The 90,321-nt window shown below is 59.9% G+C and carries 79 protein-coding genes, 1 tRNA gene and 1 pseudogene; 40 read left to right on the forward strand and 41 right to left on the reverse strand.

Translation table 11 applies throughout. The annotated features are described in order from the left end of the window. The 9 genes and pseudogenes from PMI34_RS28825 to PMI34_RS09750 all read left to right on the forward strand — a co-directional run. Positions 1-129, forward strand: a pseudogene (locus PMI34_RS28825) (8-amino-7-oxononanoate synthase); the annotation flags it as partial. Next, positions 122-853, forward strand: coding sequence for an alpha/beta fold hydrolase (locus tag PMI34_RS09785; RefSeq protein WP_008051556.1), 732 nt, complete (start codon positions 122-124; stop codon positions 851-853). The pseudogene PMI34_RS28825 and the gene PMI34_RS09785, both read left to right, overlap by 8 nt. Then, on the forward strand, positions 846-1,658 hold the full coding sequence (gene bioC / locus PMI34_RS09780; RefSeq protein WP_008051566.1) for a malonyl-ACP O-methyltransferase BioC: 813 nt from the start codon (positions 846-848) through the stop codon (positions 1,656-1,658). The genes PMI34_RS09785 and bioC overlap by 8 nt, the downstream gene beginning before the upstream one ends. Next, entirely contained in the window at positions 1,655-2,335 is a 681-nt protein-coding gene (gene bioD / locus PMI34_RS09775; protein ID WP_008051567.1) for a dethiobiotin synthase, read from the forward strand. Before bioC ends, bioD begins: the two co-directional genes overlap by 4 nt. 123 nt (positions 2,336-2,458) lie before the next feature. Continuing rightward, positions 2,459-2,755, forward strand: a complete 297-nt coding sequence (locus PMI34_RS09770) for a hypothetical protein (protein ID WP_008051569.1) — start codon at positions 2,459-2,461, stop codon at positions 2,753-2,755. A 278-nt stretch (positions 2,756-3,033) separates the two neighbouring features. Beyond that, the gene (locus tag PMI34_RS09765) at positions 3,034-4,839 is read left to right on the forward strand and encodes a phenylacyl-CoA dehydrogenase (RefSeq protein ID WP_008051571.1); all 1,806 of its coding nucleotides are present in this window, start codon (positions 3,034-3,036) and stop codon (positions 4,837-4,839) included. A 196-nt stretch (positions 4,840-5,035) separates the two neighbouring features. Next, positions 5,036-6,328: a GGDEF domain-containing protein gene (locus PMI34_RS09760; RefSeq protein WP_008051573.1), complete on the forward strand. Its 1,293-nt coding sequence runs from the start codon at positions 5,036-5,038 to the stop codon at positions 6,326-6,328. 85 nt (positions 6,329-6,413) lie between these two features. Continuing rightward, positions 6,414-8,210, forward strand: a complete 1,797-nt coding sequence (locus PMI34_RS09755; RefSeq protein WP_008051575.1) for an acyl-CoA dehydrogenase C-terminal domain-containing protein — start codon at positions 6,414-6,416, stop codon at positions 8,208-8,210. Positions 8,211-8,385: 175 nt separating this feature from the next. Beyond that, positions 8,386-10,164 (forward strand): acyl-CoA dehydrogenase C-terminal domain-containing protein, encoded by a 1,779-nt coding sequence (locus tag PMI34_RS09750; protein WP_008051577.1) that lies wholly within the window; start codon positions 8,386-8,388, stop codon positions 10,162-10,164. A 227-nt stretch (positions 10,165-10,391) separates the two neighbouring features. Here the strand turns inward: PMI34_RS09750 and PMI34_RS09745 are convergent, their stop codons facing one another. Next, a complete protein-coding gene (locus tag PMI34_RS09745) occupies positions 10,392-11,321 on the reverse strand; it encodes a LysR family transcriptional regulator (protein ID WP_008051578.1) in 930 nt (309 codons plus the stop codon). Positions 11,322-11,490: 169 nt separating this feature from the next. On the opposite strand from PMI34_RS09745, the gene PMI34_RS09740 reads away from it, so the two are divergent. Both PMI34_RS09740 and PMI34_RS28315 read left to right on the forward strand, forming a co-directional pair. Next, positions 11,491-12,774: an aspartate aminotransferase family protein gene (locus PMI34_RS09740; RefSeq protein ID WP_008051580.1), complete on the forward strand. Its 1,284-nt coding sequence runs from the start codon at positions 11,491-11,493 to the stop codon at positions 12,772-12,774. 205 nt (positions 12,775-12,979) lie between these two features. Continuing rightward, a complete protein-coding gene (locus PMI34_RS28315; RefSeq protein WP_003228885.1) occupies positions 12,980-13,138 on the forward strand; it encodes a YqaE/Pmp3 family membrane protein in 159 nt (52 codons plus the stop codon). Between the two features lie 146 nt (positions 13,139-13,284). Here the strand turns inward: PMI34_RS28315 and PMI34_RS09730 are convergent, their stop codons facing one another. The 10 genes from PMI34_RS09730 to PMI34_RS09690 form a co-directional block, all read right to left on the reverse strand. Continuing rightward, complete coding sequence (locus tag PMI34_RS09730) at positions 13,285-15,111, reverse strand: S9 family peptidase (protein ID WP_008051581.1); 1,827 nt, start codon at positions 15,109-15,111, stop codon at positions 13,285-13,287. Beyond that, positions 15,077-16,249: a pyrroloquinoline quinone biosynthesis protein PqqE gene (pqqE, locus tag PMI34_RS09725; protein WP_008051582.1), complete on the reverse strand. Its 1,173-nt coding sequence runs from the start codon at positions 16,247-16,249 to the stop codon at positions 15,077-15,079. The genes PMI34_RS09730 and pqqE overlap by 35 nt, the downstream gene beginning before the upstream one ends. Continuing rightward, positions 16,221-16,496: a pyrroloquinoline quinone biosynthesis peptide chaperone PqqD gene (pqqD, locus tag PMI34_RS09720; protein WP_008051583.1), complete on the reverse strand. Its 276-nt coding sequence runs from the start codon at positions 16,494-16,496 to the stop codon at positions 16,221-16,223. The genes pqqE and pqqD overlap by 29 nt, the downstream gene beginning before the upstream one ends. Then, a complete protein-coding gene (pqqC, locus tag PMI34_RS09715; RefSeq protein WP_008051584.1) occupies positions 16,493-17,245 on the reverse strand; it encodes a pyrroloquinoline-quinone synthase PqqC in 753 nt (250 codons plus the stop codon). The genes pqqD and pqqC overlap by 4 nt, the downstream gene beginning before the upstream one ends. A 135-nt stretch (positions 17,246-17,380) precedes the next feature. After that, positions 17,381-18,292, reverse strand: a complete 912-nt coding sequence (gene pqqB / locus PMI34_RS09710; protein WP_008051585.1) for a pyrroloquinoline quinone biosynthesis protein PqqB — start codon at positions 18,290-18,292, stop codon at positions 17,381-17,383. Positions 18,293-18,373: 81 nt separating this feature from the next. After that, on the reverse strand, positions 18,374-18,448 hold the full coding sequence (gene pqqA, locus PMI34_RS28320; RefSeq protein ID WP_003444522.1) for a pyrroloquinoline quinone precursor peptide PqqA: 75 nt from the start codon (positions 18,446-18,448) through the stop codon (positions 18,374-18,376). Positions 18,449-18,606: 158 nt separating this feature from the next. Then, complete coding sequence (gene pqqF / locus PMI34_RS09705) at positions 18,607-21,036, reverse strand: pyrroloquinoline quinone biosynthesis protein PqqF (protein WP_008051586.1); 2,430 nt, start codon at positions 21,034-21,036, stop codon at positions 18,607-18,609. 38 nt (positions 21,037-21,074) lie between these two features. Then, positions 21,075-21,869, reverse strand: coding sequence for a carbon-nitrogen hydrolase family protein (locus PMI34_RS09700; protein ID WP_008051587.1), 795 nt, complete (start codon positions 21,867-21,869; stop codon positions 21,075-21,077). Between the two features lie 12 nt (positions 21,870-21,881). Further along, positions 21,882-23,564: a flavin monoamine oxidase family protein gene (locus PMI34_RS09695; RefSeq protein WP_008051588.1), complete on the reverse strand. Its 1,683-nt coding sequence runs from the start codon at positions 23,562-23,564 to the stop codon at positions 21,882-21,884. A gap of 222 nt (positions 23,565-23,786) precedes the next feature. Further along, a complete protein-coding gene (locus PMI34_RS09690) occupies positions 23,787-24,248 on the reverse strand; it encodes an Lrp/AsnC family transcriptional regulator (protein WP_007980298.1) in 462 nt (153 codons plus the stop codon). A gap of 185 nt (positions 24,249-24,433) precedes the next feature. Here PMI34_RS09690 and PMI34_RS0127410 point away from each other — a divergent pair, with 185 nt between their 5' ends. Then, positions 24,434-26,788, forward strand: coding sequence for a glucose/quinate/shikimate family membrane-bound PQQ-dependent dehydrogenase (locus PMI34_RS0127410; RefSeq protein WP_032829763.1), 2,355 nt, complete (start codon positions 24,434-24,436; stop codon positions 26,786-26,788). A 61-nt stretch (positions 26,789-26,849) separates the two neighbouring features. Here the strand turns inward: PMI34_RS0127410 and PMI34_RS09685 are convergent, their stop codons facing one another. Beyond that, positions 26,850-27,581, reverse strand: a complete 732-nt coding sequence (locus tag PMI34_RS09685) for a hypothetical protein (RefSeq protein ID WP_008051589.1) — start codon at positions 27,579-27,581, stop codon at positions 26,850-26,852. 72 nt (positions 27,582-27,653) lie between these two features. Between PMI34_RS09685 and PMI34_RS09680 the strand changes: the two genes are divergently transcribed. After that, positions 27,654-28,286 (forward strand): hypothetical protein, encoded by a 633-nt coding sequence (locus tag PMI34_RS09680; RefSeq protein ID WP_008051590.1) that lies wholly within the window; start codon positions 27,654-27,656, stop codon positions 28,284-28,286. Positions 28,287-28,372: 86 nt separating this feature from the next. On the opposite strand, the gene PMI34_RS09675 is transcribed toward PMI34_RS09680, so the two are convergent. Beyond that, positions 28,373-28,672, reverse strand: a complete 300-nt coding sequence (locus PMI34_RS09675) for a DUF3077 domain-containing protein (RefSeq protein ID WP_008051591.1) — start codon at positions 28,670-28,672, stop codon at positions 28,373-28,375. Between the two features lie 557 nt (positions 28,673-29,229). On the opposite strand from PMI34_RS09675, the gene PMI34_RS09670 reads away from it, so the two are divergent. Next, complete coding sequence (locus tag PMI34_RS09670) at positions 29,230-29,595, forward strand: type II toxin-antitoxin system RelE/ParE family toxin (protein ID WP_008051593.1); 366 nt, start codon at positions 29,230-29,232, stop codon at positions 29,593-29,595. Continuing rightward, positions 29,588-29,893 carry an XRE family transcriptional regulator gene (locus PMI34_RS09665; RefSeq protein WP_008051594.1) on the forward strand — a complete coding sequence of 102 codons (306 nt, stop codon included), beginning with the start codon at positions 29,588-29,590 and terminating at the stop codon, positions 29,891-29,893. Before PMI34_RS09670 ends, PMI34_RS09665 begins: the two co-directional genes overlap by 8 nt. A 74-nt stretch (positions 29,894-29,967) precedes the next feature. Here the strand turns inward: PMI34_RS09665 and PMI34_RS09660 are convergent. From PMI34_RS09660 to rpsU, 5 genes are all read right to left on the reverse strand, one after another. Further along, positions 29,968-30,044 (reverse strand) — tRNA-Ile (locus PMI34_RS09660). 15 nt (positions 30,045-30,059) lie between these two features. Further along, positions 30,060-33,806: a bifunctional diguanylate cyclase/phosphodiesterase gene (locus PMI34_RS09655; RefSeq protein ID WP_008051595.1), complete on the reverse strand. Its 3,747-nt coding sequence runs from the start codon at positions 33,804-33,806 to the stop codon at positions 30,060-30,062. A gap of 124 nt (positions 33,807-33,930) precedes the next feature. Next, entirely contained in the window at positions 33,931-35,778 is a 1,848-nt protein-coding gene (gene rpoD, locus PMI34_RS09650) for an RNA polymerase sigma factor RpoD (RefSeq protein WP_008051596.1), read from the reverse strand. Between the two features lie 67 nt (positions 35,779-35,845). Next, entirely contained in the window at positions 35,846-37,813 is a 1,968-nt protein-coding gene (gene dnaG / locus PMI34_RS09645; RefSeq protein WP_008051597.1) for a DNA primase, read from the reverse strand. A 481-nt stretch (positions 37,814-38,294) separates the two neighbouring features. Beyond that, positions 38,295-38,510 (reverse strand): 30S ribosomal protein S21, encoded by a 216-nt coding sequence (rpsU, locus tag PMI34_RS28325; protein ID WP_002551877.1) that lies wholly within the window; start codon positions 38,508-38,510, stop codon positions 38,295-38,297. 199 nt (positions 38,511-38,709) lie between these two features. Between rpsU and tsaD the strand changes: the two genes are divergently transcribed. Beyond that, positions 38,710-39,735 (forward strand): tRNA (adenosine(37)-N6)-threonylcarbamoyltransferase complex transferase subunit TsaD, encoded by a 1,026-nt coding sequence (gene tsaD / locus PMI34_RS09640; protein ID WP_008051598.1) that lies wholly within the window; start codon positions 38,710-38,712, stop codon positions 39,733-39,735. 23 nt (positions 39,736-39,758) lie between these two features. Here tsaD and plsY read toward each other — a convergent pair whose 3' ends face one another. Further along, the gene (gene plsY / locus PMI34_RS09635) at positions 39,759-40,328 is read right to left on the reverse strand and encodes a glycerol-3-phosphate 1-O-acyltransferase PlsY (protein ID WP_008051600.1); all 570 of its coding nucleotides are present in this window, start codon (positions 40,326-40,328) and stop codon (positions 39,759-39,761) included. A gap of 74 nt (positions 40,329-40,402) precedes the next feature. On the opposite strand from plsY, the gene folB reads away from it, so the two are divergent. Further along, a complete protein-coding gene (folB, locus tag PMI34_RS09630) occupies positions 40,403-40,759 on the forward strand; it encodes a dihydroneopterin aldolase (protein WP_008051601.1) in 357 nt (118 codons plus the stop codon). Beyond that, positions 40,750-41,268, forward strand: a complete 519-nt coding sequence (folK, locus tag PMI34_RS09625) for a 2-amino-4-hydroxy-6-hydroxymethyldihydropteridine diphosphokinase (RefSeq protein ID WP_008051603.1) — start codon at positions 40,750-40,752, stop codon at positions 41,266-41,268. The genes folB and folK overlap by 10 nt, the downstream gene beginning before the upstream one ends. A 70-nt stretch (positions 41,269-41,338) precedes the next feature. Here folK and PMI34_RS09620 read toward each other — a convergent pair whose 3' ends face one another. The 11 genes from PMI34_RS09620 to PMI34_RS09570 all read right to left on the reverse strand — a co-directional run bounded on the left by PMI34_RS09620 (position 41,339) and on the right by PMI34_RS09570 (position 55,444). Continuing rightward, complete coding sequence (locus PMI34_RS09620; protein ID WP_008051605.1) at positions 41,339-42,568, reverse strand: multifunctional CCA addition/repair protein; 1,230 nt, start codon at positions 42,566-42,568, stop codon at positions 41,339-41,341. A gap of 63 nt (positions 42,569-42,631) precedes the next feature. After that, positions 42,632-44,194: a SpoVR family protein gene (locus PMI34_RS09615; protein ID WP_008051607.1), complete on the reverse strand. Its 1,563-nt coding sequence runs from the start codon at positions 44,192-44,194 to the stop codon at positions 42,632-42,634. After that, the gene (locus PMI34_RS09610; RefSeq protein WP_008051610.1) at positions 44,191-45,462 is read right to left on the reverse strand and encodes a YeaH/YhbH family protein; all 1,272 of its coding nucleotides are present in this window, start codon (positions 45,460-45,462) and stop codon (positions 44,191-44,193) included. Before PMI34_RS09610 ends, PMI34_RS09615 begins: the two co-directional genes overlap by 4 nt. A gap of 137 nt (positions 45,463-45,599) precedes the next feature. After that, positions 45,600-47,522, reverse strand: a complete 1,923-nt coding sequence (locus PMI34_RS09605) for a PrkA family serine protein kinase (RefSeq protein WP_008051612.1) — start codon at positions 47,520-47,522, stop codon at positions 45,600-45,602. Positions 47,523-47,819: 297 nt separating this feature from the next. Then, positions 47,820-48,149 (reverse strand): thiosulfate sulfurtransferase GlpE, encoded by a 330-nt coding sequence (gene glpE / locus PMI34_RS09600; protein ID WP_008051614.1) that lies wholly within the window; start codon positions 48,147-48,149, stop codon positions 47,820-47,822. 33 nt (positions 48,150-48,182) lie between these two features. Further along, the gene (locus tag PMI34_RS09595; protein WP_008051617.1) at positions 48,183-49,064 is read right to left on the reverse strand and encodes a symmetrical bis(5'-nucleosyl)-tetraphosphatase; all 882 of its coding nucleotides are present in this window, start codon (positions 49,062-49,064) and stop codon (positions 48,183-48,185) included. After that, positions 49,064-49,444: a Co2+/Mg2+ efflux protein ApaG gene (apaG, locus tag PMI34_RS09590; protein ID WP_008051619.1), complete on the reverse strand. Its 381-nt coding sequence runs from the start codon at positions 49,442-49,444 to the stop codon at positions 49,064-49,066. The genes PMI34_RS09595 and apaG overlap by 1 nt, the downstream gene beginning before the upstream one ends. A 115-nt stretch (positions 49,445-49,559) precedes the next feature. Then, positions 49,560-50,369 carry a 16S rRNA (adenine(1518)-N(6)/adenine(1519)-N(6))-dimethyltransferase RsmA gene (gene rsmA, locus PMI34_RS09585; RefSeq protein WP_008051621.1) on the reverse strand — a complete coding sequence of 270 codons (810 nt, stop codon included), beginning with the start codon at positions 50,367-50,369 and terminating at the stop codon, positions 49,560-49,562. Continuing rightward, positions 50,366-51,355: a 4-hydroxythreonine-4-phosphate dehydrogenase PdxA gene (gene pdxA, locus PMI34_RS09580; RefSeq protein ID WP_008051623.1), complete on the reverse strand. Its 990-nt coding sequence runs from the start codon at positions 51,353-51,355 to the stop codon at positions 50,366-50,368. The genes rsmA and pdxA overlap by 4 nt, the downstream gene beginning before the upstream one ends. Next, positions 51,352-52,668: a peptidylprolyl isomerase SurA gene (gene surA, locus PMI34_RS09575; protein ID WP_032829766.1), complete on the reverse strand. Its 1,317-nt coding sequence runs from the start codon at positions 52,666-52,668 to the stop codon at positions 51,352-51,354. Before surA ends, pdxA begins: the two co-directional genes overlap by 4 nt. Continuing rightward, positions 52,649-55,444: an LPS-assembly protein LptD gene (locus PMI34_RS09570; RefSeq protein WP_008051627.1), complete on the reverse strand. Its 2,796-nt coding sequence runs from the start codon at positions 55,442-55,444 to the stop codon at positions 52,649-52,651. The genes surA and PMI34_RS09570 overlap by 20 nt, the downstream gene beginning before the upstream one ends. Before the next feature lie 130 nt (positions 55,445-55,574). Between PMI34_RS09570 and PMI34_RS09565 the strand changes: the two genes are divergently transcribed. The 3 genes from PMI34_RS09565 to PMI34_RS09555 are packed head-to-tail and all read left to right on the forward strand — an operon-like array spanning position 55,575 to position 58,031. After that, positions 55,575-56,594, forward strand: coding sequence for an aminoglycoside phosphotransferase family protein (locus tag PMI34_RS09565; protein WP_008051629.1), 1,020 nt, complete (start codon positions 55,575-55,577; stop codon positions 56,592-56,594). Beyond that, positions 56,591-57,262 carry an N-acetylmuramate alpha-1-phosphate uridylyltransferase MurU gene (gene murU / locus PMI34_RS09560; protein WP_008051631.1) on the forward strand — a complete coding sequence of 224 codons (672 nt, stop codon included), beginning with the start codon at positions 56,591-56,593 and terminating at the stop codon, positions 57,260-57,262. The genes PMI34_RS09565 and murU overlap by 4 nt, the downstream gene beginning before the upstream one ends. A gap of 1 nt (position 57,263) precedes the next feature. Next, complete coding sequence (locus PMI34_RS09555; protein ID WP_008051633.1) at positions 57,264-58,031, forward strand: TerB family tellurite resistance protein; 768 nt, start codon at positions 57,264-57,266, stop codon at positions 58,029-58,031. A gap of 138 nt (positions 58,032-58,169) precedes the next feature. On the opposite strand, the gene PMI34_RS09550 is transcribed toward PMI34_RS09555, so the two are convergent. Beyond that, positions 58,170-59,159 (reverse strand): alpha/beta hydrolase family protein, encoded by a 990-nt coding sequence (locus tag PMI34_RS09550; protein WP_008051636.1) that lies wholly within the window; start codon positions 59,157-59,159, stop codon positions 58,170-58,172. A gap of 73 nt (positions 59,160-59,232) precedes the next feature. Here PMI34_RS09550 and PMI34_RS09545 point away from each other — a divergent pair, with 73 nt between their 5' ends. From PMI34_RS09545 to trpE, 10 genes are all read left to right on the forward strand, one after another. Next, positions 59,233-61,629: a PAS domain-containing sensor histidine kinase gene (locus PMI34_RS09545; protein WP_008051637.1), complete on the forward strand. Its 2,397-nt coding sequence runs from the start codon at positions 59,233-59,235 to the stop codon at positions 61,627-61,629. Positions 61,630-61,643: 14 nt separating this feature from the next. Next, on the forward strand, positions 61,644-62,273 hold the full coding sequence (locus PMI34_RS09540; RefSeq protein WP_008051638.1) for a response regulator: 630 nt from the start codon (positions 61,644-61,646) through the stop codon (positions 62,271-62,273). Positions 62,274-62,633: 360 nt separating this feature from the next. Further along, positions 62,634-63,758: an ABC transporter ATP-binding protein gene (locus tag PMI34_RS09535; RefSeq protein WP_008051639.1), complete on the forward strand. Its 1,125-nt coding sequence runs from the start codon at positions 62,634-62,636 to the stop codon at positions 63,756-63,758. A gap of 48 nt (positions 63,759-63,806) precedes the next feature. Further along, a complete protein-coding gene (locus PMI34_RS09530) occupies positions 63,807-64,850 on the forward strand; it encodes a polyamine ABC transporter substrate-binding protein (RefSeq protein ID WP_008051640.1) in 1,044 nt (347 codons plus the stop codon). 182 nt (positions 64,851-65,032) lie between these two features. Then, positions 65,033-66,280, forward strand: coding sequence for an ABC transporter permease (locus PMI34_RS09525; RefSeq protein ID WP_007980201.1), 1,248 nt, complete (start codon positions 65,033-65,035; stop codon positions 66,278-66,280). A 12-nt stretch (positions 66,281-66,292) separates the two neighbouring features. After that, on the forward strand, positions 66,293-67,117 hold the full coding sequence (locus PMI34_RS09520; protein ID WP_007980200.1) for an ABC transporter permease: 825 nt from the start codon (positions 66,293-66,295) through the stop codon (positions 67,115-67,117). 214 nt (positions 67,118-67,331) lie between these two features. Then, the gene (locus PMI34_RS09515; protein ID WP_008051641.1) at positions 67,332-68,480 is read left to right on the forward strand and encodes an iron-containing alcohol dehydrogenase; all 1,149 of its coding nucleotides are present in this window, start codon (positions 67,332-67,334) and stop codon (positions 68,478-68,480) included. 115 nt (positions 68,481-68,595) lie between these two features. Beyond that, the gene (gene rpe, locus PMI34_RS09510; protein WP_008051642.1) at positions 68,596-69,270 is read left to right on the forward strand and encodes a ribulose-phosphate 3-epimerase; all 675 of its coding nucleotides are present in this window, start codon (positions 68,596-68,598) and stop codon (positions 69,268-69,270) included. Next, on the forward strand, positions 69,267-70,085 hold the full coding sequence (locus tag PMI34_RS09505) for a phosphoglycolate phosphatase (protein WP_008051643.1): 819 nt from the start codon (positions 69,267-69,269) through the stop codon (positions 70,083-70,085). The genes rpe and PMI34_RS09505 overlap by 4 nt, the downstream gene beginning before the upstream one ends. A 70-nt stretch (positions 70,086-70,155) precedes the next feature. Then, positions 70,156-71,637 carry an anthranilate synthase component I gene (gene trpE, locus PMI34_RS09500; protein ID WP_008051644.1) on the forward strand — a complete coding sequence of 494 codons (1,482 nt, stop codon included), beginning with the start codon at positions 70,156-70,158 and terminating at the stop codon, positions 71,635-71,637. 168 nt (positions 71,638-71,805) lie between these two features. Here trpE and estP read toward each other — a convergent pair whose 3' ends face one another. After that, a complete protein-coding gene (gene estP / locus PMI34_RS09495; protein ID WP_008051645.1) occupies positions 71,806-73,716 on the reverse strand; it encodes an esterase EstP in 1,911 nt (636 codons plus the stop codon). A gap of 408 nt (positions 73,717-74,124) precedes the next feature. On the opposite strand from estP, the gene PMI34_RS09490 reads away from it, so the two are divergent. From PMI34_RS09490 to PMI34_RS09475, 4 genes are all read left to right on the forward strand, one after another. Then, positions 74,125-74,718 (forward strand): aminodeoxychorismate/anthranilate synthase component II, encoded by a 594-nt coding sequence (locus PMI34_RS09490; protein ID WP_007906885.1) that lies wholly within the window; start codon positions 74,125-74,127, stop codon positions 74,716-74,718. Positions 74,719-74,727: 9 nt separating this feature from the next. Further along, positions 74,728-75,777: an anthranilate phosphoribosyltransferase gene (gene trpD, locus PMI34_RS09485; protein ID WP_008051646.1), complete on the forward strand. Its 1,050-nt coding sequence runs from the start codon at positions 74,728-74,730 to the stop codon at positions 75,775-75,777. Continuing rightward, positions 75,774-76,610: an indole-3-glycerol phosphate synthase TrpC gene (trpC, locus tag PMI34_RS09480; RefSeq protein WP_008051647.1), complete on the forward strand. Its 837-nt coding sequence runs from the start codon at positions 75,774-75,776 to the stop codon at positions 76,608-76,610. The genes trpD and trpC overlap by 4 nt, the downstream gene beginning before the upstream one ends. Before the next feature lie 99 nt (positions 76,611-76,709). Beyond that, entirely contained in the window at positions 76,710-77,411 is a 702-nt protein-coding gene (locus PMI34_RS09475; RefSeq protein ID WP_008051649.1) for a lipoate--protein ligase family protein, read from the forward strand. Positions 77,412-77,421: 10 nt separating this feature from the next. On the opposite strand, the gene crp is transcribed toward PMI34_RS09475, so the two are convergent. Beyond that, entirely contained in the window at positions 77,422-78,066 is a 645-nt protein-coding gene (crp, locus tag PMI34_RS09470) for a cAMP-activated global transcriptional regulator CRP (protein WP_008051651.1), read from the reverse strand. A gap of 228 nt (positions 78,067-78,294) precedes the next feature. Between crp and PMI34_RS09465 the strand changes: the two genes are divergently transcribed. Further along, positions 78,295-78,717 (forward strand): OsmC family protein, encoded by a 423-nt coding sequence (locus tag PMI34_RS09465; RefSeq protein ID WP_007941657.1) that lies wholly within the window; start codon positions 78,295-78,297, stop codon positions 78,715-78,717. Positions 78,718-78,956: 239 nt separating this feature from the next. Then, the gene (speD, locus tag PMI34_RS09460; RefSeq protein ID WP_007986012.1) at positions 78,957-79,748 is read left to right on the forward strand and encodes an adenosylmethionine decarboxylase; all 792 of its coding nucleotides are present in this window, start codon (positions 78,957-78,959) and stop codon (positions 79,746-79,748) included. Positions 79,749-79,927: 179 nt separating this feature from the next. On the opposite strand, the gene coq7 is transcribed toward speD, so the two are convergent. The 6 genes from coq7 to hemJ all read right to left on the reverse strand — a co-directional run bounded on the left by coq7 (position 79,928) and on the right by hemJ (position 84,484). Then, on the reverse strand, positions 79,928-80,575 hold the full coding sequence (gene coq7, locus PMI34_RS09455; protein ID WP_008051652.1) for a 2-polyprenyl-3-methyl-6-methoxy-1,4-benzoquinone monooxygenase: 648 nt from the start codon (positions 80,573-80,575) through the stop codon (positions 79,928-79,930). A gap of 148 nt (positions 80,576-80,723) precedes the next feature. After that, positions 80,724-81,062, reverse strand: coding sequence for a histidine triad nucleotide-binding protein (locus PMI34_RS09450; RefSeq protein ID WP_007986008.1), 339 nt, complete (start codon positions 81,060-81,062; stop codon positions 80,724-80,726). A gap of 80 nt (positions 81,063-81,142) precedes the next feature. Beyond that, positions 81,143-81,931 carry an SDR family NAD(P)-dependent oxidoreductase gene (locus PMI34_RS09445; protein WP_032829767.1) on the reverse strand — a complete coding sequence of 263 codons (789 nt, stop codon included), beginning with the start codon at positions 81,929-81,931 and terminating at the stop codon, positions 81,143-81,145. A gap of 61 nt (positions 81,932-81,992) precedes the next feature. Continuing rightward, complete coding sequence (locus PMI34_RS09440) at positions 81,993-82,958, reverse strand: DUF805 domain-containing protein (protein WP_008051656.1); 966 nt, start codon at positions 82,956-82,958, stop codon at positions 81,993-81,995. A 92-nt stretch (positions 82,959-83,050) separates the two neighbouring features. Then, positions 83,051-84,019 (reverse strand): NAD(P)H-dependent flavin oxidoreductase, encoded by a 969-nt coding sequence (locus PMI34_RS09435; RefSeq protein ID WP_008051658.1) that lies wholly within the window; start codon positions 84,017-84,019, stop codon positions 83,051-83,053. A 33-nt stretch (positions 84,020-84,052) separates the two neighbouring features. Then, positions 84,053-84,484 carry a protoporphyrinogen oxidase HemJ gene (hemJ, locus tag PMI34_RS09430; protein WP_007994924.1) on the reverse strand — a complete coding sequence of 144 codons (432 nt, stop codon included), beginning with the start codon at positions 84,482-84,484 and terminating at the stop codon, positions 84,053-84,055. Positions 84,485-84,619: 135 nt separating this feature from the next. On the opposite strand from hemJ, the gene argC reads away from it, so the two are divergent. Then, entirely contained in the window at positions 84,620-85,654 is a 1,035-nt protein-coding gene (argC, locus tag PMI34_RS09425) for an N-acetyl-gamma-glutamyl-phosphate reductase (protein ID WP_008051660.1), read from the forward strand. A 168-nt stretch (positions 85,655-85,822) separates the two neighbouring features. Continuing rightward, positions 85,823-86,173 (forward strand): iron-sulfur cluster insertion protein ErpA, encoded by a 351-nt coding sequence (erpA, locus tag PMI34_RS09420; RefSeq protein ID WP_007906865.1) that lies wholly within the window; start codon positions 85,823-85,825, stop codon positions 86,171-86,173. 68 nt (positions 86,174-86,241) lie between these two features. Here erpA and PMI34_RS09415 read toward each other — a convergent pair whose 3' ends face one another. Both PMI34_RS09415 and PMI34_RS09410 read right to left on the reverse strand, forming a co-directional pair. Continuing rightward, positions 86,242-87,333, reverse strand: a complete 1,092-nt coding sequence (locus PMI34_RS09415) for an anhydro-N-acetylmuramic acid kinase (RefSeq protein WP_008051662.1) — start codon at positions 87,331-87,333, stop codon at positions 86,242-86,244. Between the two features lie 3 nt (positions 87,334-87,336). After that, positions 87,337-88,773: a peptidoglycan DD-metalloendopeptidase family protein gene (locus PMI34_RS09410; protein WP_008051664.1), complete on the reverse strand. Its 1,437-nt coding sequence runs from the start codon at positions 88,771-88,773 to the stop codon at positions 87,337-87,339. A gap of 211 nt (positions 88,774-88,984) precedes the next feature. On the opposite strand from PMI34_RS09410, the gene tyrS reads away from it, so the two are divergent. Next, positions 88,985-90,184 carry a tyrosine--tRNA ligase gene (tyrS, locus tag PMI34_RS09405; RefSeq protein ID WP_008051666.1) on the forward strand — a complete coding sequence of 400 codons (1,200 nt, stop codon included), beginning with the start codon at positions 88,985-88,987 and terminating at the stop codon, positions 90,182-90,184. Positions 90,185-90,321 lie beyond the last annotated feature (137 nt).

The raw sequence follows: 90,321 nt of genomic DNA on the forward strand, positions 1-90,321 counted from the left end.
GTCCCCGCCGGCAGCGCCCGGCTGCGGGTCACGCTGACGGCTGCCCACAGCGAGGCCCAGGTACAGCTATTGTTAAACGGACTGGCCGATTGTTTTCAGCAACTGAAGCCGGAGCCAAGCCATGCGTGATCGTCTGATTCTGCTGCCCGGCTGGGGCCTTGGCGTTTCACCGCTGGAGCCTTTGGCGGCGGCCTTGCGTGGTCTGGATGAGCACCTGCACGTCGAGATTGAGCAGTTGCCGGAGCTGGAGTCGAGCGATCTTGAAGAGTGGCTCGATGAGCTTGATTCGACCTTGCCGCAAGACGTCTGGCTTGGCGGTTGGTCATTGGGCGGCATGCTTGCCTGCGAGTTGGCGGCCCGGCGTGGCGATCGCTGTTGTGGCGTGTTCACCCTGGCGAGCAACGCTTCTTTTGTCGCCCATGATCAATGGTCAAGCGCCATGCCCGGGGAAACCTTCGATGCGTTTCTGGCGGGATGCGAAGCCGATCCGCGCGCGACGTTGAAACGCTTTTCACTGCTCTGCGCCCAGGGCGCCGAAGACCCGCGCGGATTGTCGCGGTTGTTGCTCGGTGGCGCACCAAACACCGCCGCGCCGGTGCTGCTCAGTGGTCTGCAAGTGCTCGCGCAACTGGATACCCGACAGGCACTGCAATCGTTCCGTGGTCCGCAACTGCATCTGTTCGCCGGCCTCGACGGTCTGGTGCCGGCGCAAGCGGCGGGCGAGTTGCTGGCATTGCTGCCGGATGTCGAAATCGGTCTGATTGAACAGGCCAGCCACGGGTTTCTCCTGGAGGATCCCCACGGTGTGGCGGGGGCGATCCAGGCCTTTTTGCATGAGTCCGGCGATGACTGATCTATCCTTTCCCAACCTGCCCGGCGCCTTGCCTGACAAGCGCCAGGTTGCAGCATCATTCTCCCGCGCGGCGGCCAGCTATGACAGCGTGGCCGAGTTGCAGCGCGATGTTGGCAGCCAATTGCTCGGGCGCTTGCCGCAGGACTTCGTACCGCAGCGCTGGCTGGACCTGGGCTGTGGCACCGGGCATTTCAGTCGTGCCCTGGACGAGCAATTTCCGGGCAGTCACGGTGTGGCGCTGGACATCGCCGAGGGCATGCTCAACCACGCCCGGCCATTGGGCGGTGCCACGCACTTCGTGGCCGGCGATGCCGAGCGGTTGCCACTGCGGGATTCGACCTGCGACCTGATCTTCTCCAGCCTGGCGGTGCAGTGGTGCGCGGACTTCGACTCGGTGCTCAGTGAAGCCTTTCGGGTGCTGAAACCGGGCGGCATTTTCGCGTTTGCTAGTCTGTGTGTAGGGACGTTGTTCGAATTGCGTGACAGCTGGCGCGAAGTCGACGGCATGGTGCACGTCAACCGCTTCCGGGAGTTTGGTGTTTATCAGCGGTTGTGTACGGCCAGCGGCTTGAGGACAGTCAGTCTGCATAACCTTGCGCACGTGCTGCATTACCCGGATGTGCGTAGCCTGACCCATGAACTCAAGGCGTTGGGTGCGCACAATCTCAATCCCGGGCGGCCAGGTGGCTTGACCGGCCGGGCGCGGATTTTGGGCCTGATCGAGGCTTACGAACAGTTTCGTCAGGCCCAGGGCCTGCCGGCGACTTATCAAGTGGTGTACGCCGTTTTGGAGAAACCCTTATGAGCGCAGCCTATTTCATCGCCGGCACAGATACCGATGTCGGTAAAACCACGGTCGCTGCCGGGTTGCTGCATGCGGCGCGCTCGGCGGGATTGAGCACGGCGGCGGGCAAGCCGGTCGCGTCCGGTTGCGATGTGACGCCCAAAGGCTTGCGCAACGCCGATGCGCTGACCTTGCTGGCGGAGTGTTCGCTGCCGCTGACCTATGCACAGGTCAATCCGATGGCCTTCGAACCGGCCATTGCCCCGCATCTGGCGGCGCGAGAAGCGGGCGTGGCGCTGACGGTGCAGTCGTTGCTGACGCCGATGCGGCAGATTCTGAGCATGCAGGCGGACTTCACCCTGATCGAAGGCGCTGGCGGCTGGCGCGTACCCTTGGCGGATCAGGACAATCTGTCGGACCTGGCCATCGCATTGAAGCTGCCGGTGATCCTGGTGGTCGGTGTACGCCTGGGCTGTATCAGCCATGCCTTGTTGACCGCCGAAGCGATTGCCAGGGACGGTTTGCAACTGGCGGGATGGGTGGCCAACATCATCGACCCGAAGACCTCGCGGCTGGAAGAAAACCTGGCTACCCTTGCCGAGCGCCTCCCGGCACCGTGCCTGGGGCGTGTGCCTAAACTCAAGGTCGTCACGGCCGAGGCAGTGGCCGAGCACTTGCAACTGGACCTGTTGGACTGAAGTTTTCGCAATGCGGGCTTTGCCTATGATAAGGCACTGTGCCATTAGTGTTTTTGTCGGGTGTTTTGCTGGCCACTCTGCTTCAATGGCCACTGTTGATCCATTGAAAGGACGAGTTCTCCCTTGGAAATCTCAGGAAGCACCGCTTTTTATGCCGGTCTGAGCACCCTTCAGGCAGGGCAGAACCGCGTCGATCAAGCCGCCGGGCAGATCGCCAACACCACCCTCGAGCGTTCGGTCACCAGCCAGTCCTCCGAGGCACAGGTCGATCGTCTGCGATCGGTTGATCGCAGCCGGCAATCGGACCTCGCCAGCAACGTGATCGACATGGCCCAAGGCAAGATTCAGGCGGAGCTGGGCGTGAAAGTCGCCAAGGCAGCCGACGAAGTGCTTGGAACGTTGATCGATACCTACGCTTGATTCTCTAAAGAATTTGCACCCTCCAGCGCCACGCCTGTTCGCGGCGTTTTTCTGCGTAAGCCTTTCTTGTTCAACTAATCTTTTCGGTGTGGCGGGCTGCTTCGCAAGCGCGGCTGCGTTGTCGCGTGCCTGTGTGTCCAATCCTGCGATGACGAACGGCAAATGATCGACGCTTGACAAGATTTGGGCGTAAACGTATGTTTCAAACAACTGTTTGATCGCAACAACAAATCAATGCGGTCGTTCATTCCCGGTTACATCAGCAGAGGTTTATCGCTATGCCTGACTACAAGGCCCCCTTGCGTGATATTCGCTTCGTTCGTGACGAGCTGCTCGGCTACGAAGCGCACTATCAGAGCCTTCCGGCTTGTGCCGACGCAACTCCGGACATGGTTGACGCCATTCTCGAGGAAGGCGCCAAGTTTTGTGAGCAGGTACTGGCTCCGCTGAACCGCGTGGGTGACATCGAGGGTTGCACCTGGAGCGAGTCCGGTGTCAAGACTCCGACTGGCTTCAAAGAAGCCTACAAGCAATTCGTCGAAGGTGGCTGGCCGAGCCTGGCTCACGACGTAGAGCACGGTGGCCAAGGCCTGCCGGAGTCTCTGGGCCTGGCCATCAGCGAAATGGTTGGTGAGTCCAACTGGTCGTGGGGCATGTACCCAGGCCTGTCGCACGGTGCGATGAACACCATCTCCGAGCACGGCACCCCTGAGCAGCAAGAGGCTTACCTGACCAAGCTGGTTTCCGGCGAGTGGACCGGCACCATGTGCCTGACCGAACCGCACTGCGGCACCGACCTTGGCATGCTGCGCACCAAGGCCGAGCCTCAGGCCGACGGTTCCTACAAGGTTTCCGGCACCAAGATCTTCATCTCGGCCGGTGAACACGACATGGCCGACAACATCGTCCACATCGTACTGGCCCGCCTGCCGGATGCACCGGCTGGCACCAAAGGCATCTCCCTGTTCATCGTGCCGAAGTTCATGCCGAACGCCGATGGTTCGGTTGGCGCGCGCAATGCCGTGTCCTGCGGTTCCCTGGAACACAAGATGGGCATCCACGGCAACGCCACCTGCGTGATGAACTTCGACGGTGCCACCGGTTTCCTGATCGGCCCGGCGAACAAAGGCCTGAACTGCATGTTCACCTTCATGAACACCGCACGCCTGGGTACAGCGCTGCAAGGCCTGGCCCACGCTGAAGTCGGTTTCCAGGGCGGCCTGAAATACGCTCGCGACCGTCTGCAGATGCGCTCGCTGACTGGCCCGAAAGCGCCGGACAAAGCCGCTGACCCGATCATCGTGCACCCTGACGTACGCCGCATGCTGTTGACCATGAAGGCATTCGCCGAAGGCAACCGTGCGATGGTTTACTTCACCGCCAAGCAGGTCGACATCGTCAAGTACGGCGTGGATGAAGAAGAGAAGAAAAAAGCCGACGCACTGTTGGCGTTCATGACTCCAATCGCCAAAGCCTTCATGACCGAAGTCGGTTTCGAGTCGGCCAACCACGGCGTGCAGATCTACGGCGGCCACGGCTTCATCGCCGAGTGGGGCATGGAGCAGAACGTCCGCGACAGCCGCATCTCGATGCTGTACGAAGGCACCACCGGTATCCAGGCTCTCGACCTGCTGGGCCGTAAAGTGCTGATGACCCAAGGCGAGGCTCTGAAGGGCTTCACCAAGATCGTCCACAAGTTCTGCCAGACCAACGAAGGCAACGAAGCGGTTCAAGAGTTCGTCGCTCCGCTGGCTGCACTGAATAAGGAATGGGGCGAGCTGACCATGAAGGTCGGTATGGCTGCCATGAAAGATCGCGAAGAAGTCGGCGCGGCCTCCGTGGACTACCTGATGTACTCCGGTTACGCCTGCCTGGCCTACTTCTGGGCTGACATGGCGCGTCTGGCTGCCGAGAAACTGGCTGCCGGCACATCCGAAGAGGCGTTCTACACCGCCAAGCTGCAGACTGCGCGTTTCTACTTCCAGCGCATCCTGCCGCGTACCCGCACTCACGTTGCAACCATGCTGTCGGGCGCCAACAACCTGATGGACATGAAAGAAGAGAACTTCGACCTGGGCTACTAAGCCTTAACGAAGTACTTGAAAAAGCCGCTGCTCCTTCGGGAACAGCGGCTTTTTTGCTTTAAGGGCTGCCTGTGGAATAAGTGTTTGTAACGCCCTTTAAAAATACCTCACTAATTCACTCAGTAACTCGGGCTACCTGCCGTTACAGTAGTGGGCACATTGCCATCTATTGAATTGACGGGTCGGAGCTTTACCCTTGCCGCGCTCATCTGCCGTACGTTTCAGTCATTTCCTGCCGTCATTAGTGCTGTTACTGGCGGGGCTTGCGGCTGCTTACATCAAGGATCTGAACGTCTTCTTCACGTCGCTGTTCAACGTGCTGCCCACCCTGGTGCTGTTGCTCGGTGGCGCCTATTGCGCGGTGTACCGACGCCAGCGTGAACTGTTTCTGATGGTCACGGTGTACATCGCCTACGCCCTGCTCGACACCCAGACCGATTATTACCGCGACAACGGCAAGGTACGTGACGATGCCGCCGTGGTCTTTCATTTGTGTTGCCTGCTGCTGCCGCTGCTGTTTGGCGTGTTCGCGGCGTGGCAGGAGCGCACCCATCTGTTCCAGGACATGGTGGCGCGCTTCGCGGTCTTGCTCGCGGTGGGCAGCGTGGCGCTGGGGCTTGAGCAAAGTTATCCACATGCGCTGCTGATCTGGCTGTCGGAGATTCGCTGGCCTGCCTTGCATGGCGCCTGGATGAGCCTGATCCAGTTGTCCTACCCGGTGTTCATCGCTGCGTTCCTGCTGCTGGCCTGGCAGTACTGGCGCAACCCGCGACCGCTGCATGCCGCGCAACTGGTGGGATTGCTCGGGTTGTTCTGGATGTTGCCGAAAACCTTCATCCTGCCGTTCACGCTGAACATCATGTGCAGCCAGGTGATGCTGATGATCGCCGCCGCCGTTGCCCACGAAGCCTATCAAATGGCCTTCCGCGACGAACTGACCGGGCTGCCGGGCCGTCGTGCGCTGAATGAACGCCTGCAACGGTTGGGGCGCAACTACGTGTTGGCCATGAGCGACGTCGACCACTTCAAGAAATTCAACGATACCCATGGCCACGATGTCGGCGACCAGGTACTGCGGCTGGTGGCCAGCAAGCTGTCGAAAATCGGCGGTGGCGGTAAGGCGTATCGCTATGGCGGCGAGGAATTTGCCTTGGTGTTTGCAGGCAAGACCCTCGAAGAGTGCATGCCGCACCTGGAAGTCATCCGCGAGTCCATCGCCACTTACAACATTCAGTTGCGCAATCAGGAAAACCGCCCGCAGGACGATCATCAGGGGCGCCAGCGGCGTGCCGGTTCCGCTGCATCGAGTGTGTCGGTGACGGTCAGTATCGGCGTTGCCGAACGCATCGATCAACGCACCCCGGAGGAGGTGCTCAAGTCCGCCGACCAGGCGCTCTACAGCGCCAAGGGCGCCGGACGCAACTGCGTGATGGCGTTCGGGCAGAACCGTCGTGGCGCCGTGCGCATGGACGCCGCTACGGTTGAGTGATGATGGCGCATTCAGCGAGCGCAAAGTGATTGTGAGGCATGGTCGGCAGCAGTAGGTTGGAGAAATCTGCCGACGGAGAATGACCATGCCCGAGTACAAAGCTCCCTTGCGCGACATGCGCTTTCTGATCGACCACGTCTTCGACTTTCACCGCCACTACGCCGCGTTGGGGGCAACCGATGCCAGCCCGGACATGGTCAATGCGATCCTCGAGGAAGGGGCGAAGTTCTGCGAAAACGTGCTGTCGCCGCTCAACCGCAGTGGCGATGAAGAAGGCTGCCATTTCGACAATGGCGTGGTCACCACACCCGCGGGTTTCAAACAGGCATTCGCTCAATATGTCGAGGGCGGCTGGCATGGCCTGGCGGCGGATCCGGTTTACGGCGGTCAAGGGTTGCCGATCTCTCTGGGTCTGGTCATCAGCGAGATGGTGGCCTCCAGCAACACCTCTTGGGGCATGTACCCCGGCCTGACCCACGGTGCGATGTCGGCGATCCACGCCCATGGCACCGAGGCGCAAAAGCAGACCTATTTGAGGAAGCTCACCGCCGGCCAATGGACCGGCACCATGTGCCTGACAGAAGCCCATTGCGGCACCGACCTGGGCATCATCAAGACCCGCGCCGTGCCTGCGGCCGATGGCAGCTACGCGATCTCCGGCAGCAAGATCTTCATCTCCGCCGGCGAGCACGATATGAGCGCCAACATCATTCACCTGGTGCTGGCCAAATTGCCGGACGCACCGGCCGGGACCAAGGGCATTTCGCTGTTCATCGTGCCCAAGTTCCTGCCCGATGCGGCGGGCGAAGCGGGCGCGCGCAATGGCGTGTCCTGCGGCTCGATCGAACACAAAATGGGCATCAAGGCCTCGGCCACTTGCGTGCTGAACTTCGATGAGGCCAAGGGCTTTTTGATCGGCGAGCCGAACAAGGGCCTCAACTGCATGTTCACCATGATGAACCACGCGCGGCTGGGCACCGGCATGCAAGGGCTGTGTCTGGGGGAGGCGAGCTTTCAGGGCGCGATCAAATACGCCAACGACCGTTTGCAGATGCGCTCGCTGACCGGCCCGAAAGCGCCGGAAAAGGCCGCTGACCCGATCATCGTGCACCCTGATGTGCGGCGGATGTTGCTGACCATGAAAGCCTTCAACGAAGGCAACCGCGCGCTGACCTACTTCACCGCGCAGTTGCTCGACGTTGCACACCTGAGCCCGGATGAAACGGCGCGTCAGGATGCCGAAGACTTGTTGGCGTTCCTCACGCCGATCTGCAAAGCCTTCATGACCGACACCGGGCTGGAGGTGACCAACCACGGCATGCAGGTGTTTGGCGGCCACGGGTTCATTCGCGAATGGGGCATGGAGCAACTGGTACGCGACTGCCGGATCGCGCCAATCTATGAGGGCACCAACGGCATTCAGGCGCTGGACCTGCTCGGGCGCAAGGTGCTCGGCAGCCAGGGCAAGTTGCTGCGCGGTTTCACCAAAATCGTCCACAAGTTCTGCGCGGCGAACGCCGAGCATCCACAACTGGCCGGGTATGTGGCGCAGCTCAATCAACTGAACCAGCAGTGGGGTGAGTTGACCACCAGGGTCGGCATGGCGGCGATGAAAAACCCGGACGAAGTCGGTGCCGCGTCGGTGGATTACCTGATGTACAGCGGTTACATCATCCTCGGCTACCTGTGGTTGCGCATGGCGTTGGTGGCTCAGGCGCAGCTCGATGCGGGCAGCGGTGATGGCGACTTCTGCCGGGGTAAACTGGCGACCAGCGAGTTTTACTTCAAGCGTCTGTTGCCACGCACTGCCGCTCATCGTGCGGCCATAGAGGCGGGTAGCGATTGCCTGATGCAGCTGCCGGCGGAGTTGTTTGCGCTTTAGTCATATAAATCCGTTACAAAGAAGCTCGCCTTGCGCGGGCTTTTTTGTTGATGACTAAAAATAACAAAATGGTCATGAGTTGACCCTATGTGTCGCAAAAGTTGTTGAGGTACACTCCGAACCAACGAAAACACTCTTCCTGTGAATCACCTGTATAGATCTTGCGAGGTTTGCCATGGCTGACTACAAAGCGCCCCTGCGCGATATGCGCTTCGTCCTCAATGAAGTTTTCGAGGTCGCCAAACTCTGGGCCGAACTGCCTGCACTGGCCGAGACTGTGGATGCAGAAACGGTCGAAGCCATCCTGGAAGAAGCCGGCAAAGTCACCAGCAAAAGCATCGCACCGCTGAGCCGTGCCGCTGACGAAGAAGGTTGCCATTGGGCGGACGGTGCCGTCACCACGCCGGCAGGTTTCCCACAGGCCTATCAGACCTACGCTGAAGGCGGCTGGGTCGGTGTCGGTGGCGATCCGTCCTACGGCGGCATGGGCATGCCCAAAGCCGTTTCGGCCCAGGTCGAAGAAATGGTCAACTCCGCCAGCCTGTCGTTCGGCCTGTACCCGATGCTGACCGCCGGCGCTTGCCTGTCGATCAACGCCCACGCCAGCGAAGAACTGAAGGCCGCGTACCTGCCGAACATGTACGCCGGCATCTGGGCCGGTTCCATGTGCCTGACCGAGCCGCACGCCGGTACAGACCTGGGGATCATTCGCACCAAGGCCGAGCCTCAGGCCGACGGTTCCTACAAGGTCAGCGGCACCAAGATCTTCATCACTGGTGGCGAACACGACCTGACCGAAAACATCATCCACCTGGTACTGGCCAAGCTGCCGGATGCACCGGCGGGACCGAAAGGCATTTCGCTGTTCCTGGTGCCGAAGTTCATGGTCAATGCCGATGGCAGCCTCGGCGCGCGCAACCCGGCGAACTGCGGTTCGATCGAACACAAGATGGGCATCCAGGCGTCCGCGACCTGCGTGATGAACTTCGATGAAGCCGTGGGTTATCTGGTCGGCGAGCCGAACAAAGGCCTGGCGGCGATGTTCACCATGATGAACTACGAGCGACTGGGCGTCGGTATCCAGGGCCTGGCCACGGGCGAGCGCTCGTACCAGAACGCCGTGGAATACGCCCGCGACCGTCTGCAAAGCCGTTCGCCAACGGGTGCGCAGAACAAGGACAAAGTGGCTGACCCGATCATCGTCCACCCGGACGTGCGTCGCATGCTGCTGACCATGAAAGCCTCGAACGAAGGGGGCCGTGCGTTCTCCACCTACGTGGCGATGCAACTGGACACCGCCAAGTTCAGCGAAGATGCAACCACCCGCAAGCGCGCGGAAGACCTGGTGGCGTTGCTGACCCCGGTGGCCAAGGCGTTCCTGACCGACCTCGGCCTGGAAACCACCGTACACGGCCAGCAAGTCTTTGGCGGCCACGGTTACATCCGTGAATGGGGCCAGGAGCAACTGGTGCGTGATGTGCGCATCACGCAGATCTACGAAGGCACCAACGGCATTCAGGCGCTGGACCTGGTCGGGCGCAAGATCGTGGGTAGCGGCGGGGCGTTCTACAACCTGTTCGCCGACGAGATTCGTCACTTCACGGCGACCGCCAGCGCGGACCTCGCCGAGTTCACCAAGCCACTGAACGACGCCGTGACCACCCTCGATGAGCTGACCGCGTGGCTGCTTGACCGTGCGAAAACCAATCCGAACGAAATCGGCGCGGCGTCGGTCGAGTATCTGCAAGTGTTTGGTTACACCGCCTACGCCTACATGTGGGCCCTGATGGCCAAAGCGGCTTTTGGCAAGGAAGCGCAAGACGATTTCTACGCCAGCAAACTGGGCACGGCGCGGTTCTATTTCGCCCGTCTGTTGCCGCGCATTCACTCGTTGAGCGCGTCGGTGAAGGCCGGTAGTGAATCGTTGTTCCTGCTGGATGCAGGACAATTCTGAGGAAGTAGTATTTTGTAAGCATTCTCTTACATAACGTGCTGCTGTTCTCCCATAGATGCAAATTGGATCCAGAGCTAATCTACTTCACATGGACGTAGCGCAGGAAGCGCAAAGCAACAACAGGGACACGTAGGATTCTGCCAGGACGGCGGAGTGAAATGGATGTCAGGGAAACAGTCTGCAAAGCCCCGCTTCGGCGGGGTTTTCTTTTGCCCGAAGAAAAGTTTCTAGCTCAGCCCGTCCAGGGCCTGCGGGCTGTTCAAACGTTCAGCCGGGCCATTTATCACTTCTTCCAGCAATGTCCGCAGCAAGGCCAGCGAGGTCTGCTGCCGTTGCACATCCCGACACACCAAGCCGACTTTCAGCGGCACTCGGGGTTCGCTCAGGGGTTTCCACAGCAGTTCGTGGTTGCCATGGGTCTTTTGCGAGCGTCCGGGCAGCACCGTCGCCAGGCGCGTGTGGGGCAGGCTGTCGAGGATGCCGGCCATGTTGTTCAATTCGGCTTGCACCTGTGGACGACGTCCCAGGCTTGTCAGCTGTGCCTGCCAGATCTGTCTGATCTGAAATTCCTCGCCCAGCAGCAACATCGGCAGTTCGGCGGCCTGACTCATGGATACTTTCTTGAATTCACGCAGTGGGTGCTCTGCCGGGATGACCAGGGTCAGTTCATCTTCGTACAGCATCACGCCATGCAAACCGGGCTGGCGGGGCGGCAGGTAGCTGATGCCGATATCGAGAGAACCGTTGAGCAGTCGCCGCTCGATTTCCAGGCCGGTCAGTTCATAGATCTGCACCACCAGATGCGGCTGCGCCTTGCGCACGCGTTCGAGCATCTGTGGAACGAGGCTGGTATGCACGGTCTGCAACACACCAATGGCCAAGGTGCGCAGCGCCTGACCCTTGAAGTTGCCGAGCGCTTCCCGTGCCCGTTGCAGACCATCGAGCAAAGGCAGGGCGTGGTTGTACAGCGTATGGGCCGCGAGGGTCGGCAACAGGCGTTTGCTGCTGCGCTCGAACAGGCTCACATCAAGGTTTTGTTCAAGCTGGCGGATCTGCTGGGACAGCGCTGGCTGGGAGATGGACAGGCGCTCGGCGGCCCGGCCCACGTGACCTTCTTCATAGACCGCGACGAAATAACGCAGTTGCTTGAAATCCATAAGTATTGCTTATCGAAAATGCTGGGAAATCGAAATGGCTGAACGCCTCGCCTGAGCCTAGTCTAACCGCATTCACAGGGCTTACAGGGCCACAGAGCGCGATGAATACCCTTTGCTTCGATGGTGTTTACATAGGTAAGGCAAAAAACCTCAAAAGAGGTTGTTTCAGATGAATCTGTTCAGTCTGCGCCGCAGTCCTCCCAGTCTTGATGATCTGGTCATGGACGCCTCCCTGTCATCCCAAGGCGTAAACCTTTCCAGCGAGTACTTGATGCCCAGTGTCGAGCGGCCGAAACAATTGTTTGTGCGTGGCCAGGGTTCATGGTTGTGGGACAGCGATGACCGTGCGTACCTGGATTTTTCCCAGGGCGGTGGGGCCAACAGCCTCGGTCATAGCCCTTCGGTACTGGTCAACGCAATTACTGCCCAGGCTCAGTCACTGATCAATCCGGGCTTCGGCCTGCATAACCGCGGTATGCTCAGCCTCGCCGAACACCTATGTGCCAGCACCGGCAGTGATCAGGCCTGTCTGCTCAATACCGGCAGCGAAGCCTGCGAGGCAGCGATAAAGCTGGCACGCAAATGGGGTCAACGGCATCGCGGCGGTGCGTCGCGAATCATTGTGGCCAACAACGGATGCCATGGCCGGAGCCTGGGGACGATTTCGGCGTCGGACAGTTCGACATTGATCAACCGATTCGAGCCGCAACTGCCAGGCTTCAGTCGTGTTCCGTTCAATGACCTGCCAGCGTTGCATGCGGCCGTGGATGAACGGACCGTAGCGATCATGCTCGAGCCGATCCAGAGTGAAGCCGGCGTGATCCCGGCCACCGCGCACTACCTCAAGGGCGTCGAACGCTTGTGCCGTGAACTTGGCATTTTGCTGATCCTTGATGAAGTGCAAACCGGCATCGGCCGTTGTGGCACCTTGCTCGCGGAACAGTCCTGCGGCGTCACGGCGGATATCGTCGTGCTCGGCAAAGGCTTGGGCGGCGGCGTGCCATTGGCCGCGCTGCTGGCGCGGGGCAAGGCTTGCTGTTTCGACATTGGCGAGGTGACAGGCAGTCATCACGGTAATGCGTTGATGACCGCAGCGGGACTTACGGTGCTCGATACCGTGCAGGACAAGGCTTTCCTCAAACACATCTCAGAGGCCGGTCAGCATCTGCGTGAAGGATTGGCGCGTCTGGCCCATCGTTACGGCCACGGCGAGTTGCGCGGACAAGGGCTGCTTTGGGGGCTGACGCTGTCGGACGATTCCGCCGACGCTGTGGTCAAGGCCGCGCTGTACGAAGGCCTGCTACTCAACGCCCCGCAACCCGACTGCCTGCGCTTTACCCCTGCGCTCAATGTCAGCATCGCCAACATCGACGAAATGCTCCTGCGCTTGGCGCGCGCCTTCTCCCGAGTACGCACCGCGCAATTGCAGTGCCGCAAAGGGATTGCCGTCTGATCCGACGCGCCCTGCACGCATTCCCGAACCGTCTCGCGGTAATACGCACGCCTCACGCCCGATATTTTTGGCGTGGGGCGTTTTTTTGTCTACGAAATTCAACGAAGGGGCGGAGCTTGGGAGTAGAGTGACTGAACCCTGACAAGCGGCACAGGTCGATTAGCTGTAGGGCTCGAACGAGTCCACCCCAATCAGGAGCTGCCCCATGGACTTTATTCGCATCATCATCGCCATCCTGTTGCCGCCACTGGGTGTGTTTCTGCAAGTAGGATTCGGCGGGGCGTTCTGGCTGAACATTCTGCTGACGTTGTGCGGTTACATTCCTGGGATCGTGCATGCGGTTTACATCATCGCCAAGCGCTGAGTTTTTGCGGCGCTGGATAGATCGCTTTCGCGAGCAAGCCCGCTCCCACAGTTTCTGTGGCGTGCACAAATCCTGTGGGAGCGGCGGTGCGGCGATCCGACTTGCCCGCGAAGGGGACGCCACCGTTTCGGCAATGAGCGCGGGCTTCAGTCCACTGAATCCATGACCCGCCGATAAAACAACCACTCCTGCTCCAGCGCATGGGCCTGGTTACCGGCCTTGCGAAAGCCATGGCGTTCGTCCGCGTAGTAATGCGCTTCGACCAGGATGCCGTTGTTCTGCAGGGCCTCGACCATGTCGCGGGTCTGCTGCGGGACGACCACGGCATCCAGTTCTCCTTGAAAGAAGATCATCGGCACGCGGATGTTGCCGGCATGCAGCAGTGGTGTGCGGGCGGCGTAACGTTCGGCATCCAGTTGCGGATCGCCGATCAGCCAGTCCAGATAATCGCCCTCGAACTTGTGGGTCGCCCGGCCCAATGCGACGGGATCGCTAACGCCATAAAGGCTCGCCCCGGCCCGGAAAACGTTGTGGAAGGCCAGCGCGCACAATGTGGTGTAGCCGCCGGCACTGCCGCCGCGGATGAACGCTTTGTCGCCATCGATCAAGCCACGCTCGGCGAGATGGCTGACCACCGCGCAAGCGTCTTCGACATCTACATCTCCCCAACTCAGATGCAGAGCCTGGCGATAGGCCCGGCCATAACCGCTGCTGCCGCGATAGTTGAGGTCGGCCACGGCGAAACCCCGCTGTGCCCAGTACTGGATACGCGGATCGAGCATCGGGTAGCACGCCGATGTCGGGCCACCATGGACGAACACCACCAATGGCGGTTTCGTCTCGCCGGTCATCGCCGGGTAGAAAAAGCCGTGTGCTTCGCCTGAGCCACTTGGGTAGCGCAAGGTTTGCGGGCGGCTGATTTGTTCGGCGGGCAAAGGGGCAACGCCGCCGGCCAGCACCTTTACTTGTCGAGAAAGGCGATCGACAGCAATGACGGCGGTTGAACTGACGGGCGACGCCGCGATGCAATAGATGAACTGTTCATCCACGGCGAGATGGCGAAAGCGGCTGTAGTCGCCGGCGAAGTCGGCGCTGGAATCACCGACTATGCCCAATCGGCCAAATCCGCCCTCGGTCCAACTGGCCAGATAACTGTCGTCGCTCAGCGGCAACCAGGTGCTGCCGCCGAGTTGCCACGGCGCGGGGCCATGGTCGGCGCTGGCACTTGGCATTGGGCTCAAGCCTTTTCCAGATTCTTTCCATGGCTGCCAGTAACCTGCGCGATCCGTCAGGCAATACAAGCGACCGCTGACATCAAACCGCGGTTGTTGCACAGACTCTTGAACGCCGTCGCCCGCCACACAACGAGCCTCGGCAAACCCGCCGTTGGCGAGGCGTTCGGCAACCATCAAGCGGGTTGCTGTCCATGGCTGATCCGGGCGACTCCATTCGATCCAGGCCAGGCGTCGGGCATCAGGGCTCAGCGTCGGTGCCGTGTAGAAATCGGCACCTTCGGTCAGCAGGTGGCGTGCGCCATTCACAAGATCGATCGCCACCAGTCGGTGTTGGTCGCGATGCTCCTCGACCGCCAGCACTTGCCCGTTGGCGAACTGCAGATCGCCATAACGGCACGCACCGGACGTCAGCCTTTCGGGTGCTTCGTCTTGCAGTGACTGCCGATACAACTGCTGGTCTGCCTCGTTGACGAAAACAATGCCGTCGTCCGTCAGACAAAACGCGCCGCCGCCATATTCGTACACCCGACTGCGCACGCTGAACCCCGGTGGTGTCAGGCATTTCACTGCACCATCTCGCCAATGCCAGATCCGGCACGCCGCGTCTTCGGGGCGGTACTCGTTCCAGAACAGGCCCTGCCGCCCGACCTGCAATTCGGCAAAGTCGATACCGGCGGCCACGGCTTTGGCAGCGCTGAAAGGTTCAGCTTTTGGCGATGAGGCGTGAGTTTCGTTCATTGCGAAAGGCCAGTTGGTCGATGGTCTGGGTCGCGTGTTCGGCTTCTTCGCGAGCCTTGAGGATCACGCCGTGTTGTGGCGACTTGCTGCACACCGGGTCGGCGTTGCTGGCATCACCGGTGAGCATGAACGCCTGGCAGCGGCAGCCGCCGAAGTCCTTTTCTTTCTCGTCACAGGAGCGGCACGGCTCGGGCATCCAGTCATAACCGCGAAAGCGATTGAAGCCGAACGAGTCGTACCAGATGTGCTGCATGCTGTGGTCGCGCACGTTGGGAAACTGCACCGGCAGCTGTCGGGCACCGTGACAGGGCAGGGCGGTTCCGTCTGGCGTGACTGTCAGAAAAATACTGCCCCAGCCATTCATGCAGGCTTTCGGGCGTTCTTCGTAATAGTCCGGGGTGACGAAAATCAGCTTGCACGGATGCCCTTCGGCTTCCAGTCTGGCGCGGTATTCATTGGTGATGCGTTCGGCGCGCACCAGTTGCTCCTGGGTCGGCAATAGCCCGACGCGATTGAGCTGCGCCCAACCGTAGAACTGGCACGTGGCGAGCTCGACGAAGTCCGCTTCCAGTGCGATGCACAGCTCGATGATGCGGTCGATCTGGTCGATGTTGTGCCGATGGGTGACGAAGTTCAGCACCATCGGATAACCATGGGCCTTCACCGCCCGGGCCATTTCCAGTTTCTGCGCAAAGGCCTTTTTCGAGCCGGCCAGCAGGTTGTTCACCTGCTCGTCGCTGGCCTGGAAACTGATCTGGATGTGATCGAGACCGGCCTTCTTGAAGTCGCTGATTTTCTGCTCGGTCAGGCCGATGCCGGAGGTGATCAGGTTGGTGTAGAAACCCAGTTTGCGGGCTTCGGTAATCAGCTCGGCGAGGTCCTGGCGCACCAGCGGTTCACCACCGGAAAAGCCCAGTTGCGCCGCGCCCATTTCCCGCGCTTCGCGAAATACCTTGATCCACTGTTCGGTGCTCAGCTCTTTGCCCTGTTCGGCGAAATCCAGCGGATTGGAGCAGTACGGGCATTGCAGCGGGCAGCGATAGGTCAGCTCGGCGAGCAGCCACAGCGGCAGGCCGACTTCCGGTTTGGGCGGCACTTGCACTGATGAATCAGGCAAGTTCGATCCAGTGCTGCGCACGGGCTACCTCCATGAATTGCTCGATGTCGTCACCAAGCTCGGGTACGCCGGGGAACTGTTGGTCGAGTTCGGCGATGATCGCCGCGACATCCCGTTCACCGTCAATCAAGCCACCGATCAGTGCGGCACTTTCGTTGAGCTTGATCATGCCTTCCGGGTACAGCAGCACATGGCCTTTCTGCGCCGGTTCGTACTGAAAGCGGTAGCCGGGACGCCAGGTCGGGGTCTTGCTGCGATCGAAACTCATAAGGTGATTCCTTTGTGCCAGACCCGTTCCCCGGTCACGCTGTGATACGGCGGGCGTTTCAGTTCGTAGGCCATGCTCATGGCATCGAGCATGCTCCAAAGAATGTCCAGTTTGAACTGGAGAATTTCCAGCATGCGCTCCTGGCCTTCACGGGTGGTGTAGTGCTGCAGCGTGATCGCCAGACCATGCTCGACATCACGCCGTGCCTGGCCCAGGCGCGTGCGGAAATACTCGTATCCGGCCGGGTCGATCCATGGGTAATGCTGCGGCCAACTGTCCAGGCGCGATTGGTGGATCTGCGGGGCGAACAGTTCGGTCAGCGAACTGCTGGCGGCTTCCTGCCAGCTGGCGCGGCGGGCGAAGTTGACGTAGGCGTCCACGGCGAAGCGCACGCCGGGCAGCACCAGTTCCTGAGAGCGCAACTGGTCCGGGTCGAGGCCGACGGCCTGGCCCAGTCGCAGCCAGGCTTCGATGCCGCCGTCTTCACCGGGCGCACCGTCGTGGTCAAGCAGGCGCTGAATCCACTCGCGGCGGATCTCGCGGTCAGGGCAGTTGGCGAGGATCGCCGCGTCCTTCAGGGGAATGTTCACCTGATAGTAGAAACGGTTGGCGACCCAGCCCTGGATCTGCTCGCGGCTTGCCCGGCCTTCATACATCGCCACGTGATAGGGGTGATGGATGTGGTAATAGGCGCCCTTGGCGCGCAGGGCCGCTTCGAATTCGGCGGGGGACATCGGGGTGTCGGTCATTGCGGTTCTCCGGTGTACAACCGTTGAAATCTTTGGTGTCTGGTCGGACATCATCGCTGGCAAGCCAGCTCCCACAGGTTTTATGTGCGCCACAGAACATTGTGGGAGCGGGCTTGCCCGCGAAGGGGCCCTCAGCTACAACACAATACTCATGCCGTCATACGCCACTTCCACCTGGCGCCGATCCAGCTCCGCACGCTGCGGCGAATCCTCATCGAGAATCGGGTTGGTGTTGTTGATGTGGATAAGTACTTTGCGCTGCTCGGGCAGTTGCTCCAGCACTTCGAGCATGCCACCGGGGCCGTTCTGCGCCAGATGGCCCATCTCGCGACCGGTACGGGTGCCGACGCCGCGCCGCTGCATTTCATCGTCATCCCACAAGGTTCCATCCACCAGCAGGCAATCGCTGCCGGCCATGATTTCCAGAAGCGCATCATCCACCTTGCCCAGGCCCGGTGCGTAGAACAGTTTGCCGCCGGTGTTGAGGTCTTCGATGATCAGGCCGATGTTGTCGCCCGGATGCGGGTCGAAGCGATGCGGTGAGTAGGGTGGCGCGGCACTGCGCAAAGGCAGCGGGGTAAAGCGCAGGTTCGGGCAGGCCGGTACGCTGAAGCTCTGGTCGAGCTCGATGCGATTCCAGGTCAGCCCGCCATTCCAGTGGTTGAGCATGGTGAACAGCGGAAAACCGCTGCTCAGGTCTTCGTGGACCATGTCGGTGCACCAGACCTGATGCGGGCATCCTTCACGCAGCATGAGCAGGCCGGTGGTGTGGTCGATCTGGCTGTCCATCAGGATGATCGCGCCGATTCCGGTATCGCGCAGGGCTCGGCCCGGTTGCATCGGGGCGAAGCTCTGGAGTTGCGCGCGGATGTCCGGGGAGGTGTTGCACAGCACCCAGTTCACGCCGTCGTCGGAAATCGCGATGGACGATTGCGTCCGCGCCTTGGCCCGCAGGCTGCCGTTGCGAAAGCCCGCGCAGTTCACGCAGTTGCAGTTCCACTGGGGGAAGCCGCCGCCGGCAGCGGAACCTAGAATCTGGACAAACATGGACGCTCCATCATTTCAACGCTGAAAATAAAACGCCTCGGATAACCGAGGCGTTGTGCTGCATCTCTGCCAAAGCTGAGATTAGCGGCTTGCGAAGTACATGGTGACTTCAAAGCCAATACGCAGGTCGGTGTAGGCAGGTTTGGTCCAGGCCATAAATTGAACTCCTTCAGGTAAGGTGGGACAGCGCTATCTATAGGTATAGTCCACCTCAAGACAGAGATGTTCCAGATAGTTAGGTTGCTATGTTACTCAAAATTTCAAAGAAATTGCCCGTGAAACTTTGAGAAAGCTCCTTGCAGCCCCGGTAATGATCATTTTGCCGCTTGCCATGGCTCGCCTTGTGCAGCGCTGTTGGCAAGGCACAGCCAGCCGCCTTCGGCCTGATTCAGGCGTTGGGCCGCAGCCAGTAAAGCGGCTCGGTCGGTTTGCAAAATGGCCTCGGGCAATTGCGTCAGATATTCCGACGAACGGCCGGCCAGCTTGCCCTGCCAGAGTAATTCGGCCGCTTGCCCCGTGGTGAGCGCAGCACTGGAAAACTGATCCGCCAGGGCCTGGCGTTGAGCGGTGAAGGTGGTGTCGTCGAGCGTGTGGATCAGTTCTGGTAATCGATTCAGGAATTGCTCGATGTGTTGCAGCAACTCCACCGGCGCAACGCTTGGCGATTGCACGCCGAACAGCAGCCCGGTTTGCCCGTGAATCTGCCGCAAGGCGCTGAACACCGCATAGCCGAGTTGCAACTCCACTCGCAGGCGTTGGTAGAAGGGTGTCTGGCAGACATGCGCGAGCAAACGCCACGCGGCTTCGTCGGCCATTTCCTGGGTGGCTGTCGGACAGAGCAGCAGCAACGCGTGTTCGCTGGAGGCAGTATCGACAGTGCTCCACAGGTGCTGTGAAAGGATCGAAGAGGTCGGCGTCAGTTGATTATCCGGCGTGCCGGGTATGCGGCTCAAGGCCAGTCCCATGGCCGCTTGAGTCTGAGCCGATAACCCGATGGCCAGCCCATCCCATCGCGCACTCGACCAGAGTGGCTGCAGGTCGTTCGAGTTCGCGGTGTTCCCGAGGCAGTGTTCGGGCAGTGCCTTGAGCAGTTGTCGAATCGGTATTGGCGCAACGCTGGTCGATTCGGCTTGTAAGACAGCGGCATCAGGTTTTGTCAGTTCTTTCAGCACATGCTCCAGGACGCTGGGCATCGGCTCCTGTAGCCCGTTCAGTTTGAGCAGCCATTCGTTGCCCGACGCGCTGAAGGAAAACTCCACGCCGGCCTGGTGCGCGTCTTCGCGTAACGGTTGCAGGTGGCTTTCCAGTCGTGATTGAAGATTGCTGCCTGGAGCCGAGTCCAGACGCCAGCGCAGATAAATCGCACCTTCGGCACCGTTGTCCGGGAATGCCTGGCTGAAGTGCATCGGCGAACGTTCACGACGGCTGCGCGAGCGATCCTGGGCAAAAGTGCGCAGGCCGCGATGGGCGCTGGTCTGGCCGCGAATCAATCCGGCGTTGGGTGCCGGTGTTTCGCCGCGCAGGAAAGGATTGGGGGCGGGCAATTGCCATGGACCACTGAAGTTATCCACAGCTCCCACTTGTTGGAGGATCTGCTTGAGGGCTGTAACGCCCTGCTCGGGCAACCCGGCTTCGCGCTGTTCACTGTCCAGTCGGGCCAGTTGCAAGGCACTGCTGACTTGCTGCTGGCGCTGGAGCAGGGTTGCGTATTCTTCGCGCAATCGGTTCCAGTCTTGCTCGGCAAAGAAACCGAGCCAGTCCAGAAGGCGTTCGCGGATGCCTGTTGCCGAGTCGGCGGCGGGCAGGGTGAATTCGATATGCAGCAAGGCTTGCCCGGCGAACTGGTACAGCGGCTGGGCTTTCAGGTGATCGGCCAGCCCGCGCTCGCGCAGGTCCGCCAGCAAGCCGCCGGGTTTTGCCAGGTTCAGCCAGTGGCACAGGAATGCCAAGGCTTCTGCAGAAAGGTCGGGCAGCGCTTCAAGGGCAAACAGCAGATTCAAGCGCCGCTCGCCAGCCTGTTGATAACTTTTATCCGGCGCATCCATCAGCGGTATCGGCGCTTGTTGCGTGACGGTTTTGCCTTTGGCAATGACGCTGCCAAAGGCTTCGGCCATCGCTTTCAATTCATCGAGGCTCTGCGGCCCGGACAGGCTCAGGGTCATTTGCCCGGTCTGGTAAAACTGCTGATAAAAATCCTGCAACGCCTGCTGAAACTCGGGTTGTTGCAGCGGTAGACTGCCGCGATTGCCGGCATGAAAACCCCGTAGCGGGTGAGCCTCGGCCAGGCCATTGAACAGCGCAAACTGCTGCTGCGCCTCGGCATCCTGCGACCAGGCGACAAATTCCGCCTGCAACACTTCCCGTTCCCGCTGCTGGTCGTCCGGATTCATACGCGGATGGGCGAGCATGTCTGACAGACGCTCCAGCCCACCGGCAAACGCCTGGGGCGGCAGTTCGAAAAAGTAGTCCGTGGTGCGTTCGCTGGTCCGCGCGTTTACCTGGCCGCCATGGCTCCGGACGTAGGCCATCAACCCTTGCCCGGCAGGAAAACGCTCGGTACCGAGAAACAGCAGATGCTCAAGAAAATGCGCAAGGCCAGGCCACGCCAGAGGCACATCATGGCTACCCGCGGCGACCCGCAACGCTGCTGCACAACGCTTCAAATTCGGGGCATGACGCAGCGTCACCCGCAGGCCGTTGGCCAGGGTTTCAGTGTGGGGGCGAAGGGGATTCAACGCGGGCATGGGCACTTCCAGAACAGTGAAGTGCCAATGCTAGCGGATTAGGACTTGTTCAGCTCGCCGTAAAGCTCGGGACGACGATCGATCAGGTAGCGATTGGCGGCGCGGGAGTCGACCATCAACTGACGATCCAGCTCTCCAACAATCAATGCTTCATCAAGGCCTGCCTGAGCGATGCGGCTGCCATCCGGTGCGGCGATGCTGCTTTGACCGCAATAGTGGATATCGCCTTCATGGCCGCAGTAGTTGGCGTAAGCCACATAGCATTGGTTTTCGAAGGCGCGGGAACGCACGGTGACATCGGCGACGAAATCGAACGGAATCATGTTCGCGGTCGGCACCAGGATCAGCTCGGCACCGGCCAAGGCCAGGCGTCGGGCGTTTTCCGGAAATTCCAGGTCGTAGCAGATCAGGAAACCGAGCTTCCAGCCGTTGAGTTCAACGATGGGAAAATCGTCGGAACCTGCGCTGAACATCGAGTGATCCAGATCGCCGAACAGATGGGTCTTGCGGTAGTTGCAGATGCGCTCGCCGTTAGCGTCGATCAATTGCACGGCGTTGTAGATCTGCCCGTCCTCGGTGCGCTCGGGATAGCCATACAAGATGGCGATCCCGGTCGCCTTGGCAATGCGCGCAATCTGCTGCGCCGATTCACCGTTGTACACCTCCGCCAACACACTGACGGCATCGACGCCGATGTTGTAGCCAGTCAGGAACATCTCCGGCAGCACCAGCAAGTCAGCGCCTTTGGCCTCCAGCGCGAGCTGCTGCAAGCGCTGCAGGTTGCCGGGGACATCCAGGGGCAGCGGCGGACATTGGTAAAGGGCTACGCGCATTTCGGATTCCTCTTACTCGGGAAGGGCGATCGGTCCGATCTCGTTGAACACATCTCCTGGACCCGGATTCTCGGCGTGAGTTGCACCGCCGAAGTGTTTCATGATGCCCCACACCGCGTTGAGCGAGGTCTGTACCGCGCCCTCAACCCAGGCCGGCGTCCACGAAACGTCGTCGCCGGCGATGAAGATCCCGCGCTGCTCGACTGGCATGTCGTCCTGCATGAAGTGCGCGTACATACGCTGGTTGTAGCGGTAGTGGCCGGGCAGGGCACCTTTGAACGCGCCGAGGAAATGCGGGTCGGCTTCCCACGAAACGGTGATCGGATCGCCGATGATCCGCGCGGCGATGTCGACTTTCGGATAGATCTTCTTCAACGCATCCAATGCCAGCTTCACGCGTTTTTCCACCGGCTGCGGCAGCATTTTCAGCGCGTCGCTCATCCACGAGTACGACAGACAGATCACCCCCGGCTTGTCGTCGCCGTTGTCGAACAGATAGGTGCCACGGGTCAGGCGATCGGTGAGGGTCATGCTCATCAGGTCGCGACCGGTTTCCGGGTCCTTGTCCTTCCAGAACGGGCGGTCGACCATCACGAAAGTCTTCGACGACTGCATGTAGCGGGTGCGGTCCAGGGCCATCCACATCTTTTGCGAGAACAGGGTTTCGTCGCATTCGATCTGGGTGGTCAGCAGCCAGCTCTGGCAGGTGGTCAACACGGCCGCATATTCGCGGGTGTCGCCCCAGTTGTCGGTGACGGCGAAACGGCCTCCCGGCGCGTGGGCAATTTTCTTCACGCCGGTGCGCGGTGCGCCGTTGTGCAGCGAGCTGAGGCTGGTGCCGGCCGGCCAGTGCGCGCAACGCTCCGGCACATGGCGCCAGATGCCCTGCGGCACCTGTTCCACGCCGCCGACCACCAGATGCTGGTGATCGTCGCAGTTGGTCATCACCACGCGGAAAATTTCCAGCATCGAGTTAGGGAAGTCCGAGTCCCAGCCGCCGGTACCGAATCCGACCTGGCCAAACACTTCGCGATGGTGGAACGAGAGCTTGGCGAACGCCTTGGAGGTGGCGACGAAGTCGTAGAAGGTGCGGTCGTCCCACAGCGGCACCAGGGTGTTCCACAGTTCCTTGAGGCGCGGCACGTCGCGGTCGCGAATGGCTTGCTGGATATCCGAGAACTGCGAGCCGGCTTCCAGGGCATCGGCCCACGCGTCAGCCACTTCCTGGAACAGTGCGGGAAGATCCGACAACTTCTGTGCGTAATGAGTCTGGCCTTCGAGGTCGATCACCGTGCTGCCCGATGCGGGGGTCAGCGGGTTAGGGAAAGGTTTGGTTTCCAGACCGAGCTTGTCGACGTAGTGATAGAACGCGGTAGAGGACACCGGAAAACGCATGCCACCGAGCTCAGCCACAATACCTTCGGCGCCATTGAACGCCTGGGAGCGCAGACGGCCACCCATTTTCGAGGCTTCGTAGACGACCGGTTTCAGCCCCAGCTTCATCAGCTCATACGCGGCCACCAGGCCGGCAATCCCGCCACCGACAATCGCCACCTCGGCACCATGATTGTGCTCGGGAATGCTGCCCAGGCCAGCCGGGTGCTCGATCCAGTCGTCGAAGGCGAAGGGAAAGTCCGGACCGAAAATGGTGATTGGTTTCTTGCCGTCTGCGGGATGGCGATTGTTCTTGTTCATGGCTGACCTTGCTGGCGACCCGACGCGGAATGCGCATCTGAGTATAGGAAAAGATGCCAGCCATTCTAGAGAGCACAGAACACGTTAATAAGACGCAAAGTGTCGTCATTTTGCCATTTGTTTGATCAGTATGACGATCTATCAATACACACTGACCACTGTGGGAGCGAGCTTGCTCGCGATAGCGCCAGTTCAGTCACCGATGAACCCAGGCCTGAAAAGTCAAACCGGCTGCCCCCGATCAATCTTGCTGCTCAAGATGATCGACGTGGTGGTCTTCTCCACCCCATCCACGCTGCCAATCTGATCCAGCAACTGATCCAGTTGCTCCGGCGAATCGGTGCGCAACCACGCCACATAATCAAATTCGCCACTCACCGCACACAACTGCTGCACCTGCGCCATCGCACTCAGGCGCCGCAACACTTCCTTGCCGGAGCGCGGTTGCACGGTGATCCCCACGTACGCCTGCAACCCGCCATCCACCACCCGCTGCCCGAGGCGCACGCCGTAACCGGTGATCACCTTGGCCTTTTCCAGCCGCGCCAGGCGCGAGGTGACAGTGGTGCGGGCGATGCCCAGTTGCCGGGCGAGCATCGCCACGCTCTCGCGGGCGTTGATCTGCAGGGCGGCAATCAACTGGCGGTCAATTTCATCGAGGACGGGGGGGCGAGTGTCAGGCAAAGGGTTATCTCCAGCGGTATGGATCAGTGCGCAAGCATGTTACAGGCAGATTCTGTACGACGCTCGCGACGGATCCCTGATCTGGTCTCAGTACCGTTCATGACATTTCTGTCTGCGACAAATTGCCATAAGTAACTAGTTAGTACATTATTCCGCCCTTGTCACAAATGGGGAAAATGTCCGACATGAACAATTCTGGGGCTGCCGCCGGCAGCAAATGGTTGCTGGCGGGGTTGGGTGTGCTGATTGCACTGATCGGACTCGGCCTGGCGGGTGGCGGCGGCTATCTGCTTGCGCTGGGTGGCAGCTGGTATTTCCTGCTGATGGGCCTGGCGATGCTGGTGTCCGGCCTGTTGATTGCCCGCCGTAAGCCGCTCGGCGCCTGGCTGTATGGTGTGGCGCTGGTCCTCACCGCGATCTGGGCGGTATGGGATGCCGGTCTTGAATACTGGCCGCTGGTCTCGCGGGTACTGACGTTCGCCGTGATCGGGCTGGTCGTCGCGCTGATCTATCCGACCCTGGTCCGCGCTTCGGGCGCGACCGGCGGACGTGGCGCCTACGGTCTGGCTGGCATTCTGGGTGTGGGCGTCGTTGCGACGATGGCCTACATGTTCGTGCCGACCCACGTGGTCAAAAACACCACTGTACCTGCGGTAACGCCGGTCACTCCGGGCACCGAACAGAAAGACTGGGCCCACTGGGGCAACACCACCGCCGGCAACCGCTTTGCCGCGCTGGACCAGATCACCAAGGGCAACATCGACAAGCTGCAGGTCGCCTGGACCTTCCGCACCGGCGACATTCCGCAAAGCACCGGTGCCGGCGCCGAAGATCAGAACACCCCGCTACAGATTGGTGACACGGTCTACACCTGCACCGCCTACGGCAAAGTCTTCGCCCTGGATGCCGACACCGGCGCTCAGCGCTGGAAGTTTGACCCGCAAGGCACCGCGCCCAACTGGCAGCGCTGCCGTGGCCTGGGCTATTCCGAAACCCCGGCTTCTTCGGACAATCAGCCAACCGCCTGTACGAAACGTCTGTTTCTGCCGACCGGCGATGCCCGTCTGATTGCCCTCAATGCCGACACCGGCAAGCCCTGCGAAGAATTCGGTAACGAGGGCACCGTTGACCTGACCACCGACATGGGCGAAGTGAAGCCCGGTTACTACCAGCAAACCTCGACCCCATTGGTCGCAGGGGACGTGGTGATCGTCGGCGGCCGCGTGGCCGATAACTACTCCACCGGCGAACCGCCGGGCGTGGTGCGTGCCTACGACGTGCGCAGCGGTGAACTGGTGTGGGCGTGGGATCCGGGCAACCCGAACACGACCAAACGCCCACCGGCCGGTGAGACCTATACCCGTGGTACGCCGAACGTGTGGTCGGCCATGTCCTACGATGCCAAGCTCGGTCTGGTTTACTTGCCAACCGGCAACGCCACCCCGGACTTCTTCGGCGGGCAACGCACCGAGTTCGACGACAAGTGGAGCTCGTCCATCGTCGCCATCGATGTGAAGACCGGCCAGGTGCGCTGGCATTTCCAGACCACCCACCACGACCTGTGGGACTTCGACCTGCCGGCACAACCGCTGCTGTACGACGTGCCGGACGACAAGGGCGGCACCCAGCCAGCCCTGGCGCAAGTCACCAAGCAGGGTGAGATCTTCCTGCTCAACCGCGAAACCGGCGTGCCGATTGCCCGGGTCGAAGAGCGCCCGGTGCCGCAAGGCAAGGTTCCTGGCGAACGCTACTCGCCAACCCAGCCGTTCTCGGTGGACATGCCGTCAATCGGCAACAAGACCCTTACCGAGTCCGACATGTGGGGCGCCACGCCGTTTGATCAGTTGATGTGCCGCATCCAGTTCAAAGGCATGCGCCACGAAGGCGTCTACACCCCGCCGGGCATGGATCGCGCCCTGCAGTTCCCCGGCTCGTTGGGTGGTATGAACTGGGGCAGTGTCTCGGCCGATCCGAACACCAACTACATGTTCGTCAACGACATGCGCCTGGGCCTGGCCAACTACATGATCCCGCGCGACAAGATCAAAGCCGGGGCCAGCGGCATCGAAATGGGCGTGGTACCGCAGGAGGGCACGCCATTCGGCGCCATGCGCGAACGCTTCCTCTCGGCGGTTGGCATCCCGTGCCAGAAACCACCGTTCGGCACCATGTCCGCCATCGACCTCAAGACCCACAAACTGATGTGGCAAGTTCCGGTCGGCACCGTACAAGACACCGGCCCGCTGGGCATCCGCATGCACCTGCCGATCCCGATCGGCATGCCGACCCTAGGGGCATCGCTGGCCACCCAGTCGGGCCTGCTGTTCTTCGCCGGCACCCAGGACTTCTACCTGCGCGCCTTCGATACCGGCAACGGCAACGAAATCTGGAAGTCGCGCTTGCCGGTAGGCAGCCAGTCCGGGCCGATGACCTACGTTTCACCGAAAACCGGCAGGCAGTACATCCTGCTGACGGTGGGCGGCGCGCGTCAGTCGACGGATCGCGGGGATTATGTGATTGCCTACGCTTTGCCCAAGTAAGGGCTGAAGCTTGAGTCAGAAAAGCCGCGCCATTGCGCGGCTTTTTCTTGCCTGAGAATTATTACTTCCGCAAAGCGTTGTCGATGAGTTCGATCTGAAAGCGATACCGTGCATTCACATGTTTGAGAAGCATGGCACCGATTGAGATTCCGAGGACAAGTGCTATCACCATTAGCAAAATGGAGTCGCCTAGGTTTTCAGTCACAGGCCCAGCCATCAAGGTCTGACTTAACCATGGAAAGCCACCAAATTCCTTGGCGCAAACGTAGGCGCTACCTAGCAGGGCCAGCCCTGCGGCTTTTTCTCCAAAAAAATAGGCGACGCGGGCTTCTGCTCGATTAACTCTCAGTTCGAGCCAGTATTTTGCATTTGCCAAGGCATTTTCATGGTGGTTTTTTAGTACTTCGACGAAGGTGTTTTCATGCGTGATGTCGGCCAGCATGTTTCTCAAACTGATGGTTTTCCATCGGACTAGAGTCCATGCCGACGCAAAGATTGGAGCCAACAGGGAGGCGAATGTAGATAGAGTGGAAAACATTATTAGAGCGAGCGCGATGTTTTTCATCATATCGGGTAACGGTGATTGGGACGTGTGCCAGTAGGCCAGCAACGCTGCAATCCCCATCCCGACTGCACCAGCTAATAGAGCCCGATTGGCGAAGCGTGCCGCTTGGATCTCTAATCCTGTGCGCCGAGAAGCTGCCTTTCGAGGTTCGCATTGACTTAAGTATTCAAGAACCTTGAAGGTTTCTTCGAGAGAGTTCTTCAGAAAATCCTTTTCCATGCTGTTCATTTGATGCTCCTTTTTTGAAATTGATGAGTTTTCGCAAGAAAAATACAGCACAAGCGACGCGAGGTGATGCAGATGACGAACAAAATGCCGCCTGCTGTACGGGATCACGCATGGCAGATCGCACATCACGAAATGGGGCACTACGTAGTGGCCCGCGCCTTGGGCTTTGCCACGGGTGGGGTAACCCTGACAGTGACCATGGACTTGAGGCATCAAGGAGGGGCATCCATCAATCTGGCGCGGTCAATTTCCTCAATGGAAACCATGAAGGAATATCTGGAAGCCAGGATGATGGTGCTCCTGGCTGGCGCCATGGCGCAGACACTGCCTTCAAAACCTTCCGCCACCAAACGCGTCGATAAGCTCAAAGCCACCACCATCCTCAAAGGCGAGCAAGGGGCGGAACAGGATTACGCAAAAATCAGGGAGCTTCAGCATCTGCTGCGCAACATCGTTTACCCCGATACCGATCCAGCGTTGAGTGAGCTAATAACGGCGGAGCTTAAGGCGATGACGGATCGGGTGTGGGGTCGGACGCAAAAAATCATCGAGGATCAGGCCGAGACGATTGCCGAATTGGCTGCGGCGCTGGTGGACGGAATGGTCATCGTGGAGCAATGGGGGCGGGCGGCGGATACGTATGAGGTGGTGTTCACCGGGCCGATGCTGGAACGGCTGCGGGCCGTGCAGGCCATACCTTCGTGATGTGATTGGACTGAAGAGCCTGGCCCTATCAGTCCCAAAGAAGGAACGCTCGGTCCCTTTTTGGGAATTCTCAGGCTCTGTTTATTCTATTGATCTGCTTGCGCTCTCGTTTGAGCAGGTCTGCGCGTCAGCACCTTCACCACATCATCAATCAGCGCTTTGCTCATCGTCGTCAGGTAATGCGCGGCCCAGGCGTGGCGGTCGGAGTCTTGGGCGTAGGCGGCATCGACGGTCAGGGACTTGGCGAGGTAGAGCAGGTCGGAGGCTTGGGCCAGGGCGTCGGCGATGGGGACGTTGCGACAGACGTGGAACAGTGGTTGGTCCGAGAGAAACAGGAAGGGCGTGAAGCCAACGGTTTTCAGTTCTGAGGGTGCGGATGTGCTCATGTTCAAACCCCTAATTTTTTAAGGAGCTGTCACATTCGTTTCCAAGCGAATGGGTGGCAGCTGTGCGCAGGTTGGAAAACCGGGAAACTAGGAAACCGGCACGCCCAGGGACGTCCCACGCACAGCCGCCATAACTCTAAATTGAGGTGGGCAATCTGTTGCGTCTAATTTCGTCGGGTTTCCAAGCCCGATCGCTGAATGCTCAGCGACGTCCGGAGACTATCCCGTCAAAGAAAAGCGCAACAAGGCGGCAATGTGCCCAAAAGCAAGATTCGGAGTTTGCCTACAAGGTCCTAAGGCGTCATCCGATATTTCGACACCCTCAGTAAACGAAGACTGGCGCGACGAGCGATTTTCCAGGCCAGTGCATCCTTTGAGTCGTCGAGCCAAACGCCTGGTTCCCGCGTTGTCATGAGGGCACTGAAGCAATAGGTGAAACGGCAACCCCCCGCCAGTAACCGTCGTTAACAATTGACAGGGGAATCAGGGTGGTTGGGCACCTCTGAAGCTCATACATTTATTCCTTTGAGGTTATATTCCTTTGGTGGCATATTTGTATGAAATGGGACGTCGAATACACGGATGAATTTGAGGCCTGGTGGGATCACCTGAACGAGGCCGAACAGGACTCGGTTCAGGCCACGGTGATGTTGCTGGGCGAGGATGGCCCACACTTGGGTTTTCCACATACCAGTGATATCAAGGGTTCACGACATGGCAACCTGCGTGAGTTAAGGGTGCAGCATGCTGGCAGGCCGTACCCTGTGCTGTACGCATTTGATCCACGGCGCAGCGCGATTCTGCTGATTGGCGGTGATAAAACCGGCCAGGAGCGTTGGTATGCGGAACACGTGCCACTGGCCGAGCGTCTCTACGACGAGCACTTGGAAACATTGATGAAAGAGGGCTATGACAATGGCTAAAAAATTTGCTGATTTGGTGGCTCGTCGCTCTCCAGAGTCTCAAGCGCGTGTCGAGGCCTTGCATCAGAAGCTACGAGCTCAAATGCCGTTGCACGAGTTGCGCCAGGCGCAAGCGTTGAGTCAGGACACACTGGCCAGGACGCTGCATGTCAACCAGGCGGCGATCTCCAAGATGGAGCGGCGAACGGACATGTACATCAGTACTTTGCGCAACTATATCCGCGCCATGGGTGGCGAACTGGAAATCATCGCCACTTTCCCCGAGGGCCAGGTAAAGATCGAGAATTTTGCCAACTGAACGATTAAAAAATGGCTCTACTGTTTCGGTCTATCCAGACACGCAAAAGCCGCGCATTGCGCGGCTTTCTTGTTTGGTGGGCCCACACGGACTTGAACCGTGGACCAAAGGATTATGAGTCCTCTGCTCTAACCAACTGAGCTATAGGCCCTCAGTAGGCCGCGGATTATAACGACGGTTTCGCTGCTGTGCCATCCGAAAAAGCCATTACGGTTGTACGAAGAAACGTCGCGGCGAATTCGTCGGAGGGCAGGGGCAGGCTGACGATGTAGCCCTGGATTTGTTCGCAACCCTCGGCAGCGAGGAATTGCTGTTGCGCCAGGGTCTCGACCCCTTCGGCAATCACGGTGAATTGCATGCTGCGCCCGAGCGCGATGATGGCGCGTACGATCGCCGCATCGTGGGGATCATCCGGCAGGCCGCGGACGAAGGACTGGTCGATCTTGAGGATGTCCAGCGGCAGGCGCTTGAGGTAACTCAGGGACGAGTAGCCGGTGCCGAAGTCGTCGATGGCCAGTTGCACGCCCAGTTGTTTGAGTTGATGCAGCACCGCCAGCGCTTCTTCTGCCTGGCTCATGATGAAGTTTTCGGTGATTTCCAGTTGCAGGAAACCGGGGTTGAGGCCGTTGTCCTTGAGTAACTGTTCGATGCGGCCCACCAGGTTGGGTTGGCGCAGTTGGGCGCCGGCCAGGTTGACCGACAGCGGGCCGGGACTGTCGTACAGCCGGTGCCATTCGGCCATCTGCCGGCAGGCGGTTTCCAGAACCCAGTCGCCGATTTGCAGGATCATGCCGTTTTCTTCAGCCAGCGGGATGAAGTGTTCCCGCGGCACGTCGCCAAAGGTCGGATGACGCCAGCGGATCAGGGCTTCGGCACCGACCAGGCTGTAGTCTTCGAGGCTGATTTTCGGTTGGTAGCACAGGTGCAACTCGTTGCGCTCGATGGCGCGGCGCAGTTCGTGTTCCAGCGCCACGCGTTCGCTGGCCTGGGCTGTGAGGTCGCGGGTGTAGCTTTCGACACGGTTGCGGCCCTTGGCCTTGGAGCGGTACATCGCGGCGTCGGCGTTCTTGATCAGTGTGGCAACGTCACAGCCATCCTTCGGATAGAGGCTGGTGCCGATGCTGGCACTGATGAAGAACTCGTGTTCGCCGGCCTGGAACGGCGCGGCGAAACAATTGAGCAGTTTGGTGGCGATGTGGTCGGCATCGCTGGATTGTTGCAGGCCCGGCAGCAGGATAATGAACTCGTCACCCCCCAGGCGCGCCACGGTGTCGATGTCACGCAGCTGCTCCTTGAGGCGCACGGCAATGCCCTTGAGCAACAGGTCGCCGACCGGGTGGCCGAGGCTGTCGTTGATGTGCTTGAAGCGGTCGAGGTCGAGGAACAGCACCGCGCCCTGGCCGCCGTTTTCCTGCTGGCTGTTAAGCGCCGTCAGCAGGCGGCTTTCGAACAGTGTGCGGTTCGGCAGGCCGGTCAGCGGGTCGTGGTGCGCCTGGTAGTCGAGTTTGGCCTGGGCGTGCTTGAGGCTGGAAATGTCGGCGAACACCGCGACAAAGTGGGTGATGAACTTCTCGCGGTTGCGCACGGCACTGATGGTCAGCCAGCTGGGGTACAGCTCGCCATTCTTGCGCCGGTTGGAAATTTCACCTTGCCAGTGGCCTTCGGCGGTCAATTGGTGCCACATGGCGGCGTAGAACGCGCTGTCATGCAGGCCCGAGGCGAGCAGGCGTGGCGTGTGGCCCAGGGCTTCGCTTTCACTGTAACCAGTGATTTCGCTGAATGCACGGTTGACCGCGCTGATGTGCTGTTGGGTATCGGTGATCAGCACGCCTTCGGCGGTGCTTTCGAACACGGTGGCGGCCTGTTGCAGTTTTTCCTGCATCAGATGCCGCTCGGTGATGTCCCGGGCGATGGTCAACATGCAGTCCTCATCGCCAATCGGCAGCGGACGGCTGGATACTTCACAGAGGCGGATCTGCCCGTCGCTGCGGCGGATATGGCAGCTGAAGTCACGGACAAAGCCGTCGCGGTGCAGCAGGTCGAGCATTTGCTTGCGTTCATTGAGGTTGACCCAGATCCCCAGGTCCAGCGCCGAACGATCCACCGACATGGCGCTGTTGAACCCGGTGATGCGGCTGAAACCCTCGTTGACCTCCAGCAGCAAGCCATCGCTTTGGCGCGACAGCAGCAAACCGTCGGGGGAGGCGTGGAAGGCCTTGGCGAATTTCTCTTCGGACGTTTGCAGCTGTTGCTGGGTTTCTTTGAGTGGAGTGATGTCCCGCACCACGACCACCAGCGCCGGTGTCATGTCGAGGTCGAACGGTTCGGCGGAGATCAGGCCGGTAAACACCTGGCCGTTGCTGCGACGAAAGGGCATTTCCAGGTTGCGGATGCTGCCGGCCTGCAAACGTTGCAGCAGGCCCGGCCCGACACCTGGAATCCCCCAGATGTTCAGGTTGGTGGCGGTCTGGCCAATGACGTCCTCGGCCTTGAGGCCGATCTGTTCTTCGAACGCTTCGTTGACTTCAAGCAGGCAACCGTCGCTCAGGCGGGCGATTACCAGAATGTCCGGGCATTGCTGGAACACGGAAGCGAATTTCTGTTCCGACAGGCGCAACGCTTCTTCGGTGCGCTTGGCGTCGGTGATGTCGATCATCAAACCGCGCAACACCGGTTCATGCCCGTGTTCGATCAGGCTGACGATGTCGCGCACCCAAAGGCAACGGCCGTCGGCGGTGATTACTCGGTAATCAAGGCGGTGGTCGCGCCCTGCCAGCACTTCGTGGTCGCAGAAGGTCTGGGCGCGGGTCAGGTCGGCGGGGTGAATGATGTTGCGCCAGAAGCCCGGAATCAGCCAGTGGGACAGGGGATAACCGAGAAGGTCTTCGGCGTGGGGCGATACATAGCTGTAGGTGAAGTCCGTGACTTTTGCTTCCCAGGCGATGGCCGACAGGCTCTCCACCAGGCCACGGTAGTGGTATTCGCTGCTGCGCAGTTCCTGTTCAAGGTCGACCCGGCGGGCGATTTCCGAGCTCAAGCGGCGGTTGATGCGGATAACCACCGCCAGCACGACAGTCAGCAGCAGCAATCCGGGCAGGCCATACACCAGCAGGTCATTCCAGATAGTTCGATGATCGAGGACGTTGCCGACCCAATGCCCCTGGATGGCACTGATTTCAGCGGGGCTCATGTCCGCCAGGACTTTGTCGAGAATGCCGACCAGCACTTTGTTGTTGCGGGGCACACCCATGGCCAGTTGATAGCGATAGGGCGTTTCACCGCTGACATACAACCCATCGAGCTTGAGTTGGCGCAGGCTCCAGACGCTTGAAGCCAAATCGCCTACCACGGCGTCCACTTCGTCGGTGGCCAGCGCCTGCAGCGCCGAACTGACGTTGGGCATCGCCACCAGATTCAAGTCGGGATGGTGGCTGCGCAGCAGTTCGTGGGGGGCGTAGTTTTCCACCACGGCGATTTTCAGGCCGTACAGGTCTTTCAGGTTATGTGGCTGGGGGCCCCCGACATGGGCCAGGATGACAATCGGAAAATCCAGATAGGGACGGGTGAACGACAGGTATTTCTGGCGTTCCGGGGTCGACATGATGCCCGGCAGCAGGTCCAGCTTGCCCTTTTTGGCCTGCTCCAGGACGGCGGTCCAGCTCACCGGCTCGATGGGCGTGAGTCGGGTTGCCAGCCTTTTGCGGATGACCTCGATGTAATCCGCGGCAAGGCCCTGGTAGCGGCCCTCATCGTCACGAAACTCGAAGGGCGGCCACGACGCATCGACACCCAGGCGCAATTCCGGGTGAGCCGCCAGCCAGCTACGTTCTTCGTCGGTTAGAGTCAGCGCGCCAGCCGTTGCGGTCCAGGTCATCAGCGACAGCAAAAAAAGCACGGTCGGCAGTCTGGGCATAACGGTCTCGTTATGGCTCTGGGGATTGTTTCGAGTGTAGACGGGCTACGGGGCGGAGGGGGAGGTGCGTAGATATTAATCTGCCATAAAACAAAACCCCCGGCCTGGGCCGGGGGTTTTGGTATCACTCGTCGAGGAAGGAGCGCAGATGCTCGCTTCTCGTCGGGTGGCGCAGCTTGCGCAGCGCCTTGGCTTCGATCTGACGAATCCGCTCACGGGTCACGTCGAACTGCTTACCAACCTCTTCGAGGGTGTGGTCGGTATTCATGTCGATACCGAAGCGCATGCGCAGTACCTTGGCTTCACGGGCAGTTAGGCCGGACAGCACTTCGCGAGTCGCTTCTTTAAGGCTCTCAACGGTTGCAACATCGATTGGCGACTGCATGGTCGAGTCTTCGATGAAGTCACCCAGATGGGAGTCTTCGTCATCACCGATCGGGGTTTCCATGGAGATCGGCTCTTTAGCGATCTTCAATACCTTGCGGATCTTGTCCTCAGGCATTTCCATGCGTTCGCCCAGCTCTTCCGGGGTCGGTTCGCGACCCATTTCCTGCAGCATCTGGCGGGAAATGCGGTTGAGCTTGTTGATCGTCTCGATCATGTGCACCGGAATACGGATGGTGCGGGCCTGGTCGGCGATCGAGCGAGTGATCGCCTGACGGATCCACCAGGTGGCATAAGTCGAGAACTTGTAGCCGCGACGGTATTCGAACTTGTCTACCGCTTTCATCAAGCCGATGTTGCCTTCCTGGATCAGATCGAGGAATTGCAGGCCACGGTTGGTGTACTTCTTGGCGATCGAGATCACCAGACGCAAGTTGGCTTCAACCATCTCTTTCTTCGCGCGGCGGGCCTTGGCCTCACCGATCGACATGCGACGGTTGATGTCCTTGATTTCAGCGATGGTCAAACCGGTTTCGGTTTCCAGCGCGGTCAGCTTCTGCTGGCAACGGATGATGTCCGGCTGCAGGCGACCAATGGCTTCAGCATATTTGCCTTTGCCTTTGGCCAGGGCGTCACTCCAGCTTTCGTCGACTTCGTTGCCCGGGAACTGGCGCAGGAAGTCGGCACGCGGCATGCGTGCATCACGAACACAGAGCTGCATGATTGCGCGCTCTTGCTGACGCAGGCGATCCAGGGCACTGCGAACACGCTCGACCAGGCCTTCGAATTGCTTCGGCACCAGTTTGATCGGCATGAACAGCTCGGCCAGGGCCAACAGCTCGGCAATCGCTGCCTTGTTGTTGCGACCGTGCTTTTTCAGAGCCTTGCGGGTGATTTCCATCTGATCGGCCACAGCGCCAAAGCGCTGCGCGGCGATGATCGGATCCGGACCGCTTTCGGCTTCTTCTTCGTCATCCGAAGCTTCGGCGTCATCGTCGTCGGTATCGTCATCCGCTTTCACGGCTTTCGGATCGATCGGCGGTGGCACTTCGGCGGCAGGCGGCGCAATGCCGTCGTCCGGGTCGATGTAACCGCTCAGGACGTCGGACAGGCGACCACCTTCGGAGGTGACGCGGGTGTACTCGGAGAGGATATGGTCAACCGTGCCAGGGAAGTGCGCGATTGCGCTCATCACTTCACGGATGCCCTCTTCAATACGCTTGGCGATTTCGATTTCGCCTTCACGTGTGAGGAGCTCTACCGTACCCATTTCGCGCATGTACATGCGCACCGGGTCGGTAGTGCGACCAATGTCGGTCTCGACCGCAGCCAACGCTGCAGCGGCCTCTTCGGCTGCGGCTTCGTCGGTATCGGCGTCGGCCAGCATAAGGGAATCCTTATCTGGCGCAACCTCGAATACGTTGATCCCCATGTCATTGATCATGCGGATGATGTCTTCCACCTGTTCCGGATCTGAAATATCCTCCGGCAGGTGGTCGTTGACCTCCGCGTAAGTCAGGTAGCCCTGCTCACGACCAAGTGTGATCAACTCTTTGATACGAGACTGCTGTTGCGCTTTTCCGGACATAACACCCTATCCACTGAAGGTCTTGGCGGGCAAAAAACAAGCCGAGGATTATACCTGAGCTATGACCTCACGCGCCAGTTGAGGTCGGGTTTGATGCGGAAACATTGCGACTCAAGAGGTCGCGCAGTTGATTTTTCTCTTCGCTGGTCAATTCGCTTTGACGCGCTTTTCGCAGAAGTTGTTCCAGATTTCGCTCGCGTTGGCGGGCTGACAAGCTAGTAATGGTGTCGAAAAACTGTTGTTCAAGGTTATCTCCATCAATCAGCCATTCCTTTTCCGCCAGGGCCTTGAGCAAACGGCCTTGTTCTGTGCCGTGCCAACGCGCAATCAGTTGAATTGAGTTTAGCTTGGGATTCTTCTGCACAGCTTCGAGCAGCGCCACCAGCAATTGCGTGTTGGTGTGATCCTCGGCGGCGAAGTGGCCGGCATCCTCGACTTTTTCGGCCAGTTGCGGGTGGTGCAGCAACGTGCGCAAGGCGGCGAGGGTCGGTGGTTCTACGGCGGCGGGCACCCGTGGCGCGCGGGGTTGATCGCGATCACCGCCCCGTTTGCCATTCTTGTCCCACGGTTTCTTGTCCCATTTCTTGCCTCCTGCACCGGGTTTCTTCGGCGTCCATTCCTGTTGCGGCACATACATTTCCTGTGCCTGCGGCTGATGATAGTCGCTGTAATCGGGCATCGCGTCGTAATCGATGCCCGGGTCGTAGGCCGGTGGCGCTTCTTGCGGGGCGCTTTGTGCCAGCTGGCTCACCGCTTCGCCGCTCAGGCCGGTGATTTCGCTCAGGCGTTGACGCATCAGGGTGCGCAGGTTGGCGCCCGGGACTTTGTCGATCAGTGGCGCGGCGAGGGTGGCCATGTGGGCCTTGCCCTCAAGCGACCGCGGGTCGGCTTCTTCCGTCAGTTGCTGGAAGAAGTAATCGGCCAGTGGCTGCGCGTGCTGGTTGATCCGTGCGCGGAAGGCATCGGTGCCCTCGGAGCGGACCAGGGTGTCCGGGTCCTCGCCTTCGGGCAGGAACAGAAAGCGTGCGCGACGACCGTCCTGCAGGCTCGAAAGTGTCGCCTCCAGTGCTCGCCATGCCGCATTGCGGCCGGCCTGGTCGCCGTCGAAGCAGAACAGCACGCTGGGCACGACGCGAAACAGCCGTTTGAGGTGTTCTTCGCTGGTGGCGGTGCCCAGGGTCGCGACGGCATTGCGCAGGCCTTGCTGGGCCAGGGCAATGACGTCCATGTAACCCTCGACGACGATGATCTCGTCGAGGTTGCGGTTGGTCTTGCGCGCTTCGTACAGGCCGTAGAGTTCCTGGCCTTTATGGAAAACCGGGGTTTCCGGGGAGTTCAGGTATTTCGGCTTGTCGTCGCCCAATACCCGGCCGCCGAAGGCGATGACGCGACCGCGACTGTCGCGGATCGGAAACATCACGCGGTCGCGGAAGCGGTCGTAGCGTTTACCGCTTTCGGCGTTTTCGATCAGCAGGCCGGCATCGATCATGGCTTTTTGTTGCAGGGTATCGCTGCTCAAGTGCTTGAACAGGTTGTCCCAGCCAGGCGGGGCAAAGCCCAGGCCGAAGTCCCGGGCGATTTCGCCGGTCAGCCCGCGACCTTTGAGGTATTCCACGGCGGCCTTGCGCGATGGATGGCTTTTGAGGGCCTGGCGATAGAAGTCGGCAGCGGCGCTTAGTAGCGGATATAGCGGCGAATCGGTCGGTTGTCGCGGTTTATGCGGCCGGCCGCTTTCTTCCCGGGGGATTTCCATGCCGGCGGCTTTGGCCAGTTCTTCGACAGCCTGGACGAAATCCAGGTTGTCGTGGTCCATGATGAAGCCGAGGGCGTTGCCACCAGCGCCGCAGCCGAAGCAGTAATAGAACTGCTTGTCGGGGCTGACGCTGAACGACGGAGTCTTTTCCTTGTGGAACGGGCAGCAGGCGGTGTGGTTCTTGCCGGCCTTTTTCAATTGCAGGCGCGAGCTGACCACATCGACGATGTCGGTGCGGTTCAGAAGGTCGTCAATGAAGCTCTGGGGAATTAGCCCGGCCATGGCGTTCTCGTCATCTGCGCTGAAAGGGTCCGGTAACGTACGGCGACCGAACGGCGGTCATTGTTTGAGGCGCGCAAAGTGTGCGGCTCGACCAGTGTCGTCTGCGTAATCGTTCTCGGGAAGTGTATCTGCCGAAAATCCACTGACGTTAATGCCAATCAGCATTCGACTGTTTGAATGTGTTGCGCTGAATCCGCTGCGGCCAATCACAGGCCCCGGATAGCTCATCATTTGGCACGCAAGCAGGTGCCTTGGGCTGATCGTCGTGAGAGGAATCAGTGGGTGTGCTCGTCAGTAGCCTTGAAAGGCTCGTCAGAAAAGACGTGCACCGCTGGCAAAAGAGCCAGGTCTGACGCGGTGAAGCAGATTTGTCTCGGTCGCGTCTGCGGCTTTGACAGTGAAGCATCAAGCGTTTTACGCAAATGCCATAAGCCCGGCTGAGGGCCGGGCTTGGCAGAAGCTTGCTACGATCGTCTGTGTATTAGTACAGACGAACGGCGCGGCGCTGTTCGCGCTGAACTTTCTTGGCGTGACGCTTAACAGCGGCTGCTGCTTTGCGCTTACGCTCAGAAGTTGGCTTCTCGTAAAATTCGCGGCTACGAACTTCAGCCAGTACACCGGCTTTTTCGCAGGAGCGCTTGAAACGACGCAGAGCTACGTCGAAGGGTTCGTTCTCTTTTACTTTGACGGCTGGCATCCAGAGCTACCTTCATTCATTACCGGGGTCAACATCCTCGCGGCAAAAGAGCACTTGAAGACGTCGGTTTTTAAGGGTTGCGGATGTTAACCCCTCATCGCTCGGAATGCAAAGCCTCTGATCGAAAACCGCTGGTCGGGGCATCACGCGACGACTATTATGCGCGCCTTCGAATTCAGCCTACACAAGGCGCAAACCCATGCTAGTACTGGGATTAGAAACCTCCTGCGACGAAACCGGTGTCGCATTGTATGACAGTGAACGCGGCCTGCTGGCCGACGCACTGTTCAGTCAGATCGACCTGCACCGAGCCTATGGTGGCGTAGTGCCGGAGCTGGCTTCGCGCGATCACGTCAAACGCATGCTGCCCTTGATTCGTCAGGTGTTGGCCGAGGCCGACTGCGTGCCGACCGAGATCGATGCGATCGCTTACACCGCGGGTCCTGGCCTGGTCGGTGCCTTGCTGGTAGGGGCTTCCTGTGCTCAGGCGCTGGCCTTTGCCTGGGGTATTCCGGCCCTCGGCGTGCATCACATGGAAGGCCATTTGCTGGCGCCAATGCTGGAGTCGCAACCGCCGGAATTTCCGTTCGTCGCTTTGTTGGTGTCGGGTGGTCATACGCAACTGGTTCAGGTCGACGGAATCGGTCAGTACACGCTCCTGGGCGAGACCCTGGATGACGCTGCCGGCGAAGCCTTCGACAAGACGGCCAAGATGATGGGCCTCAATTATCCGGGTGGGCCTGAGATTGCTCGCCTTGCAGAACAGGGCGTTGCAGGACGTTTCGTCTTCCCGCGTCCGATGTGCGACCGCCCGGGCCTGGATTTCAGCTTCAGTGGCCTGAAAACCTTTGCGTTGAACACCTGGCAACAGTGCGTCAGCACCGGGGACGACGGCGAGCAAGCCCGTTGCGACATCTCGCTGGCGTTCCAGCAGGCCGTGGTGGAGACTTTGACCATCAAGTGCAAGCGTGCCCTGAAGGCCGCGGGCATGAAGCGCCTGGTGATCGCTGGAGGCGTCAGTGCCAACAAGGCGTTGCGCACTTCCCTGGAAAAAATGCTCGGTGACATGAAGGGCGATGTATTTTATGCCCGTGCGCAGTTCTGCACCGATAACGGCGCGATGATCGCCTTTGCCGGCTGCCAGCGTTTGCAGGCCGGACAGCAGGAAAGCCTGGCGATCAGCGTGCAGGCACGTTGGCCGATGGAGCAGTTGACCGCATTGTGATGAGCGATGCTCATGTCCGGCCTTTAAAAATGCCGTTCGCGCCCGGCAAACAGGTCGCGTAGATTGCCACGATGACGCCAGACGATCAGCCCTGTGAGCGCGCTCATGGGCAGCAGGGCGGCCGGTTCTTGCCAGGCCAGCAACGGCAAGGTCAACGGTGTGGCGATGAGGGCAGCCAGGGAGCTGGTGCGGGTCAGGTAGAACGTCAAGAGCCAAGCGCAGACCGCCAGAAGGGCTGCAGGCGGGTATAGCCCCAGCAACATGCCGGCAGCGGTGGCGACACCCTTGCCGCCGCGAAAGCGAAAGTACAATGGAAACAGATGGCCGATGACGGCATAGACGCCGATCCAGGCCTGTTCCTGCTGCGAAAGGCCCGCAAGACGCGCAATCAGTACCGGCAGCAGGCCTTTGCAAAGGTCGCCGAGCAGGGTCAGGATGGCGAGTTTCTTGCCGGCCAGGCGCAACATGTTGGTGGCACCGGCATTGCCCGAGCCACTCATTCGCGGATCGGGGTTACCGGTCAGGCGGCTGAGCAAAATGGCAAAGGACAGAGAGCCGAGCAGGTAGGCGAGGATCGCCAATAACCAAAACATGCTAACTATTCCGGGCGAGGAAGCCCTGATTCTAACGGCGCATTGCGCCCTTGTCGTGTAGCGGAGAGAAGTGCTTGGACAGAGTGTTTATCGAGGGCCTGGAAGTCGACACGGTGATAGGTGCCTACGACTGGGAACGGGGCATCCGACAGTGCTTGCGTCTTGATCTGAGCTTTGCCTGGGATAATCGCCCGGCCGCAGCCGGTGATGACCTGACCCTGGCGCTCGACTACGCCAGTGTTTCCTCGCGCATCCAGGCGTTTGCCGAGCAGGCGCAATTCCAGCTGGTGGAAACCTTTGCCGAGCGCCTGGTTGAAGTGCTGATGAGCGAATTCAAGATCACCTGGATGCGCCTGAAGCTGACCAAGCCCGGCGCCGTCCCGGCTGCCACCGGCGGTGTGGGCGTGGAGATCGAGCGCGGATGTCGCTGACTCAGGTGTACCTCGGGCTCGGTAGCAATATCGAGCGTGAAACCCATTTGCGGGCGGGGCTCGATGCTTTGGCGGCGTTCCTGGTCGATATCCGCTGTTCGGCGGTGTTCGAAAGCCAGCCGGTGGGCATCAAGAGCGGGCCGTTCTTCAATTTCGTGGTGTCGGCGTATACCGATCTGCCGCTGATTGAGCTTGATCGTCGTCTGAAGTTCATCGAGGCGGATAACGGTCGTTACGCACCGGATCGCCGAGGTTTGCCACTGGATATCGACGTGTTGTTGTTCGGTGACCTGGTGGGCAATTTCGATGGCCTGATCTTGCCACGGGCAGAAATTCTGAAAAATGCGTTTGTTCTGTGGCCGTTGTCGTTGATAGCGCCTGATCGCGTGCACCCGGGCGTAGGTAAAAGTTTCGCCACATTGTGGGCCGAATCGCAGATCGATCAGGTGCTGGCGCCGGTGGCGTTTGAGTGGCGTGGCGAGCAATTGACGCCTTCAGATTTGCTGTGATCTGACCGACGCCTTCGCGAGCAAGCCCGCTCCCACGGAACCGTGGGAGCGGGCTTGCTCGCGAAGCTTTTCAGGTAGACGCCGCTTCCTTGTAAGCCTTCAGCGCCTTTAGCCGCTCGCGCTTGATCGCCTCCCCCAGCTCCGGTCCCTTGAACCCCTTTTCCAGCAACGGCTGAACCGCCACGCTGCGAGCCGCGGTTGCCGCACCGCGCAAATAATCCGCCTGTGGATAACTTCTTTCCTCCAGCCCTTTGCGTCCGCGCGCATCCATCTCGCATGCGGCAATGAACTCCTCGAACCGCTGTGGCCGACGGTAAATGTCGAAGCTTTGCAGCAATTCCAGCAATGTCGATGGCTTTAGCTCAAGGGCACGATGCCCGTGGGTGTGATACTCGCCCACCAGCAGCGCCAGTTCCTGGCAGTCCCTCGGTACCTTGAAGCGTTCGTTGACCGCTTTGATCAGCTTCAGTCCCTTGAACTCGTGGGCAATGTGTCGCGGCCATTCTTCCTCTGGCGTCAGGCCCTTGCCCAGGTCGTGCAACAGGCACGCCCAGCGCACGGTCAGCGGCTGTTTGTGCAACGCCGCTTGCTGCAGCACGCTCAGGGTATGTGTGCCTGTATCGATTTCCGGGTGGTGGGCGGGTGGTTGCGGTACGCCAAACAGCGCGTCGACCTCGGGCATCAGCACCTTGAGTGCGCCGCATGCGCGTAGAACCTCGACAAACACCTGTGGCTGATCTTCCATCAGGGCGCGGGAAATTTCCTTCCAGCTGCGCTCGGGAGTCAGCGCCTCAAGCTCACCTGACTCGCTGAGTTGGCGCATCAGTTCCAGGGTTTCCGGGGCGACGGTAAAACCCAGCGCGGCATATCGCGCGGCAAAGCGGGCAACGCGCAGGACCCTGAGTGGATCCTCGGCAAACGCCGGGGAAACATGGCGCAACAGGCGCGCTTCTAGATCGCGCTGGCCGTGATACGGGTCGGTCAGGTTCTGTTGATCGTCTTCGGCCATGGCATTGATGGTCAGGTCGCGACGGATCAGGTCTTCTTCGAGGGTGACTTCAGGGCTGGCGTGAAAAGTGAATCCGCCGTAACCGCGTCCGCTTTTGCGCTCGGTGCGGGCGAGGGCGTATTCCTCGCCGCTTTTTGGATGAAGGAACACCGGGAAATCCGCGCCCACCGGGCGAAAGCCCTTGGCGAGCATTTCTTCGGTGGTGGCGCCGACCACGACCCAGTCGATATCGGTAACCGGTTTGCCCAGCAGGCGATCACGTACCGCGCCGCCGACTTTATAAATACGCATAAAAAACCTCCGTTAGCTCGACAGGATAACCGTTGCATCGAGCTTTCGGAGGCACAAACCGGATCAAAGATGGATGACGGCCAGGTCCAGGCGGCCGTAATCACCTTCGCCGTGCTCGCTTTTTGGCGGCACATGGTGGGTTTTCATGACTTGATCGCCTTGCAGGGTTTCCAGGTGAATGTCGAAGCCCCAGAGGCGGTGCAGGTGTTTGAGCACTTCTTCAGTCGAGTCCCCCAGCGGTTTGCGGTCGTGCTGCTGGTGGCGCAGGGTCAGGGAGCGGTCGCCGCGGCGGTCGATGCTGTAGATCTGCACGTTGGGCTCGCGATTGCCCAGGTTGTACTGTGCCGCGAGGGTTTCACGGATGATGCGGTAACCTCCTTCGTCGTGAATGGCGGGTACCAGCAGGTCGTCCTTCTGGTCGTCGTCGAGAATGCTGAACAGCTTCAGGTCGCGGATCACCTTGGGCGACAGGTACTGCAGGATGAAGCTCTCATCCTTGAAGCTGCTCATGGCGAACTTGATGGCTGCCAGCCAGTCGGTACCGGCAATGTCCGGGAACCAGCGGCGATCTTCTTCCGTAGGCTCTTCGCACATGCGACGGATGTCGCGGTACATGGCAAACCCCAGGGCGTAGGGGTTGATGCCACTGTAGTAAGGGCTATCGAAACCAGGCTGGAACACCACGCTGGTGTGGGACGTCAGGAACTCCATCATGAAGCCGTCGGTGACCAGGCCCTCGTCGTACAGGTCGTTCATCAGGGTGTAGTGCCAGAACGTGGCCCAACCCTCGTTCATCACCTGGGTCTGACGCTGTGGATAAAAGTACTGGGCGATCTTGCGCACGATACGCACGATTTCCCGCTGCCATGGTTCCAGCAGCGGCGCGTGTTTTTCGATGAAGTACAGGATGTTTTCCTGGGGTTCGGCGGGGAAGCGTGCGTTGTCCTTGTCGCTGTACTTGTCCGCGCCCTTGGGAATGGTGCGCCACAGATCGTTGATCTGTTTCTGTAAATGCTCTTCCCGATCCTTTTGCCGGCGACGTTCTTCTTCCGCAGAGATCGGATAAGGGCGTTTGTAGCGGTCGACCCCATAGTTCATCAGCGCATGGCAGGAGTCGAGCAGGTCCTCGACCGCGTCGATACCGTGGCGTTCTTCACACTGCATGATGTACTGCTTGGCAAACACCAGATAATCGATGATCGAACTGGCATCAGTCCAGGTGCGGAACAGGTAGTTGCCTTTGAAAAAGCTGTTGTGCCCGTAGCATGCATGGGCCACCACTAGCGCCTGCATGCAGATGGTGTTTTCTTCCATCAGGTAGGCGATGCATGGGTCGGAGTTGATCACTATCTCGTAGGCCAGCCCCATCTGGCCACGGGTGTAGGACTTTTCGGTGCTGAGGAAGTGCTTGCCGTAGGACCAGTGGTGATAACCCAGCGGCATACCGACCGAGGCGTAGGCGTCCATCATCTGTTCGGCGGTGATCACTTCGATCTGGTTGGGATACGTATCGAGTGCGTAACCGGCCGCAATACGACTGATTTCGCGGTCGTAGGCCTGGATCAGCTCGAACGTCCATTCGGAGCCGGTGGAAATGGGCTGGCGTTTCTGCTCTTTGGCGGTCATGTCACTAACCTGCGCTGGAAGAGTTCACGGAAGACCGGATAGATATCCCCGGCCGAGACCAGTTGTTGCTGGGCAAATGTGTCGGAAAAGGCTTCGGCGATGCGCTCGTACTCGAACCACAGGGCCTGGTGTTCGCGCGGGGTGATCTCAACGTAAGTGTAGTACTGCACGAATGGCATGATCTGGTTGATCAGGATGTCGCGGCAGATAGGGGAGTCGTCGTTCCAGTTGTCACCGTCGGAGGCCTGGGCGGCGTAGATGTTCCACTCGTTGCTCGGATAACGCTCGGCCATGATCTCCTGCATCAGTTTCAAGGCGCTGGAGACGATGGTGCCGCCGGTTTCCCGGGAGTAGAAAAACTCCTCTTCATCCACTTCGCGGGCGCTGGTGTGATGGCGGATGAACACGACGTCGATCTTTTCGTAGTTACGCTTGAGAAACAGGTACAGCAGGATAAAGAAGCGCTTGGCGATGTCCTTGGTCGCCTGGGTCATCGAGCCGGACACGTCCATCAGGCAGAACATCACGGCCTTGGAGCTGGGGTTGGGTTGTTTGATGAGCAGGTTGTACTTGAGGTCGAACGTGTCGAGAAACGGCACGCGGTGAATGCGCGCGCTGAGTTTTTCGATTTCCGCTTCGATTTCCTGAATATCGCCGAAGTTGTCCGGCTCTTCCTGCTTGAGTCGCAGAAGTTCTTCCTTGGCTTCGCGCAGCTTTGCCCGGCTGCTGCCGGACAGGGCGATACGTCGGGCGTGAGCCGAACGCAGGGTGCGGATGATGTTGATCCGCGACGGGTTACCCTCGTTGCTGATCCCGGCGCGCACGGTCTTGAAGGTGTCGGTGCCGGTCAGGTTGCGCTTGACCAGGTTGGGCAGTTCGAGATCCTCGAACATGAACTCGAGGAACTCTTCCTGGGTGATCTGGAAGACGAATTCGTCCATCCCTTCGCCGGAATTGCCGGCCTTGCCGGGACCCCGGCCGCCACCGCCTCCCGGTGGACGTGCGATATGTTCGCCGCTGGTGAATTCCTTGTTGCCCGGGTGCACGACCGTCTGCTTGCCACCGCGACCGTGATGAAGCACCGGCTCGTCGATGTCGCGGCCGGGAATGCTGATTTGTTCGCCGTGTTCCATATCGGTAATGGAGCGCCGGCTGACCGCCTCTTCGACAGCCTTTTTGATGTGATCACGGTACCGCCGCAGAAACCGCTGGCGGTTCACCGTGCTCTTGTTCTTGCCATTGAGACGTCGGTCGATCACATAGCTCATAGGGAGCCCTCCGGGCAGCTACAAGATACAAGCTTCAAGCTACAAGCTCGAAGCTTTCAAAGCAAACAGGAGCCACCAACAGCCTCAAGCGCCCCTACGGTGTGCTTGAGGCTTGTAGCTTGCCGCTTGCAGCTGCCTTACTGCGATTTTCTGACCCGCAGGTACCACTCGGACAGCAGTCGTACCTGTTTGTCGGTGTAGCCCCGCTCGACCATCCGTGTGACGAAGTCGTTGTGTTTCTGCTGGTCCTCTTTGCTGGCCTTGGCATTGAAGCTGATGACTGGCAGCAGGTCCTCGGTGTTGGAGAACATTTTCTTCTCGATGACCACCCGCAGCTTTTCGTAGCTGAGCCAGGTCGGGTTCTTGCCGTTGTTGTTGGCCCGGGCGCGCAGTACGAAGTTGACGATTTCGTTGCGGAAATCCTTCGGATTGCTGATGCCGGCCGGTTTTTCGATTTTCTCCAGTTCTTCGTTCAATGCTACGCGGTTGAGGATCTCGCCGGTTTCCGGGTCGCGGTATTCCTGGTCCTGGATCCAGAAGTCGGCGTACAGCACATAACGATCGAAGATGTTCTGGCCGTACTCGCTGTAGGACTCGAGGTAGGCGGTCTGGATCTCCTTGCCGATGAATTCGATGTAACGCGGTGCCAGGTACTCCTTGAGGAAGCGCAGATAGCGTTCGCGGGTCTCGGCCTGGAACTGTTCCTGCTCGATCTGTTGTTCCAGCACGTAGAGCAGGTGCACCGGGTTGGCGGCGATTTCGTGCGGATCGAAGTTGAACACCTTCGACAGGATCTTGAACGCGAAACGGGTCGACAGACCGTTCATGCCTTCGTCGACACCGGCATTGTCCCGGTATTCCTGGATCGACTTGGCTTTCGGATCGGTGTCCTTGAGGTTCTCGCCGTCATACACGCGCATCTTCGAGTAGATATTGGAGTTTTCCGGCTCCTTGAGGCGCGAGAGCACGGTGAACTGGGCCAGCATCTTCAGGGTATCCGGCGCGCAATGGGCCTTGGCCAGCGAACTGTTGAACAGCAGCTTGTCGTAGATCTTCACTTCGTCACTGACCCGCAGGCAGTACGGCACTTTGACGATATAGATCCGGTCGATGAAGGCTTCGTTGTTCTTGTTGTTGCGGAAGGTGTGCCACTCCGATTCGTTTGAGTGGGCCAGCAGGATCCCGGTGAACGGAATCGCGCCGAGGCCTTCGGTACTGTTGTAGTTGCCTTCCTGGGTGGCGGTCAGCAGTGGGTGCAGCACCTTGATCGGTGCCTTGAACATTTCGACGAATTCCATCAGGCCCTGGTTGGACCGGCACAGTGCGCCCGAGTAGCTGTATGCATCAGCGTCGTTCTGCGGGAACTCCTCCAGTTTGCGGATATCGACCTTGCCCACCAGCGCCGAGATGTCCTGGTTGTTTTCGTCGCCAGGTTCGGTCTTGGCCACGGCGATCTGGTTGAGGATCGACGGGTAGAGTTTCACCACGCGGAACTGACTGATGTCGCCGCCGAATTCGGCCAGGCGCTTGGTGGCCCATGGCGACATGATGGTGTTGAGGTAGCGCCGTGGAATGCCGAAGTCTTCCTCCAGGATCGCTCCATCTTCAGTGGAGTTGAACAGACCCAGGGGAGACTCGAAAACCGGCGAGCCCTTGATGGCATAGAAGGGCACTTTTTCCATCAATTGCTTGAGCTTCTCGGCCAGGGACGATTTACCGCCACCGACTGGGCCGAGCAGGTAAAGGATCTGTTTCTTCTCTTCCAGGCCCTGCGCGGCATGGCGGAAATACGACACGATCTGGTCGATGCATTCTTCCATCCCGTGGAAGTCTTCAAAGGCCGGATAGCGGCGGATGACCTTGTTGGAGAAGATGCGCGACAGTCTCGAGTTGGTCGAGGTGTCGAGCAGTTCCGGTTCACCGATGGCCAGCAGCAGACGCTCGGCGGCGGAAACGTAGGCGCTACGGTCTTTTTTGCACAGTTCAAGATACTCCTGCAGCGAGAGTTCTTCCTGGCGTGTGGACTCGAAGCGTTGTTGGAAGTGGCTAAAGATACTCATGACGTCACCTCGCTCGATACGTGGAGCCGACGCCGGATCACTCAGTCGATGCTGGCAGCAACCGAACAGGCGATTGCTGTTTACCCCCCAGAACTCTCCCGGAGCTGACTACTCCGAAAGCTACTCCCGATGACCCGTGCGCCGGTGTACCGGCTCTCCCCTGTTTTGGATGGCCTGGGCTTAAGGATAGTTGGGAATTCGGGAGGTAAAGGCGAGATACGTAATTAGTTGTGGCAGACCGTTCGTCTGCCACCGCGCCAGCCCGCGGGAGCCGGGGCCTGCAACGTTACAAAAAAATTATTCAGTGGTGCCTTGCGCCGTTTCCGCAGGATACGTCGTACGCCACAACTCGAATCCGCCATCCATGCTGTAGACGTCTGAGAAGCCCTGGCTGATCAGGTAGGCGGCCGCGCCCTGGCTGGAATTGCCGTGATAGCAGACCACCACGGTCGGTGCGTCGAGGTCTGCACCCTGGATAAACGCGTGCAGGGAATGGTTGTCCAGATGCTTCGAGCCTGCGATGTGCAGGGCGGCAAAAGTGGCCGGGTCGCGGACGTCGACCACCACTGCGCCTTGTTCGCGCAGGGCCTGGGCCTGTTCCGGGGGGATACGTTTGAATTCGCTCATGGCGGGCTCCTGTGGCTCGGCTGAATGGGCAGTCTAGCGCGGGGCGCTGGCTGGCGATGTTTGGGGAATGGATGAGGCGACTGGCGGCACGGCATGACCGTGTTCGTCGCATTTGCAGGACAGGCGTTCAAGGCTGTCGACGTTCATCAGGGTCAGGGCGCCGCCCCAGACACAACCTGTATCGAGGGCCGAAATACCCGGCTCTTCGACGTTGCCCTCAAGTGCTGCCCAGTGACCGAAGATGATCTTCAGGTCCTTGGTCTTGCGGTGCTGGTGCTGGAACCAGGGCTTGTAGCCTGCTGGTGCGGTACCGAGACCTTCCTTGCTCTTGAGGTCGAGTTTGCCTTCGGCGGTGCAAAAACGCATGCGGGTGAAATAGTTGGTGATCACCCGCAGGCGCGTCACGCCCTTGAGGTCATTGTCCCATTTCGCCGGATCGTTGCCGTACATGCCATCGAGGTAGGGCGGCAGCAGGTTGTCGTCACGCAAGGCGGTCTCGACTTCGGCAGCACACTTCAAGGCTTTGCGCAGCGACCACTGGGGTGGAATGCCGGCATGGACCAGTGCCATGTTGCGCTGTTCGTCGTAGTGCATGAGCTTTTGCTGGCGCAGCCATTCGAGCAGTTCGGCGCTATCGGGCGCGTCAATGATCTCGTGCAGGGTATCGGCCTTCTTCAGGCGTTCGATGTTGCGTCCGGCCGCCAGCAGGTGCAGGTCGTGGTTGCCGAGCACGCACACCAGCGATTCGCGGATGCTATAGAGGAAGCGCAGGGTTTCCAGCGACTGCGGGCCGCGGTTGACCAGGTCGCCCACCAGCCACAGACGATCCCGTTGAGGGTCGAACGCCACTTGTTTGAGCAGGCATTGCAGGGCTTGAAGACAGCCTTGCAAGTCACCGACAGCGTACGTTGCCATCAGTGCAGGGCTCCGGGCACCGCCAGGCGGAAGGGCGCGATGATGGCATCGAAGTGTTTGCCGTCGTCGGACAGCATCTGATAGGTGCCTTGCATGGTGCCGACCTTGGTGGTCATGACCGTGCCGCTGCTGTAGGTGTGGCTCTTGCCGGGTTCGATCAACGGCTGCTGGCCCACCACGCCTGGGCCGCGCACTTCTTCGACATGCCCGTCACCATCGGTGATGACCCAGTGCCGTGAAAGCAGTTTGGCGGGCATTTCGCCATTGTTTTGCACGGTGATGGTGTAGGCGAAGGCAAAGCGGTCGTGCTCGGGTTGCGATTGTTCTGCCAGATAGCGGGTGACGACGCTGACGTCGACCTGATAACGAGGATCGGACATGCAAGGGGCCTTAAAAACGAAGCGGGACGCGGGGCGTAGCTGTTGGGGTTCAGTCTAGGCCAAGTATCGGGTAGTAGACCAGAGTGGCGTCCTACCCGATAGCGCTCATCGCCTGTCAGTCGGCGACAGGCTTTTGTTCGCTAAGCTTGTCAGCCAGGCGTACGAACGCGGCCAGGTCGAGTTGCTCGGGACGCAGGCTGCCATCGACGCCGGCGGCTTCGATTTCGGCATTGCTCAGCAGCAGCTTGAGGGTGTTGCGCAGGGTTTTGCGGCGCTGGTTGAACGCTTCGCGCACGACGCGTTCCAGTAGGCGGTGATCCTTGGCCGGGTGTGGCAGTACCGCGTGGGGCACCAGGCGCACGATGGCCGAGTCGACTTTCGGCGGCGGGTTGAACGCGCCCGGGCCGACGTTGAACAGGTGTTCGACCCGGCAGTGATACTGAACCATGATCGACAACCGACCCCAGTCACCACCACCAGGACCGGCAGCAAGGCGCTCGACCACTTCCTTTTGCAGCATGAAGTGCATGTCGCGGATCAGGTGCGAGTTGTGCAGCAGGTGAAAAATCAGCGGCGTGGAGATGTTGTACGGCAGGTTGCCGACCACTCGCAGGCTGCCAGGCACGGCATTGAGGCTGTTGAAATCGAACTTCAGCGCATCGCCCTGATGCAGGTTGAAGTTGCTCTTGCCGGAAAACTGCTGGTTGAGGATCGGGATCAGGTCCTTGTCCAGTTCCACCACATCGAGTTGCGCGCCGCTGCTGAGCAGGCCTTGGGTCAGTGCGCCCTGGCCCGGGCCGATTTCCAGCAGGCGGTCTTCTGCCTTGGCATGAATGGAACGCAGGATTCGGTCGATAACGCCCGCATCGTGCAGGAAGTTCTGGCCAAAGCGTTTGCGCGCCTTGTGTTGGTAATGCTCGGTCATAAACGGGTCTCGGCCATCTGGTAGGCGGTTTCCAGGGCGACTTGCAGGCTGCCGGTATCGATTTTGCCGCTGCCGGCCAGGTCCAGGGCGGTGCCGTGGTCGACCGAGGTGCGGATGATCGGCAAGCCGAGGGTCACGTTGACTGCCGCGCCGAAGCCTTTGTACTTCAGCACCGGCAAGCCCTGGTCGTGGTACATCGCCAGCACCGCATCGCAGTGCTCCAGATATTTGGGGGTAAACAGAGTGTCGGCGGGCAGGGGGCCGCGAAGGTCCATGCCCTCGCCGCGCAGGCGCTCTAATGTGGGTTCGATGATATCGATTTCTTCATGGCCCAGGTGCCCGCCTTCGCCGGCATGGGGGTTGAGCCCGCAGACCAGGATGCGTGGCCGGGCGATGCCGAACTTGTTTTGCAGGTCGGCGTGCAGGATTCGCGTGACGCGTTCCAGACGCTCCGGCGTGATTGCGTCGGCAATCTCGCGAAGGGGCAGGTGAGTGGTCACCAGGGCCACGCGCAAACCGTGCGTGGCCAGCATCATCACCACTTGCGCGGTGTGGGTCAGGTCGGCGAGGAATTCCGTGTGCCCGGAGAAGGCGATGCCGGATTCGTTGATGACGCCTTTGTGCACCGGCGCGGTAATCATGCCGGTGAAATCTCCGCTCAGACAGCCCTGGCCGGCGCGGGTCAGGGTTTCCAGTACAAAGGCGGCGTTGGCCTTGTCCAGTTGCCCGGCGACGACCTTGGCATTGAGCGGTGTATCCCAGACATACAGGCTGTTGGCTGGCGCGGGTGCGTCCGGCCAGTTGTCCGGTGTGACCGGCAGCAGATCGACAGCCACGCCCAGTTGCACGGCCCGCTCAATGAGCAGGTCGCGACTGGTAATGGCAATCAGGGGGTGAGGCTGGGCTTGCGAGGCGAGCAGCAGGCACAGGTCGGGACCTATGCCGGCCGGTTCGCCGGGTGTCAGCGCGAAACGTTGGGGTTTCACTGTGCTGCCTGGTCGGCGCCAGGGAGTTTGATTTCCACATACGCTTCGTCACGGATCTGACGCAGCCAGGTCTGCAGCTCTTCGTCGTATTTGCGGTTACGCAAAACGGTCATCGCTTGCTGCTCGCGAGCCTGTGAGGTGCTGTCGGTGGCGCGACGGCCAAGGACTTCCAGGACATGCCAGCCGTATTGAGTCTGGAACGGCCTGGACAGCTGACCTTGCGGGGTCTTGGCCATCACTTCGCGGAATTCGGGCACCAGTGCGTTCGGGTCGATCCAGTTCAGGTCGCCGCCGTTGAGGGCGGATCCCGGGTCTTCCGAGTAGCTTTTCGCCAGCTCGCCAAAGTCTTCGCCAGCCTCGATTCGGCTGTAGAGCGACTCTGCCAGGGCCTTGGTTTTTGCTTCGTCGCGGATCGGGCTCGGCTTGACCAGGATGTGGCGCACATGCACTTCGTCGCGCATCTGGGTCTGGCCACCACGCTTTTCGAGGACCTTCAGGATGATGAAGCCGCCCGGGGTGCGCATTGGCTGGGTGACATCACCCACCGGCATGGTGCTCAGCAGGCGATCGAACGGCGGAGGCAATTGAGCGGCTTTACGCCAGCCCATGTCGCCACCTTCCAGTGCGGTTTCGCTGGCGGACTTGGCGATTGCCAATTGACCGAAGTCAGCGCCTTGCTTGAGCTGCTGGTAAATCGCATCGGCCTGTTTGGCTGCATTCTGAATCGCGTCGGAGTTGGCGCTTTCCGGCGTGGGAATCAGGATGTTGGCCAGATGGAACTCTTCGGACAGCTGCATTTTGCCCAGGTCGGATGCCAGGAAGTTCTTCACTTCCTGCTCGGAGACCTGAATGCGTTCGGCGACCCGACGCTGGCGTACACGGCTGATGACCATTTCGCGGCGTATCTGCTCACGTGCGTCGTCGTAGGACAAACCGTCGCGAGTCAGGGCGGCGCGGAACTGCTCGACAGACATGTTGTTGCGCTGGGCAATGGTGCCGACAGCCTGGTTCAACTCTTCGTCAGTAATGCGGATGCCGGAGCGCTCGCCGATCTGCAATTGCAGGTTTTCGACGATCAGACGCTCAAGTACCTGCTGCTCCAGCACGCTGGCCGGCGGTACGGCAGAACCACGCTTGGCGATGGTTTGCTGAACTTCATGAACCCGTTGGTCCAGTTGGCTCTGCATGACCACGTCGTTGTCGACGATGGCCACCACTTTATCGATGGACTGTACGGCGGCGCTCGCCGCCGTACTCAGGAACAGCGCGCCCAGCATCAGCGGGCGCAGACAATCAGAAAGCTTGGTCTTCACGTTCACGATAACCTTGAATGCCTTTGTCGAGGAAGCTCTCTACCTTGGCGCCAGTCAGGCCGCCGAGCCCCTTCAGAACAATTTGGAGGAAGACGCCATGGTCGCCTTTTTCGTTTTGCGGTGCTTCCTGACTGAACTCGTCATAGGAAACCCAGTAACGGTTGATCAGGCGCAGTTTCCAGCAGCAGTTGTCGTACTCGAAACCACCGAAGGCTTCCAGGGTGCGGTTGCGGTTGTAGTCATACTGCCAACGGGTGATGGCGTTCCATTGCGGCACGACCGGCCAGATCACCGAGAAGTCGTGCTGTTCGATCTTGTAGTAATCCTTCACGTAGCCAGGAGTGCCAGGGGTGCCGTAGTCACCGCCAAACTGCCATTCGCCAGTGTTCTGGTTGTAGATCACCTGGTCGTTACGATAGCGATACCCGGCGTTGATAACCTTGTTCGGGTTGTCTTCAGGCTGGTAGTGGAACATCGCGCTGCCCGAGCGAGGGCTGCGGCTGTCCGGGTCCCAGTTGTAGTCGGCCGTGGTGCGCCAGTCGCGGTTCCAGCGGTATTCGTATTCCAGTGCGTACGGCGAAACGCTGGCTTGGGCATCGGCGCGGGTTTTTGGATTGACACCAGGCAACTGAACCTCGCGGTCCTTGAAGTACAAGGCCTGGCCTACGCTGATGCGTTGACGTTCGAATCCGTTGTCTTCGATCCAGCGGCTGGTCACGCCCAGGGACAGTTTGTTTTCGTCGCCGACACGGTCGGAGCCGGAGAAACGGTTGTCACGAAACAGAGACGCATAGTTGAAGGTGTATTCGCTGGTATCGAATACCGGAATGTCTTCCTGGTCGACCTCAGGCACGTACAGGTAGAACAGGCGTGGCTCGAGGGTCTGGCGGTAGTTCTTGCCGAAATACTGGGTATTGCGATCGAAGTACAAGCCGCTGTCGATGCTGGCGATCGGTACGCTGCGGTTCTGGTTGGTGTCGAAGGTACCGCTTAGCTTGTCCTGCTGTGCAGTTTGCTGAGCAATTTGAGCCTTGCCGATGCTGTCCAGATCCAGTTGATACTGGGTGTACTGGTACTTGAGTTTTGGTTTCAGGAAACCGTACGTCGTGTTCATCGGCAGACTGATGGCAGGCGCAAGATTCAGGCGGTCGCCGTTGGCGCGAGCCAAGCCTCGGATGTTGTTATCAATGCGCGGCGTTACATTACCGTCTTCGTCGGAGTAGTTGCCGGTCTCCAGGTCTCGATCAAACCGGACAAGTTCGGTTTCGTAGGAGAAGTTCAAGCCTTCGGGATGATACGGCAGCGCGCCATTGAAGGTGATCTGCGGCAAACGGTCGTACGGTGTAATGTTCGAAACGGTCGCCAGTTGATAGGCCTGGGCATTTACGCGAGCGGTATAGCTGTCGCCGCGATAGGTGACAGAGCCCTGCTGGTTCACGTAGTCCTGGCTTTTCACGCCAATCTGGTCGGTCTGCAGATCCTGGAAGTAATACGGATCGCTGATCTTGGTGTAGTCGACTTGCGTGAGCGTCCGCGAGTCCAGACCGCCCTTGTGCTGCCAGTTGTACATGTAGCGGGTTTTTTCGGCGTCGGTCTGCTTATCGCGTTCGTTGCTTTCGTCGTTGAGGTACGCCGCGCCGAACTGGCCTTCGCTGGACTTGGTCAGGTAGCGGAACTCGCCTTCCATCAACAAGCCGTGCTTTTCCATGTAGCGTGGATACAACGTGGCATCGTAGTTCGGCGCCAGGTTGAAGTAGTACGGGGTGACCAGCATGAAGCCGGTATCGCTGCCGGTGCCGATGGTCGGCGGCAGGAAGCCGGACTGACGACGGTCGTCGATCGGGAAATAGATGTACGGCGTGTACAGGACCGGAATGTCCTTGACCCGCAGCGTCACGTTGGTCGCCGTACCGAAACCGGTGGCCGGGTTCAGGGTGATGTTGTTGCCCTTGAGCTGCCAGGCGTTGCTGTTCGGTTCGCACGTGGTGTACGTACCATCCTTGAGGCGGATGATCGCGTTCTCGGCACGTTTGGCGTACAGCGCATTACCGCGGATGCGGGATTTGTGCATCACGTATTCGGCGTTGTCGACTTTGGCTTCACCCGTGTCGAGCTGCACGTCGGCGTGATCGCCCACGATCAGCGCGCCGTTGTCGCGAATGCGCACGTTGCCGTTCAGCTCGCCACGACTTTCGGCCTGGTACAGGTTGGCTTCGTCGGCTTCGACCTGCATGCTGCCCTGGCGCATGACCACGTCACCGGCCAGGGTCGCAATTTGCTCATCCTGCTTATAGCGGGAGGCTTTTGCGCCGATAAAGGTTGGAGCGTCACTTTTATTCGTCTTGTCATCCATGCCAGGACGAATCGGTTCGATATAGGAACCGGAGCAATAAGGACCGGTTTCGGCCAATTGTGCGGCGGTGAGCTGCTCGCGGGGAACCCAGTCGAGGTGGCTGTAGTCTGCGCTACGCGATGTCAGGCCACGGCCTTTGGATTCGGTGACCAGCACCGGCCTGGTGCCGGCCTCTTCACTGGAACCGTTCTCGGCCGGGGCTTCGCCGGTAGCGGAAACTGCGCTGCCGTCATGGACGGGACGCGGTGGCAATGCAGCCGCCGGCGTTTTTGGCGCACAGTCCCAGGAACCCGAAGCAGAGACTGAGCAGTCAAACTGTTCCGCGGCGACCACGTAGGAAGTGGCAAGGGGTTGCAGCGCCAGCAAACTGCCGGTAACCAACAACGGAAATTTTTTACGAAACGCGGGGGATTTCAATGCCATCTTATTAGTCCGGGCTTCCTGCGTGCCATCTGCCCGCGGTGTGGGCCGCACGCCTCTCGATGGTCTGAAAAAGATGCTGGATAATAAAGCATGACCCGCTTGACGGCTAGCGCCGTCGGAGACCCTTGTAATGCCTGATCAAGATGTACGCTTGCAACACCTGAAAGTTTGGCTCGATCAACAATTGACGACCCTTTTTGCCGAGCAGGGCTGGGGCGTCGTACCCCCGGCCACGTTGACTGCGGCCAGCAGCGACGCGAGTTTCCGGCGGTATTTCCGCTGGGAAGGCGGTGACAAAAGTTTCATCGTGATGGACGCGCCGCCGCCCCAGGAAAACTGCAAACCCTTCGTGGATATCGCCTTTTTGCTGGCGAAATCCGGAATAAATGTGCCGAAAATTTATGCCGAAGACCTCGAGCGCGGTTTTCTTTTGCTCAATGACCTGGGCAACAAGACCTATCTGGACGTCATCGACAGCGAAAACGCCGACGATTTGTTCAAGGATGCACTGCAAGCGTTGCTGGCTTTCCAGCAGTTGCCGATGGTTGCGCCTCTGCCGAGCTATGACGTGGCCTTGCTGCGTCGTGAGCTGGAACTGTTCCCCGAGTGGTACGTGAAACGCGAACTGGGCGTCGAATTCGACGCGGCGCAACAAGTGCTCTGGCAGCAGGTCAGCGAACTGTTGATCGACAGCGCCCTGGCACAGCCCAAAGTCCTGGTACATCGCGACTATATGCCGCGCAACCTGATGCTCAGCGAGCCCAATCCCGGGGTGCTGGATTTCCAGGATGCGGTGTATGGCCCGGTGACCTACGACGTGACCTGCCTGTTCAAGGACGCATTCCTCAGCTGGCCCGCGGAGCGTGTGCACGGCTGGCTCGAAAGCTACTGGCATCAAGCGGGGTCCCTCGGGATTCCGGTCCAGCCCGACTTCGAGGACTTCCTGCGTGCCAGCGACTTGATGGGTGTGCAACGTCACCTGAAAGTCATCGGCATTTTTGCGCGCATCTGCCATCGCGACGGCAAACCGCGTTATCTGGGTGATGTGCCGCGTTTCTTTGCGTACATAGAAGCGGTGATCGCTCGCCGCCCTGAACTGGTCGAACTGGATGTGCTGCTGGCCAGTCTGCGCGCCGGAGTGAAAGCATGAAGGCAATGATTCTGGCCGCGGGTAAAGGCGAGCGCATGCGCCCGCTGACCCTGACCACGCCAAAGCCGCTGGTTCGTGCAGGCGGCGTGCCGCTGATCGAGTATCACCTGCGAGCGCTGGCCGCTGCCGGGTTCACCGACATCGTGATCAATCACGCCTGGCTCGGTCAGCAGATCGAAGACTATCTGGGCGATGGATCGCGTTATGGCGTGAGCATTCAGTACTCGGCCGAAGGTGAGCCCCTGGAAACCGGCGGCGGGATTTTTCGCGCGTTGCCGTTGCTGGGGGATGAAGCGTTTGTCGTGGTCAACGGCGACATCTGGACCGATTACGACTTCAGCGTGCTACATCAGCCCATCAACGGCCTGGCGCACCTGGTGCTGGTCAGCAACCCGTCCCATCATCCGGCCGGGGACTTCAGCCTGGTCGAAACGCTGGTGCACGACGGTCAGTCAGAGGTTGGTACCCTGACCTACAGTGGCATCGCCGTGTTGCATCCGCAGTTGTTCGACGGTTGCACCGCGGGGGCCTTCAAGCTCGCGCCGCTGTTGCGCAGGGCCATGGCTGACGGGCAGGTGACCGGCGAGCAGTTGAGGGGACACTGGGTCGATGTCGGCACTCACGAGCGGCTGGCCGAAGTTGAAACATTAATAGAAGCGAGCCGCTGACATGCTGTGGCCAGGGACTCTGATCGGAGCCGGAGCAGGCTTTGCCATAGCCAGCATTCCGGGGGCCATTCTCGGCGCGTTGTTGGGGCAGGCGCTGGATCGGCGCTTGCACCTGCAAAGCTGGGGACACTTGCGGGAAAAACTGGGCGGTCGCCCGGTGCTACGTAACGATGAATTGCTGTTTGTTCTGTTGGGGCGACTGGCCAAGTGTGACGGCCAGGTGATGTCCGGGCACATCGAACAGGCCCGGGCGGAAATGCGCTCGCTGGACATGTCCGAGTCGGCCCGGCGTCGTGCGATTGCCGCGTTCAATCGCGGCAAGTCGGGCCGTGTCCGGCTGCGCGGTTATCTGCGTCGCCTGAGTGCCCAGCCCCATGCGGCGGAAGGTGTTTTGCGCGCCTGCTGGCGAATGGTCTGGGCCGATGGCCGTGCCGGCAGCGGTGAACGTCAATTGATTGGCCAATGGGGCAAGTGGCTGGGCTGGACGCCCCATCAGGTGCAGGCTTTGGCCCACGACTATGAGCCGCAGAAACGGCCACTGGGCAACAGTGCACCAAGTTATCAGGACGCGTTGAGGCTTTTGGGGGTGTCGGCTACCACTGAACCGGCGCAGATCAAGCGTGCTTATCGGCGCCTGCTCAGTCGCCATCATCCGGACAAGATTGCCGGCAGTGGCGCGACGGCGATGCAGGTGCGTGAGGCCACCGAGCGAACGCGTGAACTGCATAATGCCTACACGCTGATTCGGGAGCGGCGGGATTTTCGCTAGCCCGGATAACTTGCGTCGCCAGTGATACCGCTATCGCGAGCAAGCTCGCTCCCACAGGTTTGATGTCGTCCGCAATTTCGTGATCGACATAAAACCTGTGGGAGCGTGGCTTGCCCGCGATGAAGGCGACACAGTCTGTCAGTCAGTCGCAGGCTGCGGATTCAACCAGCCCCGCACCCGACGGAACAGTTGCTCCTGTTCGGTCTTGGTATCGGGCAACGCCTTGAGTGCGACCTGGCTGAATGCCGATGACTTCTGGCGTTTGCTGGCCTGCAGGCGCTCCAGTGCTGCGTCGCGATCCAGAGCTTTGTCCTTGTAGAAAATATCAGCGGTCGGCAGTTTCAGGGTAGGGCTCAGCTCGGCCAGTCCGGGCGTGGTCGCCACAGGTGTCCGGGCGGCAACCATCACCAGCTTCTCGACCTGCGATGGCTGCTTTTCGCTCAGGTAGCGCGCGGCCCAATAGGCGCCGGAACCATGCCCCAATACCACGATACTGCGGGCGCTTTGCTGTTCGGCGAACGCAATCGCGGCGTCGATCCGGGCAAAGATGCGCTCGGCATCTGCCTTGGACTGCTCCTCAGCGGTTTCGGCAATGGGCTTGTCGGCCACATCGGCCTCGCCACCGGCCACCTGTTCGATAGGGGCGGCGGTGGTTGAGTCTTTGCTGGCGTTTTCGGCGGCCTTGGGAGCCGGCGCCGCTTCCACGATTCGTGGCGCAATGGCATCGCTTTGCAGGTCCGGCAAGGTGATACTCAGGCTGCTCCACTCGGCATCCGGCAATTTGCGCCGCAAAGGGCCGACGGCTTGCGGCCAGTCAACGGTTTCACCGGCGCCCGGGATGATAATCACCGCGCCTTTGGGTTCGGCGGTATTGGCCGGTTTCCACAAGGCCAGAAAGGTGTCGGTGCCTGCTTGCAGTGGTTGCTGTTCCTGAGCCGGGATTTTTCGCTCAAGTGCAGTCGCTTCTTCCTGACTACGCTCAGGCAGCGGCTGACGTTCGAGTGGTTTTTCTTCGGCGGTTTTTTCTTCCACGGCAGGCGCCGGGTCGGCCGCCTTGGCGGAAAAAGCGCAAGGCAGGATCAGCGACAGGCACAATGCTGGCAGTGCCAGGCGGTAGACAGGGGGCATCGGATATTCCAGGCCAGAAGATGTTCCGGCAGCCTAATGGGTTGGTCAGTATTTGTCAGTGTGTGAGAGTTCAATGATGCGTTTTCGCTGCCTGTGGGTTATCGGCTGTTTGTGGCTTCCCTTGATGGGCTGGGCGGCGGCCGCGCCTGCGGCGCCTGTTGCCCAGCTTTCCCCGAAACAGCAGTACTGGCTGGCGCAGCAGGGCGAGTTGCGGGTCGGCCTGGTGTTGCAGGCGCCCTATGCGCAATACGATCGCCGCTTGCAGCGCCTGTCCGGGGTGAACGTCGAGTTGATGAAGTGGCTGGCAAAAAACCTCAATGTCGAACTGAGCTGGCGCAATTTCCCCGACCTTGAACAATTGGAAGCCGCGGCCCGCGAAGGCGAAATCGACATCGCTCCGGGGTTGACCCAGACCCCAGGCGGGCTGCGCCTCTGGCAGTTTTCCGACCCTTACATGCGGGTGCCGCAATTGGTGGTCAGCGACCAGAAAAGCGCCGGCGCGGTCGAGCTGGAAAAGCTCGACAGCCAGACCCGCGTCGCCGTGCGCATGCCCAGTGCCATCGCCGATTACCTGCGCGGCAACTACCCGCACCTGAATCTGCAAGGCGTACCGATGGAGCGCCAGGCATTGCAATTATTGGTCGGCCAACAGGCGACTTATGCGGTGATCGATGAGGCGCAACTGGGACGCTTGTCGGTCGAGTCGGAGTTCGCCGGGCTGGTGGTGGTGGGGGACGTCGGCCTGCCGCAGCTGCTGCGGGTGGCCACGCTCCGCGACAAGCCGGAACTGGCGGGCATCGTCGAAAGTGCATTGCGGGCGATCCCGGCCAAGGATCTGGAGCAACTGCACAATCAATGGCTGCAACCCAAATATCCGCGGCTCACCGAGTCTCCGGGGTTTTGGCAAAACCTCTGCCTGCTGCTGGCCGTGCTGGCGTTGAGCTGCATGGCCATCGTGGTCTGGCAGCGTCGCCAGCAGCACAACCTGGAGCAGCGCCTGTTGGCCGCGCAGGAAGACATCGCCTTGCGCGCCGCCAGCGAAGAGGCCTTGCGCCTCACTCAGTTCTCCATCGACCAGAGCACCGTCGGTATCCTCTGGGTCAACTGGGACAGCCATGTGCGCTACGCCAACCGTGCGGCGGAAAGCATGCTGGGCTATCCGCCTGGCGGGATCATTGATCGGCCCCTGATCGATTTCGAGCCTGGCCTGCACATGGACCGTTGGCTGAACCTGTGGAAGCGCGCCAGGGCCAGTGAAGACGGCCCGCAAAGCTTCGAATCCAATTGCGTGAGGGCCGATGGCAGCATCCTGCCGGCCGATGTCTCGTTGAGTTTCCTGCGCTTTCGTGATGGCGAATACCTGGTGGTTTACCTCAACGATGTCACCGAGCGGCGCCGTGCTCTGGCGGCCTTGCAGGAAAGCGAAGCGCGGCTGCAAGGCATCGCCGCCAACGTTCCGGGACTGGTTTTCCGGTTGGAGCGGGCGCCGGTGACCGGTCAAATCGACTTTGCCTACATCAGCGAAGGCAGCGAAAGCCTGGTGGGTTACTCGCCGGCCACGCTGGCGCATCGCGATAAAGGCCTGCGCAGTCTCGTGCATCCGGATGACAAGGCCAGCTATCACCAGACCCAGGATCATGCGCTGGATACCGACAGCGACTGGTCGTGGCAGGGGCGAATTCTTACGCGTCAGGGCGAGCAGCGCTGGGCGGAAATCAAGGCCATCACCCGTCGGCTGGAAGACGGCGCCTATGTCTGGGACGGGATCGTCTGGGACATCAGCGAAAGCAAGCGCATCGAACTTGAACTGGCCAGCTCTCGGGAGCAGCTGCGTGAGTTGTCCGCGCATCTGGAAAGCGTGCGCGAAGAAGAAAAAGCGCGCATTGCCCGGGAAGTTCACGACGAGTTGGGTCAGATGCTGACCGTGTTGAAGCTGGAAACGTCGATGTGCGAACTGGCCTACGCGCAACTTGATCCGGGCCTGAACGAGCGCCTTGGCAGCATGAAGCGCCTGATCGCTCAACTGTTCCAATTGGTTCGCGACGTGGCGACCGCATTGCGCCCGCCGATTCTCGATGCCGGCATTGCCTCGGCCATCGAATGGCAGGCCCGACGATTCGAGGCGCGTACGCAGATCCCGTGTCTGGTGCAGGTGCCGGACAATTTGCCTGTGCTCAGCGATGCGAAGGCAATCGGCCTGTTTCGAATCCTTCAGGAGGCGCTGACCAATGTCATGCGGCACGCCCAGGCGCATACTGTTGAACTGACACTGACCCTTGAAGGCGATGAGTTGTGTCTGACGGTCAGCGATGATGGAGTAGGATTTGTCGCCGCGCCTGGCAGGCCAACATCCTTTGGGATCGTCGGAATGCGTGAGCGGGTGTTGATTATGGGCGGTGAGTTATCCCTTGAGAGTGAGCCGGGTGAAGGCACCTCCCTAAGCGTGCGAGTACCGCTCGATAGATCTTGAATCTGGAGAAGAACGTGATCCGTGTACTGGTAGCCGAGGACCACACCATTGTCCGCGAAGGCATCAAGCAGTTGATTGGCCTGGCCAAGGACTTGCTGGTGGTGGGGGAGGCGAGCAATGGCGAGCAGTTGCTCGACACCTTGCGTCATGTGCCCTGCGAAGTGGTGTTGCTGGACATCTCCATGCCGGGCGTCAACGGCCTGGAAGCGATTCCGCGGATTCGCGCCTTGAACAATCCACCGGCGATCCTGGTGCTGTCGATGCACGATGAAGCGCAAATGGCCGCCCGGGCGTTGAAGGTGGGCGCTGCGGGTTATGCGACCAAGGACAGCGACCCGGCGCTGTTGCTGACGGCCATTCGCAAAGTGGCGTCAGGCGGGCGTTATATCGACCCGGAACTGGCCGACCGCATGGTTTTCGAGGTCGGTCTTACCGACTCACGGCCATTGCACTCGCTGCTCTCCGAGCGCGAATTTTCAGTGTTCGAACGCCTGGCCCAGGGCGCCAACGTCAATGACATCGCCCAGCAACTGGCGCTGAGCAGCAAGACCATCAGCACCCACAAGGCGCGACTGATGCAAAAGCTCAACATCACTTCGCTGGCGGAACTGGTGAAGTACGCGATGGAACACAAGCTCCTCTAAAGCACACCGCTGTACCTGTGGGAGCGAGCTTGCTCGCGATGAGGCCCTATCAGTCAATACTGATGTCGACTGACAGTCCGCTATCGCGAGCAAGCTCGCTCCCACAGGGTTCTCCATCAGTCGTTGAACCGTGCGCATATCCAATAGCGACGTGCCTGACGAGCCGCTTATACCGTTACTTGTGGCTTGTAGCTGACCCCTTGCCACTGCGTTTGCCAAAACGCGCCATCCTTGTAGGGCAATCCCTACCCCCAGCCTTCCATCCGGCTGAGGCCAATCTCTCTTGCACCCCGATTTGCGCGGTCCCCGGCGTCCACTAGGCTTAGTCCCACAGCAGTCATCAATAACAAAGGTGTGGGTATGAGCCAGGTCGATTCAAGCGCAGGGGCCAATGATGTTCTGGTCAGCTTTCGTGGAGTGCAGAAGAGCTACGACGGCGAGAACCTGATCGTCAAGGACCTCAACCTGGACATTCGCAAAGGCGAATTCCTCACGTTGCTCGGGCCGTCCGGCTCCGGCAAGACCACCAGCCTGATGATGCTCGCCGGTTTCGAAACGCCGACCGCGGGCGAAATCCTGTTGGCCGGGCGTGCCATCAACAACGTGCCGCCGCACAAGCGCGACATCGGCATGGTGTTCCAGAACTACGCACTGTTCCCGCACATGACGGTGGCCGAGAACCTGGCATTCCCGCTGACCGTGCGTGGAATGAACAAGAGCGACGTCAGTGCCCGGGTCAAGCGCGTGCTGAGCATGGTCCAGCTCGATGCCTTCGCCCAGCGTTACCCGGCGCAGCTCTCCGGCGGCCAGCAACAGCGTGTGGCATTGGCCCGGGCGCTGGTGTTCGAGCCGCAACTGGTGCTGATGGACGAACCTCTTGGCGCACTCGACAAACAACTGCGTGAACACATGCAGATGGAGATCAAGCATCTGCACCAGCGCCTGGGCGTCACCGTGGTCTACGTGACCCACGATCAGGGCGAAGCCTTGACCATGTCCGACCGTGTGGCGGTTTTCCACCAGGGCGAAATCCAGCAGATCGCGCCACCGCGCACCCTCTACGAAGAGCCGAAGAACACCTTCGTCGCCAACTTCATCGGCGAGAACAACCGACTTAATGGCCGCCTGCACAGCCAAACCGGCGACCGTTGCATTGTCGAGCTCGGACGCGGCGAAAAGGTGGAGGCCCTGGCGGTCAACGTCGGCCAGACCGGTGAGCCGGTGACCCTGTCCATTCGTCCAGAGCGAGTGAGCCTCAATGGCTCCAGCGACCAATGCGTAAACCGCTTCTCCGGGCGAGTCGAGGAATTCATCTATCTGGGCGACCACGTCCGGGTTCGCATGGAAGTCTGCGGCAAGACTGACTTCTTCGTGAAACAGCCGATTGCCGAGCTTGATCCCTCGCTCGCCGTCGGCGACGTGGTACCGCTTGGCTGGCAGGTCGAGCACGTTCGTGCACTCGATCCCCTTCTAGAGGCGAACTGATCGCCCCGGCAATACCAACACCAACCCTGCACGTGGAGAGAACAATAAATGTTGAGATCCCTGAAATTCACCGCTTTGGCACTGGGCATGATGGGCGCGGCACACGCAATGGCGGCCGGCCCGGACCTGACCGTGGTGTCCTTTGGTGGCGCGAACAAGGCGGCTCAGGTCAAAGCCTTCTACGCACCGTGGGAAGCGGCAGGCAATGGCAAGATCGTGGCCGGCGAGTACAACGGCGAAATGGCCAAGGTCAAGGCCATGGTCGATACCAAGAGCGTGTCCTGGGATCTGGTAGAGGTTGAATCGCCGGAGCTGTCCCGTGGTTGCGACGAGGACATGTTCGAGCAGCTTGATCCGAAGTTGTTCGGCAAGACCGAAGACTACGTCAAGGGCGCTATTCAGCCTTGCGGCGTGGGTTTCTTCGTGTGGTCGACCGTGCTGGCCTACAACGCCGACAAACTGAAAAGCGCACCGACCAGTTGGGTGGATTTCTGGGACACCAAGCAGTTCCCGGGCAAGCGTGGCCTTCGTAAGGGCGCCAAGTACACCCTGGAATTCGCACTGATGGCCGACGGCGTTGCACCGAAAGACGTCTACAAGGTGCTGGCCGGCAAGGACGGTCAGGACCGCGCGTTCAAGAAGCTCGATGAACTCAAGCCGAACATCCAGTGGTGGGAAGCCGGCGCACAACCGCCGCAATACCTCGCTTCCGGTGACGTGGTCATGAGCTCGGCCTACAACGGCCGGATCGCTGCCGTGCAGAAAGAAAGCAACCTGAAAGTGGTGTGGAACGGCGGCATCTACGACTTCGACGCATGGGCCATTCCAAAAGGTCTGGATGCCAAACGCGCCGAAGCTGCGAAGAAATTCATCGCCTACTCGGTACAGCCACAGCAACAGAAGACCTACTCGGAAAACATCGCCTACGGCCCGGCCAACACCCAGGCCGTACCCTTGCTGTCCAAGGATGTCCTGAAAGACATGCCGACCACCCCGGAAAACATCGCCAACCAGGTGCAGATCGACGTCAGCTTCTGGGCTGACAACGGCGAGCAACTGGAACAGCGCTTCAACGCCTGGGCTGCCAAGTAAGACCGCACCGCGGGCTTACGCTGTAGGAGCGAGCTTGCTCGCGAAAGCAGTGGGTCAATCAACATAGATGTTGAATGTGATGGCCTCATCGCGAGCAAGCTCGCTCCCACAGGTTGCGGTGTTTCAACACAACAGAGGTGGTTCTCTGCCTCTGTAACGATCAAAGATTCCCGGAGTACGTCATGGCTATCGCCGTTCCCCTGAACGAGGGCACCAGCCCCACCTTGAAGCAGCGGCTCAAGCACGCCGAGCGGGTCAACCGCTGGAAAGCCCAGGCGTTGATCGCGCCGCTGGTGCTGTTTCTGTTGCTGGTGTTCCTGGTGCCGATCGTGGCGCTGCTCTACAAAAGCGTTGGCAATCCGGAAGTGGTCGGCGGCATGCCGCGCACCGTGACCGCCATCGCCAGTTGGGACGGCCGCGGCCTGCCCGCTGAACCGGTTTATAAAGCAGCGGCCGAAGACCTCGCCGAGGCTCGCAAGAATCAGACCCTGGGCGATCTGTCCAAGCGCCTGAACATGGAACTGGCCGGCTACCGCAGCCTGCTGACCAAAACCGCCCGCGCCTTGCCGCTCGCCACTGAGCCGGCTTCTTATAAAGAAGCGCTGGAAGGCCTCGATGAGCGTTGGGGCGACCCGGCCTACTGGCAAGCGGTGCGTCGCAACACCAGCAGCATCACCCCGTATTACCTGTTGGCGGCTGTCGATCATCGCATCGACGACCTCGGCGAAATCGCTCCGGCCACTCCGGATCAGGCGATCTACCTCGACATCTTCGCCCGCACCTTCTGGATGGGTCTGATCATCACCGTGATCTGCCTGGTGCTGGCGTATCCCCTGGCTTACCTGCTGGCGAACCTGCCGTCGCGTCAGAGCAACCTGCTGATGATTCTGGTGCTGTTGCCGTTCTGGACCTCGATCCTGGTACGCGTCGCGGCGTGGATCGTGTTGCTGCAATCGGGTGGCCTGATCAACAGCGGTCTGATGGCCATGGGGATCATCGATAAGCCGATCGAGCTGGTGTTCAACCGCGTCGGTGTCTACATCTCCATGGTGCACATCCTGCTGCCGTTCATGATCCTGCCGATCTACAGCGTTATGAAAGGCATCTCGCCGACCTACATGCGCGCCGCGATTTCCCTCGGCTGCCATCCGTTCGCCAGCTTCTGGCGGGTGTACTTCCCGCAGACCTATGCCGGCGTCGGCGCCGGTTGCCTGTTGGTGTTCATCCTCGCCATCGGCTACTACATCACCCCGGCGTTGCTGGGCAGCCCGAACGATCAGATGGTCAGCTACTTTGTCGCCTTCTACACCAACACCAGCATCAACTGGGGCATGGCGACCGCACTCGGTGGGCTGCTGTTGCTCGCGACGGTCGTGCTTTATCTGATTTACAGCTGGCTGGTAGGCGCAAGCCGCCTGCGCCTGAGCTAAGGGGAGAACGAAATGCTGAGTCCTTACATGTCGCCCATCGAACGGGTGTGGTTCTACAGCTTGCGGATTCTCTGCGGCTTGATTCTGTTGTTCCTGATCCTGCCGGTGCTGGTGATCATTCCGCTGTCGTTCAACTCCGGCAGCTTCCTGGTGTACCCGCTGCAGGGCTTCTCGCTGCAGTGGTATCACGACTTCTTCGCCTCGGCGGAGTGGATGCGCGCCCTGAAGAACAGCATCATCGTCGCCCCGGCGGCCACGGTGCTGGCGATGGTCTTCGGTACATTGGCGGCGATCGGCCTGACCCGGGGCGACTTCCCCGGCAAGGCGCTGGTGATGGCGCTGGTGATTTCACCGATGGTGGTGCCGGTGGTGATCATTGGTGTGGCCAGTTACCTGTTCTTTGCTCCACTGGGATTGGGTAACAGCTTCTTCTCGCTGATCGTGGTGCATGCGGTATTGGGTGTGCCGTTCGTGATCATTACCGTGTCGGCGACCTTGCAGGGGTTCAATCACAACCTGGTGCGGGCTGCTGCGAGCCTGGGTGCTTCGCCACTGACCACGTTCCGCCGTGTGACCTTGCCGCTGATTGCACCGGGCGTGATCTCCGGGGCGCTGTTTGCCTTCGCGACGTCGTTCGATGAGGTGGTGGTGACGCTGTTCCTCGCCGGCCCTGAACAAGCGACCCTGCCACGGCAGATGTTCAGCGGCATCCGCGAAAACCTCAGCCCGACCATCGCCGCCGCCGCGACGCTGCTGATTGCTTTCTCGGTGATCCTGCTGCTGACCCTGGAATGGCTACGTGGGCGTAGCGAGAAACTGCGTACTGCGCAGGTCTGAAGCCGAACCCGGTAAAAATGTGGGAGCGGGCTTGCTCGCGAAAGCGGAGTGTCAGCTGATGTATTAGTTGAATGACACACCGCCTTCGCGAGCAAGCCCGCTCCCACAGGGGCTTCCAGTGGACCATTAGTTCATTCACCGCCTGAATACCAGCCAACCCCAAATCCCCAGCTACTATTGTGCCCAGCTCCCCTACCTATAAGAGGCTGCGCACATGAGTCTTTCCTCTTTCAAAATCGCTCACAAACTGATCACCGGCGCAGGTGCCATCGAGCAACTGGCCGCCGAGCTGACACGTCTGGACATCGACAACCCGCTGATCGTCACCGACGCCGCTCTGGTCAAGTCCGGCACGGTAGAACTGGCACTGGCGCAGTTGGGCGAACGCAGTTACGAGATTTTCGACAGGGTGTTGCCGGACCCTGAAATCGCCATCGTCGAAGATTGCATGCAGGTCTATCGCGACGGCGGGCATGACGGCTTGATTGGCCTCGGCGGCGGCAGTGCAATCGACATTGCCAAGAGCGTGGCGGCCTACGCCGGGTACCACGGTGCGCTGGAGGATCTGTTCGGTATCGATCAGGTCCCGCGCAAAGGCCCGCCGCTGATCGCCATCCCGACCACCGCTGGCACCGGTTCGGAAGTGACCAACGTCGCTATCCTTTCCGACAAGGTCGCGCAACTGAAGAAGGGCATTGTCAGCGACTATCTGTTGCCCGATGTGGCGCTGGTCAGTCCGCAAATGACCCTGACCTGTCCGCGCGGCGTCACGGCGGCCAGCGGCGTCGATGCGCTGGTGCATGCCATCGAGTCCTATCTGTCGGTCAACGCCTCGCCGATTACCGATGCCCTGGCCATCGGCGCCATCAAGTTGATCGCCAAGGCTTTGCCCAAGGCCTACGCCAACCCGTCGAACCTGCAAGCCCGGGAAGACATGGCCACTGCCAGCCTGATGGCCGGCATGGCGTTCGGCAATGCCGGGGTCGGCGCGGTGCATGCGTTGGCGTATCCGCTGGGCGGGCGCTTCAACATTGCCCATGGCGTCAGTAATGCTTTGCTACTGCCCCATGTCATGACCTGGAACAAGATGGCCTGCATCGAACGCATGCAGGATATCGCCGAGGCCATGGGCGTGAAGACCGCTCATCTGAGTGTCAACGAAGCGGCCGACAAAGCCGTGCAAGCCATGACCGAGCTGTGTGCCGCCGTGGAAATTCCCCAGGGCCTGCGCAGTTTCGGTGTACCTGAGGACGCCATTGCGTCCATGGCCGTGGAAGCGGCGGGGATCGAGCGCCTGATGCGCAATAACCCGCGCAAGTTGAGTGCCGTCGATATCGAGAAGATCTATCGCGCGGCGTACTAGAGGCTCTGCCGTTGATGGATGATGGCAAGGTCCAATCATCGCGCTCACGGTGCGCGCGTCAAAGCATGAGGTATACAATGCGCGCCATCGTGATTCTGCTCAGAAAAGGTGCGTCATGCAGCCCTTCGTAATTGCTCCGTCGATTCTCTCCGCCGACTTCGCCCGCCTGGGTGAAGAAGTGGACAACGTCCTGGCCGCCGGCGCCGACTTCGTGCACTTCGATGTCATGGACAACCACTACGTACCAAACCTGACCATCGGCCCGATGGTCTGCGCGGCGCTGCGCAAGTATGGCGTGACCGCGCCGATCGACGCGCACCTGATGGTCAGCCCGGTGGACCGCATCGTTGGCGACTTCATTGAAGCCGGCGCGACCTACATTACCTTCCACCCGGAAGCCACGCAGCATGTCGATCGTTCCCTGCAACTGATCCGCGAAGGCGGCTGCAAGTCGGGCCTGGTGTTCAACCCGGCGACCCCGCTGGACGTGCTCAAGCACGTGATGGACAAGGTCGACATGATCCTGCTGATGAGCGTCAATCCAGGGTTCGGCGGGCAGAAGTTCATCCCCAGCACCCTCGACAAGCTGCGCGAAGCGCGGGCGTTGATCGATGCGTCGGGCCGTGACATTCGCCTGGAAATCGACGGCGGCGTGAACGTGAACAACATTCGCGAAATCGCGGCGGCAGGCGCTGACACCTTCGTCGCCGGCTCGGCCATCTTCAATGCGCCGAACTATCAGGAAGTCATCGAGCAGATGCGTTCCGAACTGGCGCTGGCTCGCCCATGAGCGGCTTTGAGCAGTTGTTCCCGGGGCAACTGCCGCGGCTGGTGATGTTCGACCTGGACGGTACCTTGATCGACTCTGTCCCGGACCTGGCAGTGGCTGTGGACAAGATGCTGCTCAAACTCGGTCGCAAGCCCGCCGGTCTGGACGCGGTACGCGAATGGGTCGGCAACGGCGCGCCGGTGCTGGTGCGTCGTGCGCTGGCTGGCGCTATCGATCATTCGGCGGTCGATAACCACGAGGCCGAACAGGCGCTGGAGTATTTCATGCAGGCTTATGGCGAGAGCCATGAGTTGACCGTGGTTTATCCCGGCGTGCGCGACACCCTCAAATGGCTGAAAAAGCAGGGCGTCGAGATGGCGCTGATCACCAACAAGCCGGAGCGTTTCGTCGCGCCGCTGCTGGACCAGATGAAAATCGGCCGTTATTTCCGCTGGATCATCGGCGGCGACACCCTGCCACAGAAAAAACCCGACCCGGCCGCGCTGTTTTTCGTGATGAAAATGGCCAACATTCCGGCTTCGCAGTCGTTGTTTGTCGGCGATTCGCGCAGCGATGTGCTGGCGGCGAAAGCGGCGGGGGTCAAGTGCGTGGCCCTGAGCTACGGCTATAACCACGGTCGGCCGATCGCGGAAGAATCGCCGGCAATGGTGATCGACGACCTGCGCAAACTAATTCCCGGTTGCCTGGATCCAGCCGCTGAGATAACGTTGGCCGACGCTGTCAAACCCCCTTCTGGAAACGCCATCGTGGTGGTCACTCGCAAACTCTGGATGAAAGTCATCAAGGCCCTGGCCCGCTGGCGTTGGCGCGCCTGACTTGATTCTGGCCGGTTATCCGGCGCGTTTGCATACCTGACTGTTCGACCCTCAAGCCACGAGGCACCTCATGATCCGCGAAGAATTCCTGCGTTTGGCCGCTGCCGGCTACAACCGCATCCCGCTTGCCTGCGAAACCCTGGCCGACTTCGACACGCCGCTGTCGATCTATCTGAAGCTGGCCGACGAGCCCAACTCCTACTTGCTGGAGTCCGTACAGGGCGGCGAGAAATGGGGCCGTTACTCGATCATCGGCCTGCCGTGCCGCACCGTGCTGCGGGTTCACGATCATCACGTCAGCGTGACCGTCGATGGCGTAGAGACCGAGAGCCACGACGTGGAAGACCCGCTGGCCTTCGTCGAAGCCTTCAAGGCGCGCTACAACGTGCCGACCATTGCCGGCCTGCCGCGTTTCAACGGCGGCCTGGTGGGTTACTTCGGCTATGACTGCGTGCGTTATGTCGAGAAGCGCCTGGGCAAATGCCCGAATCCGGACCCGCTGGGCGTACCGGACATTCTGCTGATGGTGTCCGACGCCGTGGTGGTGTTCGATAACCTGGCTGGCAAGATGCACGCCATCGTCCTGGCCGACCCGGCGCAGGAAGACGCCTTCGAACAAGGTCGCGCGCGCCTGGAAGAGCTGCTGGAAAAACTCCGCCAGCCGATCACCCCACGCCGCGGCCTGGACTTCAGCAAGCAACAATCGGCTGACCCGGTGTTCCGCTCCAGCTTCACCCAGAGCGACTACGAAAAAGCCGTCGACACCATCAAGGAATACATCCTGGCCGGTGATTGCATGCAGGTCGTGCCGTCCCAGCGCATGTCGATCGACTTCAAGGCGGCACCCATCGATCTGTACCGCGCGCTGCGCTGCTTCAACCCGACGCCTTACATGTACTTCTTCAACTTCGGCGACTTCCACGTCGTCGGCAGTTCGCCGGAAGTACTGGTGCGGGTCGAAGACAACCTGATCACTGTGCGCCCGATTGCAGGTACCCGTCCACGGGGCGCCAACGAAGAGGCTGACCTGGCGCTGGAAAAAGACCTGCTGTCGGACGACAAGGAAATCGCCGAACACTTGATGCTGATCGACCTGGGTCGTAACGACACCGGTCGAGTTTCGGAAATCGGTTCGGTGAAGCTCACCGAGAAGATGGTCATCGAGCGTTACTCCAACGTGATGCACATTGTGTCCAACGTCACCGGGCAACTGAAAGCCGGGCTGACGGCCATGGACGCACTGCGGGCGATTCTGCCGGCGGGCACCTTGTCCGGTGCGCCGAAGATTCGCGCGATGGAAATCATCGACGAACTGGAACCGGTCAAGCGTGGCGTCTACGGCGGTGCGGTCGGTTACTTCGCCTGGAACGGCAACATGGACACCGCCATTGCGATCCGCACGGCGGTGATCAAGAACGGCGAACTGCATGTGCAGGCCGGTGGCGGCATCGTCGCCGACTCGGTGCCGGCGCTGGAATGGGAAGAAACCCTGAACAAGCGCCGCGCGATGTTCCGCGCCGTGGCCTTGGCCGAACAAACCCCGAACACCTGAGTTCACGCAAAGCCCAGTGGGAGCGAGCTTGCTCGCGATGGGGCCATCACTGCCACATTGATGTTGTCTGACCCACCGCAATCGCGAGCAAGCTCGCTCCCACAAGGGCTACACCACCATAAAAAACGCGGCGCCTGTGAGGGCGCCGCGTTTTTTATTGGCTGCACATCAGAAGTCCAGCGCAACGCCCAGGTTGATGCCCTGTTGGGTGAAGTCATCGTCCTTGCGGATATTGTAGCTGGCACGCAGTGCCAGGTCCTTGGTGAGGTTGTGGCTCACCCCCAGGTTCACACGTTGCAAGTGACTTTGCGGGGTGTAGCCTTCCAGCGTGAACTGGTTGTTTGGCAGGCTGTTGAGGTTGATGTCCACGTCCTGGGTATCGTCGTTGTACTCGCGCTCGATTGCCGCTTCGCCGAAAACCTGGGTTTGCGGGGTGATCTGGTATTTGCCCAGCAGGCCAGCGCCCAGGCGCCGGGAAATACGCTCCTGATCGGCGAAGGTCAGCGCCGTGGAGTTGTTGCCGTCCTCCGAGTAACCATCGACTTGCACCTTGGAGAAGTCGGCGCTGACAAACGGCGACAGGTGCCAGGGGCTGCTGGCTTGTTGCGCAATGTCGTAACCCACGCGTGCGCTGAAGGCTTCGACGTAGCCGCTGGTATCGCCTTTTTCGCCGCGTTCGTTGACGCCCAGCTGGAATTTACGCTTGAGGCTGTCGTAATCCAGATGCCCGGCCGTCAACGCCGCGTCGGCCCACACACGGTTTTGCTGGTACTGGGCGAATGCCGTGCCCAGGTAAGTGTTGAGCTTGTAGTCGGAGTCGTTGTTGCCGGCTTCGAGTTTCTGGTTGTAGAAACCGGCCACCAGGCCAACACGCCAGGCGTCATCGAGACGATAGCTGCCACCGATGTTCAGGTTGGCTCCGTTACCGTCGGCGCTTGCCACGCTGTCCTGGCCGTCAAAGTCCTGATGCTGTCCGCCGCCGGAAACAATGGCTCGCCATTGGCCGACGCCTTGCCAGTTTTCCCAATCGGCCAGCCACTGGTTGCGCAATTCATCCTGATGCGCGCGCACGGTGCCCTGGGCCATTTCCGGCAGCAAGGTCAGCTCCCATGGCGCCGCCAGCAGGGAGTAGGCGTAATCGGCAATCAGGCGCTGCCCGGCTTCGGTGGGGTGCACCGAGTCGTTGTAGATCAGCCTGGTCGGGTCCGGCGTCGCGCTGTTGATGCCGTAGCGGGCGTTCTCGGTGCAACCGTTGCCGCTGAAGCAGGTGGTGATGAGGTTCTGGTCGGTGGCCAGGCCAAACTGTGCCGGGTTGGCGAACGTCTCTTTGAGCAGTACCGGAATGTTCAGCGGGATGACTTCGGCATTGATGTTTTGCAGTCGGCTTACCAGTTCAGTGTTGAACTGGGCGCTGAGTTGGGACGTGAACGCTTGCAGCGGGGTGCCGTTGAACGCCGGGGTAAAGCCGATATCGGGCAGCAACCAGACCATGACGTATCTGGCGCCGGCGGTTTGCAGCGTCTGCACGCTGTCGGCCAGGCGATCGGCGGCGGCACTGGCCTGGGGCAGGCTGGTGACACGACCTTGCAGGAAGTCGTTACCACCACCGGACAGGTAATACAGTGCATTCGGGTCGGCACGGAAGTTATTGGACGGAAGATAACCGGCCCGGGTGCGTTCTCCGGTGGCGGAGATGCTGGTAATCGAATCAAGAATCTGGTCGGTACGATAGCCGCCTACAGCCCAGTTGTTACCATCAGGCAAGCCTTCGCTGGCGCGAACTGCTGAAGCAGAGGATGCCGTCTGGTCCGCCGAGAACCCCAGTTTTCCACCGAGGATCTGCGTAGAGTTGAGCGAGCGGACTTCGCCGCTGCCATCCAGGTACACCGGCCCCGTCCGGTTGGTGAAGCGCTGTGTCGCCCCGGCAGGCCCGCCCGTGTCGGCAAAGGTCCCTGCATCGTTGAGGCTGTCCCCGAAGACAATGAAACTTGTATAAGGATTAGGTGCGGCGTTCGCCTGGGCGCATGCCATCGCGAGCAAGCATCCTGCGAGCGGTACAAACAACGTCTGTTTGATCATGAGCAAGTCCGTTTATTTATTGTTTTAGTGAACGAAACGACAGTACCAAAAACTTCCGGCCTTTTGCCATCTGTCGCGAAGCCTTTGATAGTTTCGCGGGCAGCACCCCCGGCGATATTGCGCGCTCTGCCCAGCTAAGTTACTGTGCCGGGACGTACGAACGAGACCTTCCCCGTGTTGATCATCAGTAAACTCCTGGATCAAGTCATCAAGGCACACGCCCGCTGGCGTTGGCGCGCCTGAATTCTTTTGCCGGCCTCGCCGGACCTGTATCGCTTTGCCTTCTTTACCTGTTTGAAATGCCGCTTTGCTGGCGCTACACCGGCACCTGACAAAGCGCAGCGCTTTGCGGGTAAATCATTCGAAGGCCATCTTTAAAGTCAGTGAATTCAAGAGGTTCTTAACGCCATGTTGCTGATGATCGATAACTACGACTCCTTTACCTACAACGTTGTGCAGTACCTGGGCGAGCTCGGCTCCCAGGTCAAGGTCGTGCGCAACGATGAATTGACCATCGCTGAAATCGAAGCCCTCAACCCTGAGCGCATCGTTGTGTCCCCCGGTCCTTGCACCCCGACCGAAGCCGGCATTTCGATTGAAGCGATCAAGCATTTCGCCGGCAAACTGCCGATTCTTGGCGTCTGCCTCGGCCACCAGTCCATCGGCCAGGCCTTTGGCGGTGATGTGGTGCGCGCCCGTCAAGTGATGCACGGTAAGACTAGCCCGGTATTCCACGAGGACAAGGGTGTATTCGAAGGCTTGAATCGTCCGCTGACGGTGACCCGCTATCATTCATTGATCGTCAAGCGCGAAACCTTGCCCGATTGCCTGGAGCTGACCGCCTGGACCCAGCTTGAAGATGGCTCGGTCGACGAGATCATGGGCCTGCGTCACAAGACTCTGAACATCGAAGGCGTTCAGTTCCACCCTGAGTCGATCCTCACTGAACAGGGCCACGAACTGTTCGCCAACTTCCTCAAACAAACCGGCGGCACGCGCTAAGGACTTTTCATGAACATCAAGACAGCCCTGAGCCGTATCGTCGATCACCTCGACCTCAGCACCGATGAAATGCGCGATGTGATGCGCGAGATCATGACCGGGCAATGCTCGGATGCGCAGATTGGCGCGTTCATGATGGCCATGCGCATGAAGAGCGAAAGCATCGACGAAATCGTCGGTGCGGTGTCGGTGATGCGCGAACTGGCGGACAAGGTCGAGCTCAAGACCCTCGACGGTGTAGTCGATGTGGTGGGCACCGGCGGCGACGGCGCCAATATCTTCAACGTGTCGACCGCTGCTGCGTTCGTGGTTTCCGCTGCTGGCTGCACGGTGGCCAAGCATGGCAACCGTGCAGTCTCGGGCAAGAGCGGCAGTGCCGACCTGCTGGAGGCGGCCGGTATCTACCTGAACCTGACGCCGGTGCAAGTGGCGCGCTGCATTGACAACGTTGGTATTGGTTTCATGTTTGCCCAGACTCACCACAGTGCGATGAAATACGCAGCCGGCCCGCGTCGGGATCTGGGCCTGCGTACTTTGTTCAACATGCTCGGCCCGCTTACGAATCCGGCTGGCGTGAAGCATCAGGTGGTAGGCGTATTTACCCAGGCCTTGTGCCGGCCGCTGGCGGAAGTGTTGCAACGTCTGGGCAGCAAGCATGTGCTGGTGGTGCATTCGAAGGATGGCCTGGACGAGTTCAGCCTGGCCGCGCCGACCTTTGTCGCTGAACTGAAGGACGGCCAGGTCACCGAGTATTGGGTCGAGCCGGAAGACCTGGGCATGAAGAGCCAGAGCCTGCATGGCCTGGCCGTGGATAGCCCGGCGGCTTCCCTGGAACTGATTCGCGATGCCCTGGGCAAGCGCAAGACCGAAAACGGTCAGAAAGCGGCCGAGATGATCATGCTCAATGCCGGTGCCGCACTGTACGCGGCCGACCATGCCAGCAGCCTGAAAGAAGGCGTTGCCTTGGCGCACGATGCGCTGCATACCGGCCTCGCTCGAGAAAAGCTTGAGGAACTGGGTGCATTTACCGCGGTATTCAAAGTGGAGAATGAGGGATGAGTGTACCGACGGTTCTGGAAAAGATTCTGGCGCGCAAGGTCGAAGAAGTCGCCGAGCGTAGCGCTCGTGTCAGCCTCGCCGAGCTGGAAAATCTGGCCAAGACGGCCGATGCACCCCGTGGTTTTGCCAAGGCCTTGCTGGATCAGGCCAAGCTGAAGCAACCGGCAGTCATTGCCGAAATCAAGAAAGCTTCGCCGAGCAAAGGCGTGATCCGCGAGAACTTCGTTCCCGCCGACATCGCCAGAAGCTACGAGAAGGGCGGCGCGACCTGCCTGTCGGTACTCACCGATATCGATTATTTCCAGGGCGCTGACGCCTATCTGCAACAGGCCCGTGCGGCTTGCCAGCTGCCGGTGATCCGCAAGGACTTCATGATCGATCCATACCAGATCGTTGAAGCCCGGGCTCTGGGCGCCGACTGCGTGCTGCTGATCGTTTCCGCGCTGGATGACGTGAAAATGGCCGAACTGGCAGCCGTGGCCAAAAGCGTCAACCTCGATGTGCTGGTGGAAGTCCACGACGGCGACGAACTGGAGCGGGCGTTGAAAACCCTCGATACCCCGCTGGTCGGCATCAACAACCGCAACCTGCATACCTTCGATGTCAGCCTGGAAACCACCCTCGACCTGTTGCCGCGTATTCCGCGCGATCGACTGGTCATCACCGAGAGCGGCATTCTCAACCGCGCCGATGTCGAACTGATGGAAATCAGCGACGTCTACGCATTCCTGGTCGGCGAGGCGTTCATGCGCGCCGAAAGCCCGGGTACCGAGTTGCAGCGTCTGTTCTTCCCTGAGCGCGGTGTGCCTGTCAGCGGCTCGACCCTCGACTAAACACATCTTCACAGGCAAACCGCTTCCACTGTGGGAGCGGGCTTGCCCGCGAAGAGGCCCGCAAATCCCCTAGAGACCTCAGGTCTGTCGGAGCCTTCCATGTCGCTGCCAACCTCCCTGACCATCGAAGCCGGCCTGCAAGCCGAACAAGATCTGTTGGCCTCGGTCTGCGCCGGCGACGCGGAGTTCGGCCTGCTGTTCTGGCAGCCGGGTGATCAGGCATTGGTCATGCCGCGCCGCTTGAATCGCTTGCCGGGTTTCGAGGCTGCCTGTGCAGTCTCGGCGGCGGCAGGTTGGCCGGTGCTGCTGCGCGATACCGGCGGCGAACCGGTTCCACAATCCGCCACAACGATCAATATCGCCCTGGTTTACGCGCCACTGCGCAGCGAAGGTGATTTGAACCGCATCGAAACCGGTTACCGGCGCCTCTGCGACCCCATCTGCCAGTTGCTGGATGAATTGGGTGGTTCGTCGTCCCTTGGCGAAATCGACGGTGCGTTCTGCGATGGTCGCTTCAACGTCAATCTTGATGGTCGCAAGATGGTCGGCACCGCCCAGCGCTGGCGCCAGAGCCAGGGTGGACAGCGTCCGGTAGGACTGGTGCACGGAGCGATGCTGATCGATAACGACCGAGCGTCGATGGTCGCCGCGGTCAATCGCTTTAACGAGGCCTGTGGTCTGGAGCAACGAGTACGCGCCGAAAGCCACATCGCGCTGCATGAGAAGTTCGCCGCACCCGATGCACTGGCGCGCCTTGACGAACTCTACCGGCTGATGCTGGCGCAGATGTTCAGCGGCTAGGTTTTCGAGCTTAGCGCGTACCGAAGACCACCATGGTCTTGCCTTTGACGTCCACCAGGTTGCGTTCTTCCAGATCCTTGAGCACGCGACCGACCATCTCCCTGGAACAACCGACAATCCGCCCGATTTCCTGGCGGGTCACCTTGATTTGCATGCCATCGGGGTGAGTCATTGCGTCTGGCTGTTTGCACAACTCCAGCAGGCAGCGCGCGACTCGACCGGTTACATCAAAGAATGCCAGGTCACCGACCTTGCGCGTGGTGTTGCGCAGGCGCTGTGCGATTTGTCCGCTGAGCACGTAAAGAATGTCCGGATCCTGCAGGGACAACTCACGGAATTTTGCGTAGCTGATTTCCGCGACTTCGCATTCAACCTTGGCCCGCACCCAGGCGCTGCGCTCCTGCTCCAGGCCGGCTTGCTCAAACAGGCCTAACTCACCGAAAAAGTCCCCGGCGTTAAGGTAGGAAATGATCATTTCCCGGCCGTCGTCATCTTCAATCAGGATGGTGACTGAGCCTTTGATGATGAAAAACAGCGTTTCAGAGCGGTCGCCGGCACAAATGATGTTGCTCTTGGCCTGATAACGGCGGCGCTGGCAATGCATCAACAGCTTGTCGAGGTTCTTGATCTTGGAGTTGGGGGCAATAGCAACCATGGTTGTATCCCGAAAAAACTGCACGGTATGTTTGGTTTTTATAAATAGTGAACGCTGGAGTAAAGCTGGCTATGCGCCATAGAATTGGCGTCAGCTTAACAGACACTTCCAGCAATATTCGAGCATTTACCTACAAGGCGGTGGGATATGTCCCAGGACGCCGGGCGCTGTCAATCACGGGGCCTGTGTTAAGCTGGCGACCCTTTTTTATACAGTGGAGTCTTGGCGATGAAGGCACGCATCCAATGGGCTGGCGAAGCCATGTTCCTCGGCGAGTCCGGTAGCGGTCATGTCGTGGTCATGGACGGTCCGCCCGATGCCGGCGGACGTAACCTGGGTGTCCGGCCGATGGAAATGCTGCTGCTGGGTGTCGGCGGTTGCAGCAATTTCGATGTGGTCAGCATCCTCAAGAAGTCCCGCCAGGCGGTTGAAAGCTGTGAAGCCTTCCTCGAAGCCGAGCGTGCGACTGAAGATCCAAAGGTGTTCACCAAGATCCACATGCACTTTGTGGTCAAGGGCCGCGGCTTGAAAGAAGCCCAGGTTAAACGCGCCATCGAGCTGTCTGCCGAGAAGTATTGCTCGGCTTCGATCATGCTCGGCGCGGCTGGCGTGGCGATTACCCACGACTACGAGATCATCGAGCTCGGTTGAATCGACATTCAACTATCATAAAAGCAGTGCAGACTCTGGCGAACACAAGCTGACGTCTGCATAATGCGCCACTTTTTTCAGGGTAGTGGCCCGTCAGCCGACAGGCCTCGCACCCGAACAGACAACCAAAATCGCCATCGCGAAGAGGTGTTAACCGTCCTACGCAGGTGCGTTGTTCGCATCTGACGGGCATGCTTGATCACGCGGCCGGGCCGCAAGCACATAGAGAGTTTTTAACGGTGAAAAGCAAACTCAAGCTCCACGGGTTCAATAACCTGACAAAGACCTTGAGCTTCAACATCTATGACATCTGCTACGCGGAAACCCCGCAAGACCAGCAGGCTTACGTCGAGTACATCAATAAAGAGTACAACGCGAAGCGCCTGACGCAGATCCTCACGGAAGTTGTCGATATCATTGGTGCCAACATCCTGAACATTGCCAGTCAGGACTATGAGCCGCAGGGCGCCAGCGTTACGATCCTGATCTCGGAAGAACCGGTAACCCCGACCGACAGTCAGATCGAAGAGTCCCCCGGCCCGCTGCCCGAAATCATTCTGGCCCACCTCGACAAGAGCCACATCACGGTGCACACCTACCCGGAAATCCATCCGGTCAGTGGTATTGCAACCTTCCGTGTGGACATCGACGTGTCGACTTGCGGGGTCATTTCACCGCTTAAAGCGCTCAACTTCCTGATTCACCAGTTCGATTCGGACATCGTGACCGTGGACTACCGTGTGCGCGGCTTCACCCGTGATGTTGAAGGCAAAAAGCACTTCATCGACCACGAGATCAATTCGATCCAGAACTACCTGTCCGACGACACTTACGACGCGTACCAGATGACCGACGTGAACGTGTACCAGGAAAACCTGTTCCACACCAAGATGCTGCTCAAGAACTTCGAGCTGGATAATTACCTGTTCGGCGACGCCACCAGCAACCTGTCCTCTGAGCAACGCGCCCAGGTGACCGAGCGGGTGAAGCACGAAATGCTCGAAATCTTCTACGCGCGCAATATGGCGTAAGACTCTCGAACACAAAAAAGGCGACTCCCTTGCGGTAGTCGCCTTTTTTATTGCTGTCAGTCAGGGAGGTCGAGTGATGCTGTTCGCGAGCAAGCCCGCTCCCACATTGGGCTGCCGCACACCGAACCATTGTGGGAGCTGGCTTGCCCGCGAAGGGGGCCTGTCAGCCGAACTGGAAATCAGATCCGATAAGTACTCTTGGTCATCACCTTGGCCATCAGGCTCATCCCGAACTTCACCGGTGCCGGAAAGCGGAACCCGCCAGCATCCAGCGCACTTTCGGCATGCTGTTCTTCATCGATGCGCATCTGCTCAAGAATCGCCCGGGATTTTTCGTCCTCGGCCGGCAATTGCTCCAGATGCTCGTTCAGGTGTTTGCACACCTGGTCTTCCGTTGCCGCCACGAACCCCAGGCTGACTTTGTCGCTGATCAGGCCGGCCACTGCGCCAATCCCGAACGACATGCCATAGAACAGCGGATTGAGGATGCTGGTGTGGCTGCCCAGTTGATGGATGCGTTGTTCGCACCAGACCAGGTGATCGATTTCTTCTTCGGCGGCATGTTCCATCGCAGCGCGCACTTGCGGCAGCTTGGCGGTCAGCGCCTGTCCCTGGTAAAGCGCCTGGGCGCAGACTTCTCCCGTATGGTTGATGCGCATCAGGCCGGCAACGTGGCGCGTGTCTTCGTCGCTCATTTTCGCATCCGGCTGCACGATGGCAGGCGACGGACGGTACGGCTGGCCGCTGAAGGGCAGCAGGGTGCGCATCGCGGCATCGGCTTGCAGCAGAAGTCGGTCAATCGGCGAGTAGTGACGTTGGGTAGTCATGCTGACCTCCGGGGGAATTTCGGTGGCCAGTTTAACCCAATCGGCCGGGGAAGGTTTGCGCTGGGTCATTGTGATGCAGAGGCTGTGACAGTGTTGTGATGCCCTTGTGGGAGCGGCGGTGCGGCGATCCCACAAGGGGGGGCTGCAATCAGCCCGGCGGCCAGTGCATCTGGCGCTGACCCAGCACGTGCATATGAATGTGGTAGACGGTTTGTCCGCCTTCTTCATTGCAGTTCATGACGACGCGGAAGCCTTTTTCACAGCCCAACTCCAGTGCCAGGCGTTGGGCAGTGAACAGGATGTGCCCGGCCAGTGCCTTGTCGTCCTCGGTCAGGTCGTTCAAGGTGCGAACCGGTTTTTTCGGGACCACCAGGAAATGTACCGGTGCCTGTGGGGCAATGTCGTGGAAGGCCAGTACCTGGTCGTCCTCGTAAATGATCTTCGCCGGGATTTCCCGGTTGATGATCTTGGTGAACAGAGTATCCACAGCTGTTTTCTCCGTTGTTTGGGCTGGCCTGAGTGTACTCATGGCGTATGCCAGCGCCCAGTCTTTTACCTTGGGTTGGATCAGCGCGGGCAGTAGGCCTTGTTGACCATGCCGGCGATTGTGCGAGTCAGCCACCGCGAGCCGAGCCTCGGCAGGAAGGCGAACCAGCGGTTGCGGCGCCCGGGAATAATGATCGCTTTATTCTTTTCCAGTGCGCGCACGGTGTAGAGCGCCACTTCCTCAGGGCTCATCAGCAGTTTGCTGTTGGTCAGTTTTTCGCTGTCGAGTTGCGCGGTACGGAAAAACGCCGTGCGGGTCGGCCCGGGGCAGAGCACCGAAACCTTGATCGCACATTTTTTCAGCTCGACGCGCAATCCTTCGGAAAAGTGCAGCACATACGCCTTGCTGGCGTAATAGGTGCTCATCCACGGCCCCGGTTGAAACGCCGCCACCGAGGCCACATTCAGAATCTGCCCGCCGCCTTGCAGGGCCATGCTGTTGCCGATGGCATGGCACAGGCGGGTGAGGGCGAGGATGTTCACTTCGATCAGGTCTTGCTCGGTCATCCAGTCCTGAGCCAGAAACGGGCCGCATGTACCGATACCGGCGCAGTTGACCAGCAGATCGATCTGCCGGTCGCCTTCTTCCAGCTCCAGCAGGAACCCGGAGAGGCGCAGCGGTTCGCCCAGGTCACAGGCACGGAACAACACCTCAACGCCAAACCTCTGGGTCAGTTCAATCGCAATACTTTCCAGCTGATCACGTTGTCGGGCCACCAGAATCAGGCTGCGGCCGCGCCGGGCCAGCGCTTCGGCCATTGCCAGGCCGATGCCGCTGGAGGCGCCAGTGATCAGAGCGTAACGGGTCATGCAGTTCTCCATCGCAACAGCTCCGCGCCGAGACGCAGGTGTCACGGGCCAGGAGCGCTGTTCATTCTTTCGCAGAGTCTACAGGGGGCTGGGCCTCTTCGGCTGCATCGTCGGCGGTATTTGGCACCGGTTCGACTTCGACGTCGATTTCATCGGTGATGACCGAGCTGCTTTCGTAGCTGCTCTGGGCGGCGTTTTCGTATCCTTCCCGTATCGCCGTGAGGCCTCCGGCCAGCGAGCCGAACAGAACCAGCGCGATAACGATCAGCCACAGCGAAGACAATACCTTGACCGCGGTACTGTTCGGCGGAGGCGGCGGGCCGTAGCGGTTGGCGGTGTCGTTGCCCGGTACGACCATGATCACGAACGGAAAGAAACTGCCAACGAACGGCACCAGGTTCAGCAGCCACAACCAGCCGGACCAGCCGACATCGTGCAAACGTTGAACGGTGATCTGGATGCTGACGAAGATAAATCCGACGAAGAGGATCAAGGCCAGCATGCTGCCCAATATCAGGCCGGCGGTCGAATCCGCGCCGATGAGAGCCAGGGCGACCAAGGCAAACACCCCGCAAACGGCCAGGAGCACAGTGGACAGCACCAGCGTCCAGGCGAGGTAGCGCAAGCGGCCGATACGGCCATCGAAACTGAAGGGCTTGAGCGTGGCGAATTCCGCCACGGCTTCGCCGACGGGCGCGCGAGGTGGCGCATAAGGGGACTGCGGGTCTGCCAATGGCTCCTGGCTGCTGGCCGGAGCATGGTCATGCACGTCGGCGAGGTTCAATTCGATCGGCGTTTCGGCTTCAATGCGGGCCTCGATTCCGGTTTTGCTCAGCGCCTGGAGATAGGTCTGGGCATCGGCTTGCGACAGGTTGCGTTTGAGCGCTACTGGACGCCCGGCGAACAAGCGCTCGATGGCCGTGACATCGCTTTTGAACAAATCGGCGAGATTGAGCTTTGCCGTGGTGATGTCGACACCGGGCAGCAAGGCGCCTTCGAATACGATTTTGAAACGATTTTCGCCCATGTGCGAAGCATCCTTGTCGCGAGAGGTTGAAAGAAGAACGTTGTGCCCGGGTGAGTGTAAGGCCAGCCGGCAAGACTGGCCAAGATTTGCTGTCAGCGCGGCCAGCGTTTTGGCAACCGGGCGGCATGCTCCAGGGCTTGGCGGTACTCCGCGTCGAGACGTGCAATCAACTGCTCGACACTCGGCAAGTCTTCGATTTCTCCCACGCCCTGGCCTGCAGACCAAACGGTCTTCCAGGCTTTGGCCTCATCGCTCACGGGTTTGAGCTTGGAGCCGAAGTTGATCTCGCCCTTGCCTTGCAAGGCGGACATGTCGAAACCGGCGGCCTCCAGGCTCTGGCGCATGAAACTCGCCGGGACACCTGACACCGCTGGAGTATGGATGATGTCTGCCGCTTTGGATGTCAGCAGCATTTCTTTGTAGGCGTCGGGCGCGTGACTTTCGGTCGTGCCGATAAATCGTGTACCGAAGTAGGCCAAATCCGCGCCGAGCAATTGAGCGGCAAGAATTTCGTGGCCATGGTTCAAGCAGCCGGCCAGCAACAGGGTCTTGTCGAAGAACTGGCGGATTTCGGCAATCAGCGAGAACGGGCTCCAGGTCCCGGCGTGTCCACCGGCGCCGGCAGCCACGGCGATCAAGCCATCCACGCCAGCTTCGGCAGCTTTCTCGGCATGACGGCGAGTTGTCACATCATGGAACACCAGGCCGCCGTAGCTGTGCACCGCGTCGACCAGTTCTTTCACGGCACCGAGGCTGGTGATCACGATCGGCACTTTGTGTTCGACGCAGATCTCAAGATCCGCCTGTAAACGAGGATTGCTGTTATGGACGATCAGGTTAACGGCATAGGGCGCGGGGTTTTCCATTGTCGCCAGCCCGGCTTCGATTTCTTCCAGCCAGGCCTTGAAACCGCTGCTTTCGCGCTGGTTCAGCGCCGGGAAGCTGCCGACCACGCCCTGGCGACAGCAGGCGAGTACCAACTGCGGATTGGAAATCAGGAACATCGGCGCCGCCACCACGGGCAGATGCAAACGTTCTTCGAGCAGAGCGGGCAGCGACATTGGAAGTACCCCGGTGAGTTGTGTCTCTTGGATTTAGAACGGCCGAACGACGACCAGAATTACGATAGCCAGCAATATCAGAACCGGCACTTCATTGAACCAGCGATAAAAGACATGGCTGCGGGTGTTCTCGCCACGGGCAAAGCGTTTTACCTGGGCGCCACACATGTGGTGGTAGCCGATCAGAAGCACCACCAGCGTCAGCTTGGCATGCATCCAGCCGCCCTGAGTGAAGTAGGCGCCGGGGTTGAGGCTGATCAGCCAGCCGCCGAAGATCAGTGTCGCGATCATTGCCGGGCCCATGATGCCGCGGTACAGCTTGCGCTCCATGATGCTGAAGCGTTCCTTGCTGACGGTGTCCTCGCTTTGGGCGTGATAGACGAACAGTCTCGGCAGGTAGAACAGGCCGGCAAACCAGCAGACGACGCTGATGATGTGAAGCGCTTTGAGCCACAGATAAAGCATTTTTAGTTATTCCCCAATTCACGGTAGCCGGAATAGTAGAGGCTTGACGCTCCGCACGTCACCTTGACGGTTGTCGCAGGGGCGCGCGACCCCTATTATCGACGGCTTTCCAGTGGGTTCGTTGAGGGCAGGTTTATGGTCAAGGTCGGTATCGTCGGCGGCACGGGTTACACCGGTGTCGAACTGCTGCGTCTGTTGGCGCAACATCCGCAAGCTGAGGTGGTTGTCATCACTTCCCGATCCGAGGCTGGCCTTGCCGTGGCCGACATGTACCCGAACCTGCGAGGTCATTACGACGGCCTGGCGTTCAGCGTTCCGGACATCAAGACCCTGGGTGCCTGCGATGTGGTGTTCTTCGCCACACCGCACGGTGTTGCCCATGCCTTGGCGGGCGAACTGCTGGCGGCCGGAACCAAGGTCATCGACCTGTCGGCCGACTTCCGTCTGCAAGACGCGGATGAGTGGGCCAAGTGGTACGGCCAGCCGCACGGTGCACCGGAGTTGCTGGACGAGGCGGTTTACGGCTTGCCGGAAGTCAATCGCGAGCAGATCAAGAAAGCGCGCCTGATTGCTGTGCCGGGCTGCTACCCGACTGCAACGCAATTGGGCTTCCTGCCATTGCTCGAAGCCGGGCTGGCCGATACTGCGCATCTGATCGCTGACTGCAAGTCCGGCGTCAGCGGTGCCGGTCGTGGTGCTTCCGTAGGTTCGCTGTACTCCGAGACGTCGGAAAGCATGAAGGCCTATGCGGTCAAAGGTCACCGTCACCTGCCGGAGATTCGCCAGGGGCTGCGTCGTGCAGCAGGCAAGGACGTCGGCCTGACCTTCGTTCCGCACCTGACGCCGATGATTCGTGGCATTCACTCCACGCTCTACGCAACCGTTGTTGATCGCTCGGTAGACCTGCAGGCGTTGTTCGAAAAGCGTTACGCCAACGAACCGTTCGTCGATGTGATGCCGGCCGGCAGCCATCCGGAGACTCGTAGCGTACGGGGTGCCAACGTCTGCCGTATTGCCGTGCATCGCCCACAGGATGGCGATCTGGTGGTTGTGCTGTCGGTGATCGACAACCTGGTCAAAGGCGCGTCGGGTCAGGCCGTGCAGAACATGAACATTCTGTTCGGGCTGGATGAGCGTCTGGGCCTGTCCCACGCCGGCATGCTGCCTTGAGAGCAGCTACAAGCTTCAAGTTGTAAGCGGCAAGCTTGAAGCTCGCAGCTTGAAGCTCGCAGCTTGAAGCTTGTCGCTGCTCCTAGAATAGTTGACCGCTTTTCTAGGAGAAGCGGATAATGCGCGTCATCACGCAATATGACGGCGTAACGCCGGGAGATAGTCAGCATGAGCGTCGAATCCTTCACCCCCACGGCTTTGCAATTCACCCACGGTGCCGCGCACAAGGTGAAGAGCCTGGTCGATGAAGAGGGGAATGATCGCTTGAAGCTGCGCGTATTCGTTACGGGCGGCGGTTGTTCAGGTTTTCAGTACGGCTTCACCTTCGATGAAGAAGTGGCCGATGACGACACCATCGTCGAGCGCGAAGGTGTGAGTCTGGTTGTCGATCCGATGAGTTTCCAGTACCTGGCAGGTGCCGAGGTGGACTACCAGGAAGGTCTGGAAGGTTCGCGTTTCGTCATCAAGAACCCGAATGCGACCACCACCTGTGGCTGCGGTTCTTCGTTCTCGATCTGATCAGCGCACCTGTTTCACAGAACGCCGCACGACCTCAGGGTCTTGCGGCGTTTTGCTGTGTGGAGGATTTATGCGGGGTAGATGGCGCCGAGTACGCGCAAACCACGGGCACCGGTAACGCTCGGACGGTTGGCTGCGATACCTTCTAGGCAACAATGAGCCAGCCACGCGAAGGCCATGGCTTCGACCCAGTCGGGGTCTACACCGTAGGTGGCGGTGCTGCTGACACTTGCGTTTGGCAGCAGGCTGGCCAAGCGGTTCATCAAGACAGTGTTGTGGGCGCCGCCGCCGCAAACCAGCAACTCCTGCGTGCCTGCCTGGGCGCTTTGCAGTGATTCGATGATGGTCAGCGCGGTCAGCTCAAGCAGTGTCGCCTGAACATCTTCGGCGGCGAAGGCTGGCAGTTGTGCCAGATGCCGTGTCAGCCATGGCAGGTTGAACACTTCCCGGCCAGTACTCTTCGGGCCTTTGGTCACAAAGAACGGATCACTGAGTAGTGCATTCAACAGCACCGGTTCTACCTTGCCGCTGGCAGCCCATTGGCCGTCACGGTCAAAATGGTCGCCGCGTTGCTGGTGAATCCAGGCGTCCAGCAGCACATTGCCCGGGCCACAGTCGAAACCGGCGACCGGCTTGCCGGGCTCGATAAGGCTGAGGTTGCTGAAGCCGCCAACGTTCAGTACTGCGCGATTGCCGGCCTGCTCTTCAAACAAGGCTTCGTGAAAGGCGGGAACCAGTGGTGCTCCTTGTCCGCCAGCAGCGACGTCGCGGCTACGGAAGTCGCTGACCACAGTGATGCCGGTCAGCTCGGTCAGCAGGGCCGGGTTGCCGATCTGCACAGTGAAGCCGCGTGCCGGTTCGTGGCGGATGGTCTGGCCATGACTGCCAATCGCACGAATATCACCAGGCTTCAGTTGCTGCTGAGCGAGGAGGGCATGAATCCCTTGGGCTGCCAGCTTCACCCAGTTCTGCTGGGCAATGGCGGAGCGGGCGATTTCGTCCGGGCCGCTGGCGCACAAGCCGAGCAGCTCGGCGCGCAGAGTATCGGGCATCGGGATGTAGTGGGAGGCGATCAGTCTGATCGCCGGGGCTTGCTCGATCAGTGCGATGTCCAGGCCATCAAGGCTGGTTCCGGACATCACACCTATATAGAGCGCCATGGCTTAGCGCTTGCTCGAAGCCAGCAGAGTGGCTTTTTCCTGTTCCATGCGCGCCATCAGTGGCTGGCTTTGGGCGAGGAAGCGTGCGCGTTCGGCCTTGGCAATCGGATCGGCCATTGGCAGTTTCTGGCCCAGCGGGTCGACGTGCACACCATTGACCTGGAACTCATAGTGCAGGTGCGGCCCGGTGGAGAGGCCGGTGGTGCCGATATAGCCAATTACCTGGCCCTGTTTCACTGTGCCGCCAGTCTTCACGCCCTTGGCGAAGCCTTGCATGTGGCCGTAGAGCGTTGTGTAGGTGTTGCCGTGCTGGAGGACCACGGTATTGCCGTAGCCACCGCGGCGGCCGGCCAGCAGCACCTTGCCATCACCGGCAGCCTTGATCGGCGTACCGCGTGGTGCTGCGTAGTCGACGCCTTTGTGGGCGCGGATCTTGTTCAGGATCGGGTGTTTGCGGCCCATGGAAAATTTCGAGCTGATGCGGGCGAAGTCCACCGGTGTGCGGATGAACGCCTTGCGCATGCTGTTGCCGTCTGCGGTGTAGTAGCTGCTGTTGCCTTGTTTGTTGGTGTAGCGCACGGCGGTGTAGGTCTTGCCGCGGTTGGTGAAGCGCGCCGACAGGATCGGGCCAGTGCCGACGGCCTTGCCATTGACCACTTTTTGCTCGTAGATCACGTCGAATTCGTCGCCCTGGCGAATATCCTGGGCGAAGTCCACGTCGTAGCCAAACACACTGGCCATGTCCATGGTCAGGCTGTGAGACAGGCCGGCCCGTGCTGCGGACTGGGACAGCGAGCTGTTGATCACGCCATGTACATAGGCAGAGCGCACGGTCGGTTTCGCGGTAATGCGGTTGAAGGTGTAGCCCCTGTCGTTCTTGGTCAGGCTGATGCTTTCGAGGTCGTTGAGCTTGCTGTGCAGGTTGGTCAGCTGGCCGTCAGGGCTCAGTTCGAACTCGAGTTTTTGCCCGTGCTTGAGCTGGCTGAACTGCTTGGCCTGCTTGTCGCTGGCCAGCACGTCATGCACTGAGGTGGACGGGAGGCCGACCTTCTCGAACAGTGTCGAGAGGGTGTCACCCTTGGTGACGATCACTTCCCTGTGGCTTGCCGACTTCTTTTCTTCGACGACCGGCGCCGGCGCCAGCGCCGGTGCAGGTTCGGCTTGAGCGGTTTCCTGAGTGTCCTCGGCGCTGTTGTCGATCTGCGCGAAGGGGGAGGTTGCTGGTTCATTTGTGGCTTGAACGGCGTCAGCAGCGTCTTGATCTTGTGTCAGTTGTTCAGCAGGGCTTTCCAGTTCAAGACTCAGGGTTGTCTTTTTGGCTTCGACATCACTGGAAGGGAATACCAGGAGCGCCAGACTGAGAAGGGCGGCGATGCCACTTGCGGCAAGCAAGTGGGTCTTCGGGTAAAGCGGCGGCGCTTTAGACGATTCTGTGGTCATAGGTGGTTTTGACTTTGAAAAAGATGAATTGGAAAAGATGAATGACATGATGAAGATGAAATAACTGTATAAAATATAACCAAATCATCTCTGAAGCAAGTCCGCAGGCGCTCTGTCTGTGGATTGGCTTCCGTGCGCCGGGCAAACCTTGTATTTGACGCGCGATCTTGTATGGTTGGTTCCCTTTGAATCTGAGCCTTGCGGGTCTGTTATGAAGTCGGTTGAAGAGCAGCTAGCGCTGATCAAACGTGGTGCGGAAGAACTGTTGGTCGAGTCCGAGCTGATTGAAAAGCTCAAGCGTGGCCAGCCGCTGCGTATTAAGGCGGGCTTCGATCCAACGGCTCCGGACCTGCACTTGGGTCACACCGTGCTTATCAATAAGCTGCGCCAGTTCCAGGAGCTGGGGCATCAGGTGATCTTCCTTATCGGTGACTTCACCGGGATGATCGGTGATCCGAGCGGCAAGAGTGCCACGCGCCCGCCGCTCACTCGCGAACAAGTCCTCGAGAATGCCGAGACCTACAAGACTCAGGTGTTCAAGATTCTCGATCCGGCAAAAACCGAAGTGGCATTCAACTCCACCTGGATGGATCAGATGGGGCCGGCCGACTTCATTCGCCTGACTTCGCAATACACCGTGGCTCGCATGCTCGAGCGCGATGACTTCGACAAGCGCTACACCACCAATCAGCCAATCGCCATCCATGAGTTCCTTTATCCGCTGGTTCAGGGTTACGACTCGGTAGCTCTGCGTGCAGACGTCGAGCTCGGCGGCACCGATCAGAAGTTCAACTTGCTGATGGGGCGTGAGTTGCAGCGTGGTTATGGTCAGGAGGCCCAGTGCATCTTGACCATGCCGTTGCTTGAAGGTCTGGATGGTGTGAAGAAGATGTCCAAGTCCTTGGGCAACTACGTCGGTATCCAGGAAGCGCCGGGTGTGATGTACGGCAAGCTGGTCTCCATTCCGGATGCGCTGATGTGGCGTTACTTCGAGTTGCTCAGCTTCCGCTCCATGGATGAGATCAATGCGTTCCGCGCAGATGTAGAGGCGGGTGCCAATCCGCGCGACATCAAGATCAAGCTGGCTGAAGAGATCGTTGCGCGCTTCCATGGTGAGGAGGCTGCGGCCAATGCCCATCGTGCCGCCGGTAACCGCATGAAGGATGGCGAGCTGCCGGACGATCTGCCGGAAATCGAATTGACTGCTGCCGAGGATATGCCGATCGCTGCCGTCCTTAATAAAGCAGGGCTGGTCAAGAATTCGGCGGTGGCTCGAGATCTCCTGGGTTCCGGTGGTGTACGTATAGATGGTGAGGTTGTCGATCGCACCTTTATATATGCACTGGGCGCGACCCATGTTTGCCAGGCCGGCAAGAAGGCATTTGCGCGTATTACGCTCAAATCCGAATAAAGCTGAAATAGGGGGTTGACGGCGAATTCTAGAGGCCTATAATTCGCCCCACTTCCGGCGCAGTCGAAACGGAAAACTCCTTGGTAAACAACGAGTTACGCGGTTTTCGGCAGCAGGTTGCTTCAGTTCATCGAAGC

The sequence above is a fragment of the Pseudomonas sp. GM74 genome, assembly GCF_000282455.1.
Taxonomy (GTDB): domain Bacteria; phylum Pseudomonadota; class Gammaproteobacteria; order Pseudomonadales; family Pseudomonadaceae; genus Aquipseudomonas.

Bases quoted from the DNA above. Each gene is read 5' to 3' on its own strand.
- rsmA (WP_008051621.1), bottom strand. From the start codon at position 50,369: ATGACCGAGCATTACCAACACAAGGCGCGCAAACGCTTTGGCCAGAAC.
- crp (WP_008051651.1), bottom strand. From the start codon at position 78,066: ATGGTTGCTATTGCCCCCAACTCCAAGATCAAGAACCTCGACAAGCTG.
- PMI34_RS09745 (WP_008051578.1), bottom strand. From the start codon at position 11,321: ATGGATTTCAAGCAACTGCGTTATTTCGTCGCGGTCTATGAAGAAGGT.
- PMI34_RS09730 (WP_008051581.1), bottom strand. From the start codon at position 15,111: ATGAACGAAACTCACGCCTCATCGCCAAAAGCTGAACCTTTCAGCGCT.
- PMI34_RS09685 (WP_008051589.1), bottom strand. From the start codon at position 27,581: ATGAACAGCATGGAAAAGGATTTTCTGAAGAACTCTCTCGAAGAAACC.
- coq7 (WP_008051652.1), bottom strand. From the start codon at position 80,575: ATGACTACCCAACGTCACTACTCGCCGATTGACCGACTTCTGCTGCAA.
- erpA (WP_007906865.1), top strand. From the start codon at position 85,823: ATGAGCGTCGAATCCTTCACCCCCACGGCTTTGCAATTCACCCACGGT.
- PMI34_RS09525 (WP_007980201.1), top strand. From the start codon at position 65,033: ATGGCTATCGCCGTTCCCCTGAACGAGGGCACCAGCCCCACCTTGAAG.
- PMI34_RS09565 (WP_008051629.1), top strand. From the start codon at position 55,575: ATGCCTGATCAAGATGTACGCTTGCAACACCTGAAAGTTTGGCTCGAT.
- PMI34_RS09665 (WP_008051594.1), top strand. From the start codon at position 29,588: ATGGCTAAAAAATTTGCTGATTTGGTGGCTCGTCGCTCTCCAGAGTCT.
- PMI34_RS09440 (WP_008051656.1), bottom strand. From the start codon at position 82,958: ATGGGCGAAAATCGTTTCAAAATCGTATTCGAAGGCGCCTTGCTGCCC.
- estP (WP_008051645.1), bottom strand. From the start codon at position 73,716: ATGATCAAACAGACGTTGTTTGTACCGCTCGCAGGATGCTTGCTCGCG.
- bioD (WP_008051567.1), top strand. From the start codon at position 1,655: ATGAGCGCAGCCTATTTCATCGCCGGCACAGATACCGATGTCGGTAAA.
- PMI34_RS09475 (WP_008051649.1), top strand. From the start codon at position 76,710: ATGTCGCTGCCAACCTCCCTGACCATCGAAGCCGGCCTGCAAGCCGAA.
- PMI34_RS09755 (WP_008051575.1), top strand. From the start codon at position 6,414: ATGCCCGAGTACAAAGCTCCCTTGCGCGACATGCGCTTTCTGATCGAC.
- bioC (WP_008051566.1), top strand. From the start codon at position 846: ATGACTGATCTATCCTTTCCCAACCTGCCCGGCGCCTTGCCTGACAAG.
- tyrS (WP_008051666.1), top strand. From the start codon at position 88,985: ATGAAGTCGGTTGAAGAGCAGCTAGCGCTGATCAAACGTGGTGCGGAA.
- trpC (WP_008051647.1), top strand. From the start codon at position 75,774: ATGAGTGTACCGACGGTTCTGGAAAAGATTCTGGCGCGCAAGGTCGAA.
- apaG (WP_008051619.1), bottom strand. From the start codon at position 49,444: ATGTCCGATCCTCGTTATCAGGTCGACGTCAGCGTCGTCACCCGCTAT.
- PMI34_RS09550 (WP_008051636.1), bottom strand. From the start codon at position 59,159: ATGCCCCCTGTCTACCGCCTGGCACTGCCAGCATTGTGCCTGTCGCTG.
- rpoD (WP_008051596.1), bottom strand. From the start codon at position 35,778: ATGTCCGGAAAAGCGCAACAGCAGTCTCGTATCAAAGAGTTGATCACA.
- glpE (WP_008051614.1), bottom strand. From the start codon at position 48,149: ATGAGCGAATTCAAACGTATCCCCCCGGAACAGGCCCAGGCCCTGCGC.
- PMI34_RS09675 (WP_008051591.1), bottom strand. From the start codon at position 28,672: ATGAGCACATCCGCACCCTCAGAACTGAAAACCGTTGGCTTCACGCCC.
- PMI34_RS09655 (WP_008051595.1), bottom strand. From the start codon at position 33,806: ATGCCCAGACTGCCGACCGTGCTTTTTTTGCTGTCGCTGATGACCTGG.
- PMI34_RS09465 (WP_007941657.1), top strand. From the start codon at position 78,295: ATGAAGGCACGCATCCAATGGGCTGGCGAAGCCATGTTCCTCGGCGAG.
- PMI34_RS09750 (WP_008051577.1), top strand. From the start codon at position 8,386: ATGGCTGACTACAAAGCGCCCCTGCGCGATATGCGCTTCGTCCTCAAT.
- PMI34_RS09515 (WP_008051641.1), top strand. From the start codon at position 67,332: ATGAGTCTTTCCTCTTTCAAAATCGCTCACAAACTGATCACCGGCGCA.
- PMI34_RS09415 (WP_008051662.1), bottom strand. From the start codon at position 87,333: ATGGCGCTCTATATAGGTGTGATGTCCGGAACCAGCCTTGATGGCCTG.
- PMI34_RS09520 (WP_007980200.1), top strand. From the start codon at position 66,293: ATGCTGAGTCCTTACATGTCGCCCATCGAACGGGTGTGGTTCTACAGC.
- PMI34_RS09785 (WP_008051556.1), top strand. From the start codon at position 122: ATGCGTGATCGTCTGATTCTGCTGCCCGGCTGGGGCCTTGGCGTTTCA.
- PMI34_RS0127410 (WP_032829763.1), top strand. From the start codon at position 24,434: ATGAACAATTCTGGGGCTGCCGCCGGCAGCAAATGGTTGCTGGCGGGG.
- dnaG (WP_008051597.1), bottom strand. From the start codon at position 37,813: ATGGCCGGGCTAATTCCCCAGAGCTTCATTGACGACCTTCTGAACCGC.
- plsY (WP_008051600.1), bottom strand. From the start codon at position 40,328: ATGTTTTGGTTATTGGCGATCCTCGCCTACCTGCTCGGCTCTCTGTCC.
- PMI34_RS09695 (WP_008051588.1), bottom strand. From the start codon at position 23,564: ATGAACAAGAACAATCGCCATCCCGCAGACGGCAAGAAACCAATCACC.
- rpe (WP_008051642.1), top strand. From the start codon at position 68,596: ATGCAGCCCTTCGTAATTGCTCCGTCGATTCTCTCCGCCGACTTCGCC.
- PMI34_RS09410 (WP_008051664.1), bottom strand. From the start codon at position 88,773: ATGACCACAGAATCGTCTAAAGCGCCGCCGCTTTACCCGAAGACCCAC.
- tsaD (WP_008051598.1), top strand. From the start codon at position 38,710: ATGCTAGTACTGGGATTAGAAACCTCCTGCGACGAAACCGGTGTCGCA.
- PMI34_RS09545 (WP_008051637.1), top strand. From the start codon at position 59,233: ATGATGCGTTTTCGCTGCCTGTGGGTTATCGGCTGTTTGTGGCTTCCC.
- PMI34_RS09490 (WP_007906885.1), top strand. From the start codon at position 74,125: ATGTTGCTGATGATCGATAACTACGACTCCTTTACCTACAACGTTGTG.
- trpD (WP_008051646.1), top strand. From the start codon at position 74,728: ATGAACATCAAGACAGCCCTGAGCCGTATCGTCGATCACCTCGACCTC.
- PMI34_RS09620 (WP_008051605.1), bottom strand. From the start codon at position 42,568: ATGCGTATTTATAAAGTCGGCGGCGCGGTACGTGATCGCCTGCTGGGC.
- PMI34_RS09670 (WP_008051593.1), top strand. From the start codon at position 29,230: ATGAAATGGGACGTCGAATACACGGATGAATTTGAGGCCTGGTGGGAT.
- PMI34_RS09700 (WP_008051587.1), bottom strand. From the start codon at position 21,869: ATGCGCGTAGCCCTTTACCAATGTCCGCCGCTGCCCCTGGATGTCCCC.
- PMI34_RS28315 (WP_003228885.1), top strand. From the start codon at position 12,980: ATGGACTTTATTCGCATCATCATCGCCATCCTGTTGCCGCCACTGGGT.
- pqqD (WP_008051583.1), bottom strand. From the start codon at position 16,496: ATGAGTTTCGATCGCAGCAAGACCCCGACCTGGCGTCCCGGCTACCGC.
- PMI34_RS09615 (WP_008051607.1), bottom strand. From the start codon at position 44,194: ATGACCGCCAAAGAGCAGAAACGCCAGCCCATTTCCACCGGCTCCGAA.
- pqqF (WP_008051586.1), bottom strand. From the start codon at position 21,036: ATGCCCGCGTTGAATCCCCTTCGCCCCCACACTGAAACCCTGGCCAAC.
- PMI34_RS09680 (WP_008051590.1), top strand. From the start codon at position 27,654: ATGACGAACAAAATGCCGCCTGCTGTACGGGATCACGCATGGCAGATC.
- PMI34_RS09740 (WP_008051580.1), top strand. From the start codon at position 11,491: ATGAATCTGTTCAGTCTGCGCCGCAGTCCTCCCAGTCTTGATGATCTG.
- PMI34_RS09595 (WP_008051617.1), bottom strand. From the start codon at position 49,064: ATGGCAACGTACGCTGTCGGTGACTTGCAAGGCTGTCTTCAAGCCCTG.
- folK (WP_008051603.1), top strand. From the start codon at position 40,750: ATGTCGCTGACTCAGGTGTACCTCGGGCTCGGTAGCAATATCGAGCGT.
- PMI34_RS09535 (WP_008051639.1), top strand. From the start codon at position 62,634: ATGAGCCAGGTCGATTCAAGCGCAGGGGCCAATGATGTTCTGGTCAGC.
- PMI34_RS09505 (WP_008051643.1), top strand. From the start codon at position 69,267: ATGAGCGGCTTTGAGCAGTTGTTCCCGGGGCAACTGCCGCGGCTGGTG.
- PMI34_RS09605 (WP_008051612.1), bottom strand. From the start codon at position 47,522: ATGAGTATCTTTAGCCACTTCCAACAACGCTTCGAGTCCACACGCCAG.
- PMI34_RS09765 (WP_008051571.1), top strand. From the start codon at position 3,034: ATGCCTGACTACAAGGCCCCCTTGCGTGATATTCGCTTCGTTCGTGAC.
- murU (WP_008051631.1), top strand. From the start codon at position 56,591: ATGAAGGCAATGATTCTGGCCGCGGGTAAAGGCGAGCGCATGCGCCCG.
- PMI34_RS09435 (WP_008051658.1), bottom strand. From the start codon at position 84,019: ATGTCGCTGCCCGCTCTGCTCGAAGAACGTTTGCATCTGCCCGTGGTG.
- PMI34_RS09445 (WP_032829767.1), bottom strand. From the start codon at position 81,931: ATGACCCGTTACGCTCTGATCACTGGCGCCTCCAGCGGCATCGGCCTG.
- PMI34_RS09610 (WP_008051610.1), bottom strand. From the start codon at position 45,462: ATGAGCTATGTGATCGACCGACGTCTCAATGGCAAGAACAAGAGCACG.
- PMI34_RS09555 (WP_008051633.1), top strand. From the start codon at position 57,264: ATGCTGTGGCCAGGGACTCTGATCGGAGCCGGAGCAGGCTTTGCCATA.
- PMI34_RS09530 (WP_008051640.1), top strand. From the start codon at position 63,807: ATGTTGAGATCCCTGAAATTCACCGCTTTGGCACTGGGCATGATGGGC.
- trpE (WP_008051644.1), top strand. From the start codon at position 70,156: ATGATCCGCGAAGAATTCCTGCGTTTGGCCGCTGCCGGCTACAACCGC.
- PMI34_RS09570 (WP_008051627.1), bottom strand. From the start codon at position 55,444: ATGGCATTGAAATCCCCCGCGTTTCGTAAAAAATTTCCGTTGTTGGTT.
- pqqB (WP_008051585.1), bottom strand. From the start codon at position 18,292: ATGTTTGTCCAGATTCTAGGTTCCGCTGCCGGCGGCGGCTTCCCCCAG.
- pqqC (WP_008051584.1), bottom strand. From the start codon at position 17,245: ATGACCGACACCCCGATGTCCCCCGCCGAATTCGAAGCGGCCCTGCGC.
- argC (WP_008051660.1), top strand. From the start codon at position 84,620: ATGGTCAAGGTCGGTATCGTCGGCGGCACGGGTTACACCGGTGTCGAA.
- rpsU (WP_002551877.1), bottom strand. From the start codon at position 38,510: ATGCCAGCCGTCAAAGTAAAAGAGAACGAACCCTTCGACGTAGCTCTG.
- hemJ (WP_007994924.1), bottom strand. From the start codon at position 84,484: ATGCTTTATCTGTGGCTCAAAGCGCTTCACATCATCAGCGTCGTCTGC.